The following is a 112,405-nucleotide window of genomic DNA, read 5'->3' as shown; positions in this document are numbered from 1 at the left end:
CTGTGCTGCGGCTCTCGCCCGTGGCGGCGTCGGCACCCTCGTCGTGCTCGACGGGGACACGGTGGACGAGAGCAACATTAACCGCCAGACGATTGCTTTCGTGTCGACGATCGGTCGCCCCAAGGCGGACCTCATGCGCGAGATGATCGCGGACATCAATCCGGATGCTCGCGTGGTGGCATCGCAGCAATTCCTCACGCGCGAGAACGTTGCGGAGGTGCTCGATGCGCTCCCCCGTCCCGACTATGTCATCGACTGCATCGATACCGTCTCGCAAAAGCTCGCCGTCTATGAGTGGTGCGCGGAGCGGGGCTTGCCCCTTCTCGCGTCGATGGGTGCGGCGAACAAGCTCGACCCGACGAAGTTGAAGTTCGCGGACATCCGCGACACGTCGTTCTGCCCGCTCTCGCAGGTCATCCGTCGCGAATGCCGCGTGCGTGGGCTCACGGGGCTCGAAGTGCTCTTCACTGACGAGAGACCGTTCAAGGTGGAGCACACGGGCGCCCGCACCAAGGGCGAGACGCTTGGTTCGATGAGCTATATGCCGCCGATCATGGGACAGATGCTTGCGGGGCTCGCGATTCGGCGTCTCACCGGCATGGAGGCGATGCCGAAGCCACCGGTGCTTCGTCCGAGGATGGCGTAGCGCCGATGCTTCTCGACTCGCACTACCACTTCGACTTCTTGCAGGGCACCGAGCTGCGGCGCGCGTTCCTGCGGGAGATCGCGGCGCGGGAGGTGCGGATCGTGGCGCAGACGCTCACCCCGTCGTCCTTCGTTGAGCTCGTGAGGAGCGCGGACGAGCTCGCGATGGATGACGTCCCCCTCCCCGACTGGTCGCTCGGATTCCATCCGTGGCGCATTGCGTCTCGCGAGCAGGCGGAGGCTGAGCTACAGGTGTTTGCGGCGGCGGTCGAGTCTACGCGCTTCATTGGCGAGATTGGCCTTGACTTCGTACCCAAGCGGCTCGAGCAGGCGCCCCGCGAGCTGCAGCTGTGGGTGCTTCGCCGCGTGCTCGAGCTTGTCGTGGATGCTGCCGCGTCGACCTCACGTGACGAGCCGTACGTGCTCTCTCTTCACGCGGTCCGCTCAGCCGGTGCGGTCGTTGAACTGTTGGAGGAGCTTCGTGTGTGCGAGGCGAATGTCGTCCCGGTATTCCACCGTTTTACCGGCACGAGCGACGAGTTGACGGCACTCATCCGGCTTGGCGGCTCGATTTCGGTGCACCCGCAAATGTTCGAGACGAAGCGTGGCCGGCACTACGTGCAGCAGGTGCCCGCGGAGCGGCTGCTCCTCGAAAGCGACCTCCCGGTCGGGCCAGTGTATGTGGATGCCGACGCGGAACTTTCGGAAACTGCAGCAGCAGCCGCACAAGAGCTCGCTGATGCCCTGTCTTCCACGCTCGACACGCTCACCGCGCTTTGCGGCGACACCGTTGCCGCTGATGTGGCGACCACGAGCCAACGGCTGTATGCCGTCTCACCCTGCTGACGCCTGCACGGGATTCACCCGAACCAGCCGTAGCACTGGTTGCTACACTGCGCGTATGACCGAGACGATCAGCCAACGCGAATTGCGCAATGACAGTGCGCGGATTCTGCGTGCCGTCGACGCTGGCGAATCCTTTGTCATTACGAGGCACGACCACCCTGTCGGCGAGCTCATCCCTCTTCACCGCGCACGCCTCGTCGACCTCACCACGATCAAGCAAACGTTCCTGGGCTCGCCCCTCATCGATCGCGTGGAGTTCTTCCGCGACGTCGATGACATCATCGATCAGGACACCGAACCCCGTGGCTGACGTCACCACCTCAGCCGCGCTGCTTGACACCTCGGCAGTTATCGACCTGCCAGTTCTCCTCGAGCGCGAGGAACTGCCCAGCTCACTGGGGATTTCGACCATCACGCTGGCCGAGCTCGCAGCAGGCCCAGCCGCCGCAAAGGATCCGATCGAGCGGTCGCGCCGCCAAGACCGGCTTCAACGCGTCGAGGCAACCTTCGAGCCAATCCCCTTTACTGCCGCTGCTGCGCGCGCATACGGCCGTGTGTACGCGGCGACACTTGCTCAAGGCCGACACCCGCGACGCAGATTTGCTGATCTCCTCATCGCATCGGTTGCGTGTGCAGAAGGCCTTCCGCTCATCACGAGAAATCCGGACGACTTTGTCGGTCTGGGTGAGCTGATCCACGTCTTAGGAATGTGAGCGCAGCGTCGAGACCAATGAACGACTCATGCCATCAGGCGTACACTTTCCTGTACAGGAGGTGCGTGATGAAGACTATGAGCTACACGGAGTCACGGGCGAACTATGCCCAGGTACTCGATGACGTCGTGAACAACCGCGAGGAAACGATCATCACGCGTGCGGGTCACGAGCCTGTCGTCATCGTGTCACTCGAAGAGTACGAATCGCTTCGCGAGACGGCCTACCTGCTGCGCTCCCCTATGAATGCGCGCCGCCTCCTCGATTCAATCGAGCGACTCGAGCGAGGCGAAGGGGCACCGCACGAGCTGCTTGAGGGCTAGCGCATGCAACTTGCATGGGACGAGTCTGCGTGGGAGGACTATCTCTGGTGGCAGACTCAGGACCGAAAAGTGCTCAAGCGCATCAACGCTCTGATTCGCGATATTGATCGGAACGGTAACGAGGGACTCGGGAAACCAGAGCCCCTGAAACACGGACTATCCGGTTATTGGTCCCGCAGGATCACGGATGAGCACCGTCTCGTCCACAAGATTGTCAATGGCGAGATCCGCATCGCGAGCTGCAGATACCACTACGGGCAGTGAGGCGGGCACCCCGTCGTCTCAGGGATCTGTTATACCGAGAGAGTTAAGCAAGGAAGGCGATCGAGTCGGGGGTCGTGTGGTCACTTGACTCACGCCATGCCTCGGCTCGCGTGTAGACGATACTGAACGGCAAGCCAGGCTCTGTGGCACTGAACCATACAAGGACTGGCCCACGGCTACCAAACGTGCACGACTCGGGCAGTCGCGAGAAATCAGGGACTCCCGTGCAACAAATTTCCGTTTGAGCGAACACCCGAGCACCCCGTTCATCAAGGCTCAGGTTGAACCGCTGCGAAATATCGTCAATCTGCCCGTTCATGCACACGAGCGAACTCGGAATTGAAGACTCATGCGCAAGGTCTTGCACCGGCACAGTGACATTCATCACGTGTTGCGCTCCTCGGCGCCCCCAGTCGCCTTGGTGTCGCATGGCGAGTTTGAGTAACTCAAATCCATCCTCGACGTTGGTGTCCTGTTGCAACTCAGCAAACCACGCCAAGACGTGTTCGCCTCCACAATCGCTGACTTCCAGAGATGCACGCGTGACCCGCACATCCCCCGCTTCGAGAACAGGTAACAATCCAAGATCAACGCCTTTCTTGAATTGACCGTCATATCCGGTGAATGAGGTCTCGGCGGGATGAAGATGCCGCGACCAGTTCAGTTTCCCCGTGTCGATAGTGACTCTCACGTTGATCGGGACCTCGCCAGCTGGTGTGCACGTGATGACGGCGAGGCGTTGAAACAGGCCTCCTACTGGCTGGTCGAGGTCCTCGTTGGCGACGATTTCAAATCCGAGCCGGTCAAGTTCACAAGCTGCTGCGAGCAACGTCGTCGGGTCAAAAGCCGCCACTCCCCGCACTGTAGTTAGCGGGACGGGCGCCTGCTGCGCCGTGAATTGAACCGTCACCTCGCACCTAGTCTTCTTCTGAATGATCTGAAACCAAGCCGCTGCTTGTGCCGCCCTTCTCTTCGCGCGACAGCTTCGTCCAACGTCAGGGAAAATGCTATCCGCCGCCCTGCACCACATCTAGACAAACCTTCGTCGAGACAACCGAATTGATGGCGCTCGCCAAGGCGATTTCGAAGGATTATTCCGGGTGCCTCAGGGGCGCGCACCTCTGCGCGAGAGTGAATGTCTTCGTGCAGATTCACCGCTCAGCAACAAAGCGCATCCCGTCTAATGCCAGAGCCTCACCAGCTGATGCTCATCTCCAACTCGGACTCATCGCCCAGCTCGAGTTCAACTTCGAGCTCCACGCGGTCAGGGACCTGCGCGACCACTGGACGGCCTTCGACGTCGACGCGCACCTCGTTGTGACGCGACAGCTGGTCGGCGATCTCCCGAAGCCGCTGAGCGGCCTGCTCACGCGTCATCGTCTGCTCGGTCTCGTGTTCAAACAGTTCATCAGCCATGGCGTCATTCCAGCACACGCAGGTGTCACGCCACCGGCCTGGCAGTGAACGAGATCACGGGCTCGACCCGCTACCCAGCGTTCCCACAGTCATGATTCTGCGGTAACCGAACCACCCTGGAGGTCAAAACAACGATGATCCGATACCTCAACACCACCGAAGTCGCAGCCCGCATCGGTGTCACTCGTGCAACGGTTTCCAAGTACACACTGCCCGAACCGGATGCCATGATCGGGCCGATGCGGGGCTGGCTGCCCGAGACGATCGATGCCTGGCACGCAGGGCGCCCCGGTTCAGGCCGCTGGAGCGGTAGCGATCGTGGCCGTCCGAACCGCAGCAACACTGTTTCAGAAACAGATCCGGCGTAGGGGCTGGCGTGCCACACTGAGGTCGCCCTCCGGGACATGGAGGCCTGCGGGCCTCCACCGATCAGCCAAAGATGTCGTCGTGTGAGCCCGTACGCAGAAAGATGGCGAGATCCTCGACAACCTGCCACACGTACAGCCAGTCCCCCGCGGTTGCGACATGGCATTCCCGCGCGTTGCGCCATGCACCCTTGAGCTCGTGCATGCGATGACGCTGCCGGAGTACCTGCATGGACCGTCCGTCGTTGGCGACGACCAAGCCAATGACCTCTTTCAGAGGTGCGGCGTCGACATGTTTCTTCTTGAGCCGTTTGATGTCACGCTCGAATTTGGAGGTGAACTCGGGTTGCAGCATGTCGGAATTCAGATGTCGAGCACCTCGAACATCTCATCGGCGTTGGCGAAGCGGGAAGTGCCCCGCTCAGCAATGTGCTCCGCTTCGTGGAGTGCCTCGATCGACTCGCGGTTTGGCTCCCGATACCTGAGGTTCAGGGGAATCCGGTTCTCACGCACGATTTGACGGTAGAAAGCTCGCGTTACCGACGACAGGTCAAAGCCGAGATCTTCCGCGATCTGCGCGGCACGTTCCTTCGTTGACTCATCAACTCGAACCGTCACGGATGCCATGACTACCACCTCCGTAAGACACGGTACGCCCAGCGTCTTACACATGCACCTTCCCAGCAGCGACTACTCATGCCCAGGACACTCAAGACCACCTCTCGTCGCGTGGCGCTTCACGAAAAAGTGTGGCCAAAATGTGGTCAAAACCGCGTTGAGGCCAAAGCGTAAGGCCCCGACTTCCCAGTGTTTTACTGGGGATTCGGGGCCTTGTGGCTGGTGGAGATGGGGGGAATTGAACCCCCGTCCACTGCTGTGAGCCTGCGGCTTCTCCGGGTGCAGTCTGCCGAAGCGTTCTCCTCGGCCCCAACCATTCGGGCAGACACGTTGGTTGACAGGCCCAGCCTCAGAAAGAGTCCCCCGTCACCCTGAGACGCAGTGACGGAGCAAGCTCCCTAGATGACGCCAGGGTCCGGGTCGGAAGCACTCCCGGTCTGACGGACTATCGGGCTCGCTTAAGCAGCGAGGGCGAAGTCGGTGCGCTTAGCATTGGCACCTATAGTTTGCGAGGGGCGTTTACGAGATAACCCCGCGTCCTCGACCCGCTTCACGCAGAGTCGCAAGCAATGTCGAAACCGATCATCCCCTTGGACTCGGATGTTGCCATCCGACGTGTGCGGCATCACAGCCACTGTTGAGTTGTCGCTGCCCAGCACGACCGGGCATCAGGTAATACTACGTCATCCGAACCATGCGTGCCGATGTTCACCTGAATGTTGTTTGCGAATGCGACGGTGGGACCCTTGCCAACCGTCCCTAGGAAAGCGTCACTGTGTCACCTCGCGCCGACCGATTCGATCCCAACCGGCAGTTGCCGGAGATTGACCCGTTCGCCCAGGCTGGAAACGCCTCGGGAACGTCCCAGGCCACGGGCACGGCATCTGCATCCGAGGGCACGGGTTTTGGTGCACCGCAGCAGGTGCAGGCCCCGTGGGGCCGGAAGAGCCGCGCTTCCTCGTACGTGAAGTCGATCGGCAGCACGGGCACCCAACAGCAGTCCGCCCAGCCGATGGCACCCAGCGGATTTGAACGCATCGCCTTCGACCGCGAGCAGCAGAAGAAGGGCCCGTACGAAGAGGGCAAGAAGCTCAAGGGCAAGAAGGCCATCAAAGCGTACGAGGCCGAGCAGGAGGCGAAGCGCCGTCGTGCCGAAGAAGAGGCTCGTCGCGCCGCCGACCGCGAATCCAAGGGCGTCGCTGGCTTTGCCGACCGCACCTCGAAGGTGCGCGGTGTTTCCATCTCGAACCCGGACTACGTGCCAACCGCGATCGAGGGCGCCATCGACGCTGCCCCGCCGAAGCCGCCGAAGCCCTGGTACAAGAAGTTCGCGATCATGGTGCCAGCATCCATCGTGCTCGTCGTGGCCCTCGCGGTCGGTATTGGCTGGCCCGCCTACCTCCAGGTGCAGGCCACGAACGAAGCGAACGCTGCCGCCGAACAGTACCAGCGCGCCATGCAGGCCTACGAAGTGGCTTGGTCGGAAGACAACCTCCGCTCACTCATTGCCGCAAAGCCGAGCACCGCGATCTCGAGCGTTGACAATCCGCTCCAGCAGCCTGCGGACGCGCAAAAGAATCTCGACTCGCAGTGCAGCCTCCTCGAGGAAGCCTCGCGCGCGGCCACGGCGATGACCCAGGCTCCTCCCCCGAGCGTCGCGCAAATCGCAGGCGGCGAGTTCTCCTCCGCGTATCAGGATGTCCTCGCCCAGGACGCGAGCTTCGAGCGTGAACGCGCGAGTGCCACGGCGCTCCTCGACGGCATCGCGGTCACGATGCCGCAGCTGCAGCAGTTCTGCACAAACTTCCGGCTCGGCGTCGCGATCGAAAACGCGAGCGGCATTCGCGACGAAACCGAACTCGCACCGCTGCGCACCTTCAAGCAGGGTGCGGCGATGAAGTTCGACAAGGCTACGGTTGCCTGCCCGGACGCACAGGGCTGCCCTGACCTCCCCAACAAGGACAAAGCCAAGCAGTATTCCGAGCTGTGGGCTGACATCGCCGAAGAGCACGACACTGCTCTCTCGACCCACTACGCGGAGCAGTGCTGGCTCGACGCACTCACGCCGTACTGCGTGCTCATGTCCTCTGCATGGACAACCCACAAGGAAGACAACGGGGATGTTGCCTCCGCTCTCGGTTCACCGAAACCGAACGAGGCTGGCCCCACGCCCCCGCTCCCCGATCTCGATGCGGCTCGAGCCACCCAGACGAAGAACTACGCCGACGCTGAACACCTCGCCTACCTCGAGGCAGGCAAGGTCGATGCGGCAGTGCTCGCGGATGACAAGCCCGAGTGGGAAACCTCGATGGTGACGCGGCTCCTCAAGAGCTTCGAGCACCACCTCAGCGAAGGCCGGGCCGGCTACCTCGACGTGGCTGGATCAAAGTAAGGCGATTCCAGGTCTGGCCGCGTACCCTGTTGGGCATGATTGGCTCCAACGGCAATGGCTCGACCCCGAACAACGGCGAGCCGTTCGACCCGACACCCACCGACTCGTCGCCAAGCGACGACACCATCCGCTGGCAGAAGCCCCAGGATGGCGCGTCTGCGCACGACCGTGAGCCGACGGTGTTCGGTCAGCAGGCAACGCGAGCCGAGGATGCAGCATCCACGACTGAGCTCACGAACGCTCCGGAGGCACCGACTTTCGTCGAGGCAACACAGCTCAGCCCCACCGCCGAATTCGCTCACCCTCTCGACGCCGACGCGGCGGCGGATTCCCTTCACGACGAACTCACGGAACTTTTCCCCCAAGCACCGGTCGCAGAGAACGAAGCAAACAGCACGCCGCTCAGCGCAGCCAGCGCGACACCAGCCGTTCCCGACGAGGCAGCGTACAAGCGCCCGCGCCAGCCACACCCCTGGTATCGGAAGCCGCTTTACATCGGCATCGCGGCAGCACTCGCTCTCGCGCTCATCCTCGCGATCGCGATCCCGCTCGTCATGAACCTCAACAAGGCGAAGCACGGCGACCGCCTCGCGGACGAGTACACGACTGCCCTCGCCACGCACGACCAGACGTGGACGGAAGAGCGTCTCGCGAGCATCGAGGCGATTTCGCTCGCCGACACGCTCGAAGAGAAGCGCGACTTTTTCACCCAGTCGATGGCTTCGATGAAGTCCTTCGACGAGCAGTGCAAGGCTGTCGAATCCGCGGCGCAGGCGATGGCTGAGCTCCAGGCGGCCCCCATGCCGACGCTCGTGAGCGAACCGGGTGCGGATGCCTCCGAGAAGTACCGTCAGGCTCAAGCCACGGCATCCGCCAATGAGGCGAAGGCGGCCGCCGAGCAGGAGCTTGTCACCAAGGGCAATGAGGAGCTCACCGTCCTCAGTGAGTTCTGCCTCACGCTCCCCCAGTACAACACCGTCTACAACCAGTACCTCTCGAGCCTCGAGACGAGCCTGAAGCCCACCCTCACACTCCAAGAAGGCGACAAGGTCACCCTCGAGGGCGGCAAGAAGTGGACGTGCAACTCGGCTGAGGGATGCCCGGATCTCACGGACCAGGACAACCGGACGAAGTTCGCGGATGCCTTCGATGCCTCCACGACGACCTTCTACTCAACTTTCTCCGACCTCGCGAAGAAGCAGTGCTTCTTGAGTTCCATGCAGACGGTCTGCGACGCGTACGCGAGCGAATGGTCCGCAGCCGCCACGAGCTACAAGGCCGCCACCGACTCGCTCCGGAACAACGAGCCGACCGTCGAAGCAGGCTCGCCGCTCTACCCCGACTTCGAGTCGAACGTGCAAGCCGCGAGCGAGCACGTGAAGGCCGGTGACGCGAAGGTCGCGGAGGCCTGGAAGGGCATCGACCCTGACGCAACCGACCAGGACAAGACCGGATGGCAGTCCCGCAGCCTCAAGCGCATCCTGAGCGGTCACCAGGACGCCCTCACGGGATACGTCAACGCCGTCCGCCAGGCAGCCGCGACGTAACCCGAGATACGAGTGGCCCGGAGGAGCAATCCTCCGGGCCACTCGTCGTTCTGCAGGAGCTCAGCTCGTGGTTGAGCTGAGCGGTAATCACTATTCGCCGAGCCGACGACGCAGCGACATCGCCCGCTCCGCCTCGCGCTTGTCCTGACGCTCACGCAGCGCGTGACGCTTGTCGTATTCCTTCTTACCCTTCGCGGTCGCGAGTTCGACCTTCGCGCGGCCATCCGAGAAGTACAGGCTCAACGGGATGAGCGTGTAGCCACCCTGCTTCGTCTTGAGGTGCAGCTTCTCGATCTGACGCTTGTGCAGGAGGAGCTTTCGGGTGCGGCGCGGTGCGTGGTTGTTCCAGGTGCCCTGGAAGTATTCGGGAATGTGGACGCCTTCAAGCCAGGCTTCGCCACGGTCGATGTGCGCGTAGCCATCCACGAGCGATGCGCGACCCATGCGAAGGGCCTTCACCTCGGTGCCTGAGAGCACAAGTCCCGCTTCGACGGTGTCCTCGATGAGATAGTCGTGCCGTGCCTTGCGGTTCGTGGCGACGACCTTCTTGCCCTGTTCCTTTGGCATGATCGCCCTCCTCGTTTCGTGCAGCGGCTCCGCCAACGCTGGGCAGCAAGCCAGACGACGAAGGCGGACCCGCTAGTTTAGCGGATCCGCCTTCAGCGCATGTTTGAGCTAGACGCGCAGGTAGCGGCTGATCGCGACGCTTCCTGCCACCGCAGCGAGCACGACGCCGACGACGACAAGGATCGGCGCGACGATCGCCGCATCCCCGTAGCTGACGAGCGCGGTGAACGGCATCTTCGGGGCCAGGTAGCCGCGCACGAAGAAATGCACGACGCCGAAGATCGCACCTGCGGCGAGGATCGAGCCAATGAGCGCCGACACCACGCCCTCCAGAATGAAGGGGGCCTGGATGAGGCGGTTCGAGGCACCGACAAGGCGCATGATGCCGAGCTCACGGCGGCGCGAGAATGCCGAGAGGCGAATCGTCGTCGCGATGAGCAGCGCTGCCGCGATGAGCATGACCGCTGCCACACCGATCGAGGTGAGGCTCGCCACGTTGAGCGCCTCGAAGATGCCGTCGAGGAACTGCCGCTGGTCGGTGACCGACTCCACGCCGGGCATGGTCGAAAGCTGTTCGATGAGGATGTCCGACTGGGCCGGGTCCTTCATGTTCACCCAGAACGCCTCGTTGAGGTATTCCGGCTTCACGAACTTCGTGATCGGGTCGCCCGCGAATTGCTTCTGGAAGTTCTCGTACGCCTGGTCCTGGTTCTCGAAGTAGTACTGGTTGATGTACGGGGAGAGGACGCTACCCTTGAGCTCGGCTTCAATGGCCTGAATCTGCTCGGGCGTGGCCTTGCCACCGGCGCAGTTTGCGGAGGCGGACGTGTCGGTGCACATGTCGACCGCAACCTGCGCACGGTCGTACCAGTACGTCTTCATCGACTGGATCTGCAGCTGCAGCAGGATCGCACCGCCCACGAACGTGAGCGAGAGGAAGGTGACGAGGATGACCGAAATCACCATGCTGGCGTTGCGGCGAAGCCCCTGCCACATCTCAGAAAAGACGAAACCCATCATGCCTATCGGCCTCCGTCTCGCGAGGTGAAGTGGTCGTCGGTGGGTGCCTCCGCGCCGAACTCGCCGTCATCCAGGAAGGCGTCGTCAGCGAAGACATCGTCGGCGGCAACACGTTCGGCCATCGACTCGGCGATCGACTTGCGCGTGCGCTCGTCGACCTCTTCCTCGACGTTGAGCGACTCATCCACCTGGTCGTCGTGCTCGCCAAGGCTAATGACCTCGGGCTGGTACACGCCGCCGGTTTCGTCGCGGATGATGTCACCCTGCTCGAGTGCGATGACGCGACGCTTTGCCTCATTCACGATGCCCACGTCGTGCGTCGCCATGATGACGGTCGTGCCGTTCGCGTTGATGCGTGTGAGGAGCTTCATGATGTCGGCCGAGGTTTCCGGGTCGAGATTGCCGGTCGGCTCGTCGGCGAGCAGGATCGGCGGCTTGTTCACGACCGCGCGGGCGATTGCGACGCGCTGCTGTTCACCACCTGAGAGTTCGTGCGGGAAGCGGCGCTCGAAGCCGTCGAGACCAACTGTCTCGAGCACGTCCGGAACGGCTTCGTTGATGAAGCCCTTTGACTTGCCGATCACCTGCAGCGCGTAGGCGACGTTCTCGAAGACCGTCTTGTTCGGCAGCAGGCGGAAGTCCTGGAACACCATGCCGACGTTGCGGCGATAATAGGGAATCTTGCGGGAAGAAATCGCGGCGAGGTCCTGTCCGAGGACGTGGATCTGGCCGGACGTCGGCGCATCTTCTCGAAGAATCAGTCGCAGCACGCTCGACTTGCCGGACCCCGAAGGGCCGACAAGGAATACGAACTCTCCGCGAAGGATCTCGAACGTGATGTCGCCGAGAGCGGGTTCGGGCTTGCCCGGGAACACCTTGGAGACGTGGTCAAATCGAATCATGGCGCGTTCAGGCTACGGGGCCAAGGCCCGGCATTCCGTCGCGGCGCGCCGTGAGTGGGATTCGCTCACCGTACGTTCACGAAGGCTCGATCGGGACGGCGCAGCAGCGGATCCGTGCGACTATTCGGCGTCTTCTGCCTGCTGCTGCTTGCGCCAGCGGATGCCCGCGGCAATGAATCCGTCAAGATCACCATCGAAGACGCGATCTGGGTTACCGGTCTCGAAGTTCGAGCGCAGGTCCTTCACCATCTTGTAGGGCGCAAGCACGTATGAACGCATCTGGTCGCCCCAGCTGGCGGTGATGTTGCCGGCGAGCTCCTTCTTCTTCGCGTTCTCTTCTTCGCGACGGATGAGAAGAAGGCGCGACTGCAGCACGCGGAGGGCCGCGGCACGGTTCTGGATCTGTGACTTCTCATTCTGGCAGCTCACGACGATGCCGGTCGGAAGGTGCGTAATGCGCACGGCCGAGTCGGTCGTGTTCACCGACTGGCCGCCGGGGCCCGAGGAACGGAACACATCCACACGGATGTCGGATTCCGGCACTTCGATCGACTCGGTCTGCTCGATGAGCGGCACGACTTCGACCGCGGCGAAACTCGTTTCGCGGGATCCCGCCGAGTTGAAGGGACTCATGCGCACGAGACGGTGCGTGCCAGCTTCGACCGAGAGCGTGCCGAAGGCGTACGGTGCATCCACTTCGAAGGAGGCGGACTTCACACCGTGGTCGGCGTAGCTCGTGTCGAGCACGGACACCTTATAGTCGTGCTGCTCAGCCCAGCGCACGTACATGCGGAAGAGCATCTCGGCGAAGTCGGTGGCGTCGTCGCCGCCAGCGCCAGCGCGGATCGTAACGACCGCCGGGCGTGGGTCGAATTCGCCGTCGAGGAGCGTCTGCACTTCGAGGTCGCCAATGACCTTCGTGATGGCGTCGAGCTCGGCGCGAGCTTCGTTCGCGGTCTGCTCGTCCTCCATTTCGTTCGCCATGTCGATGAGCACTTCGAGATCGTCGAGACGCTGGTCGACGGAGTTCAGGCGCTTGAGATCGGCTTGCGCATGGCTGAGCTTTGAAGTGACGGCCTGGGCGTTCTCGGGGTCATCCCAGAGGTTCGGTTCGCTCGCTTCACGCTCGAGTTCGGCGATGGATGCCGTGAGCTTGTCCGGGTCGAGCACCGTGCGAATGTCGGCAAAGGTGGCTCGAAGCGCCTGGATTTCGGCGGAGAGGTCAAGAGGCATCATGATTCCTCCAGCGTACCTGGCGCCCTCCACGCCCAAGACGCCGTCCGGCACGGTGAGCTGGAGGCATCCTGGGGTCTCGTGACGCGAGGTTGGCAAAGCGCACAGCCATTCAGATACAAAACCCCTGATCCGACGATATTCCGAACTCATGACCACCAGTCAACGCCAACGTGAATGCCAGGAATTGCCGCGCTCCTGCATCCACGCCGGTCACGCTGAGATCATGACGCACTCGCAGGACATGGCCCAATCCCCCGCCCACGTGGTCATCGGTGACTGGTCCGGACCGGTTGTCGCGACCGCCATCCACGCGGGCCATGAACTGCGCACTGCAGTCGCTGACGCGATGAAGCTCGACGAAGAGGTTCGCTTCCGTGAAGAGGACCCCTTCACTGACCGCATTGCGCACCACGTCCCCCGACCGCATTGAGGTTCGACGCTCCCGCGTTGAGGTGGACCTCAATCGTGACCGCGACGGTCACGTCTACCGCTCGGCGGATGAGTGCTGGGGCCTCGAGGTGTGGCACCGCTCGCCGCTCGACGAGGGCGTCGCAGAGCGCAGCCGCGCGGTGCACGACGAGTTCTACGAACAGCTCGGCGTGCTGCTCGACCCGATCGCGAAGCACGGCCCCTTCGTCCAATTTGACTGCCACTCCTATAACCACCGCCGCGACGGTGACGGCGCCGACGCCGTGCCCGAGGCTCGGGCAGAGAATCCTGACGTCAATGTCGGGACAGGCTCGCTCGACCGCGAGTACTTCGGTCATGTCGTCGAAGCCTTCATCGATTCGATGTCGAAAGCCACGATTGACGGCCGCCCGCTCGATGTCCGCGAAAACGTGAAGTTCAAGGGTGCGAATCTCGCCCGCTGGGCGCACGAGCGTTACCCCGGCGTCTCGTGCGTGCTCACGCTCGAGTTCAAGAAGACCTTCATGGACGGGTGGACGGACACACCCGACGACGCACACATTGAGGCACTCACCGAGGCGCTCCGTGACACCGTCAACCCCGTCATGACGGCGCTCGCGGGCTTCACGACCCCACGGATGCTCTCGTGAGTTCGAACACCTTCGCGGCGCGCGATCTCGAGATCGATCACGAGCTCGCGCGACCCTCATGAGCTGGCTCGAGACCCAGCAGGCGTACACGATCGAGTAGGCCGATGGCCGCGACATCGTGAGCTACTCCACCATCCACCTCTCGATGAGCGAGATTGATGTGGTCTACGCGATCAATGAACAGAGCTGGAGCAACATCGTCAACTTCTCGCTGCGTGTGCATGGCGACTCGGCACGCGTGACTGCCTAGGCGAGCGCGGCGCGTGCAGATGAGGTTGCGCGAAGTTCGACAAGTTCGGGCAGCAGCTCGCTCACAATCGGCGGCGACCACATGGCTCGAAGCTCCACCTCGACGCTCTTGCCATCGGGGCTCTCTGCCCGCACGACCTCGAGCGAAAGGAAGTGCGTGCTGTCGATCTGCCCGATGTAGTGTCTGACGCTCTCACCCACGTTCGCGTCGTCGAGTTGGACCTCGACGCGGCCGTCTCGAAGCTGGGCTGAGCTCAGGTCGTAGTGCTCTGCAGCGGTGAGCGCGGCCGCATCAGCGAGTGCGACGAGGCGTCGCTCGGCGAGGTAGAGGCTCGAGGCGGCCGCAAGCACGGCGATGAGCATGAGTCCGATGACCGTGTAGCCGAGGAGCAGCACGAGGATCGAGCCCTCATCATCTCGCCGGGCTCGACGCCGAGTTCCTCCGCCTCCTTTGAGTTCACGTGCGTCGCTCACGACATCACCCCACTCATCGGGAAGGTCGCGCTCGCCGTCACAGGGATACTCGCGCGTGCCTCTGGGTCAAAGGACGCGGGGATGAGCGGGAGTGGCGCCCGCACGGTGACGCTCACCGTGATGGAATCCTCCCCCGCACAACCATTCGTCGTCACGTCACACGAGATAACCGTGTCGGCGTGCTCAGCCGTGTACCCGTGGTCGGCGAGCGCGAAGAGGATGGCCGACTCTGCCGCGTGCAGCGAAGGGTCGTCGGCGCGCGCAGGCTCGGCGAGGATGCGCGCGGCGTGACGGGCTCCACCTTCTGCGCAAAGTGCCGCCTGGTGAATGCTCGCAAGACTCAGCGCGAGGTACGCGAGTGGCACCATGAGGAGTACCCCGAGTGTCAAGAACTCGAGGCTCGCGGAGCCGCGGTCATCCCTGAGCCCGCGCCAGCAGTTCTTCACGCGGTGCATGTCCCTTCACCTCCATCGCATCGGGCAGGCCAAGCAAGCCAACGAGCGGCAGCGGCGCCACGACGACCACCTCAACCGCGGGTACACCGAGATAGTCGGTGTAGTGGGCCGAGACCTGCTCGGCGTATTCGGGTGCGAGGCTTTGTTCGAGGACATCCCGTGCCCGCGCTTCACCTGCGGCAAGATCGGCCCCGACAAGACCGGCGTACCGCGCTCCTTCGGCTGCGGCGTCTGTTGCGACCGTGCGCACGTACATCGCGAAGCCGAGTTGCAGCACGGTGAGAAACACGAGCGTGAGCAGGGATGCGACGAGCGCCCACTCGGCCGGGGCGGAGCCGCGCTCGGAGCGCCAGCGCGCGAGCATCCTAGTTGCCGCTGACTCGGTTGATCGCATCCTGGAACACCTGCACGAGGAGTTCGCCGGCGACGGTCCAAAGCAGGATGACGAGTCCTGCGCTCATGATTGTGATGAGCACCCAGCCAGGTACGTCACCGCGCTCGGAACGTGCGCGATCGCTGAGGGCTGAGACGAGGTTCATGAGGTAGTTCATGACGAAGGTCATTGTGTTCTCCTGTGTCGTAGTTCGGGCAAATGTGGGCGGGATTAGGAATGGATTAGAAGGCTGTGTTGAGGACGAAAATGCCTGGCCAGATGGCGAAACACACCGTCGTCGGCAAGATCAAGAAGACGAGGGGCACCATCATGAGCAGTTCCTTGCGGCCAGCGGATTCAAGCAGTTCACGTTTCGACACATCGCGCGCGTCGCGGGCCTGCGCCCGCAGAATTTCGCTGAGCGGAGCACCCCGCTCAAGCGCCGCGATGAGGTGATCGAGGCAGCGTTCGAGCGGCACATGGCCGAGTTCACGGCCAAGTTCGCCAAGAGCGGTCGAGAGCGGCACACCAGCGGAGGTGCGGGACACGACCGTCCCGAATTCGCTGGCGAGTTCTCCGCTCGTCACCCGGGCGACGCGGCGAATGCTGTCGTGGATGCTTTCTCCCGCGGAAAGGGACAAACTCAGAAACTCGAGCACGGTCGGAAATTCGCTCGAAATGCGGCGCATGCGCGACATCGCCTGCTGTTTCAACACGGTCTCACGCATAAGGACACCCGTCACCGCGGCCAGAACGGGCAGCGCGAACTGCCCCGCATTCACCTCGCTGCGCACAGCACCGATCGTGAGGCTCACGAGCACGCCAGCGGCACCAGCCGCGAGGCCCCACATGACCTGTTGCGCGCGCAATTGCTCAACGGTGAGGGCAAGCCCGGCCTGGCGAATGCGAAGACGCAGCTGCTGTTCACCGCCGAGAACGGCTGTGAGGAGAGCTCGTCCTGCATGCAGGAGCGGGCCAACCACCGCTCCGATAACGGGAAGCGGATCCTGCAGTGTTCGCTCGTGGTGGAGCCGTGCCGGAGTGGACACATCACTCACGAAGGGCGCGACGCGGTCGAGGAGGCGCGGGCGACCGAGTGCCGGTACCGCGAGCGCGAGCGACCAGAGCCCGAGTCCGAGCGTGAGGCCGAGGGCAAGCCCCCAGCCGATCTGTGACGGGTTCACGCGAACCACCTCCGATCGTCGCGGAGGCGTCCAATGCGACGCATGATGAGGTACGCAAGCACGGTGACGGCCAACCCGGCGATGATGAGGAAGACACCACCGGGCGCGTTGTACGCTTCGGCAGCTTCCGGTCGTGTTGCGAGGAGTGCGAGGACAATCCACGGTGCTGCCACGCCGAGTCGGGCCGCGTTCATGACCCACGATTGGCGTGCTTCGACCTCGTGTCGGATGGCCTGTTCTTCGCGGAGGTAGACGGCGAGCGAGCGGAGGATGCTCGGGAGTTCGGTGCCGCCGACTTCGCGTGCGAGGCGCAGCGTTTCGATCATTCGGTCGGCTGTCGGGTCTGCGAGGCGGTCTTTGAGGGTGTCGAGGCTTGCGCTGAGGTTGCCGGTGCGCTGGTATTCGCGGGCGAAGTGTTCGAAATCGCTTCGCAAGAGTTCTGGGCCGCTCGTGCCGAGCGCGGAGATCGCTTCGGGGAGGGCAAGGCCTGCCCGAACACCGGAGACGAGGTGGTCGACGGCATCCGGCCACACGAGGCGTGCGGCCCGGCGACGTTGCCCCGCTTTCCAGGCGATGAGAAGGATCGGAGCTGCCGTCCCGGCCACGGTGGCGAGCAGGGCCAGGATGACGACGCCCGTGAGCCCGAGGGTGAGCCCGCCGATCATGAGCCCGAAGACGAGTGCGCTCACCGCGACAATGCCGATCGGCATCCGTTCAAGGCCTGCACGGGTGAGTGTTCCGCGGATGCTGTGCTGCAGGCGAGCGAGGCTCGAGGTGGTTTCCGCAGTTGCACGTGCGGGCGCTGGCGTGACGATGAGCCAGACGCCGAGGCCGAAGAGTGCAGCGAGGATGGCGCTCATGCGATGCGCCCATCGAGTGCGGTCCGAAGTTCTGCGCGAAGCGGCTCGAAGCGCGGCTTCGGCGGGTAGGAGCCGGTCGCGACGAGCGCAGCTCCGCGTCGTTCGAAGATCGTGGCGGCTTCGATCGTGCGCGCATGCACCGCGCCGGAGGGCGAAAGGATCGAGTGCACTTGGCGGTGACCGTCCTTCGCGCGTTCCAGGTGGACGACGAGGTCGAGGCTTTGCGCGATGGTCGGCACGATGAAGTCAGCGTCGATGTTGCGGCCGGCAAGAAGCGGCAGCGTCGCGAGCTTTTGGAGCGCATCCCTGGCAGAGTTCGCGTGGATCGTGCACATGGACGGCAGTCCCGAGTTCATGGCGATGAGCAGGTCGAGAGCTTCTGCTTCACGCACTTCACCGATGACGAGTCGGTCGGGCCGCATCCGGAGCGCTTCTTTCACAAGGCGGCGCAGCGTGATCTCGCCGCTTCCTTCAAGGCTTGCTTGCCGGCACTGCATGGCGACCACGTCGCGCGCGGCAAGGTCAAGTTCGAAGGTTTCTTCCACTGTAATGATGCGCTCGTGTGGCGAGACCGACGCGAGGAGCGCGTTGACCATGGTCGTCTTGCCGGTGTGGGTGGCGCCGGAGACAAGGACGCTCGCGCCCGAACGGACCATTGCACGCAAGAACTGCGCAGCGTCGTGGGTGAGCGAGTCACGCTCGACGAGGTGTGAGAGATCGCGCAGGCGCCGCGTGAACTTTCGGATGTTGATCGCTGGGTATTTCCGTACAACGTCCGGGATCGCCACGTGCAGGCGCGAGCCGTCCGGCAGCGAGGCATCCACGAACGGTGAGGAGAGATCGATGCGTCGGCCGCTCGACTGCAGCATCCGCTCAATGAGGTCGCGCAGTTCGTGTTCCGGAATGACGGTCGGGGTGAGCTCGGCAACTCCTCCGCGCCCGACGAACACGCGGCTCGGCGCGTTCACCCAGATCTCCTCGATCTCGGGATCGTCGAGGTACGGCTGGAGTGCCCCGAAGCCGGTGACGCGGGCGAGGACCTCGCGTACCATGGCCTGTTCGTCGAAGCCGTGTCCGTGCCGGCTCGCAAGCCCCTGTTCTGCGGCCCGACGTACTTCCTCGTGGACGATGGCGCGAGCGCGCTCGCGTTCGTCACGCACGTCAATTCCTTCGGCGGCAATGCGCTCGCGCACCCGCTCTGTGATTCCCCCTGCTTGTTGCACGGCCTGGATCATGCCCTATTGATGGAACATCTGCGGAACGTTATCCACAGGGCAATTGGTAACCTTTGGTTTACCTTCGAGAGGGCAGCCTCACCTTCCTATCGCTCACCACATTGGTGACGAATGATGGAGGCATGAGCACCTCCCCGGCATCCCCCCACAAGGGCCCTGATCTTCACGCTGGCAACCTCTCTGGCCGCCTGAACTGGCTGCGTGCTGGCGTTCTCGGCGCGAACGACGGCATCGTCTCGGTCGCTGCCCTCGTCGTTGGTGTTGCTGCAGCGACGAGCGACATCAACGCCATCCTCATTGCCACGGTCGCCTCGATCATTGCTGGTGCGGTGTCGATGGGTCTTGGCGAGTACGTGTCAGTCTCGAGCCAGCGCGACACTGAGCGCGCCCTCGTCCGCAAGGAGCGCTGGGAGCTTGAGAACCTGCCTGAGGAGGAGCTCGAGGAGCTCACACAGCTTTACGAAGCGAAGGGCCTCACGCGCGGCACTGCCGAGCAGGTCGCCAAGGAACTCACGGCGCACGATGCCCTCGCTGCGCACCTTGAGACCGAACTGCGCATGTCGGAAGAGGATGAGTCGAACCCGTGGGTTGCTGCTGGCGCTTCCGCTCTGGCCTTCACCATTGGTGCGGCGCTGCCGCTGCTCGCAGTACTTCTTGCCCCTGCGGCTTGGCGTATCCCGGCGGTTGTGGTCGGTGTCCTCATCGCACTGACGATCACCGGTTGGATTTCGGCGCACCTTGGTGGCGCCTCGCGAATCAAGGCCATCCTCCGCGTCGTGTTTGGTGGTGGCGCGGGCCTGCTCGTGACCTACCTCATCGGTGCGCTCATGGGCACGAACATCGCGTAGCCTTCGAGCACAGAGAACGATCGGGCAGGGCCGCTGATGCGGACCTGCCCGATTTCGTACTTTGACGGTGTAGGCCGCCTTAGCGCGTGAGGTCGGCTTCCTCGAGCTTCACGCCCGGGGCGCGCGTCACAAGCTTGTGGCCGCCCCAGAGGAGGAAGAAGAGTGGGAGCGTGAGATACGTCATCATGATCTCGCCGAAGTTCGCGGCGGGGTCAGTGAAGAAGTCGAGGCCCTGACCGATCACCACGACCGTGCACATGATGAGCGCGACGACCGGCCCGATCGGGAAGAGCTTCGCGCGGTACGGGAGATCCTTCGGGTCATTGCCCTGCTTCACGTAGGCGCGGCGGAAGTTGTAGTGGCACCAGGCGATCCCCATCCAGGTGATGAAGCCGGCAAGACCGGACGCGCTCACAAGCCACTGGTAGGCCTCACCTTCACCGACAAGGCTCGTGAGGAAGCAGAGCGCGCCAACCGCGGTCGTCGCGATGAGCGCGGGCAGCGGGATGCCCTTCTTCGTCACCTTCGTGAAGATCTTCGGTGCCTTCCCCGACATGGCGAGACCGTGCAGCATCCGAGTCGAGGCGAACATGCCCGAGTTACCAGCCGAGAGGATGGCGGTGAGGATGACCGCGTTCATGAGCGTTGCGGCGCCGAGCACGCCCGCCTGCTCGAAGATGAGCGTGAACGGGGCGATCGAAATGTCTTCGCTTTCGCTGGCACCAAGCAGGCGCGGGTCGCTGTACGGAAGGAGGAAGCCGATGACGGCGATTGCGCCGACGTAGAAGAGCATGATGCGCACGAACACCGAGCGGATGGCCTTCGGAATCGTCTTTTCCGGGTGCTCCGCTTCGCCGGCCGCAACACCAATCATTTCGGTGCCTTGGAACGAGAATCCGGCGATCATGAACACGGACATGATGCCGTGCCATCCCTGTACGAACGGCGCCTCGCCAATCATCCAGTTCGCGAATCCGGGCGACTTACCACCGAGGATGCCGAAGATCATGAGCACACCCATGATGAGGAACACGATCACCGTGAATACCTTGACCGAGGCAAACCAGAATTCGCCCTCGCCATATCCCTTGACGCTAATCGCGTTCAAGGCAATGAGGATGACAAGGAATGTTGCTGACCAAATCCATCCGGGCACATCCGGCAGCCAATACGACATGACCAATGCCGCAGCAACCAGCTCGACCGCGACGGTAATGGCCCAGTTGAACCAGTAATTCCATCCCGCAGCAAAACCAAACGAGGGGCTCACAAAGCGCGTGCCGTACGCCTCGAAAGAGCTCGAGAGCGGAAGGAAGGTGGCCATTTCGCCGAGGCTCTGCATGAGCAAGAAGACCATGATGCCGATCGCGGTGTACGCGAGGAGCGCACCACCCGGACCAGCCTGGGAGATGGTGGCGCCGGAGGCCACGAACAGGCCGGTTCCGATCGCACCACCGATCGCGATCATGTTGATGTGGCGCGATTTCAGCGCTCGCTTCAGTCCCTCGTCAGTTGTCGTCGGATCGGACGCAAGGGACTCCGGGGTCGTCATGTCGCTCATCTCCAGTGATGTCGGTGCAGCAGGTTGCAACTTTACTCCCAAACGAAACGAGCCGCCCGGAACGCTCGCATATAATTCATGGGCATTTGCGGGCGTGGTGGAATTGGCAGACACGCAGGATTTAGGTTCCTGTGCCCTAGGCGTGAGGGTTCAAGTCCCTCCGCCCGCACCATTTTGGGTTCCTCGACTCCCTTGTGTTTTCGGGCTTCTTCCGCATGCTGGTGCGGATCGTGGGGGTTTTGCCGCCTCCCTCATTGTTGCTCGTTGTTGCCTGTTTTTGACCGTTTTTGACCCAAGTTGTGGGCAAAATGTGGGCACGAATCACACCCCGAGATCCGCACCACCACGCGCCACACGAGCCTGCACTGCCCACCTGACCCGCGCAATCCGCAGCAAATGGACACCAAAAATGCCGCCCCCACCCTCCCCGGCATGGGGAAAGGTGGGGCGGCAGCATCGTCAGTTGCTAGGGTGCTGGGTTCCGATACAACATGTCGTGATTGCAGTTGTTGAGTAGCTGGATCACCTGCGGATCGTCCTTGTCGTACTCGAATGTGACCCTGTTGCCCTTATCGACGTACGCTTCCCAAACACCATCGCGGCCCCGCATCTTGTGAGCTTGGAGACCTGGATATCGAGGGTCACTCGCGAGCAGGGCCAGGCATCGGTCTATGGCGTCTCTCATCTTCTGCGGCTTCTTCGAGTAGACCCGCTTGAAGTGTTTCGTCGCCTTGAGCCTGTACTTCACTCTTCCGGGGCGTGCAGCCAAGCGATGAGCTCTTCTGCACTATCGAACTCTTCGAACTCGCCAGCCGCGAGTTCGGCACGCGCAATCTGCTCGTTCTTCTGCCACTCAGGCGTCCAGTAGTAGTCCTGAGACGGGAGAGTGACGGCCCCTGCAGGAGCTGTCGAGAATACTGGCGAGGACACGACTGACACCCCCACAGTGCTCGCAACGGGCATGACAAGCATCGAGGAGGAAGCAGCAGCGACCATCGCGACACTGATCGTGCGCGGGCTAGGCGACATCTGAACCACCGCTCTCTTCAAGGACTTGCGAGATGAGGTTCTTGAGCTCGACGAGTCGGCCCCGTGTCAACGCAAATTGCCCAACCGGGATGATCGGGATCGTCTGCCCCTCGAGCTGCTGCATGAGCTGCTCCGGCGTCGTCCCAGGGGCAATAACTGGCGGGTTGAGGAAACCAAGCGTCATCACAAACTCATCCGACTGGCCGCCGTTCACACTCACGCCGGCCTGCACCATGACCTGGTTTACGGGCCTAGGAACATCAAACGGGTTCGCCGACCAGTGAGCCTGGACTTGGACCTGCTGCGCGTCACTCATGCCGTCATTATCGCAGTGGTGTCCCTGTCGGCGAGTCGTTCGAAGAATGTTGGGAGGTGTGCGCTAGCTGCCGAGACCGAGCGCGGCACGAAGCTTCGGCATGAGCTGGTCGAAGGCGCGGCGACGGTGGCTCACCGCATCCTTTTCCGCGTCGCTGAGTTCTGCGGAGGAGCGCTCCTCCCCCTCCGGCTGGAAGATCGGGTCGTAGCCGAAGCCGTTCTCGCCACGCACTTCGGGAAGGATCGTGCCGCGCCACTCACCGAGCACCGCTTCTTCAGCACCGTCCGGCATCGAGTACGCGGCGGCTGCGGTGAAGTGGGCACCGCGGTGCTTCGGGTCATGGATGTCGGAGAGCTGCCAGAGCAAGAGGTCCACGTTCTCGCGGGCATCCTTCGACGGGCCAGACCAGCGGGCCGAGAAGATGCCGGGCGCTCCCCCCAGCAGGTCAACGCAGATCCCGGAGTCATCTGCGATGGCGGGGATCCCTGTGTGCTGCGCGGCAGCACGCGCCTTGAGGAGCGCGTTCTCGGCGAAGCTCGTGCCGGTTTCGGCGGGTTCGGGCCCGTCGTAACTCACGAGCTCAATCCCGTCAAGCGCGTCTCCGAGGACACGGCGCAGCTCAATGAGCTTGTGCGGATTGTGAGAAGCGAGGACAACCTTCACGAGCTCGCTCATGCCTCCACCCCCGCGAGGCTCTCGCGCTGAAGTTCAGCAAGGCGTCGAGTACCGACGAGCGCGAGGTTGAGGAGCTGGTCAAGCTCGGCGCGGTCGAAGGGCTTCCCTTCAGCCGTGCCCTGCACTTCGACGAAGGCGCCGCTGCCGGTGGCGACGACGTTCATGTCGGTGCCAGCACGGGAGTCCTCTTCGTAAGGCAGATCAAGCATGGGCGTGCCGTCGATAATTCCGACCGAGATCGCGGCGAGCGAGTCGGTGAGCACCTTCGCGGAGGCCGGAATGTGGCCCTGCTGCTTCGCCCACGCGATCGACTCGACGAGTGCCACGTAGGCGCCGGTGATCGAGGCGGTGCGGGTACCGCCGTCCGCCTGCAGGACATCGCAGTCGAGCTGGATCGTGTTCTCACCGAGGGCGCGCATGTCGACAACTGAACGAAGTGAACGACCGATGAGACGCGAGATTTCGTGCGTGCGGCCACCGACTTTCCCCTTCACTGACTCGCGGTTTGAGCGCTCATTCGTGGCGCGCGGCAGCATCGCGTATTCGGCGGTCACCCAACCCTTGCCCTGACCTGTGAGCCAGCGCGGGACGCCCGGGGTGAAGGATGCGGTGCAAAGCACGCGGGTCTTCCCGAAGGAGATGAGGGCCGAGCCCTCCGCGTGCTCCGACCATCCGCGTTCAATCGTCACGGGACGGAGTTCGTCAAGTGCGCGGCCATCCGCGCGGGTCACATCGCTCATCGCTTCTTCCTCAGGGGTTCGTACGCTCGGGGTCACTCAGTGGGCTGGGTTGGGAGTTCGATGATGCCCGTGTGGTGACGCTCGACGCGCTCCACATCCGGGCCGAGAAACTTGTTCGCGAGACGGTGGAACTCGTCGGTGTTCGCACCGGTCGCACGATAGGTGTAGCGGGCGACGTTGTCGAAGGGTGCAAGCAGTTGACGGTCAGCGAGCACCCGATAGACGTCCTTCGCCGTCTCCACGTCGCTTGAGACGAGCGTGACCTCGGGCCCGGCGACGTAGCCGATGACGCCCTTCAAGAACGGGTAGTGCGTGCAGCCCAGCACCATCGTGTCGACCTTGTCGGCGAGCAGGGGCGCGAGGTATTCCTCGGTGACGTGCAGGAGTTCGGCACTCGTCGTGTCGCCGCGCTCTACGAACTCCACGAAGCGCGGACAGGCCTGCGCGATGACGTGGACGGACGGATTCGCAATGAACGCGTCCTGGTAGGCCCCGGAAGAGATCGTCGCCTGCGTGCCGAGCACTCCGATCCGCCCGCTCGAAGTGGCACTCACAGCTGCCCGGACGGCGGGATGGATGACCTCCACGACCGGCACCTCGTACCGTTCCCGCGCATCGCGCAGAACGCTCGCGCTCGCCGAATTGCAGGCGATGACGAGCATCTTGACCCCCTCCGCCACGAGCTCATCCATGACCTCGAGTGAGAAGCGGCGCACATCTGCGATGGGCTTCGGACCGTACGGCTGGTGTGCCGTGTCGGCGACGTACACGAGCGACTCACCAGGAAGTTGCGCTCGAATCTCCCGGGCGACGGTCAAGCCGCCTACTCCGGAGTCAAAGATTCCAATCGGCGCGGTACTCATTGAGGCGATCCTACTCGTCAGTGCCTTTCAAGCCACGCAAACGGCCGAGAGCCTAGGCTGGCCGGGTGACTGCGCTCCCAGAATCCACCGCATTCCTCACCGACCAGTACGAGCTCACGATGCTCGACGCTTCGCTCCAGGACGTCACTGCCGATCGCGAGTGCATCTTTGAGCTCTTCGGCCGCAAGCTCCCCTATGGCCGCCGCTACGGCATCGTCGCCGGTACCGGCCGCGCAATGGAGCTGCTCACGCACTTCCGCTTCCACGATGAGGAACTCGAATTCCTCCGGAAGCGCAGGGTCGTCTCGAGCACGGCGCTCGACTGGCTCGCGAACTACCGCTTCTCGGGTTCGATTCGCGGCTACCGGGAGGGCGAGCTGTATTTCCCGAATTCGCCGCTGCTTGAGGTGCGGTCGAGCTTCGCCGAAGGTGTCATTCTCGAGACGCTGTTCCTCTCGGTCCTCAACTACGACTCGGCGGTCGCTTCAGCAGCCGCTCGCATGGTGTCGGCTGCTGGCGGCCGTCCGCTCGCTGAGATGGGTTCGCGCCGCACGAGTGAGCGCTCAGCGGTCGCTGCCGCCCGTGCCGCCTACATTGCCGGATTCAGTGCGACGAGCAACCTGGAGGCTGGCCGTAGCTGGGGCGTGCCGACGATGGGCACGGCTGCGCACTCGTGGACGCTCCTGCACGAGACCGAAGAAGGCGCGTTCCGTGCCCAGATTCAGGCGCAGGGCACCGGCACGACGCTCCTCGTCGACACCTACGACGTGCGCGAAGCAATCGAGACCGCGGTGCGCGTGGCAGGTCCCGAGCTCGGCGGTATCCGCCTGGACTCGGGCGATCTGCCGGTGCTCGTGCGCGAGGTTCGTGAGCAGCTTGATTCGCTCGGCGCGACAAACACCACGATCACGGTCACGAACGACCTCGACGAGTACGCGATCGCCGGTCTGCAGGCGGTTCCGGTCGACTCGTATGGTGTGGGCACGAGTGTCGTCACGGGTTCTGGCCATGTTGCCTGCGGATTCGTGTACAAGCTCGTTGCCCGGAAGGACGAGGCTGGAGAGTGGGTGTCAGTCGCGAAAAAGGCGCCCGGCAAGGCCTCGATCGGTGGTGTGAAGGTGCCTATCCGTCGCCGTTCTGAACGTGGCACTGCCACCGCCGAGCTCATCGGACTGAACGGTGCACCCGTTGGCGACGCGGATGACCGCGAGCTGTGGGTGGACTACGTCACCGACGGTGAGGTCAACGAGAAGTGGCTCGGCAAGAAGGGCGTGGAGGCGGCACGCGAGCACTGCACGCGCGCAATGAAGGAGCTTCCCCGCACCGCGCTTCGTCTTCGCGACGGCGACGCTGCGCTCGAGACGGTGCTCGTCTACGCCGACGGTTCCCGCGTCGAGCTGTAACGACGTCACACGACTGGGGCGGGCTCGAATCGGTCGAGTCCGCCCCAGCCGTTCTCATGATCTAGTCGCGAAGGATGTTCTCGTAGATGTCCTTGCACGTCGGGCACACCGGGAAGCGGTCCGGGTTGGAGTTCGGGAGCCACTTCTTGCCGCAGAGGGCGCGAACCGGCTTACCCGTCACCGCGGATTCGAGGATCTTTTCCTTGCGGACGTAGTGCGAGAACTTGTCGTGGTCGCCCTCGTCGAGCTGTTCGTCGTTGAGGAGCTGCTCAAGTTCTCGGTCAAGGAGCGCCGTGCCGCCACCGGGTGCGTCGGGGCCGCCGGGCGCTTCAGGGGATCCGTCAAAGCTCATGAGTGGATTCTACGGTCAGCTAGAGCGTGGAAGCGAACGACATGATTTCGCTCGTGCGTCGTTCAAAGACGCGGCCGCCGACGCGAAGCCCCACGATGAGGACGATGGCACCGAGAACAAGCCCGATGCCGAATCCGCAGACGTGGAACACCCACGAGTTGTTCATCACCCCGAGCACCGAGCACGCGATCGAGGGGGTTGCGATGATGAGGCAGAGCACGGCGCCGGCAAGCGCGATGGGCGCTGCGGCACCCCAAGAGCGCACCGGCTGGCTGAACGGTGAGTCACCGGGGCGAGCCACCGCATACGGCGCGAGTGCGCTCGTGATGCTCGAGATGCCAGCAGCGCCGCCAACGAGTGCTGCCGCAATACCGGCGTTCGAGAGTGCCGCTATCCAGCTCTGCGTGAGGAGGGCCGTCGTGAGCGTGCCGGCCACGATAACGAAGCCGCCGACGATGAGTGCGGGGGTGGCGCGGCCGAGGCGGTCGCTCAGGCCCTTCATGCCGGAGGTGACGTGCAGCCAGATGGCAGAGCCGTCGTAGGCGAGGTCGTTGTGAAGCATCCACGCCAGGAGGAAGCTCAGCACCGGCACCGGGATGGTGGCGAGCACGCGCGGGTCGACGCCCACGAAGGCAAGCGGGATGAGGATGATCATGGGCAGCGCGATGATGCCGGCGAGCAGCACCTGGTAGCGCGGATCACGCATCCAGTACACGAGGGAACGTGCCGCGACGGCTCCGGCGGGAGTTGCCCGGAAGCGGTCGAAGATGCCGAGGGCAAGGCCAGGCTTTCGCCACTCCGAGTGGAGCGCGAAGGCGTGCTGGCGGCGGGCCCACCAGGCGTAGAGCACGAGCATGATGACGAGCGTGGCCGCACCGACACCGAGGCGAACAGCGGCAGGCAGCGTCCCGCCGTAGGCGTAGGCCGAGGCGGCAGCCCACGGTGCACCGAACGGTGACCAGGCGAGCACGAGGCTCACGAGGTCGGGCATGCCGCCCTGTTGTTCGGGTGCGAGGAGCGAGAGGAAGAGCGCGGGCGCAAGGCCAAGGCCGAGAAGAATCGCGAGGACACGCCACCAGTCCCCTGCCCCGTGGAGGCGATCGAGGGCGGTGCCGAGGATGCCGCCGAGTCGAGCCGCGGTGACGACCATCCCAGCACCAATGATGGCACCGCCGGCGAGCCACGCCCACGCGAGCGGATCCTCCGCCGTGAGCCCCTCCTTGACGACGAACACGATCGACGCGAGCAGGAGCATGAGGAACGGCAGGCCGAGCACGCTGTGCGAGAAGGAGACCCGAGCACTCTTGCCTGCGCCGACCCCGAGCATGGCGAGCTTTCGCGGCGGTGTCGGGTCAAGATCGTGATAGTTCATGCCGCCAAAGCCGGCGCCAAGCGTCGCGATGACGCCCGCGAGCGCGGGCGCAGCAGCATCGCCAAGACGGTGATCAAGCAGTGCGATCATGAGGCACACGAGCGCGAGGAGCGCCGTGCCAATGAGGAAACGGATGCGGCGGGCGCGCTGCGGTGAGGTGCGGTCGTGTGCGCCGCGGAGGGCCGCTCGCCTTAGTGGAAGGAAATGTCCAGCCAATCCAGACCCTCCTCCTGACGAGTTCCCTGCGCGAGGTCGCGGAAGCGTTCTTCGAGTGTGACGTCGCCGCGCACCTCGTCGACGGTGCCCGAGGCGAGCAGTTCACCGGCGACGATGACCGCAACGCGGTCACAGATGCGCTGCACGAGGTCCATGCTGTGGCTCGACAGGATGACGCTGCCGCCGCGTTCGACAACGTCGAGCAGGATGTGCGAGAGCTCGCTCGCCGAGACCGGGTCGATCGCTTCGAAGGGTTCGTCGAGCACGAGCACACGCGGGGCGTGCACGAGCGCGGATGCGAGGGAGATCTTCTTCGCCATACCGGCCGAGAAGTCGGCGACGATGCGGTCGGCGGAGGTTTCGAGACCGAACACCGTGAGGAGCGAGGCGGCCCGCTGCTCAGCTTCCTCGCGCTCGAGACCGCGAATGACGCCCGTGTAGTAGAGGAGCTGCGATGCGGTGAGCTGTTCAAAGGTGCGCAGGCGGTCGGGCAGGACGCCGATGTGGCGGTGTGCCTCGGCAGGCTGCTGCCAGACATCCACGCCGTGCACTTCGACGTTGCCGCTCGTGGGGCGAAGGAGCCCCGTCGCCATGGACAACGTCGTCGTCTTCCCGGCCCCGTTCGGGCCGACCACACCGAGGATGGAGCCCTGGCGAAGTTCGAGGTTCACCTCAGTGACCGCCTCAACCTGACCGAAACGCTTCGTGAGGTTGTTGAGCGACATGACGACCTCGCCGACCTTGCGGTCGGAGGCGCCCGTGAGCGGGGTGAGCGGCGTCATCGTCGACATACCCGCGGCGGTTGCCGCACCCAGACGCGTGTTGCGCGGTTTGTTCGATTCCGCGGCTCGTTGAGGCTCGCCCGCGGGCTCCATCATGCGTGCAAGTGCCTCATGTGCACCGTCGGTCTTCGGGGGCGAGACACGGTTGGACGCATCGTTTCGGGGCAGCTCGTTCATCCCTGCAACGCTATCAAGCACTGCAGACATCGATCTTCGCCCATGAAGCGGATTCCTGTCCTCCAGGAGCATGAACACCCGGAATCCGCCCGACGCGAACGTCCAGCCGGGCACCAGATGTGGCCCGTACGCTTCCTGCGCGGCGAGTCACCGCTACTCGCTCCCCCACTGTTCAGGAGGCTACTCATGACCGACCAGCACCGTCACGCCTCGGACGATGCGCAGGAGCCGCAGAAGGCTGGGCAGGCACCGCTGCCCCCGCGCATCGAAGACATCGAGAGCGTTGACACGCCTGAAGGCTTTGAGCGCGTCCTCGACCGGCTGCTCGCGATTCAGCGTCCCGTGGTGGTTGCTCGCATCCGCCAGCTTCGTCGTCAGCACCCGGATGAGTCTCCTGTCGAGCTCGTGAAGCGACTCGAGCGTGACTACCGAAATGCTGTGACGCTCTCCGGCGGCGCTGTCGGTGCTGCTGCGGCGGTGCCGGGCGTCGGCACGGTCACCTCGGCAACGATCACCGGTGTCGAAACGGCCGCATTCCTTGAAGTGACCGCCCTCTACGGCCAGGCCATCGCCGAGCTACACGGCATCGCGACGAACAACCCGACGCGTGCTCGCACGCTCGTGATGTCGCTCATGCTGGGCGACTCGGCGAAGAAGCTCGTGCGGCAGTTTGCTGGCCAGCTCTCCGGTAAACAGGTCCTCGACTCGTCTGGCCGCCAGGCGTTCTGGGGCGAGCTCATCGCGAAGAGCATGCCGGCCTCACTCATGGGCGAGCTTGCGAAGCAGATCCGCAAATCGTTCACGAAGAAGGTCATGACACGTGTGGGCGCGGGATCGCTCGGGCGCATTATCCCCTTCGGTATCGGCGCCGTCGTTGGCGGTACCGGTAACCGCCTGCTCGCGAACCGCGTCATCGAGGCCTCGCACAGTGCCTTCGGGCCGCTGCCCTCGGGCTTCCACCGTGATCTCACGGTGGAGCCGGGCACGAAGCAGAGCAGCTTCATGTTCTTCAGGCCGGTGCTCCCCACGCGCAAGCACAAGGAAATCGAGCGCTAGGCCGCACCGTTATCAACACGCCAAGGGGCCCTTCGGATCGTCCGGAGGGCCCCTTCACGTGGAGTGCGACTAGAGCTCGTCGAGTGTGACCGGCACGTCGACGGTTGTGCCACCTCGGACGATGCGAATCGTCACGTTCGTGCCCGCGGGGAGCGCTCGCAGCTGCGCGGCGAGGTCGCCCGCTTCGCGAATCTGGACGGCATCGAGTTGTGTCACGACATCGTCAACCTGGATCCCTGCCTTCGCCGCGGCACGGCCGGGCTCGACGGCGGTGACGCGTGCGCCAATGTGCGTCGAGTCGGCGTTTCCGGGCTTCTCGTCACGAAGGGATGCACCGATCACCCCGTGGCTCGGGTAATGCGTCGTCTGCAGTTCGTTCGCGATGCGATTGGCGACGTTCGACGGCACGGCGAACGAGATGCCAATGGAGCCGGTGTCACCGCGGTGAGGTGCCGCTCCCTGTCCCTTGGACCCAGTCGCGATGGCGACGTTGATGCCGACCACTCGACCTTGGCCGTCGATGAGGGGCCCGCCAGAGTTGCCGGGGTTCACGGAAGCGTCGCTTTGGATGACGGCAACGCGAACGCCCTCGCCTTCCGGGCGGTGCTGTTCCATCGCGTAGGGCGCCGTGGCAGGATCACCCTCGGGAGCCGCAGGCGAACGCACGTCAATACTCCGCTGGGTGTTGCTCAGGATGCCTTGCGAGGCACTGTCGCTCAAGCCGAGCGGCGAACCGATCGCGGCGACGGGAGTACCTGCGGCCAGCTGCGAGCTGTCGGCAAACTCGGCAGGCGTGAGCCCCTGAGCACCTTCGAGTTTGATGAGGGCCAGGTCCACGAGTGGGTCAAGACCAACCGGTACCGCGTCGTACACGCGGCCGTCCGGCGTGGTGGCACGCACCTTTGCATCATTCGAGGTGCCGTCCGCGGTCACGACGTGCGCGTTCGTGAGCACGAGACCGTCGCTCGAGACGATGACGCCGGAGCCAAGTTCACTGCCGGTGCCCGATTGCACATCGAGCTGCACCGTCGAGGCGCTTGCCCGTTCAATCGCTGCGGCGAAGGAGCCTTCGGCGGCGACGGGGGCGGACTCATCCATCTGACTGTGCGTTGCTTCGGCGGGGCTGAACGCGCCGCCGAGTCCGCCGACGACAAGGCCCGAGACGAGACCACCGACGGCGGCCGCAGCAAGGGCCGTCGTGAGGAGGGTCCCCATCCCGAAGCGTCGTCCGCGCCGGAACTCGGCCTGTCCCCTCGCGTCGATCGTTGGAGCAGGCGGCGTCGCACCAAAGCGCGGGCCGGGTGTCGCGGCGTTGGGTTCGCCAAAGGCGGAGCTGGGCGCGGATGTTGCAGGGGTCGGTGCTGGTGACGGCTGCGCGATGGGCGGCACGCCCCAATCGCTCGTCGAGAACACCGTGGCGTTCTGCTGCGACGGCTCCGCGAGCTGGGCTACCGGAGCATCCGGCAGTGACTCGGTGGACGTCTCCGGCTGCGTCGGGGACGCCACCGGGACCGGGGGCTCTGATGCAGCAGGAGGCGTCATCGACTCGTCCTGCTGCAGCTGAGGTGCCGTGGGAGCTTCCGGTGGGGGCGGTGGCGTCGTCATCGACGATGCGGTGACGTGCGCCGAACCGTCCTGTGCCTCGGCCTGCGCTGAGAAGGTGCTCGCTTCCGGTGCCGCCTCAGGCACCGTGAATGGCGTCGGAGGCTTGAGCGGGGCGTCCTGGTTCTGACGCTCCAGCTCGCTCACGCCTGAGCCTCCACGCCAGTGCGAGCAACTGCGTCGAATCGACGAACCGACAGCGAGGGGTTCGTTGCGCGGACATGCGCGATGTCCGCAGCCTCGACGCTCACGAGACCAATCCCTTCACCGCTGCCAAGCTTCTCGCGCACGACACCGCTCGCATCCACGAGCTGTGCAAGCCCGACGCCGTGCGGCATCGGGTGGTCCGTCGCGGCAACGACGACGGTCGACTCAATGGCCCGCGCCGCAATGAGCGTGTTCCAGTGGTGTTCCTTGAGCGGGCCAGGCACCCACTGTGCGGGCATGAGGATAACCTCGGCTCCGGCAGCAGCGAGGCGACGCGTTACCTCCGGAAAGCGAAGGTCGTAGCAGGTTTGGATGCCGAAGCTCACGCCGTTCACGGCAAAGATCGGCAGCTCGGCGTCGCTCGAGCCGGCCTCAACGAACTGGCTTTCGCTCGCGCCAAACGCGTCATAAAGGTGCAGCTTTCGGTAGACGGCTCGCGTCTCGCCGTCCGCCCCGATCGCGACGGTCGTGTTCTGGAACTTGCTCGGGTTCTCCCCCGTTTCAACGAGAGATGCCACCACGACGATGCCGTGCTGCGCAGCAGCCTCACGCATGGCCGTCACGAACGGCCCGTCCAGCGGCTCGGCCGCGCGCACCGCTTCCTCGCTCGGAGCACCGTCAAAGAAGGATGCGTACTCGGGTGCAAGCACGAGATCGGCGCCGCGACGTGCCCCCTCCTCGACGGCTTCGACCAGCCGCTGCCGGTTCGCATCCGCATCGACCCCCGGCGCATATTGGGCGAGGGCAATCGTCACCTGTGTTGATTCATGTTGCGTCGCGGTCGTCATAGAGGCGAGCGTAGCCCCATACCCCAGAATGTCGACCGAGAATTCACGGCCTCGCCACGCGCCTGGGCTTGTTCCAGTCAGCTTCGCGCGCTAGCTTCACAAGTGCGTCACTTGACGCGTCACGTCCTGAACAAGGAGCTCCCATGCCGACCTTCGCAGTTTTGTTCCGTTACGAAGTCACCTCGGGACTCGTCATCGAGGCCAAGGACGAGCAGGAGGCCGTCGAGCTCGCAACCGAGTTCGAGTTCTCCGCAAACGACGCGATCGAGGATGCCGACAACGTGCAGATCGTTCGCCGCTACCTCGACGAGGTCACGGCAGAGCCGGCCGAGGCCGAGTCGCAGGATGACGCTGAAGACCTCCTCGACGAGTGGATCGACGAGGACGCAGCGGCAGATGACGATGAAGATCTCCCGGGCGAAGACGACGACTTCGAAGAGTTCGACGACGAAGAAGACGACGAGGACGACGACTTCGATTCGGACGACTTCGACGACGAGGATGAAGACGAGAACGACGAACTCGACGAGTCCAAGCGCTAACCATTCGCCCAGCACGGGGTCCGGTCACTGCACCGGGCCCCGTGCTTCGTGCCCGGGGTCGTGCGTGAGGAACCCGCTTCCCCCTGCCCCTGCTACAGCGTCGTGAGCAGGAAGAAGAGGTAGCCGGTCAGCCCGAACATGGGCCATGCGACGAGGAACATTGGGAAGAGTTTCAGCCCGCGAAGGCGCGCGATGATGAGGCAGGCGCCAGAGCAGATGCCGATAATGAGCGCGCCAACGAGCAGGGCGACCGGCAACATCGAATAGATGTGGCCAAAGGGGACGGTGATCTCATGGCCCGTATGTGACTGGACGAGTGTCACCGCCCATCCTGTCACCATCAACACGGGGAAGACGCCTGGAAGGCTGCCGAGCGCAAAAATTGCTGTCCCCCAGAGCAGCGACTCGATCCAGTTCGGGCCGACCGCTTGAAACAGGCCCGCGCGCAAACGAAGAGTCCGCCCACGCGATGCGGGGACGGACTCTTCACTCATGCCGCTAGCGTACGCGATCGATACGCCTGACTAGGCCGAGATGAGCTCGTGTGCGGCGCGCAGCGCGTGGACGACGCGGTCGTTCGCGGCCGGGTCGCCGATCGTGATGCGCAGACCTTCACCGTGGAAGGGACGCGACAGGACTCCGTACTCGAAGAGGACGCCGAGCACACGCTCAGTGTCTTCATTGAGGCGCAGCCAGAAGAAGTTGCCGTGCGAGTCGACGACGTTCCAGCCAGTCTCACGAACCTGCTCGATAACGCGCTCGCGCTCAGACACGAGCTGCTCGATGCGCTCGGAGAGCTCGTCCTCAGCGTCGAGCGAAGCGCAAGCAGCGCGCTGTGCGAGTGCGGTCACGGCGAAGGGCACGCACACCTTGCGGAGGTTGTCGCACACCTCGATCGGAGCGATGGCGTAGCCGACGCGAAGACCCGCAAGGCCGTATGCCTTCGAGAAGGTGTGGAGCACGGCGACGTTGTCATAGCGCTTGAAGAAGTCAAGGCCGAGCGCCGTCTCAGGGTCGCGGTTGAAGTGCTCGTATGCTTCGTCGATGACGACGAGAACGTCCTTCGGCACCTTCTGCATGAAGGCCTCAACCTCGGCGTGCGAGCACGTGGCACCGGTCGGGTTGTTCGGGTTGCAGATGATGATGAGGCGCGTCTTGTCGGTGATGGCTGCGGCCATCGCGTCGAAGTCGTGGCGCTCGTCCTCGGTGAGCGGCACCATGACCGGCTCGGCGCCGTGGGTGAGCGCCATGACCGGGTAGGCCTCAAAGGAACGCCATGCGAAGAGCACCTCGTCGCCCTCGTCGCAGGTCGCGGCAATAAGCTGGCTTGCAACCTCGACCGAGCCCGCGCCGACGGCGATCTGCATCGGGTCGATGTCGTGCTTCTGCGCGAGGCGCTCGCGCAGGGCGGTCGCCATCATGTCCGGGTAGATGTTGGCGGTGTCGATTTCGGCGGCGATGGCCTGCTTCACCGCGGCGAGCGGCTCAAAAGGAACCTCGTTGGACGAGAGCTTGACGACGTCGTCAGTCTCGGGCGAGGCGCCCTGGCGGTAGTTGGGAAGCTTGGACAGGGCGTCGCGCTGACGGATCACGTGTGACTCCTCAAGTGGTCGTTCGGCAAGTTGTTGATGTTGCAGGGCGTGCCGAAACCGCACGGATTCGTGCGGCTCAAGCGGATGGATCAGGGACAGTCCTGGATGGTTACAGCGGGCCTCGTTACCCGTGCACCCCCGTAGGAACGAGATGAGACTAACGATCGAAGATTGGCTGAGCAAGTCGCAGTCGGAGACTGTACATTTCGCGCAATGATGCGCATCTGGAGCGCAATACGGTATACAGTTCGACAAGCTGTGTCTCGCGAGGGTGCAGCTCGTCTTCATTCAGCGGCCTTGGACCAGCAGGAGGAACACACCATGGTGGTTGACGCACTCGACTACGGCATCGTCGAACTGTTCTCACGCGAACCCGGAACGAGCATGGTGCAGGCGGCGAAGCAGCTCGGCGTTGCGCGCCCGACGGTGCAGGCTCGACTGGCGAAGCTGCAGGCCTCCGGTGCCCTCACCGGCATCATTCCGGTGCTGGATCCGGCCGAGTTCGGCTACCCGATCACCGCCATGTGCCGCGTGCTCATTGAACAGCGCCTCGGCCACGACGCCTTCCTCCGCGACATCGCAACGATCCCCGAGGTGCTCGACCTCTACACGATCACCGGTGACTTTGACGTGTCGATGCGCGTGGTCGCAAAGTCGAACGCCGATCTGCAGCGCGTCTTCGATGAGATCTCTGCCATCCCCTCCGTCACGCGTACGACGAGCGCGATCGTCCTCCACTCGCACCTGCAGGACCGCACGCTGCAGCTGTTCGAGCGCGCCTGCAAGGAGCAGAACTAGCTGTACTGACCGGACAGGTTGGTTGACGATTGCCGAAACGGCAAGAGCAGTTGCTGCATCTCCGAGGTGTGCGCAGTAATGGGTACCTACCTAGGAGAGGAACTGGTCATGCGTGTTGGTGTGGGTGAAGTTGTCCAAGCGGCTGTGGTGGGCGTCGGGGCCACGGTGACGATGGACGGGGTTGCGGAGGTACTTCGCCGGACCCGGGGTGCGAGGTCGTTGGACTACGCCATGGTGGGTCGGTGGATCGGACACATGCGCGAGGGTGTGTTCAAGCACGAGTCGATCATGGCCGCCGAGCCGGTCCCTCATGAGAAGGAGCTGGGCTGGGTGGCCCATTACGCCATCGGAACTGGCTTTGCGGTGGCATTGGCAGTCGTTGACCCGGGATGGCTTGAGAGGCCTCGTTTCGTCCCGGCCGTGGCCTGGGGACTGGGCACGGTGGCCGCGCCTTGGCTGCTCATGCAGCCCTGCTTCGGGATGGGCGTGGCAGCATCGAAGGCCCCCAATCCCCGGCAGGCTCGTCTCGGCAGTCTGCGAGCTCACGGCAGCTATGGGGCGGGGATCTGGCTGTCAGGACGGATCGTCCGGGCTATCGTGCGTCGCGGCGCGTGACCCGGCCTGTGCGGGGCCGGCCAGGTGGATCCGCTGTCCTTGCAGGCCCAGCAGGCTGAGGACCTCCACCGGCGCCGTCCCGGTGCTGCCGAACCAGTGCGGGGTGGTGGTGTCGAACTCGGCAGCCTGTCCGGCGGTGAGCACCACGTCGTGGTTTCCGACGATGAGCCGGAGTTCTCCGGACAGGACGTAGAGCCATTCGTGGCCTTCATGTCGGCACGGGGCGGGTGTCGACCTGGTGGACGGGATGACCATCTTGAGTGCCTGTTGTGGCCCCGGGAAGTGTGTCAGCGGAACCACCACCATGCCGTTGCGACGCACTGGCCGTGGGTGGACGCGGGGGTCTCCCACAGCAGGAGCACCGACAAGGTCATCCAAGGGCAGGTCGTAGAGGGTCGACAACGCGAGCAAGAACTCCAGAGTGGGTTTCCGGCCACCGGACTCCAGCCGCGACAACGTCGAGGTCGAGATACCGGTCGCCTCGGCGACATCGCCCAGCGTGAGTTCTCGCGCCTGACGAATGCTACGCAGCCGGGGCCCGACGCCCCCGAGAACGTCATCCATCAATCCACCTCCGTCTCCACAGAGGACACTGTGTCACACCCCAACGCTGCCCTGACGCCCCGCCATCGCCTGATGGTGGGGCGCCTTGTCGTCGACGAAGACTGGCCCATCAGTGAGGTTGCCGCGCGTTTCCAGGTCTCCTGGCCGACCGTGAAGCGCTGGGCTGACCGGTACCGCGCCGGCCAGTCCATGCAGGACCGCTCCTCACGCCCGCACCGGTCGCCGAACAAGACCAGCCCCGCCACGACCAAGCGCTGCATCCAACTCCGGATGCGCCTCCGCGAGGGACCGGTCCAACTCGCGTGCCGACTCGGCATCGCCCCGTCGACGGTCCACCGGATCCTGGCCGACGCGCACCTGAACCGCCTCTCCCACGTCGACCGCGCCACCGGCGAACCCGTCCGCCGCTACGAACACGACCACCCCGGCGCGATGCTCCACGTCGACGTGAAGAAGCTCGGCAACATCCCCAACGGCGGAGGCTGGCGCTATGTCGGCCGACAACAAGGCGACCGCAACCGCGCTGCCACACCTGACAAGCCCAAGAACAAGTGGCGGGATCCGTTGATGGGCAAGGCCTACGTCCACACCGTGATCGACGACCACTCCCGCGTCGCCTACGCCGAGATCCACGACGACGAAACCGCACTCACCGCCACCGCAGTCCTCGTTCGGGCTGTCGAGTGGTTCAACGCCCGCGGCATCACTGTCGAGCGGGTCCTGTCGGACAACGGTGGCGCGTACCGGTCACACCAGTGGCGCGACACCTGCCACGAGCTCGGCATCCAGCACAAGCGCACCAGGCCCTATCGGCCGCAGACCAACGGCAAGATCGAGAGATTCCACCGCACCCTGGCCGACGGCTGGGCCTACGCCCGCTGCTACACCTCCGAGGCCGAACGACCCGGCGAGTTCGACGGTTGGCTTCACTTTTACAACCAGCACCGCCCGCACACGGCCTGCGGCAGCCAGCCGCCCTTCTCACGATTGATTAACGTCCCCGGTCAGTACAACTAGCAATGCGAACGTCATCGGGCAGCGTCACTTGGATTGTGACGCTGCCCGATGACGTGTTCAGTGTCTAGCGCTGCTGCGGCTGCTGCTGTGGGTGCTGACGCTGCGGCTGCTGCGGCGCGAGCGGCGCACCCTCTTGCGCGTGAATCGCGAGGAGCGTGTTGCGGATCTCGTCCTGAGAGCTCGCAAGACCGCCCGCGTTTGACGGCACGAAAATCGTGTTCGAGCGGGACTGCGTGCCAATGTCTCGGAGCGTGTCGAAGTACTGCGTCATCATGAGCAGCTGCTCGGGCGACTCGTCAATACCGATCGCGCGGAGCACCTGGTACTGCTCGGCGAGACCCTCAACGATGGCCTTGCGCTGGCTGGCCACACCGACACCCTGCAGGCGCTTCGTTTCAGCCTCCGCCTCTGCTGCCTTGATGGCACGAATCTTGACGGCCTCACCCTCAGCGCTGGCCGCCTCACGTTCGCGCTGGGCGGCGTTGATGCGGTTCATTGACTCGCGCACGCGCGGATCCGTCGGGGAAATGTCCGTAACCAGAGTGTTCTGGATCTGATATCCGTACTGGGCCATCTGACGCTGCAGACGAGCCTCGATGTCGTTCGCGATGGCGTCCTTGTTGGAGTAGGCCTCGTCGAGGCTGAGGTCGGCGAGCGTCGTACGGATGGTGTCGAATACGTAGGCGCGAATCTGTTCCTCGGGCGCCGAGAGCGAGTAGTACGCCTCGCGGACACGGTCCGGCAGCGGGCGGAACTGCACCGCGACGGGGATGTTCACGAAAACGTTGTCCTTCGTCTTTGATTCGACGAGCACATTGAGCTGCTGGAGTCGGAGGTCGATTGTGGCTGCCACCGAGTCGATGAAGGGAATCTTCATAGACAGACCCGGGTGCGCCACCCGAACGAACTTGCCGAAGCGCTCAATGATTTTGTTCGTCGCCTGCTTCGTCACGACAAAGCTCAGCGGCAGGATGACGAAGAGCAGGATGACGATCGCTACGAAGACGAACGATCCAAAGATGATGAGCAGTTCTGGCACGGTGGTCCTTCCGGAGTGGGGTTGCTCTGCCAGTCTGCCGGAGACCACCGACATTCGCGTCGGTCGCGTGACCGATTCAGCTGCGGTGCTGCGATGTACTACGCGGCGTGCGCGTGGATGCGGTCCGCGAAGGCGTCGATCGCATCCCAGTCACGGAAGTCGCCGAACGTGCCACCCACGATCTTGATGAGCTGACGTTCCACAAAGCCAACCTCGGAGTGGTCGACGACGCCGCGGAAGTACTCGTGCTCAACCGGCTCAATCTCGGCGACCGCTTTGCGTGCGTCATCCGAGAGGGCTTCGTTGCCTCCCACAGAGAAGGCCCACACCCGAGCCTGACGGAGGTCGTCCCCGCGCTTGCGCAGGAGCACCGCGCCGTCCTTGAACCACGTGCCGACGTAGATCGAGCATCCAACAATGACTCGCTCATAGCCGGCGAAGGATTCGGGAGCCTCAGCACACGGCTTGAGCTCGACCTGTTCGCCGAGCTCCGTGAGCCGAGCGGCAATGCGCTCCGCGATCGACTTGGTCGCACCGTACTTGCTTGCGTAGAGGATGAGGCTGGCCATGGGGCGAGCGTAGCCGCCACCGTGCGTGCGCCCAGAAGTCTTGTCAGAACCGTCAACCGATCCGTGCGAAGACGCAGCACGCGCGGGCCCTGAGGTGGTTCAGGACCCGCGCGTGCTGTCGATGATCGCTAGTCGTCGCGGCCAGCGCGGCGGAGGTTGGCAATGGCGCCAGCCAGGCCGCCCCAGAGCACGCCAGTGGACACCAGCAGCATGATGATGGCTTCGGGGGTCATGCGCGCACCTCCTCACGCTCGTCGTCGGCCTGTTCGACGGGGATCTCCCCCGTCATGGCGTTGGTGAAGTGTTCGTCCTCGGTGTCTTCATCCACATCCGTGACGACTCCCTGCTTCCACGGGATGAGGGAGATGAGGGCACCGACCACGATGAGCGCGAGCGCCATCCCCCAGCCGTAGATGTTCACGAACTCGACCGGGTAATCACCGTCGCCGTAGACACTCGTCACCTTCGTGATGATCTCGGTCACGAGGATGTAGGTGAGCGCGAGCGGCGAGATGACACCCGCGAGGAGCATCCAGAACTTGCCGACCGAGATCGACGAGACGCGCGAGATGTGGCGTGCAAGCAGCGGCAGCTTCCGCGCGATGAGAACCACGGCAATGAGCGTGGCGAGGGCACCGGCGAGGATGCCGAACTTGTTCACGAACTCGTCCACAACATCAAGCAGGTACAGGCCCGTCGTCGTCGGGAAGAGCAGGAGTGAGAGGGCCGCGAGCGGAATACCCACGACGAAGGTCGCCTGCAGGCGGCCGAGGCTCATCTTGTCGCGGACGGCAGCGATGACCACCTCGACGAGCGAGATGAGCGAGGTGAGGCCAGCGAACACGAGCGAACCGAAGAAGAGGACGCCGATGAGCGGACCGAAGGGTGCCTGCGAGATGAGGGTCGGGAAGGCGACGAAGGCGAGGCCGATGCCGCCGGTGGCTACCTCATCGACGCTCGTGCCACTCGCGTGGGCCATGAAGCCGAGGGCGGCGAACACACCAATACCGGCGAGCAACTCGAAGCTCGAGTTGGCGAAGGCAACCACGAAGCCGGAGCCGGTGAGGTCGGTCTTGCGCTCGAGGTACGAGGAGTAGGTGACCATGATGCCGAAGCCGACCGAGAGCGAGAAAAAGATCTGGCCGTAGGCGGCAGCCCACACGCCTGGGTCAGCGAGTGCTTCCCAGTTCGGGGTGAACAGTGAGTTGAGGCCGTCGAGTGCACCCGGGAGGAAGAGTGACTGCACGACGAGGATGACGAACATGACCACGAGCAGCGGCATGAAGATGAGGTTCGCGCGGGCGATGCCCTTGCTCACGCCGAAGGCGAGGATGCCGATCGTCACAGCCCACACGACAAGCTGCGGGATGAGGACCTCGGGCACGAAGGTGAAGCCCGTGGTCACATCCGCCTGCAAGTGCAGGAAGCAGTCGTAGAGGAAGCCCTTCGCGTCATCACCCCAGGCTTGGTTGAACGAGAAGAACATGTACATGACGGCCCAGGCGATGATGACCGCGTAGTACGCCGCGATGACAAAGCAGACCGCGACCTGCCACCAGCCGAAGCCTTCGAGCCACTTGGCGATGCGGCGGAAGGTGAGCGGCGTTGAGCCGCGATAGCGGTGGCCGAGGGCATAGTCGAAGAAGAGCAGGGGGATGCCCGCGGTGAGGATTGCGACGAGGTACGGGATCATGAACGCGCCGCCGCCGTTGTCGTAGGTGACGTACGGGAAGCGCCAGATGTTGCCGAGGCCGACGGCGGAGCCGATCGCGGACAGGATGAAGATGTTGCGCGAGGAGAAGGTCTCGCTCTGTTTTGTGGTTTCGGCGCGTGGGGTGGCCGAAGTGCCAGCGGTGCTGGTCGACATGGGTCCTCCGGTGCAGGGATGCGGGGACGCGCGGGCAGCGCGTGGTGGATTCCTCAGCGCAACGACGGTGTTGCTTGGCCTGGAGGTCGCGGGGGTGGTGCGGCTTCAAGCGGTGGTGAGGTGGTGCATCCGAGGGTCTCCCGGAGATGTGAGGGTCAAGTATAGCCGAGGCCAGGGCCTCTCCTCCCCCCGCTCCCACCGGCCGTCTGACCACAGCATGTTGCCGTGGACTCTGACAGGAGTAGCGAAAAGGTCCGTCCGGCGAACAAGACGCTGGCCGAACGGACCGTGTACTTCGCGTTGAATTCCCCTAGCGATATCGCTGAATGGGCGAGCGCAGGAGCATGATCACCGCGATCGGAATCATGAGTAGCCCGCAGGGGGCGATGAGGTGTCCGTTGCTGAAGAACCATTCGAGGAAGCTGCTGACACCCGTGATGGTTCCTCCGAAGCCGAACGCGTCATGGTCACGCACCATCGCGTTGAAGATGGCGTCGATCGCGATCGGCCAGACGATGAGGATGCCGATGAACGTGGCGACCGCCCAATGGAGGCTTCGGTACAGGCATCCGGTCAAGACACCTGCCGCGGCGGCCACGATGAGGAGCAGTGCGATGGCCCAGAGCTGCCCCGCATCCCAGGGCATCACGCCGAGTCGCTCGGATCCCGCATCGCTACCCAGCTGGGCAATGAGGTTCCAGGCCAGCGCCGTGAGGAGGCCGATGACGATCGAGACACTCTCGACGATGATCGTGATCGTCAGCTGACCACGTCGGCCGATGCCCGCGAGCGCTCCCATCCGGTCAAGGTCCGTGCCGAACCAGATCGAGATCGCGAACAGACCGATCGCCATGCCGACCGAGAATCGCCCGGCCTGCATGTCGGGCTGCGCTGCCCCACCGTCGCTCGTGAACAGGAAGTCCAAGACGAAGAGCTGCACGAGCACGAGAGCATTGGCGATGAGCCACACGATGGACATGAAGCGCACGAGGAGGCACTTCACCATCGCAGCGATCGGCGGTGTCACCGGCGCAAGGTTGTGGATGTTGTTCTGCTGTGCCGAAGTGGTTGTGCTCATCGTCCTGCCTCCTGAATGAGTGCCGCGAAGGCGTCTTGCATCGTGAGTGGGGCGCTCACGAGTCGTCCTCGTTCAAGGATGTCTGCCGGGAGCGGACCATCGAGTGTGACCTCGAGGGTCGGGCCGAGTGCACGCTCGGCGAGGACGCGGCGGTTCTGGACTGCTTCACGAACGGCCGATGTCGAGCCTGTGACGGTGACGAAGCGGGCCGTGAAGTCGTCGGCTGCCTCATCCGCCAGCACCATGCCGCGGTTCAGGACGACGAGGTGCCCGATGACACGGTCCAGTTCTGCGACGAGGTGCGTCGAGATAAGGAAGGTCTGGCCGCGCTCCGCGTTCGCGGTGATGATCTCTTCGTAGAGGGCGTAGCGGGTCGGGACGTCCATACCGGCGTGGACCTCGTCGAGGATGACGATGGGTGCCATGCTCGCCAGGGCGAGCGCTGCCGCGAAACCGGACTGCTTGCCGAGCGAGAGCTTCTCGACCTTGCCCCGTTCTGGGAGGTCGAAGCGGCGCGCGCAGTGCTGGTAGAGCTCTTCATCCCAGCCCGGGCGAAGGCGAGCGAAGCCGAGCACCTCCTTCATGCTGATCTCGCCGAAGTTGTTGCCTTCATGTGCGATGACGCAGCGTGCGACGCGTTCGTCGGTCGTGGTCGCGGCACCGTTCACGCGAATGGTGCCTGCGCTCGGTTCGAGCTGGCCGGCGATCATGCGCAGAAGCGTTGTCTTGCCACAGCCGTTCGGGCCGAGGATGCCGGTGATCGAGCCGGGCTCGATCGTGAGGTTGAGCGGCTGCAGCGCGGCATCCGATTCGCTCTGGCCGCGGTAGCGCTTGGTGACTCCATCGAGCTGAATCATCGTGATTCCTCCTGAAGTTCGTGGATGGCGTCGGTGACGTGTTCAGTGAGTTCCTCCGCCGTGAGCCCGAGGGCGAGGCCCTTGCTGAGCGCCGGCTTGAGGACGGTGTTGCGGTAGTCGGTTCGGCCCCCGTCGCGCAGTTGCTGGCGGGCACCAGAGGTGACGAACATGCCGACGCCGCGTCGCTTTTCGAGGAGCCCCTCGTCGACGAGCTGGGCGAAGGCCTTTGCGGCGGTGGCCGGGTTGATGCGGTACGTCGTGGCGTACGCAGTGGTGGACATGACTTGCGCTCCCTCAGGCAGTGATCCGGTGAGGATCTGCTCTCGGAGATCGCGGGCGATCTGTACGTAGATCGGTTCCGAGCCGGTGAATTCGACCATGTCACTCCTCCACCCCCTCTCCTTTAGTTCCTTACATGACTAATGAACCATAGAACTAGAGAACCGTCAAGTCGTGTGCCGACGGATACGCTGAGGCCATGACCGCGCCGCTTGTGCATGTGAGGCTCGTCCCGCGTGAGACTGTTCACGAAGCACTTGTTGCGCTGGCCGTGCAGCACGGCGCCCCGAGTAGCGCACGCCTCACGCACGCGTGCCCGAGCTGCGGGAGCAGCGAGCACGGACGACCGGTCCTTCACGGAGATGGCGCACTCCCCCACGTGTCGCTCTCACATGCCAGAGGCACGGGCATGAGCCTCATCACGGTGTGTTGTGAGGCGCCGGTCGGGGTTGACGTGGAGCCCTCCTCCCGCCGGGATGAGGTCGCGAGTGCTGCCGAGGTGGCGCTCCATCGCAATGAGCATCCTTCGTCGCCGGATGAGATGCTCCGACTGTGGGTGCGGAAGGAGGCGCTCCTCAAGGCGCACGGCACGGGCCTTGCGACAGATCCACGATGCGTCCACCTCGACACCTCCGGCCACATCCTCGAAGGCCCCACTGGCGCCATCGTGGACCTCACGCTCGGCCCCGACTGGTGCGCCGCCATCGCCGTACTCGGCCCGACACCAGAGATGGTCGTCTCCTACTGAGGTGGTCGAGATCTCGAAAGGGGCTGCACCCTACTCGATTCGGCGGCGCCGGGCGTAGCCCGGTGTATCGAGACCACCGACGTGAGCGCGACGGCCCTAGCGAGCAAGGACGGGCATGGGCGGAAGCTCCGGCGAGAAGAGCCACGCCTCCATGACGGCCCGCAGCTGCTCGGCGCGCGGCCCCGCAAAGCGCTCACAGTGCGCCATGAAGTCGGCCGTCGTCACCGTCTGGTACGCGTAGTCATGGGTCCAGGCCTGCAGCATCCGGAAGAACACGCTGTCACCGAGCACGCAGCGGATGGCGTGCAGCGTAATCGCACCGCGCTTGTACACCCAGTCGTCGAACATGTTCTTCATACCCGGGTCGACGAGCGTGAGCCCGTGCGGCTTGAAGCGCAGCGTCGGGTAGTGGCGCGCCACCTGCTGCTGCACGCTCTGCACACCGGCAACGCTCGCCGAACGGTAGTCCGACCAGAGCCACTCCGAGTAGCAGGCGAAGCCTTCGTGGAGCCAGATGTCGCTGAGCGTCGTCGAGGTGACGCTGTTCCCGAACCACTGGTGTGCGAGTTCGTGCGCGACGAGACGTTCGTGGTCCCAGGTCGGTGAGACGAAGTTGCAGCCAAAGGAGCTGAGCCCCTGCGCCTCGAGCGGGATCTCGAGCGGGTCACCCACGATGACGGCGCGGTACTCGTCGAAGGGGTACGGCCCGAACACTTCGCTGAAGAAGTCGAGCATCTCTGCCTGGCGTGCGAACGCCGTCCCGGCCCCCACATTGAGGCCGACGGGCGCGACGATCTCCACCGGCTTTCGCGCAGGACGTCGTTTGATCGCGTAGTTCCCGATCTGGAGCGTCGCGAGGTACGGCGACATCGGGTACTTCATGTCGTAGATCCACCGCTTCGCCCCACCGACGCGCACCATCGAACCGAGGGAACCGTTCGCGATGACCGTGTAGTTGGCATCGCAAATCACCTCGATGCGGTACGTGGCCTTGTTCGCGGCGTCGTTGTTGCACGGGAACCAGCCGGGAGCGCCCTGCGGCTGCGAACCGACCATGGACCCTGCCGTGAGTTCCTCCCAGCCCGCCTCGCCATGGGCACCAGGCACAGGCCGAGGCTTACCGGAGACGCGCAGATCGACGACAAACCGCTCACCCGCGTCGTGGTGTCCGATGTCCAGGTTGAGGCGGCGCTGGTTGTGGCGGAACTTGATACGCTGCCCGTCAAGCTGCACCTTGTCGGCGGTGAGCCCGTAGAGGTCGAGCGCGATCTTGCTCGTCGGCTCGAGGATCTCAACGTCGAGGGTGGCGCGCTCGTCGAGGCGGTTGCTGGCGACCTTGTAGTTGAGCTCAAGGTCGTAGTGGAGCACGCGGTAGCGGCTATCGCCGTGACCGGGAAGGTAAGGGTCCGGCGAATGCATCTGTGCTCCGTTCACGCTCGTCGAGTAAGCCAAGTCTCCAGCCTAGTCCTCGTCCTCAATCCACGGCCCGATGGGGTTGCCGACCCAGCGGGTTTTGTCGGGCGCCTGTTCGCCGCGCATGACGAGGGAGCCGGGGCCGACCGTTGCGTGGCGGCCGAGGGAAGCTGCGGGGAGGATTACGGAGTTCGGGCCGAGCGTTGCGCCCGGGCCGAGTTTCACCGTGTCCATTGCGAGGACGCGGTCATGAAACAGGTGCGTCTGCACGACACAGCCGTGGCCGACCGTCGCACCGTCACCGAGTTCGATGAGGTCATGTTCGGGCAGCCAGTAGCTTTCGCACCAGACGCCCTTGCCGACCTTCGCGCCCATGAGGCGGAAGTAGAGGCTGAGGAGGGGCGTGCCGCTGATGTGGCCGACGAGCCACGGCACGGCGAGCGCTTCGACGAAGGTGTCGGCGAGTTCATCACGCCACACAAACGACGACCAGAGCGGGTGCTCGGATGCGGTGAAGCGGCCCACGAGGATCCACTTCATGATGACGGCGACGAGCATGGCGATGACGCCGAAGGTGAGGAGCACGATGCCCGAGAGCGCCGCAGCAGCCCACCATCCCCAGTACTGGATGATGCATATGAGGGCGCTCGCGCCGAGCACGTGGAGGATGAGGTGCACGAGCCACACGATGGGCCGACAGCTTTCCACGAAGGCACGTGCAAGGCGCAGCTTCATGGGCGGCGCGTAGGTGCGGCTCGTGTCGACGGCGTTGGCGGTGCGGCGCAGCTTCTCGGGAGGCGAACCCACCCATGAGGAGCCGGGCTTCGCCTTCTTGCGGCGCGGCGCGGCCGAGAGCACGGCGACGAGCGACTTCTTCGGAACTTTGCGGCCGGGGGCGGTCATGCCGGAGTTACCGACGAAGGCGCCGCGGCCAATTTTCACGCGTTCGATGCGGAGCCAGCCGCCGCCGAGCTCGTAGCCACCGATAAGGGTGTCGTCGGCGAGGAAGGCGCCGGCACCCACGCGTGTGAGCTTCGGGATCATAAGGACGGTGGAGGCTTCCGCATCCTTGCCAATGTCAGCACCGAGTGCGCGCAGCCACCACGTGGTTGCGACGCCCGAGTAGAGCGGGAACAGCCACGTGCGGGCTTCATCCATGATGCGCAGCGTCGCCCAGGCCTGGAGTGCACGGATGCCCTGCGTCGGGTGGTGGCCGCCGTCGAGGCCGAGGCCAAGCAGGCGCACGAGCACGAGGATCATGAGCATGAGCGATCCATAACCCGCGACGGCACAGGCGAAGAGCGGCCACGAGAGCGTCACGCCGAGGGATTCGGCGAGCGTGGTCGTCGTGTGGAGCGGGATCCAGAGGATCGCGAGCGCGACCCCAATCGCGATGACCGGGAGCAGCGAGATGAGCACGCCGGTGAGGGCGTAGAGGCCCGTGAAGATGGAGCGCGGCTTCGGGCGTGCCTCCCAGGGGCCGCGGGCCTCGCCGATCTGCACGGCAGGCGATCCGGACCACCGCTCCCCTGCCGGCACCTTGCCGCACACGGTCGAGCCCTGCGCGATTTCGGCGTCGCGGCCGATCTTCACACCGCCGATGAGCGTCGAGCGTGCGCCGACGCGGGCACCCTTGCCTACCTCGATCGTGCCGAGGTGGAGGGTAGCGCCGTCAATCCAGTGGCCCTTGAGGTCAACTTCGGGTTCGATCGCACAGCCGTCGCCAAGCTTGAGATGGCCGGTGATCGGCGGCATGGAGTGGAGGTCGAGGTACTTACCAACCTGGCATCCGAGCAGTCGCGCGTACCAGCGCACGAGGCCGGCACCCGCGATGAGGCCAGCACCGAGTTCGTCGGCGATGTGTTCGGCGAGCCAGACTCGCAGGTGCACGGATCCGCCGCGCGGGTAGGCGCCGGGCTTCACCCCGGCGAGAAGGATGCGGGATGCGAGGGCCGAGAGCGCGAGGCGTCCCGGTGCGAACACGAGGAGGAGCCAGGCAACGCCGAGCAGCCACCAGGGCGCAAGCGGCACGAGCTGACCTGGAAGTGCCCAGCCGAGGAAGTCGGCGACCTTGAGTCCGAGGGCGAGCCAGAAGAGCCAGCGCAGGCCCGTGATCGTGCGGAGCGGGATGAGCGCGAGCATCTGCAGGAACTGCGTCCCCTTCGACACCGGCGACACCTGCTCGTTGAGCCGGCCTGCGGGAGTGTCGACCTCGTCGAGCCAGGCGGCGAAGCGGCCGACGGTGTGGTGTTCGTACACGTCCGCAACCGTTGCCGTGACGTACCGTTCACGCACACGAGCAATGACCTGTGCGGCGGTGAGCGAGCCACCACCGAGGGCGAAGAAGTCTTCGTCCGGCGAGGTGGGCTTCGTGCCGAGCACGTCGCTCCAGATCCCCGCGACCCACTGCGCGGTCTCACTGAGCGCGCCGGTGTCGGCACTCGGGTCTTCAGGGAGCGGCCAGGGCAGCGCGTTGCGGTCGATCTTGCCGCTCGTGCGGGTGGGAAGGTCATCCACGACGGCGAGGCGAGGGACGAGCGCGGCTGGCATGTCGGCGCGGAGCTTGTCGAGGCTTGCAGCCTTGTCGAAGGCGTCGTCGACGGTGAGGTAGCCGACGATGAGTGAGTTACCGCTTGTGGTCTTGCGGACTGCGGCAGCGGCGCCGATGACGCCGGGGAGCTGCAGAAGCGCCGAGTCGATCTCGCCAAGCTCGATGCGGCGGCCGCCGACCTTCACCTGATCGTCGGCGCGCCCTTTGAAGATGAGGCCAGCGGGGTCGTTCACGACAACATCGCCGGAGCGGTAGGCGCGCTCCCAGCCGAGCGTCGGCATCGGCGCGTACTTCTCGGCGTCCTTTTCCGGGTCGAGGTAGCGGGCAAGGCCCACGCCACCGATGATGAGTTCGCCGCTCTCCCCCTCGGGGACGCGGTTGCCTTCTGCATCGACGACGGCGAGGTCCCAACCGTCGAGCGGCAGGCCGATGCGCACCGGCGTCTCACCAGTGAGCTTCGCGCCACACGCGACGACGGTCGCTTCGGTCGGGCCGTAGGTGTTCCACACTTCGCGGTGTTCATTCGCGAGGCGGGCACCGATCTCCGGCGGGCAGGCTTCACCACCGAGGATGAGCAGGCGCACGTTCTTGAGTGCGTCGCTCGGCCAGAGCGAGACGAGTGTCGGCACGGTCGAGACGATCGTGATGTCGTTCGCGACGAGCCAAGGGCCGAGGTCCATGCCGGAGCGGACGAGCGACCGCGGTGCGGGAACAAGGCAGGCACCGTACGCCCACGCGAGCCACATCTCTTCACAGCTCGCGTCGAAGGCTACCGAGAGGCCCGCCATGACGCGGTCGCCCGGGCCGATGGGCGCGTTCTGGAGGAACATCGTCGATTCGGCATCCACGAAGGCGGCGCCGTTGCGGTGCGTGACGGCAACGCCCTTCGGTTTGCCGGTGGAGCCGGAGGTGAAGATCACCCAGCAGTCGTCGAGAGTACGCGGCGCCTGCACCTCGATCGGCTCGCGCGGCGTCTCAAGGCGGGAGGTGATGACGAGGTCGGCTGTGATGATGGCGGCGACGTGGGCTTCGCTGAAGACGGTGCGGGCACGCTCGTCCGGGTCGTCCTTGTCGACCGGCACGTAGGCGGCACCCGCGAGGAGGATGCCCATGATGGCGACGTAGAGGTCTGCTGTGCCGGAGGGAACGCGCACACCAACCTTGTCTCCGCGCCCGATACCAAGCTCTGCGAGCGATGCCGCGACGTTCGCTGCGGCTTCGTGGAACTCTTCGTAGGTCAGGACGACGCCGCCCGCGTCGAGTGCTCGGGCGTCGGGCGAGGTGGCGAGGGTGTCGAGGAAAATGTCGACGAGGGTGCGCGGCTCGTGTGCGCGGCCACCCGCGAGCAGCGGATCGCGGAGTGCAGTTTCAGCGGGGAGAGTCACAGACAAGCTTCCAGTTCTTCGACATCAACAACAGTGTCGCCCCGAAGGGCGGCGCATTATAGACATATCAGGTAACGGGCGACCAAATGGCCAGAATCCACGAGTTTAGCCAGTTCTTTGGCAGAACGCGGCGCTGCGGGCCATAGAAAACGGCGGCCCGGGAAATGCCGAGCCGCCGTCTCGATGACCTTAGTCGTTGTAGGTGTAGAAGCCTGCGCCGGTTGCGCGACCAAGCTTGCCCTGGTCGATGTACTGCTCCTTGAGCATCTTCGCGAAGGCCTGCGACTCCTCCGACGGGTTGGCCGCCGAGATGTTGTAGGCGGTGTTGAGGCCGACGATGTCGTAGATCTGGAACGGGCCGAGCGGTGCGCCGGTGGCGATGCGCCAGGTCTTGTCGATCGTCTCCGGGTCGGCGACACCCTTCACGAGGAGGCCAGCACCGGCGTTGAGGAACGGGACGAGGAGCGAGTTGAGAACGTAGCCCGGCTGCTCCTTGAGGACCTTGATCGGGACCATCTTGATCTCTTCGGCGAACTCAACGATCGTGTCGAAGATTTCGGGCGAGGTCTTCGAGGTGCCCATGACCTCGGCGGTGTTGAGGCGCCAGATGTGGTTGGCGAAGTGGAGCGCGAGGAACTTCTCCGGGCGCCCCGTGTACTCCATGAAGGTGCTCGGGAGCATCGTCGACGAGTTCGTCGCGAAGATGGTCTTCTCCGGGGCAACCTTGGCGAGGTTCTCGTAGGTCGACTTCTTGATCTCGACGGTCTCCGGCACAGCCTCGATGACGAGGTCAGCGTCGGCAACAGCCTCAGCGAGGTCCATCGAGAGACGGATCGACTCGGCAGCCTTCTCGGCCTGGCCGTTCTCGGTGCCCGGGTACTTGTCGGCCTTGTAGGCCTGGATGAGGCCAGCGAAACGCTGCTTGGCCGTCTCGAGCGCCTGCTCGTTGATGTCGAAGGCAGTCACCTCGAAGCCGCAGTAGGCGGTCTGGAAGGCGATCTGCGAGCCAAGCACGCCAGTGCCCAGAACGGTGACCTTACGAATATCAGTCATAGGAAATGCTCCTCAGCCCTGGGGCAACGCGGGGTGCGTCACCCACACCTCCAACCTAGAACCTCCAGGTGAGCATCAGCCGAGTCGTACGAGCCGCAACAGCACGACACAACCGCCCCGTGAACGGCCAGCGCACTGGCTCATCCGACGGGGCGGTCGGGATGTGTTGAAGGCCTAGACCTCGAGGCTCGGCGGAGTGAGTCCCCCACCGATCTGCGGCGCCTGGCCTGCCTCACCGCGGGCAAGCTCGTTCTCGCGCGAACGCTCAAGGTACGGCTTCGCACGCTCGAGCTGTGCATTGAGGTTGTCGATCGTGCTCGCGAAGTTCTTGTTCGCGTTCACGCGGAACGCCTCGATCTGGTCGATCGTCGCGAACACGTTGTCGTAGGCGCGCTGGAGGGTCTCCAGCGAGACGCCCGAATTGACGGCCTGCTCCTGGACGCGAGCGGTGTTGTCGCGCAGCATCTGGCTCGTCTGGTCGATCATCGCGTTCGTGGTGGAGTTCACGGCGTCGATCTGGTCGAGCACGATGCGTTGGTTCTCGAGCGCCTGCGCCACGATGACGGCAGTGCGCAGGGCGGTCATCGTCGTCGTCTTCGCTCGCTCCACGCCATCCACGAGCTTGATGTTGTTGTCCTGGATGAGGTCCATCGAGAGGTAGGACTGCACACAGACAGCCATCTGGGTCTGCACATCCGTGTGGCGCTGGCGGATCGCGAAGAGCACATCCGACTCCATCGCCTGCGCGGCCTGCACGTCACCCGAAGCCTTGAGAGCGTCGATCTTGCGGACGACGGCGGCGTCAAGTTCGGTGAGGAGGGCGCCGAGCTTCTTGAGCTCACCCATCGACTCCCAGAGGCTCTTGCGCTCGATCGCGAGTGCCGCGTTGTCCTTGCGGAGGGTGTCCTGGCCGCGCTCGAGCGAGACGAGCACCTGGTTGAGCTGATCCTGGTTCGACTCGTACTGGCGGAAGTAGCGCTGCACCTGCTTGCCACCGGGGAGCATGCGGGCGAGCTTTGTCATGAACGACTGGTTGTTCGGTGCGAGCTCCTCCACCTTGTTGCGGAGGTCGACGAGCGAGCGGGCGACGTCTGCGGCGTGCCCCTGACCGCCCGCTGCCTTTGCCTGCTGGAGGCTTGTCTGCAGGAAGCGGTTCGAAGCCTGCGAGGTCTGCTGGATCTCGGCGCGGGCGACGTTCTGGATGGCGCGGATCTGCTCGAGGTACTCGGGCGTCTTCGCCTTGAGCGTGGCAAGGTGTCCCACCCAGGTGTCGGCGCGGTGGCGCAGGTCGAGGGCGACCTCGGGCGAGATGTCCGGAAGCATGTCCACAGCCTTCGACTGCGGCACTTCCTCGACGGCAGGCGCAGCCTCAATGGGCGCGAGTTCTTCCGGGCTTGGCGGCTGCAGCTTGTCAGTCATCGGTGGCTCCTTGAGCGTGAGAGGGATGTCGAGGGTGGAGGCCCGGGGCTAGGGGCCCGTGGGTGAAGGCTTGGAGAGGTCGAGGACAGAGTCCCCGCCGAACTGTTCAAAGCGTGAGCGAAGAAAGGCGTCGTGCTCGGCGATCGAGCGGGTCGTGCCCTTCACAACGTCCGTTTCGATGCGGTCAAGGGCTTCGCCGAGGATGCCGGCCTGGTGTTCGAGGCCGCGAATGTTCTGTTCGACCTGCGCCTTCGATGAGCGGCCGGAGAACGTCGAGTGCATCTTGTCGTTCTCGATCGCGAGGTTCACGATCGTCGGCATGTAGTCGGTTGCGAGGGACCAGAGCATCTGGATGTCGCCGTCGATCCCCTGCCGGCCACGAAGCGTCGGGTTCGCTGCGAGGGTCGAGATGCCCTGCAGCATTTGGCCGATGCGCTCGTCGAGCGGGCTGCCGTCCCAGAGCGGTCGGCTCGTGAGGCGACGCATGGTCTGCCCCATCTGTTCGGCCGATTGGGCAGCTTCATCGAGCATGCCAGTGACGGTGACCGGCGGCGGCCCACCGAGGACGAGGGGCTTCGGCGCGAGCGGCGTGCACATGAGTCCGGCACCGACACCGAGTGCAGCACCAATCGCCATGCCGACGACCGGAGCAAAGCCAAGCCCGAGCACGAGCCCGGCGGCGCTGAGCACTGCGGCACCGGCGCCTACGCCGAGCGAGAGGATGGTGTTGCCCGGTTTCACAGGTACCCCCGAATCTCGCGGAACACCGAGGTGAGGCTTGATTCGTCGACACTGAAGGTGCGACCACCAGTGGCTGCTGCGAGGCGGTCGAGCTCTTCGCGGTTGCTATCGCCGAAGACGATCGCGTGGGTCGGGATGTCCTTCGCCTCCGGGTGGGCGGCGACGAATTCGGCGTGCCACTCTTCGAAGTCGGCGATGCTGTGGCCGTCGGTGTTCGCACCGTCCGTAAAGACGACGATGCTCGAGATGTGGTCCTCGTCGGCGCTGGTGAGGGCGCGCTCGTAGGCGGTCTCGACGGTGTCGAAGATCGCCGTCCAGCCGCCCGGCTGGTAGCCCGAGGTGACCTGGTTGATCTGGGCGAGCGCCTGCTGGTAGCCCGCGTCATCGCTCGGGATATCGACCGTCGCGTCGCTCTTGATGGCACCCGAGAACTCGAGGTACGTGATGCGCTCGCGCGGCTGCAGGCGCAGGAAGCTTGCGGTGCCTTCGCCGTGGTCGCCGGAGAGCACGTTGAGCGCATCGCGCAGCTGCGTCATCCGGTCGCCATCGCCCATCGACCCCGAGGTGTCGATCGCGAAGACCATGTTCGAGGGCTTCTTCACGCTCGAGATCCACGTGTTGAGGAGCGTCTGCACGGTGTCGAGCTGGTTCGGGAAGGGCAGCTGGAAGACGGGCGATCCGTCTGCCTGCTGTGCCCCACCGGCTGCCGGTGCGCGGCGCGTGAGCTGGGTGATGCGCTCCTGTGTGTCGGCACGGAGGAGGTACTCGGTGACCTTGTCGAAGCGCGCGGTCATGCCCTGGTCGGCGCCAGCGATGAGCGAGAGCGGGTAGTCGCTGGCGATCGTGCCATCTGAGGGGCGGATGATCGTGAGCGGCTTCGAGTCCGTGACAAGGCCCTGCAGCACCGAGTCGTAGTTGAAGATGCCGTCGACCTTGTCCGGGTGCGCCAGCCAGTTGTCGGCGAGCCAGCCGGACGAGCCGGAGGTGAGCTGCTGGCCGCGAGCGAACTCAGTCAGCTGCGGCGTCACCTTCGGGATGTCACCCGTCGTGAGGACGGTTCCGGTGCCCGAGAGTGCCGTCGAGAGCTGTACGAGCGTCGTGAAACCGGAGTTGGAGGCGATGGGGCTCGCCATGCCGTAGCGGAGCTTGCCCGACCCGGCAGCAGCAACGATCTCTTCCCAGCTCGCCTGGCCGTCCGACCAGCCAAGCTGCTCCGCGACGTCCTGCTTGAGGCCAAGGACCACGTCGCTGCGCATGATCGATTCACTCTTCGTGATCGCATTCTGTCCCTCGGTGAAGAGCGACAGGTAGCGGTTCGAGGGGAACCAGATGGCATCCCACTTGTGCTCGCCGCCAGCCTGCTGTGCGAGGAGCGCCTCAGTGCCGTCAAGCGTGCCCATGTATTCGAACTCGAGCTGGACGCCCGTCTCGTTCACCATGTCCTTGAGGATCGGCTCGAGGTCCTTCACCTCGGAGCCAGCGAGGACGCGGATGGTGTCCTTCGGCATGAGTGAGCAGCCGGTGAGCGCGAGCGGCACGATCAACACGGCAACGAGCACTGCCGCGAGGCGCCGCATGATGCGCACGGTGTGGACGGTCAGCTTCATGGCGTGCCTCCCGAGGTGTTGGTCGGTTCTTCGCTCACGGGCGGCGGCGCTCCCCCTTGCGTGTAGGCATCGCCGATCTTGGTAAGCATGTAGTCGAGCGTCTCGTAGCTGGGTTCTTGCGCGACGTTCACGAAGCTTGAGGTGGCCGGGTACTGGCTCTCGAGGGCGTGCTCGGCGAGGAAGCTCTGGAACACGCCCGCGTTTTGCCCCTGCGGGCGGAAGCCGTGTGCGGCAAGCAGCGAGGCGAGCTCGGGGTCCGTTTCGAGCAGCTGCATGATCGCCGTGCCGTGCTCGGAGAACGAGACACCCGTGTGCACCGAGAACGCGGTCGGGCTCGGGTACGCGAGCGTCATACCAGGCTGGATGCGGGAATTCGGCTTGAGCTGCTCTTCGAGGAACTGGCCCTCATAGATCATGACCATCGGCACGGCGCCCGAACCTTGCGAGAGGTAGTCGTCGAAGGGAGCGGTTGATGAGGTGCCGGAGTAGCCCTGGCCGAGGAAGAGGCGCTCAAGTTCCGGCAGGTACGTGTCGGCCTGCGAAGTTGAGGAGACGACGCTGTTGCCGTTCAGGACGTAGCTCGCGAGCGAGAGGTACATGCCTGCCGAGTTCGAGGTGCGGACATCCGTCGAAGTGAGCATGACCGTCCGCGGTGACGGGTAGCTCGGGTCAGCGCCCGGGAGCTGGTTCCACCGGGTGTCAGCCTTGACGAGTTCGAGATACTTCGCCATGTCGAACTGCCAGCGACCATCGGGGCTCTTGGAGGCGACGTCCGCCTGCTCAAGGATCGTCAAGATCGGCTCGAACGTCGCGATCGCCATGGGCGAGAAGAACGGCTTGTGCGTGGAGGCGACGGCCGACTTGTGCGTCTGCTCGATGCGCTGCGCAGCCATCTCGGAGGCGGGGAACGCAAAGTCGTTCGATTCGATGTCGTCGAGCTCGGCCATCCGCCACGAGCCAGACTTCGTGACGTTCACCTCGTAACCGTGCTTCGCGAAGACATCCTGAACCGCCGGGTCTTGGAAAAACTCGAGCTTCTCGGAACCAACGACGCCGGTCACGGTGGTGAGGCCGAAGCGCATGGGGCCCTTCCCGACCCCCGTGAGCTGGACGACGACGGCTGCAACGAGAGCAAGAGCCAGAAGGCCGATGCCAATGAAATGTGGCGGACGAAGCTTCACGTCTCTCCCTGCACTCGGCCGCGTTGCCGCGGCGCTTCCCATCAGCATAGGAAACAGAGGTGAACACTTGTCATCAGCCCGAGGGAGCATCATCCGGATGCGATGACAACGGCGAAGCGCCCGGAGGTGCGCCCCTGCCGGGCTAGCAGAGATGACGCACCTCGCAGGCTCTTCGCAAGGATGCTACGGAGCGACGATCTCCGGTTCTTCACTCACGGTGTCTGTGCCGCGCACACGCGCGATGACGTTCATGAGGTGGTACACGACGATCGCGGCGACGGTACCCATGATGATGCCGCCGAAGGTGAGGTTGCCGAAGGTGAGCGTGAAGTCCGCGATACCCATAATGAGGGCGACCGCAGCCGTGAGCTGGTTCTTCGGGCGACCAAAGTCGACCTTGTTCTCAACCCACATGCGCACACCGATGATGCCGATGAGACCGTAGAGCGCGGTCGTGACACCGCCGAGCACCCCCGGCGGAATCGTGAAGATGATCGCGCCGATTTTCGGGCACATGCCGAGGAGAATCGCGGTGAATGCTGCGACCCAGTACGCGGCCGTCGAGAAGACGCGCGTGGCCGCCATGACACCGATGTTCTCACCGTAGGTCGTCGTCGGCGAACCACCGAAGAAACCCGAGATGACGGTCGAGATACCGTCCGCCGCGAGCGCACGACCCGTGAGCGGGGTGAGATCGCGGTTCAGCAGCTGCCCGACGCCCTTCACGTGTCCCACGTTCTCGGCGATGAGCGCCAGGACGACGGGAAGGAACATGATGTAGAGCGGGAGGTGCTCAACGCTGAATTCAGGATGCGTGAACTCGGGCAGGCCAATCCAGGCTGCTTCGTGCACCTTCGTGAAGTCGACTTCACCCTGGATGACTGCGGCGATGTAGCCGACGAGCACACCGATCGCGATCGAGAGTCGCCCAAGCAGCCCCTTAAACAACACCGCCGAGAGAATCACGGCGGCGAGTGTAACGAGGGCTGTCAGCGGGGACTTTGCGAAATTGTCCTTCGCTGCACTGGCGAGGTTGAAACCGATGAGCGCGACGATGGCACCTGCGACCACCGGCGGCATGAGCTTGTCGATCCATGCCGAGCCTGCGGCGTGAACGATGAGACCGATGATGGCGAGCAGTGCACCGGTGATGATGATGCCAGCGAGTGCTGCGCCGGGGCCTCCCTGCGTGGATGCCGCCGCCATGGGGGCAATGAACGCGAACGACGAACCGAGGTAGCTCGGCAGGCGGTTGCGCGTGAAGAGCAGGAAGATGATGGTTCCAAGACCCGAGAAGAACAGGGTCGTTGAGGGCGGGAACCCCGTGAGGATGGGAACCAGGAAGGTGGCGCCGAACATGGCGACCACGTGCTGCATTCCGAAGCCGATGGTGCGGCCCCAGCTGAGGCGTTCCTCGGGGAGGACGATCTCCCCTGCGTTGACGTTCCGGCCGTCTCCGTGACGATTCCAGACCATGTGTGAGCTGTGCTCCCCTCGTTGAAGGCCGCGGGGATGCGACCTGAGCAACCTTACAGGAAACGTTCAGTTTCGCGCGAGGGAACGGCACAGCTGGCACGCTGCGTGCTCTCGATACACCCTTCGGGCACTCGGTCAGCTCCCCTGTGAGGTGGTCGAGTGCGCGCGAGGCGCGTGTATCGGGTCCACCATCCGAAGCAGTGACCAAATTTGGGAGTATAGCTCGCATCCCGCGCGCCAGAACGGATGAGCGTTGTATTCCCAAAACTGGTCACACCGCTGAATCTTGACGCGGCGCTCCAGCCACTCAATCGAATGAAGCCTCCATAACCTTCGGTCTAGTGAGCTGGTCGCGACGCTGCCACCCCTGCCGCCTTACGGGCAAGCGTGGCGGTGAGGCGCTCGAGCGGTCCCTGGCCACGCCACATCGCCCACAGCAGGCACGCAATCATGAGAGAGAATGCGGTAACCGCGTAGATGAGGTTGTCCTGCACGAATCCCATGGGACCCGCGATGACCCAGATCACGAGGACGTGGATGCTGTAGCTGGTGAGCGGCATGGAGCCGAGGGCCGACAGCGGCACCATCGACCACCTCAGCCGCGAGCCGACGAGCAGGCACAGTCCTGTCACGATCGCGGCAAATCCACCCAGGTGCAGCATTTCGAGCGTGCCGCCGGAGTGGGGCGCAATGTCAAGGAACCGGAGCATCGCCTCACCTGACACGACGTCTGGAGGGAACTGCTCGATCATGCCCGCCCAGCCGTCCGTGACGCCGGGCCCATTCGCACGCGAGTCGTTTGGGACAGTTCCACCGCTCGAGGCGAACGCGGCCGCACGCTCGTCCGGACTCATCGCGCAGTACTTCGTGAACCAGGAGTTTGGGTCGGAGCCGCTCCCCGAGGAAAGGATGCTGTCGGAGGCATCTAGCGAACTGCCGCCAAGCGGTGAGCTGCCTGAACCGAGCGGCCCCAGAACTGCCATAGCTACCGCAGCGATCCCGAGAGACACCGCCATCGATGCGGCCCCGGCCCCGATCATGACCCCTTGAACGCGGGCACGCGAAACACCCAGGCGTCCAACGGCGAGCCCGAGCATCATCATGGGCAGCCAGGTCGTGAGCGAGTAGAGACCAAAGATGGCCAGCGAGAGTCCTGCGCCACCGGTCTGGAGCGAAAAGTTCCCCAGGATTGACGAGAGCGCAGGGCCCACGAGGGCGATACCGACTGCCCATCCCGCGAGCTTCCTCGGTTTCCAGTTGAGTGCAGGAAGCAGTGCAGCGTAAAACACGGCAAAGCTCGGCAGGATGACTGCGACCCACGTACCGAGCATCTCGAGCAGCACACCGATTGCGAAGATCACAGCGGCACGGACAAGAAGTTTCAAGCGAATGGTCGGGAGTTCTTCTGCAGCAGGCATCCGTTGACCGCCCGACATGAGCGCGAAGGAGATGCCGGCGAGGAACGCAAAGAGGATTGCCGGTGCGCCGTGGCAGATGCCGCCCCAGGTGCTCGGGTCTGCCCATACGAGCTCGGGCGCGATGCCCATGTGGGCTGCCATCATGCCGAGGATTGCGAGCGCCCGCGCGACGTCGAGCCCGACGATGCGGGGCGGGTTCACGAGCTTTTTCAGCTTCGCAAAAGGATCGCGCCGGGGCGTCGGGACGGCAAGGGCTTCGGTGCTCTCGACCGGCGCGGCTGCGGTCGAATCTGGCAGAGCGGCTGGCATAGCGCCAGCGTAGAAACGTGCTTCCCCGGGCCGCGTCTCACCAGCGACAGACTTGAGAGCGATTCTCCTCTACCTGCAGCGTGATTCGCAGTGCGGGAGCCAACAAAGCAAGAGGCCCGATCCAATTGGACCGGGCCTCTTGTGCCGCTTCATGCGGAATTGGTTGCGGGGGCAGGATTTGAACCTACGACCTCCGGGTTATGAGCCCGGCGAGCTACCGAACTGCTCCACCCCGCGGCACAAGAATCGACTGTAGCACAGCTTTCGTGAACATGTCCAGTCGGTAAACAGGATTCGATCTACGGGCTCTGGCAGCGAGGAAGCCGAGCCACTCGGGCTCGGCTTCCTGCCACCGCGTTAGGGCGTCGGCGTGGGTGCTGGTGTCTCAGCCGGCGGCGTCGCCGTGGAGCCCGCGTCACCGGCGCTCCCCTGCTCTGCAATGAGCTGCGAGTTGAGCGAGGACACCTTGCCGAGCGCTTCCGTAAGCTTCTTGTCAGCCTCAGCCGCGGCAACGAGGTCGTTCGCCTGGTAGGCCTCCGTGCGCTCATCAAGCGCCGTCGTCGCATCCGCGATCGCCTGCGACAGCTTCTCGGCCGTCGACTGCTCAGGCTTCGCCGGGTCGCCCGGCTTCCCCTGACCTGCATCCGGCGAGGTTTCCGCGTCACCGGCATCCGCACCCGAGTCACCACCGAAGACCTCATTGAGTGCTTCTTCGAGCGTTGGCTTGAAGGCGATCTTATCGCCGAAGGAGACGAGCACGCGGCGGAGGATCGGGTAGCTCGTCTCACCGGTCGACTTCACGTACACCGGCTGCACGTACAGGAGGCCGTCGCCCACCGGGAGCGTGAGCAGGTTGCCGTGGATGACCTGCGTGTTGCCCTGCTTGAGGAGGTTCAGCTCACTCGACACTGCGGGGTCCGAGGTGAAGGCATTCTGCACCTGACCGGGGCCTGGCACATCCGCATTGTCGATGCGCAGGAGCGTCAGCTTGCCGTAGCCATCGGACACCCTGCCCGCCTCAGAACCGGCGTTCGAGTTCGCCGAGAGATATCCGGTGAGGACGTTGCGCGATTCACCGTTCGGGTTCTGCAGCGGAATGAACGTCGAGTAGATCGAGTAGTCCGGCTTGCCGCCCGGCATCTGCATGGTGAGGTAGTACGGCGGCTGCGCCTTCGCCTTATCAGCAGGCGCGGTCGGGTCCGCCGGAGTCTGCCAGGCGTTGAGCTGCGAGTAGAACACGTTCGGGTCGGTCACGTGGTAGGTGGCGAGCATCTGGCGCTGCACCTTGAACAGGTCGGACGGGTAGCGCACGTGACTCATGAGCTCGGCTGACATGTTCGACATCGGCTCGATCGTGCCGGGGAAGATCTGCTGCCAGGTCTTAAGCACCGGGTCGTTCTCGTCCCAGGCATACAGGTGCACCGAACCGTCGTAGGCGTTCACCGTCGCCTTCACCGAGTTCCGGATGTAATTGAGGGAGTCGAGCTGGGCACCCGCCTGAGTCTTCGTATCCGCGATCATGTCGTTGAAGGAACGCTGCTGCGAGTACGGGTAGGCGTTGCTCGTCGTGTAGCCGTCCACAACCCACACGATCTGTCCGTCCACCACCGTCGGGTACGGGTCGGAGTCGATCGTGAGGTACGGCGCAACTTCCTGCACACGCTTGGCCGGGTCGCGGTCGTAGAGGATCTGCGAGTAGTCGTTGACGTTTTCGGAGAGGACAATCTGCTCGGACTGGAACTTCAACGCATACACGAGGCGGTTGAGGAGATTGTCGAGCTTCGGACCGCCATCACCCTTGAAGGTGTTGTAGGTCTGCGAAGCGCCATCCTGGCCTGCTGCGTAGTCGAGTTCGACCGGGGTCGTGTCTTCCGGCGCGCCGACGATCGAGTAGAGCGGCGAGGACTCACCGAAGTACACGCGCGGCTCATCCACCTTGATGTCGCCCTGCTGCGGCATCCCGTTCGCGAAGTAGACCGGGGTGCCTTCGTTCGAGGGCTGGTTGCCGTAGGCGGCGACGAGGCCGTATCCGTGCGTGTAGACGAGCGCCTGGTTCACCCAGCTCTGTGCGTCGCCGCCGAGGCCTGCCTGGTTCACTTCGCGGACCGCGACGACGGCGTCCTTCGTCTTGCCGTCCTTCTCGTAGCGGTCGACGTCGAGCGTGTTCGGGAAGCCGTAGTAGGCACGCTCCTGCTCGTTCTGCGCGAAGGTCTGCTCGATCACCGAGGGGTCGAGCAGGCGAATGTTCGTCGTCGTTTCGGCGTCTTCACGAAGCTGACCAGCGGATGCCTTCGTCGTGGCCGAGTAGGACACCTCTTCGACGTTGTCGATGCCGTAGGCGGTGCGGGTCGCGGCGATGTTGCGCTCAATGTAGGGAGCTTCGAGCTGCTGCTCGCTCGGGCCAACCTGGAATGCCTGGACGAGGCCCGGGTAGCCAGCACCCACAACGAGGGCGACGACCACGAGGAGCGCCGAACCCACGAGCGGGAGGCGCCAGCGTCCGGCGATCGCGGCGATGATGAAGAGCACGGCCACGATCGCTGCAGCGCCCGAGACGATGGTGAGGCCCGGGATGGCGGCGTGTGTGTCGGTGTAAAGGGCGCCGGTCCACTTGCCGCTGTGCTGCGAGACGAGCGCGTAGCGGTCGAGCCACACGCTCACCGCCTGAACCACGAGGTAAAGCGCCGCGAGCGCACCGATCGAGATGCGTGCCGGGCGGGCAATGACGAGTTCACGACCGGTGATGCGGATGCCGCCGTAGAGGTACTGCGTGAGCACGGTCGCGATGAGGCACATGAGCGAGACGGCGCTCACGAAGCCGACGAGCGCCTGCCAGAACGGCAGCTGGAACATGTAGAAGCCCGCGTCCATGCCGAACTCGGGGTCTGCCTGACCCACCGGCTGCGCGTGGAAGAACTGCATCGCGATCGGCCAGCGCGGCGCAGCGCTCAGTCCCGCGAAGACACCGGCAATAGCCGGGACGCCGAACATCATGAGGCGACGCAGCGGCTCAATGACCTGCTGGTAGCGGTCGAGCTGCGCGTTGAGCTTCGCGTAGACGGGACGCGAGCGGTAGGCGATCTGGAGAGCAACCGCGAGCGGGAGCGCCATGCCGACGAAGGCTGCAGCGAACATCGACGCGAAGCCCACCCACTGGGTCACGAGGACGCTCAAGAAACCGAGCTGGTCGAACCAGAGGATGTCGGCGTAGAAGTTCGCAAACCAGAAGAACACCATCGCGAGCACAATGACCGCGATGATGGTCATGGTGAGCGGGCCAGGCTTACCGCCGCGCGCATTCTGCGGTCGGGCCGGGCGCGGCTTGGGCGTATCAGATGAGGAAGCGGCAGACGTGGACACGTGTCCCTTTCACGGTTCGCGGAGCACCCGCCGGGCACTGCGCCGTGACGCCGCCCTGGCGATCGTTCCGACGAGTCTACCTGGCAGCGACCGCCTGACAGCTCGCGAATCCGGCTGCTGCCGGGGCATCCACTCCGCCCTGAGCGATCAGGGTGACGATCTCCTTCGCCTGCACAAGGTCGTCGACGGCGTAGACGGGAAGCTTCGGCTCAGCCTCATCGACGACCTCGGCGCAATTGTCACGCGGCGCGAGGAACGCCTCAGCACCAACCTCGCGTGCCGCCATGTACTTCTGACGAATGCCGCCGATCGGGCCAACCTTGCCGGTTTCGTCGATCGTGCCCGTACCGGCGATGTGGTGGCCGCCAGTGAAGTCGCCCGGCGTGAGCTTGTCCTCGATCGCAAGCGTGAGCATGAGCCCAGCCGACGGACCGCCGACATTGCCGACGCCAATCTGAATGTCGACCGGCAGCTCCAGGAATCGAAGCCCGCCCGCCACACCGATCGCGGGGCGCGCGCCGTCCTTCGTGTCGAGCATCTGGGGTGTAACGCTCACATGCTGCTCCACGTCGTCGCGGCGAATCGTGAGTTCAATCGGGGTGCCAGCGCCGTGCGCAGCAATGAGTTCGCGAAGTTCTGCGGTTGAGGTGACGGGCTGCTCGGCGGCCTTGAGGATGACATCTCCCGGCTGCAGGATGCCGGCGGCGGGCATGCCCTCCCCCACAGCACTCACGACGAGCTCCTGTTTGACCTCGTAGCCGAGGTCACGGAGGGCAGCGACGCGGGCAAGATCTTGCGAGGACGCCATTTCGGCGCTCGTGGCCTCGTTGCGCTGATCGGCGCTCTCACCGTCGGCGTAATACGCCTCGACCGGAAGGACATCGTGCTGGTGCGAGCCCCAGGCAACGAGCGTCTCAAACCAGGTTGGCTCGGACTGGGGGTTGCCGGCCACGTTCACGGTGAGAATGTCGAGCTGGCCGCTCGTGGGTTCGTGCCCCTTGTCACCGCCGATCGTGATGACTTCGCTCGGGTCTTGACCGGCTTCGAGGGTCACGGTGCCGAGAGCGTCCACGACGGGCCCTGGTTGCCGGATGACGTACGGCGCCGGGCAGAAGCTCATGACCATGAGCATCCCGACGCCCGCACCGAGGAAGATCTTCCCGAGGCGCTCGCGCCGACCATCCGTCTCGCGGATGCGGCTCGAGGCACGCTTCGCGGCGAAGGCCTCGGACATCTGCTCGATGCGGGCGCGCTCATCGTCGTCGGGAGCACTGAAGAAGTTCACGGGCAGCCTTCGCCTTAGTGGATGGGACTCGATAACCCTACGACGCGCAGCACGAGATCCGCCGGTGTAATCCCACCGTCGGGCCACGAGCTCTGCACTGTGGATGAGTGTTCGCCCTTGGCGCAGCACGAGCGGCAGATCTTCAGCTGGTCATCGGCCGCGGGCGTCGTGTGCACGACTAGCGTGGAGGAAACCCAGGGAGGTTGACATGAGCGACAACAACGGACGCGGTCCCGAAGACGACGACGCCCAGAAGGACCCGGCGGAAGAACTCCGCGAGGCGCTGCGCAACATGCTGCACGGCGGCCAGGGCTTCGACGCCTCCAAGCTGGCTGGCGTTGCGGGACTGCCGGGCGATCCTGCTCTCGTGCAGCAGCTCGTCGCCCAAATGCAGCGTGCCCTCATGCAGGACGGCAAGGGCTTCAGCGCCGACACGGCCGCCGAGCACGCAAAGCAGATCGTGAGCCAGGGCCACCGTGAGGTGAGCGACGAAGAGAAGACCCGCTACGAGCACACCTTCCGCCTCGCCGAGCTCTGGCTGGCCGAAGCCACCACCATCGGCGAACTCGTCGAAACCCCGCGGACGATGACGCGCCGCGAGTGGGTGGGCGAATCGGCACCGACGTGGGCCTCGCTCGCTGAGCCAGTGGCTGACTCGATCGCGGATGCGCTCATGCGTGCCCTCACCGAGCAGCTGCCCGACGAGATGCTCGGCATGGTCGGCCAGTCGAACACGATGCTCCGCAATATCGGCGGCGCCATGTTCTCGATGCAGCTCGGACAGGTCATCGGTGATCTCGCGAAGGAGGTCATTTCCGGTGGCGACATCGGGATGCCGGTGCTCACGCGCCGCCGCGCGACGCTCATCCCGCAAAACGTGGACGCGTTCGGTGAAGGTCTCGACATCCCGGCGAGCGAGGTGGAGCTCTACCTGGCCGTCCGCGAAGTGGCGCACGCACGTCTCTTCCAGCACGCGAAGTGGCTGCCCTTGCACCTCACCTCGCAGGTGATCGAGTTCGCGCACGGCATCCAGATTGATGTTCGCGCGATCGATGATCTCGCCTCGCAGATTGACCCGAGCAGCCCCGAGCAGATCCGCGAAGCCCTGTCGAACGGCTCCTTCATTCCGCCGCGCACACCCCAGCAGGAGGCGGCACTCGCCCGCATCGAGACGATGCTCGCGCTCGTCGAGGGCTGGGTGGATGTCGTCACCCAGGAAGCGGTGGAGCGCCTCCCGAAGGGTGAAGCGCTCGGCGAGATGATGCGCCGCCGTCGCGCAAGCGGTGGCCCGGCAGAACGCGCGTTCTCTTCGCTCGTTGGGCTTGAGCTTCGTCCGCGCCGCCTGCGCGAGGCGTCCGCGATGTGGCGTCTCGTCGGTGAAGCGCACGGTGTAGAGGAGCGCGACAAGCTCTGGCAGCACTTCGACGGCCTGCCTACCTCGGATGACATCGACAACCCGATGGAACTCGTACGTCGCATTGGCGTGAGCGACTTCAACGTGGGCGATGAAATGGATGCGGCCCTCGAGTCCCTCCTCAACGACCCCTCGAGCTTCGGTGAAGCCCCCGAGGGCGGCTCGATCAAGGAGTAGCGCTCCCCCTGCTCCGACCCCTTGCCACGTGTTTCAGCGCGAGGCAAGGGGCCTTTGCAATCTGTGCACAAGATGTGGACAACTCGCGGAGTGGACTGATCAAGCTGCAACACTCGCGGCATGCACTACCGATTTCGTCCCGATCTGCCTGTGCTGCGACGCGGGCAGCACAGCATCCAGCTCGGCGTGGGCCCTGACGCGCTCATCATCGATGACGTGCCGGAAGCGCTTGAGCGTATCTTCATGAAGCTGCAGGGCGTAGGCGTACCTGCAAAGGCCCTGCGAACCGCCCTCACCGAGGCGGGCCTCCCCGAAGCCGCGGCAGAGCATGTCATGGCGCGGCTGGATGTCGTTCTCCGCCCCACACGACGCCGACGGCCACCGGTCGTGGCGGTTCGTGGCCCGCATGCCGAACTCCTCAAGGCGCGACTCGAGCCCGAAGGCATCGAAGCGCTCGTGTGGCACGAGGCGTTTCCGGAACCGGCCATTGCCTCACGGCGTCCCGTCCTCGCCGTGGAGCTCGGTGGCACGTGGCTCACACGCCGTCGCACGCATGCGTCGCTCTCTCGAGGCGTGCCATGTCTGCTCGTGGCTCGCTGCGACGGCGAGCTTCAGCTCGGCCCGATCATCGTGCCGGGTGAGTCAGCCTGCCTCGGCTGCCGGGATGCCCTTGCTTCGGAAGCGGATCCGTTGTGGCCCGTCTTGGCGGGACAGCTCGTGTCTCTCGGACAACGGGAGGCCGCGGTGGATGACCCGCTCGCGCTTGAACTCGCGGCGAGGGTTGTGCTCTCGTGGCTTCGGGACGGCTCGCATCCGCTCGTGGGCGCTCAGCTTGTCGTCGACCGGCAGTCGGTCGCGCGGCTCGTGCCGCAGGCGGTGCATCCCGCGTGCAGCTGTCAGGCGGATGCGGCGCTCGGGCCCGCGTCCTGAGGCTCCTCGGGCAGGTGCCGCTGCTGATCCGGCACGTAGAGGCTTGTGCGCACACGCGGGCCGAGCTCGCCGATGAAGCGGCTGGTCTCTTGTCGGCGCTCGGGGCCACTGCTGTGGCGTGGGACGAAGAGTTCGAGGCGGCGCTTTGCTCGGGTGACGGCGACGTAGAAGAGTCGTCGTTCTTCTTCGATCTCGGCCGGTGTTTGGGCGTAGCTGATGGGCATGAGCCCTTCGACACATCCCGCGAGGTAGACGATCTCCCATTCGAGGCCCTTCGCCGTGTGGACGGTCAGGACGCTCACGGTGGGCATGGTTGGTTCGACTTGGAGGCGCGCGCGTTCGCCGAGCTGGCTGGCGAAGGCGGCGAGGGTGGTGCCTGCGGGCTGTTCTTCGGCGAGCTGCAGGAGCCGGTTCCAGAGCATCCAGCGGTCACGGAGTGCGCCTTCGCGCGCTGGGGGTTCTTGCGTCCACCCGGCGTCGCGCAGGATGTCGGAGACGATCTGGAAGAGCGGTTTCGTGTTCGTGTCGACGAGGGCTTGTGAGCGGATCGCGGTCATTGCCTGGCGGACGGCAGGTTCGTCAAAGAAGGGACGCTGACCGGGTAGGCGCATCGGGATGTCGCGACGTGCGAGCGCTTGCGTGATCGCTTCTGCTTGCGCGTTCACGCGGGTGAGGACGGCGATCTCTTCGGCCGGGGTGCCGAGGGCGAGCTCGCGCGCGATCGCGTCGGCGATGTGTTCGGCTTCGCTCGTGTCGTCGTGCTCTTCGTGGACGATGGGCAAGACGTGGCGGTGGCGATTCGCGTCGGGGTCGGCAGCGAAGAGTTCGATGGAGTGCGGGATTTGCCGGGAGATGGCGTTCGCGACTTCGAGGATGGGTGGCGTGGAGCGGTAGTTCGCTTGCAGTTCAATGATGCGGGCGCCCGGGAAGCGGTCGCTGAAGCCGGTGAGGTAGTGGCTGTTCGCTCCCGTGAAGGAGTAGATCATCTGGGCGGGGTCGCCGACGACGCAGAGGTTGTTGCGATCGCCGAGCCACAGGTCGATGAGCCGCTGTTGGAGGGGCGAGACGTCCTGGTATTCGTCGACGACGAAGTAGCGGTACTGCTGGCGAAGCGTGTGGGCGACCCAGGGTTCGAGTTCGAGCATCCCGGCGGTGGCGAGGAGGACGTCTTCGAAGTCGATCTGGCGTCGTTCGTCCTTCGTGTCTTCGTAGGCCTGCATGAGGTCGACGAGCTGGTCGGCGCTGAGTCCGTCGAGGAGGGGGCGTTCGTGGCCGAGGGCTGCCCGGTATTCGTTGAGAGAGCGCTCGGAGACCTTTCGCCATTCGATTTCGCCGGCGACGTCACGGACGGTGGCAGGGTCGAGTTTGAGGCGGATGCGCTCGCCGGCTTGGGCGATGAGGGCACCCTTGTTGTTGAGGATGGCGGGGGCTGGCCCGCCGACGGTGTGGGGCCAGAAGTGGCCGAGTTGGCGGAGGGCCGCGCTGTGGAAGGTGCGGGCTTGCACGGTGGGGGCGCCGAGTTCGCGGAGGCGTCCGCGAAGTTCACCGGCGGCTTTCGCGGTGAAGGTGAGGGCGAGCACGTTGCCGGGTTCGTAGACGCCGGTGTGGAGCCCGTAGGCGATGCGGTGTGTGATGGTGCGGGTCTTGCCGGTACCTGCGCCCGCGAGGATGGCGACTGGGCCGACGAGTTGCAGGGCGGCTTGGCGCTGCTGCTCGTTGAGCCCGGCGAGGAGTGAAGCCTCGGTGGCGGGTGCGGGAGGGGTGGTGTTCACGGCGTCGTCATCCTAGTTGGCCTTCGTGTGCGCATTCCGGCGAGGCATGGCCGCTTCGTCGCGGCTGGCTCGTAGCCTGGCCCCATGGCGATGCTCGAGCACGAACTTTCAGCCCTGGCGACCACGACGGTGCCTGGACTTTTGGTCCGGGGTGCGAGCCCTGTCCGTCCTCCCTTTGGTCGCGCGAGCGATGAGTCGTTCGATCGGGCGATCATCCAGGCGGCGATTGATGTGGGGAACGGCCCCGGGAAAACCGCGTTTCTTGAGGTGCGTCGTGCCCGTTCGAAGGATGCGCAGCGGGAGCTTGCTGCGGAGGTGCGTGCGATTCGTGCGCTGACGCAGGGTGTTCGTTCGCGTCTGCCGTTCAAGGTGCCGCAGCTTGTTGGTGCGTCGCAGGATGTGGCGGTGCTGGAGTTTGTTGGCGGTGAGCCGGTGTCGCAGGCGGAGCTTGCCCCGGGTTCGCAGCTGTTGACGGAGTTTGCAGAGGCGATTGCCGCGATTCACGCCTTGCCGCGTGAATTTGCGGTGGCGGCGAGTCTGCCGGAGCGTTCCCCCGCGCAGGCGCGTGAGAGCGCGGATGAGCTCATTGAGCGTGCGAAGGGGACGGGCCGTTTGCCGGTTGTCTTGGAGCGGCGTTGGTCGGCGGCGATTGAGGATGCGAAGCTCTGGCAGTTCCAGTCGTCGGTGACGCACGGCGGCGTGGATTTGGATTCGTTCCAGTGCTTTGAGGGCCGCCTGCTGGCGATGCTCGACTGGAGCGATTTGCGGATCGGTGACCCGGCTCGTGATCTTCGCTGGGTGTCGACGCTGCCGGAGCCGTCGCGTCAGGCGTTCTTGGATGCGTATGTGGCCGAGCGTGGCGCGAGTGTGGACCGCCAGATCGGCCAGCGCGCGAATCTGTACTACGAGCTGGAGCTTGCCCGGTATCTCACGCACGCGGTGGAATCGGATGATGCGGCCGCGATTGCGGATGCGGAGCAGCTGCTCGACGAGCATGTTCGAAGCGTCCACCGCACGGAGTCACGTCCGGTCGTGCACGAGACGCTGCCGGTGTATGACATCCAGGAAGTGCGTGATCTCTTGCGGGATGCGAAGGATGTCCGTGAGCAGAGCGGTTCACGCCCGGCTGGCCACACGGACCAGGTGCGTACTGGTCTTGACCACGCCTCGAATGAGGAGCATCCGGATGACGCGATCGATGATCTCGATCACGCCGATCCGGATGAGCTCGACGACGACACTCCCCCGCCGAGCTTCCTCCGCGAGGACTAGTCGCGATCCTGCCCGGCTAGGTTGCTTGCTGCGACCTCGGCGAGCTGTTGTTCGGCCTTCGTGATGAGGGCTTCGAGCTCGTTTTCGCTGCTCACGTGTTCGAAGGCGTATTCCTCACCCGTACTGAGGTAGACGAGTTTGGCGTGGATGCTGCTGCTCGGTGTGCCGTGGTGCTTTGACCAGGCGAGCGTGTACAGCGCGAGCTGGAGTTGGCGTTCCCATTCGGCGCTCTGACCGACGGGCGGCTTGCCGGTCTTCCAGTCGACGAGTTCGATGGTGCCGTCGCCGTTCTGGAAGACGGCGTCGATCTTGCAGACGACGGTTTTCATGCCGAGCTTGACGTCGATGGACTGTTCGATGGCGAGTGGTGTCTTCGCCGCCCAATCGCTCGCGAGGAATCGGTGCTTGAGCGGTTCGAGCGCGGCTCGGTCTTCGGGGCGTTCGCTCGCGACGCCGAGGAGTTCGCGGCTGTCGTCGTCGAGTTCGAGCAGTTCGAGGTCGAGGCTCTCGCCGCCGCCTCCCCCGTGGCCGTAGTGTTCTTCGATCCAGCTGTGGAGCATCGTGCCAAGGCGCGTCTGTCGGTACGGGCGCTCGGGCATAGGCCGACGCAGCTGTTCCATGACGGCGACCGGGTCGTTGATGGCGTCCTTGAAGCGGCTGGCTGCGAGCCGTTCGGGCAGGGTCACCACCTCGGGGTTGCGGCGTTCGTCGCGTTCGGCGAGGAGCAGCCCGAGGATCGTGGAGTACTGGCCGGCATCGACTGTCTCCGGTGTTGCACCTGCATCCTGGACGGCATTGGCGAGCGTGAGGAGGTCTGTTCGTGCCGCGTCGCTCATGGCGGGCCGCGGCCATTCGCTCGGTCCGTTCGCCGCGATGAGCGGCCGGCCCGCTTCGACGTTCACTTCGGGTGCGTCGGCGATGATGCCAGCGTCCGCGAGCTCGTGGAGGTAGCTCGACCAGCTTCCGGGCCCGCCGCTCTGTTTCCACGTGGAGGTCGTGAGCAGGAGGCTCGTGCGGGCACGTGTGAGCGCGACGTAGGCGAGTCGTCGCTCTTCGAGCTGGTGGCGTTCGAGGAGCGTCTCGCTGAAGGCTGCCGTGGCTTCGGCCCAGTCTTTACGCATGGTGAGCCCGTCGAGGTCGACGTCGGGCAGTGCTTTGGCGTCGAGGCGGAAGCGGTATGGGAGTCGCCCGGGCAGCAGCCATCCGGAACGGTCACGTGGTTCGCCGGGGAACTCGCCCTCAACAGCGCGGGGGATGATGATGTGGTCCCATTCGAGCCCCTTCGATGCGTGCATCGTGAGCAGCTGCACGGTGCCGGGTTCAGGTTCGTCTTGTTCGCTCGCGATTTCGTCGCGTTCGGCGGCTTTTTCGAGCCAGTCGAGGAGCGCTGTCACACTCGTGTGCTCGCGTCGACCGGCAACATCGTGGATGGCGTTGACGAAGGCGTCGAGGTTGCGTCGCCTCGAGGCACTCCGCGGGTTGGATTCGATTTCGAGGTCGATCTGGGTGCGCGTGATGAGTTCGTCGATGAGCTCGGTGATGGGCAGACGCCCGAGTCCGCGGAGCTCGGCAAAGAGTGCGGCGGCTTCGCGCAGGCGCGTGACGCCTTCCTCGGTGAAGTGCTTGAGGCGGGGATGGCCGTCCGGAGTGGCCGCGATCACCTCGAGCGCTTCGAGCAGGCTTGCCTGGTCTTCTTCGCTGTCGAGCACTCGTTGGGCGCTCGAGCGGGATTCGACGGGCTGAAGTCGCCAATCGAGTTGGCCGATTCGACGGGCGAGTTGGCCGAGCGCCGCAAGGTCTTGGATGCCGAGCATGTAGCGGGCGCCAGCGAGGATGCGGATGAGGGAATTGCCGGCTGCGGGGTCGTTGAGAACCCTGAGGAAGCACATGAGGTCGACGACTTCGGGCGAGGTGAGCACGCCGCCGAGGGCGAGGACACGGTGGGGCACGCCGAGTCGCTGCAGCTCGCTCGCAAAGAGATCCATGGAGGCACGACGACGGAAGAGCATGGCTATGGACGGCAGCTTCTCTGAGTCTGCCGCGTCGAGGAGCTGCTTGCAGTGCTCGGCTGCTGCTTGTGCTTCGGACACGATGTCGTCGCGGTAAAGCACCTCGAGCGTGCCGTCTCCCGCGCCCGGCCGTGCGCCGAGTTCGGGAAGGGTTCCTCCACCGGGGAGCGTGCCGGACTCTGGGAGGGTGCGTGCGATGGCGTTGGCCGCGTCGAGGATGATGCGGTCGTTTCGCCAGCTCGTGGAGAGCGTGAAGGTGTTGGCGGAGGATGCGACCGGCATCGAGGAGAAGTCGTCGTGGAATCGTTCCATCGTGCCCGGGCTTGCCCCGCGCCACCCATAGATTGCCTGCTTGGGATCGCCCACGGCCATCACACTCTGGTCTTTGAAGAGTGACGACAGCAGCTGCAGCTGGCCGGCCGAGGTGTCCTGATATTCGTCGAGGATGACGTGCTGGTAGCGACTACGGAGTTCGTCGGCCACGTGCTGCGAGGCTTCGACGATCTCGGTGGCGCCGACGACCTGATCGGAGAACTCGATGAGCCCGAGGCGACGCTTTTCCGCGTTGTAGCTGCGCACGAGCCGAAGCAGCGGGATGAGTATCTGCACCTGGTTGACGGGCGTGGTGATGTACCCGGGCACGCCTTCGCGTTCGCGAGGTCCTCGTTGAAGTGGGAGGAGGCGATTGGCAAAGGCTTCGGGGAAGGCTTCGAGTTTGTCGAGGTCGACGCGATTGTCACGGCATGCGTTCGCGAGTTCGTGAGCAAGGCGCGTGATGGCCGAGACGCTCTTGCCGAGGGCGCTGAGTTCGGTGTCGTCGCTCGCGGTGACGATGCTGTGCATGAGCATCCACGCGGAGGATTCGTCGAGGAGCGTCACATCGGGTTCGCTCCCGATGATGAGCCCCCAGTCGCGGTAGATGGCGTTCGCGAAGGAGTTGTAGGTGGACACTTCGGGTTCGTCGGTGACGTGCTTGGGGATCATGCCGGCCCGGCGAAGCTGCGCGAGGCCGTGCGAGACACGCGTCTGGAGCTCACCGGCGGCTTTCCGTGTGAAGGTGAGGCCGAGAATGGTGGACGGGTCGATTCCGTCTCGCGCGACCAGTGTGAGCATGCGGACGACCATGGTGTGGGTCTTGCCGGAGCCAGCACCGGCCACGACGAGGCTCGGCGCGAAGGGTGCATCAAGGACGGCGCGCTGCTCATTGGTCGGCGGGTAGCACTTGTTCGGGTCTCCCCCGGCCAGCGCGAGTGCAATGTCTTCGTGGCTGACGTGACGGTTCGTCGCGTGGTTCTCGGTCATTCGCTGATCTCCGGGATGCGGTGGACGTTGCAGGCGTGAGACATGCCGTGGCTGTCGCAGTGCGTGTCGGGGTGGAATCGGAAGGCGCCGTGGCTGAGCAGGTAGACGAGGATGTCCTCCTCGCTCACGCCGTCGTCGCGCATGCGCTGTGCTTCTTCGAGGTCGAGCGCCGCCATGCCGTGGGCGGCGAGGACAAGGCGGTCACGCGCCTCTTCGAGGCCATCGTCGCCTCCTGGCTGGATGCGGGAGGCAGGGGTCTTGTTCGTGGTGCCGAGGTAGACGAGTCGTGCTTCGGACACTTCCGGGTATTCCGGGATTGCCTCGCCGCTGTCGACGCTCACGGAAGCCCCGGTTTCCTCGTCATCGGGGCGCCGCCCGACCGCATTGTGCGCGAGGGCGAGACGGTAGGTGGCGAGCTGCGGATCGTGTTCGGCATCGGCCTTGGTCATGGCTTTCGAACCGGTCTTGAAGTCAACCACTCGCAGTGCACCCGAGTCGCGCTTCTGCTCGATGCGGTCGATCTTGCCGGTCACTGTCACGACAGCGTCACCGACGATGGGATCGAGGCCGGTTGCTTCGGCCGCTTCGGCGTTGAGTTCAAGGTCAAAGCGGAAGGGTCGCTCGACGCCGAATACCGAGTAGCCGTCGCTTCGAGCTTCTTGCTCGTAGCTTGCGAGGTGGATGAGCATCTCGTGCACGCGCTCAACGAGTGCTTCCTGTTCCCATTCGGAGCCTTCCAGCACGTCGCGGAGCTGCTCGTCGACGAAGAGGCGCCGTGCTTCGAGGGAGTCGAAGGAGCCTTCGGCGGCGGCGTGGATGATCGTGCCGATGCTTTTCGCCTGCGAGGGACTGTAGCCAGCGTTGCGTTCGACGAACCAGTTGACGGGGCAGCTTTCGAACCCGCTCACCGATGACGGCGAGACGCGAACGTGCAGGACGCCGTCTTCGTCGCACTGCTGCTCGAGGAGTGGTGCCGCCGACGACCTGTCGCGGGTGCCGTACCACGCGGCCGGGTCAGCGCCCGGAACCCCCTCGGCGTGGAGGTGTGCAAGCGCTGCCGAGGCATCACGCAACGCTTCGATGGGCTGCCCCTTGGCGAGGGCAGCGAGGCTCGAGCGTCGCAGCGTCGCCGTGAGTTCACGCAGATGGGTGGCCCCGGCGGTGAGCTGGGGCTTCCACTCGTCGCTCTCGATCCACGAGATGACGCGGCTGGGCGCGGATTCGGCGGAGCTGCGGGCGCTGAGCAGCACGTGGTGGCTCGCTCGCGACAGCGCCTGGTACAGCATCCGGACCTCATCGTGGAGGACGTCCTTGCGACGGTCGAGGATGCTGCGTTCGCTCTGTTCGCCCCGGCATCGTTCTTCGAGCAGGCTCGCGCCGAGCAGCGTGTTGCGGATTTTGAGGTTCGGCCAGACTGCTTCCTCGAGGCCCGCAAGGACGACCACGGGGAACTCGCATCCGACGACACCGGATGGCGTGGCAATCGTGACGCCCTCCTGCGTGAGTCGGCGCACGAGCGAGTCAGCCATGATGTTCCGGTCGTTCCACGCAGCGAGGAATTCGCCCGGATCGGCATCGGGTTCGTGCTCGACGTGCCGTTTGGCTGCGTCGAAGAGGGCAACGACAGCGTCGAGGCGGCGGTTCATGCGCAGGGCCTCGGCGCCGGAGCCGAGCGCCTTCTTTCGCCAGGGTTCGGCGAGCTTTGCCGCCGACCAGATTGCGAAGAGGACCTCGTCAACGGCACCGCCCTGGTTCCGCACAGCACGGCCGGCCCGGAGGCACGCGCCGATTCGCTGCAGCGCGACAACACCGTGGTGCCGCGCCATCGAAGGCGCCTCGTCGAAGACCGTCATGGGGTTGGCGAGGGTGGCGAGCCCGCCGAGTGCGCACACTGCGTCGACGATGAGGTCATCGCTTGAGCGTGTGCCACCGTTTGCCCGGTCTTCGTGTCGAAGTGCCTTGCGGATGACGCGGAGGTGGCTCATGTCGGCCCCACCAATGGGCGAGCTCGCGAGAGCGTTGACCGCGTCGATCGTGAGCTCGTCGTCGCCGTTCACGATGCGCGCCAAGTGGACGAGTGCCTGCACAGTGTGGTCGTCGACCGCTGCCGCGGGTCGCGTGGAGGCTGCCGGAATCTCATATCGCGCAAGGAGGCGCTCGAGCGCAGGAATATCGCGCGAGGAGCGCACGATGACCGCCATGTCGCTCCAGGGCACGTCTGCACCGAGGTGCAGTTCGCGCAGATACGCCGCAATGTTCTGCGCCTCGTTCACAGCATTCTGCGACTCGATCGTCGCCACTGCTGGCGGCAGCTCCCAGCTCTCAACGCGTGAGCACAGTGCTGGACGCGTTGCCGCGCTCACCTGCCGATGTGCGACACTCCCCCGGACGCCGACATGCGCAGTCAAGGCGACGAGCGCTTGACGAAGCGCTGCATCGTGGCGGTGGCTCTCCTCGAGCACGATTTGCGCAGGCTGCGCCGCCCCGGGCGCGCGCCACGACATAGCGTGCTCCGGCCGGGCACCGTGGAAGCCGCCCACGCTGAGGTCGGGATCGCCAAAACTCACGACGGTGACGCCACTATGCTCGAACGCCTCGACGAGGCGGCGGGCCGACTCCGTGAGCTCGTGCGCGTCGTCCACGAAGAGCCAACGGGCTGCAGCAAACGCACCCGTGCATGGCATCTCACCGAACGCCCGCGCGCCAAGCACACTGACCGCCTCGAGCAACAGTGCGGGCGTGGTGAACCAGCGCTCGTGTTCGTCGTCACTCTGCCATGCAAGGGCCTCGTCAAGGGCTCGTTTGATCCGCGCAGCGGCCCGCCACACGACGTGCTCTCGCCCGAACTCCTCGAGTTCGTCTGCCGTGACGTCGTATTCCGCCATGACCGCGAAGAGGTTGCGAAGCTCAGCCCGGAAGCCGTCGAGTGCGAGGGTTTCTGGCCGGATCGGATCGGCCCAGTCAGTGCCGGGCGCCTGATGCTCAGCCTCGAGCAAATCTGCCAGCGCAGCATCTTCGTCGGCACCCGTGAGCAAGCGGGGGGCTGCACCGCCGTGGCTCGCCCGATCGTCGCGCACAAGCTCAAAAGCAAGCGACTGTGCCGACCGCCCGAGCGTGCCGAGCGAGGTGCCCGTGAGGCGCGAGGTGATGTCGTCACGCAACCGTGCCGAGGAGCGACGATCGGCACCCATGACGATGATCTCTTCCGGACGCGCCGCGCCCGTATTGAGGAGCTCTGCCACCACCGCTGCGAGCGTAAACGTCTTGCCCGTGCCGGGCGCCCCCAACACAGCGCAGGATGTCTCCGCTCGCACGGCCTCCCACACCTGCTGCTGTGAGGGGTCGAGGAGACCGAGAGACGACTGGGCTGAAGCCGTGCCGGATGGTGCTGTGCTCGTCATGACCTCCACGCTAGAGGGGACCACCGACATTCGGTCTCCAGAGCCTGAATTCCCCGCGCAATGGGCGCGTTTCCCGCAGGCGAACATCGGCAGTACGTCCACACATCCCGGGTCAAGTACCCTGTTCACATCATGGAACTTCGCATTGGTATCAAGCACTCGCCCCGTGAACTCTCCTTCGAGACGGCCCAGTCCTCGACCGAAGTTGAAGAACTCGTGACGCGCGCGATCAGCAACGATGACAAGCTCGTGCGCTTCGTCGACGACAAGGAGCGTGCCTACCTCGTGAAGACCGACGACATCCTCTACGTCGAACTCGGCGCCGACCAGACGCGTCGCGTCGGCTTCATCGCATAGTCATGGAGCTACTGTTCGCCGCCCTCGCTGGCATCGCGCTCGGTGGTCTCGCCTACCTGCTCGTGCGCCCGCGCACGCTCGTTGGTGTTTCCCTCTTCCCCGCTCTCGGCGGCATCATCGCGCTCGTCCTCTGGGAAGGCCTGACGTGGCTGGCCGTCGTGCCCGGTTTCGACTGGCTCCGCTACGACCGCGCGTGGATCTGGTGGATCGTGCTCGGCATCACCGCGATCGCCCTCGTCGCCTTGGCCCTGCCGATCGGCCCTCGCCGTGAGCAGGAGGATGCCGACCTCCTCGACCGTCTTCGCCGTATGGGCCGCACCTCGACCGCGCAGCGCGGTGACAAAGCTCCCACAAGTAAGCTGGCTGCGGCCGAAGCTGAAGCAGACGCAGCAGCCGAGACCTCGGCCGCCACGAAGTAGCTACGGGCCCGCCACGCTCAGACTCAGGTTCGAGCACGGTTCATCCCCGTTCGGCCGCGGCACCGCATGTGCCTCGCTAGGCTCAGGCCGTGACCCAATCCTCAGAGCTTGTTGTTCGCCTCAAGCAACCGAGCTGGGGCGGTCCGTCGCTCGCGCCGCGGTCTCGCCGGGCGCTGCGTGTTGCCTTCGCCGCGCTCCTCGGGGTCCTGGTCCTCATCGTTGCACTCGCGGTGACGCTCGTCGTCGTCATCGTTATGTCGGCAGACCCCGGAGCACACCTTTCGAAGGTGTTCGGTCTTCTGCCGTTCGCCATCCTCGGGTTCCTCATCGCGCGCGCCGCGCAGTTCCAGTACCGGCGGCTGCGCTTTCTGCCGGGCGATCCCGTGCCGATCCTGCCGGACCGCGCGTTCACCATCACCGGTGATTGGATTGAGTTTCCCGGCTCCTTCTGGTCTGCCCCGGAACATTGGCCGCTCGATCAGACCACCGTGCACGTGCACCAGAACGCGCGTGCAGGCCGAGTGACATTCGGGTCGTCAGCGCTCGCACAGCTTGCAACCTCGGCCACGCGCCTCGAGCTCACGTGCCCCGGTCAGAAGACCAAGACGTTCGCTGCCGGCGCGCTCCTCGAGTCTCCGCAGGATGTGGTCGAACGTGTCGAGGCCTACCGTCGCGGGGACGAGGTCTTTCCCGACCCGGCACAGCCACGCGACGCCCGCTTCGACGACCAGGGCCGGTATCGCGTTTGGTACTCGCACGCACTCATCTACGACGATACGACGGCGCTCAGCAGCCTCGTGCGGCTCTTCCTCTGGTGCGCCTTTGCGGGTGCACTCACGCTCGCCCTGGGCATGATGCTCGTCGCGTTCCTCGCCCTGGCCCAATTCGAGGCCGACGGCGGAGCCTCCTTGGCGATCGCACTCGGATTCGCCGCCTTTGGTTTCGTCATGGCTGCGGCATTTCGGACCCAGCTCAACCGCTATCACCCGAGTTCACGAGTGCGTCAGCAACCGCGGTCTGCACGGTGGGCCTTCATGGTGGATGACGACGCGGTCACGATCGCGCAACTCGAACGCCGCGACAGCCAACGAGTTCCGTTGCAGGACGTCAGCGTGCAGACGCAGCCCGGCCGCTGGCAGCTCTTGCATGGGCGCACATCCCGCGAACGGCTCATCCTCGAGCGCGACGGAGCCGCGTTCGCCACCTGGCCTGCCTGGCAACTCAACGAACCGCTCCCGCAGATCCTGAAGGAACTGCAGCGTCGAGGAGTCCGCGTCGAAAGGCGCCGCTAGGCCGACATCCCGAGCGAATTCATGCGCCGCGAGTGGTTCGCGAGCAGCTGGGCAAGGAACGTCTCCACGAGCTTTGCCGCCACCGGGCGAGCCTCACGGCCTCGCTGCAGGCCGAAGCGCTCGCGCACGAAGAGCATGCAATCGCCCATCGTGCGGCGACCCCACATTGCCAGGCGCGGCGCGAGCAAGGCATCCGCCTCGGTCATCGACGCCAGCAGGTGACGGAGAGCTTCGCGCTCTTCGGCATCGTCAAAGAGCGGCTCGAGCTTCACTTGGAGGGCGCCGGGCACAAATGCGGCGAGCTCGTGGTTGAAGTCGCGCAGGAATCCCCCAACGAGGAAGCAGCTGAGGAGTCGCTCCTCCACATCGCGTCCGCGAACCACCTCGATGAGGTCGTCGACAGCCGGACCGATGCGGCGAAGTTCTGTCTCACGTTCGCCGCCCTCTTCAGCAAGGCGAGCGAGATAGGCCTCGTGACGTTCAAGCGCTTCACCGGCGACCTGCCCGATCGCGTGCTTGCCGTCGATGCGGGGCGCGTCGGTCACGAGGTCAGACAGCTCCTGGAAGAGCACAAGCTCAATGTAAGCGGCCTGTGCGAGGATCTCGACCGTGGACGGAGCAAGCTCCGCAAGCGACTCAGGATCAGCTGATGCCGCAGATGTCTCGGCCTCCGACGAGGCCGGCGTACTCTCTCGACGTCCAAACGGTGATTTCACACGCGCCATCCTACTGACCTGAGCCTTGCAGCCCTAGACTGTTGATGTTCATTCGCGCCCCCGCGCCGACTTCTTCGGCGCCAATCACGATGACCCGCGAGATTCCGCGAGATCGAGTTCCAGGGCGCACGAGAGCGATTCAAGCCCTTCCAACCGATTGGAATCCCCAGTGGAACCCACTTCTGCTCCCCAGGAGCCTGTCGTCGCCGACGAAGTCACCGTCTCGGCCGACCCCACACCCCAGCCCATCACTTTCGCTGACCTCGGCATCGACCAGGACATGGTCGAAGCCCTCGGCGAGAAGGGCATCACGAACCCCTTCCCGATTCAGGAACAGACCATCCCGCTCGCCCTCGGCGGCCAGGACATCATCGGTCAGGCGAAGACCGGTACCGGCAAGACCCTCGGCTTTGGTCTCCCCCTCATCCAGCGCCTTGGCGCAAGCCCCGAGCCCGGTGTGAAGGCACTCGTGGTCGTACCGACCCGCGAACTCTGCGTGCAGGTGTTTGAAGACCTCGAACTTGCTGCATCCAAACGCGATGTGAAGCTCGTCGCGATCTACGGTGGCAAGGCCTTCGACGGCCAGATCGAGGCGATCAAGGACGGCGCGCAGATCGTCGTCGGCACGCCCGGCCGTCTCCTCGACCTCGCCCAGCAGCGCATCCTGTCGCTGAGCAAGGTGCAGGAAATGGTGCTCGACGAGGCCGACAAGATGCTCGACCTGGGCTTCCTCGCCGACATCGAGAAGCTCTTCTCTCAGACCCCGGCGACCCGCCACACGATGCTCTTCTCGGCCACGATGCCGGACTCGATCATCGCGCTTGCACGCCGCTTCATGTCGCGCCCGATCCACATCCGCGCGACGAGCCCGGACGAGGGCGTGACGCAGGCGAACATTCGGCACGTCATCTACCGCGCACACCCGCTCGACAAGGACGAGATGATTGCCCGCATCCTGCAGGCGAACGGCGTCGAAAAGACCGTCATCTTTACCCGCACGAAGCGCGCCGCCTCGAAGCTCATGGATGAGCTCAAGGAACGTGGCTTCAACGTCGGCGCCGTCCACGGCGACCTCAACCAGGGGCAGCGCGAACGCCATATGGCCGCGTTTAAGGCAGGCAAGCGCGACGTCCTCATTGCCACGGATGTCGCGGCGCGCGGTATCGACGCAGACGATGTGACCCACGTCATCAACCACACGATCCCGGACGACCACGAAACGTATCTGCACCGCGTTGGCCGCACCGGCCGCGCGGGCAAGAAGGGCACCGCCATCACGTTCGTCGACTGGGATGACCTGCACAAGTGGGGTCTCATCCAGCGCGCGCTCGAGCTTCCCGCAGGCGAACCGGTGGAGACGTATTCCTCATCCCCGCACCTGTTCACGGACCTCGACATTCCGGAGGGCACGAAGGGCCGTCTCCCAGGGGCTGGCGCGAAGCAGGCTAAGCCTCAGCGTGAGCGCACCCGCAGCGCCAAGGTCGGCCAGCGTTCCCGCCGTCGCCGTCGCAGCGGCAGCTCGAGCGGGAGCGCCCAGGCACCCAGTGGCGAGCAGCCGACGTCGTCGACAGCCGAGGGCACGGACGCCGCACCGAAGCCTCGTCGCCGTCGTCGCCGTCGCAGCAGCTCGAGCCGCGGCGAGGGCAACGCCCCCAAGGAGGGCTAAGCCCGTCCCGCCAGATCCTGGATCTTCATCAGCTCGGTGAGCGCCGTCGTGTGCTCACCGAGCTGGTTTGGTTTTCCGGCGCCGTGATAGTCGCTCGATCCTGTGACGATGAGGCTGTGGCGTTCGGCAATCGCACGGAGCGTCACGCGGGCCTCGTGTGAGTTCTCCCGGTGATCCACCTCAATCCCGGCAAGCCCGGCGTGGATGAGTACATCGAGGCGTCCGGGCTCCATGACGCGAGATCCGCGGGATGCCGGGTGCGCAACGATCGGCACGCCGCCAGCTCGGCGAATGATCCGCACGGCGTCCTCGGGACTCGGCGCCTCCTGCGGCCGGTAGTAACCGCCCCGCCAATGCAGGATCGACGCGAACGCTTCCGAACGATCGGCCACAATGCCGCGAGCCACAAGCGCATCGGCAATGTGCGGCCGCCCGAGCGTTGCACCCGGTTCGGCGACGGCGAGCACGTCATCCCACGTCAGCGGATAGTCTGCAGCGATCCGCGCCACCATGCGCTCGGCACGGCTCTCGCGGTCGCGACGGGTCTGCTGCATCGTGGCGAGGAGCTCATCGCTCGTCGCATCCACGTAGTAGCCGAGCATGTGCACGCTCGCCGGCCCAATGGATGCAGAAAACTCGACTCCGGGCACGAACTCAAGACCAAGTTCGTCCGCGACACGAGCCGCCTCATCGAGACCGCTCACCGTGTCGTGGTCGGTCAACGCCACCACGTCGAGCCCCGCACGCTGGGCCTGCCGCATCACCTCGGCCGGAGGTTCGGTCCCGTCACTCGCGATGGAGTGGGTGTGCAGGTCGATGCGGGTCATGGGCTCCAGCTAATCACGTGCGGCGGCGCGGTTCGCGTGCGGCGGACACTCGAGCCGGCGACGGCGTTTTGCAAGAAGAACTCAATACGATGACTCGCGATGCCCTCCCCCTCGAAGTCCCGTCGCCCCAAGCGCCACGCGTCATTCCTTGGCGTGCTCGGCGGCTTCACGGTCGTGGTCCTCGCGGCGGCGTGCTTCATCCTCACGTGGCCGCAGGCACTTGGACTTGAGCAGACGATCGGTATTGCGCAGCTCATTTCCTTCCGCGCGGCCCTCGGCATTGGAGCGATCTGTTTCCTCGTGCCCGCGCTGCTCATTCTCGGCGCGGCCCCGCGAGGGCAGCGGTTCTTGCCAGGTCTGTCGTGCCTCATCGTCGCGGCGTTCATCGTGGCGCAGGGCGGCATCCTCGTCATGCGCGGTTTTTCGTCCGGGCTGGTGGAAGGCGAGCCCGCGGCGGATGCCATCCGTGTCCTCTCGTGGAACACCCGTGGTGACGAGCCGGGCTCACCAACGATCGCGAAGCTCGCGGTCGAGCAGCAGGCAGACATTGTCGCCCTGCCCGAGACCACTGAGGAGATGGCAACCGAGGTTGCGAACCTCATGGCCGAATCGGGACGCCCCATGTGGGTCCACACGCGAGTGTTCGACGAGGACTATCGCGCAACCGCAACCTCCCTCCTCATCTCGCCTGACCTCGGCGACTACGCGATCGACGAGTCGCGCGGCGACACCTCGACGCTGCCGACCGTCATCGCCCGACCGACCTCGGGAGAGGGCCCGACGATCGTTGCAGCGCACCCGATCGCACCGCTCCCCGAGCACATGCAGCAGTGGCGTTCAGATCTCTCGTGGCTCGCGCTCCAGTGCACGAACAACACGATCATGGCCGGAGACTTCAATGCGACGCTCGACCACCTCGACCGGCTCGGTATCGACGGCGCAGATTTTGGCGAATGCTCGGATGCGGCGCTCAGCACCCGTGACGCCGCCAACGGCACCTGGTCGGCGGGCGTCGCAGCTCCCTTGGCTGCGCCTATCGACCACATCATGGCGACCTCTCAGTGGCAGGCGGGCCAGTTTGAGGTCATTGAGGACTACGACCTCGCGGGCAGTGACCATCGCCCCGTCGCCGCGACCCTCGTTGCCGTCTCGGAATAACGTTCGCCAAGGATGCCATCTCGCATCCTCCACGGTTCGATGAGACAATGCGCACATGACTGATGGGCACATGAACGAGGACACGAACAAGGCACCTCGAGCAACCTCGAACCGCAGCACGCTTCCCACGGATTCGGCGTTCACGCGAACGATTGGCGAAGGCTGGGCAGCGTGCGAGGAGGCGCTGCCTGAGGTGAGTGCGGGCGCTGCCTCAGCCCGCATGCGCCGCCACCAGATCAGCGAGCATTTCGTTGGCCGCCGCATTGTCGTGCCGGCTGGCGGTCTCAAGCAGCGGTCGAACGACTGCGACTACCGTTTCCGCGCACACTCCGCCTTCACCCAGCTCACTTCCTGGGGATCGGCCACGGTTCCGGACTCGGTGCTCGTCATGGAGCCGAGTGACACGGGCCACGAAGCAGTTCTCTACGCGCTCGACCGCGCCGGTCGAAACGACCCCGAGTTCTACGCGAACCCGGAGGTGGGCGAGTTCTGGATCGGCCCGCGCCCGACCCTCGCGCAGGTCGCTGCCGCGCTCGACATTACGACGAAAAACCTTCGCGAGCTCGACCTCGAGGACGACGTCCCGACGGTCGTGCTCCGCGAGGCAGACCCCGAAATCACTGCCCGCATCGACCGTGTCCGCTCGCGTCTCACGGCTGAGGGCAACGCTCGCGGCGATGAGCGCCAGGACGACGCTGAGCTCGATCAGTACCTCAGCGAGTATCGCCTCGTGAAGGACGAGTACGAGATCAACGAGATCCGGTCGGCAGTCGCCGCCACGGCGAACGGCTTCGATGACATCATCCGCGAACTCCAGCGCGCCACCGAGCACGCACGCGGTGAGCGCGTCGTCGAGGGTGCCTTCTTCGCCCGCGCTCGCCTCGAAGGCTACGAGCTCGGCTACGAGACGATCGCTGCCGCGGGTAACAACGCCTGCTACCTGCACTGGACGAACAACGACGGCGCCGTCCGCGAGGGCGACCTCGTGCTCGTGGATGCCGGTGTCGAGGTCGACTCGCTGCACACCGCCGACATCACCCGTACCCTCCCCGTGAACGGTACCTTCAGCGAGGTGCAGCGCCAGCTCTACAACGCCGTGCTTGCCGCAGCGGATGCTGCCTTCGCGGTCGTGAAGCCGGGCATCACGTTCCGCACGGTGCACGACACGGCCATGGAGTCGATCGCACGTTCGCTCGACGCGCTCGGCATCCTCCCCTGCTCGCTCGAAGAGGCCCTCGCTCCGGAGGGCCAGCACCACCGCCGCTGGATGGTGCACGGCACGAGCCACCACCTCGGCCTCGACGTGCACGACTGCGCGAAGGCTCGCCGCGAGCTCTACCTCGACGGTGTCCTCGAGCCGGGCATGGTGTTCACGATTGAGCCGGGCCTGTACTTCCAGCAGGACGACATCACGGTGCCCGAGCAGTTCCGCGGCATCGGCATCCGCATCGAAGACGACATCCTGGTGACCGAGAACGGCGGCGAGAACCTTTCGATCGCGATCCCACGTCCTGCGGATGATGTCGAGGCCTGGATGGCACGAGTCCGCACGAGCACCAAGGCGTAACGAGCCTGCCGAGAGAAGCGCTGGGGTGCAGTTTCTCGCTGCGCCCCAGCGCTTTCGGCTGCGGGACGCCGCGAGCACAGGCGAGAATAGCGGCATGAATCTTGCGCCTCTACGCTTATCCCTTCGCCGACATCTATTCGCTGTACGTGCCGAAGGTTGAGCGCAAGCGCCGGACCCTCGAGGCGTTCTTCGCGAAGGTGCCCGCAATAACCAAGCGGGCTGAACTCATCACGGGTGTCGTGTGTGGCATCCGAGTCGAAGAGGTTGAGGATCCGCTCACCCAGCAGATCCGCTGGATGGACAAGCTCGTGGACGAACTCGCGCGCGGCAACAAGCTTGCGTCGATTCTGCGATAGGCACGTCGCCCGTCGCGAAGCGCTCTAGTTCGCGGCGTCGCGGTCGCGGGGTGCTGCGCGGAGCGCTTCCTGACGCTTGAGTTCGTCTTGTGCTTCGCCGTAGGTGCGAGGCCGCGCGGGCGTAGCATCGGTGGCTGTGGCCCCGTGCGGGATCGGCGCCACGGGAGCAGCATCCGGGACGTTCTGCGCAGGCTGGGCGGACTCGGTACCTGCCACCGGCATGGTCATCGTCGGCGTGACGGGCACCTCCGGTCGAAGCGCGAGCGCACCCAGGTGGCGGCGGGCTTCCGCGACATCCCCGGCCGGGACGACAAGCTCGAATCGCTTCGGGATCGTCTGCATGACGCTCGTATAGTTGCGCTTCGAGGGGCTCGCGAGGTAGCTCACAACGCTCCAGAGCACACCCACGCCAACCGCGATGAGACCCATCGCGAGCAGACTCATGAGTTCAATACCGGGGTTGACGATGAGCGACACAAGCCCCGCAAACATGCCGAGCATGAGGCCAGTCATGAGGCCAGAGCCGGCGGCCCGGCCAGCTGTCACCATGCCGGTGATCCGCTCGACGCTCGTGAGATCGCTGCCGATGATGCTCACCCGTTTGATCGGGAAATCCGCCTCGGCAAGCGTCATGACCGCCTTGCGTGCGGCCTCGTAGTCGGTGAAGGCAGCGACACGCTCGCCCTCGGGGATGCGAGGCGCACGGCGACCGGCGCGACGATTGGCGGCAGAACTCATGTCTCCATCCTGCCAAGGAGCACCGCAAGATGCCCGCGAGCGCGGGCGGTGTTCGCTGCTGGCACGAAGCGCCGTCGATCCCGGCACACACCGCGCTCGCGAAGGCACGCGTTAGCCTTGACCAGTGAGCGTCTCGAAGGTCTTTGTTGCCCGCCTGGCAAATTGCGGCGTCTTTGATCCCGACGGCCTGCGGATTGGCAAGGTCAGGGATGTCATTGTCGTGTTCCGCGCCGCTCATGCGCCGCGCGTGAACGGCCTCGCGGTTGAGGTGCCGGGCAAGCGTCAGATCTTCATCCCGATCAAGCAGATCACCTCGATCGGTTCCGCGCAGATCATCGCCGACGGCGTCGTGGATCTTCGCCGCTTTGAGCAGCGCGGTGAAGAGGTCCGTCTCATCGGCGAGATCATTGGTCGCCGCGTCACCTTTGCCGACGGCAGCGGTGCGGGCACGATCGATGACGTCTCGATCGAGCAGGATGATGCCGACGACTGGAACGTCGGGCAGCTCTTCCTGCGTCTCCCCCGCAAGGGCGCCTCGTTCTTCGGCAAGGCACCCTCGCGCTACGCCACCTGGGACGAGCTCGAGATCGACCTCAGCATCGAGGGCGACCACTCGGCGACTGCCTTCCTCACCGCGCACTCCGAAATGCGCCCCTCCGACCTTGCGACGACGCTCCTCGAACTCCCCCGTAACCGCATGTACGAGGTTGCGGCCGAGCTCCCCGACGAGCGCCTCGCGGACGTCCTCGAGGAAATGTACGAAGAGGACCAGGTCGCGATCATCGAGCACCTCGACGATCAGCACGCCGCCGACGTCCTCGACCGGATGCAGCCTGACGACGCAGCCGACCTTGTCGCCCGTCTTGACGCCGAACGCACCGAGCAGCTCCTCGAACTCATGGAGCCAGAAGAGGCCGAAGACGTGCGCATGCTCCTCGAGTTCGCGCCGAACACGGCCGGTGGTCTCATGACAACCGACCCGGTCATCGTCTCGCAAGACACGACCATTGCCGAAGTGCTCGCGATCATCCGTGAAAAGGAGCTTCCGGCGGCCCTCGCGACGACCGTCTTCGTCACGATGTCGCCGTATGAACCGCCAACGGGACGCTTCCTCGGCATCGTCCACTTCCAGCGGCTGCTGCGTCACCCTCCACACGAGACGATCGGCACAATCCTCGACCGAAGCTCGGAGCCGGTCCGCACCGAGACGCCGGATGCCGAGGTGAGCCGCGTGCTCGCAAGCTACGACCTCATGGCCCTCGCGGTCGTGGACGAGGAGCACCGTCTCGTCGGCGCGATCACGGTCGACGACGTCCTTGACCACATCCTGCCGGCCGACTGGCGGTCACCGAACCGCCAGCAGAAGAACCCAGCGCAGGCTCCGCGCCTCATCGGTCGTGCCCCGCGCGGCGGCAGCCACGCGGCTGGTGGACCCCACCAGCGTGAGGGGGGTGCACATGGCGGCCACTGAATCGCGTGATTTCGACGAGGAACTCGCGGCAACGCCCAAGTCTGAATCGCGTCGACGCTGGCGTGCCCGTTCCCGCGATCGCGACCGTGACAAGGAGCGCGAGCCGAGTGACCGCCTCGGTCGCGCCATGGAGGCGGTCGCCCGCGGCATGGGCACGTCCATGTTCCTCATCATCCTCACGATCTTCGTGACCATCTGGATGACGTGGAACTCGGTCGCGCCCGAAGCCTGGCGCTTTGACTCCGCCGACATTGGCTTCACCGCGCTCACGCTCATGCTCTCACTGCAGGCCTCCTACGCCGCGCCTATGCTGCTTCTCGCGCAGAACCGGCAGGATGACCGAGACCGCGTCCAGATTGAGCAGGACCGTCAGCGTGCCGAACGCAATACCGCTGACCTCGAATACCTCGCGCGCGAGATCGTGGCCCTCCGCATCCTTGTGAAGGACATGGCGACGAAGGACTTCATCCGCGCCGAGCTGCGTGCCCTTCTCGAGGACATCGAGGAGCTCGATGAAGACGATGACGACGAGGAGCCCGCCGCCGCATCCGGCACGGACGCAGCACGAGCCATTCTCGAACGCCGCGAGGCATCACGACGAAGGATGCGCGACCGTGACTAACCCCGATTCGACCCTCTGGCGAGCGCTCGCGACCGTCAGCGATCCGGAGCTTCGCCGCCCCATCACCGAACTCGGCATGGTGGAGCGAGTCGATGAGTTCGCCCCGCCGCGAGCCGATGGCATGCGCGCGAGTGTCGAGATTCGGCTCACGATTGTGGGCTGCCCGGCTGCCGCACGCATCGAAGCAGCAGTGCGTCAGGCCATCGAAACGGTTGTGCCCGCCGGCGAGTATGAGCTTGAGATTGGCGTGATGACGCCCGAGCAGCGCGCCGCGCTCGTGTCAAAGCTGCGCGGGGCACGCCCGAAGCAGCATCCCTTCGGAAAAGACTCCCTCACCCGCGTCATTGCCGTCACGAGCGGCAAGGGCGGCGTCGGCAAGTCAACGGTGACGGCAAACCTCGCGGCGCAGTTTGCCGCTGACGGCCTGCTCGTCGGACTCGTGGATGCAGACGTACACGGATTTTCCATCCCGGGCCTCATGGGGCTCGCTGGTGACGACGCTGACGCGAAGAGCGAGACAGGGTCGGCCCGACCGACTCGCGTGGGCGAGCTCATCCTTCCGCCGATCATCCACGGTGTGAAGGTCATCTCGATCGGCATGTTCCTGGGCGACAATGAGCAGCACGGCGGCGTCGTTGCCTGGCGCGGCCCGATGCTGCACCGCACGCTCGAGCAGTTCCTGCGTGACGTCCACTTTGGCGACCTCGATGTCCTGCTCGTCGATCTCCCACCGGGAACCGGTGATGTCGCGATCTCGCTGGGACAGCTTCTGCCGAATGCCGAGGTGGTCGTCGTGACGACTCCGCAGGATGCCGCTGCCGAGGTTGCCTGGCGATCTGGTGCGCTGGCCCGCAAGACCGGTCAGCGCGTGGTCGGTGTCATCGAGACGATGTCACCCATGCAGATGCCCGACGGTTCCCGCTTTGCCGTATTTGGTGAGGGCGGCGGCGCCCGCGTCGCGGAACGCCTGTCGCTTGAGACGCAGGAGGGGCATCCCTCCCCTGTTCCGCTCCTCGCCGAGGTGCCCCTCGACGAGCTGTTGCGCACGGATGGCGATGCGGGCATTCCGCACGTGCTCGCCCACCCGGAGGCTGCCTCCGCCCAGGCGCTCACCGCCGCTGCACGGACGCTTGCGCGCGCGAAGCGGGGCCTTGCCGGTCGTGCGCTTCCGCTGAGCCTCAACTAGCCCGTTCTGCCTCTGTTTTGGCTACCTCGTGTTCATTCGCGTGGGCCAGTCTGGGCGCTATTCCGGGCACATTCGCAGGTGCGTTCCCCTCCCAAGTTTGAGCACTGCTGCTGTTCGGATGCATTGTCACCCCCAGACAGCAGGAGCCTTCATGCGATTCCAGCGTTTCGCCCCGGCAGCCGCCCTTGCCATCGCAAGCCTCTCGTTCGCGGCCGTCGCGTCCCCCACGTTTCCGGCTGTTGCGGCCGGCACCCCGCAGCTCTTTGAACGCACCGCCACGTACCCCGTGTACCTCAATGTGCCCGCCGGTGTTGACCCGGCAGCCGAAACGGTCGCGGAGATTTCCACGGTCACGCCCGATGGCAACACGGTTATCTACACGGATGCTGCTGGCAAGCGCATCGGTTTCCTCGACATCTCGACCCCGGCCGCACCGCAGGGTCTCGGCACGGTCTCGCTCGCCGAGCTCGGCCACGCCGACGACCAGCCGACCTCGGTCGCCGCGTACGGCGACTACGTGCTCGTCGTCATCGACGAGACTGGCGGCGACTTCCCCAACCCGAAGGGCCGTGTTGACGTTCTCCGCGTGAGTGACCGCACCCGCGTCGCCTCGATTGACCTCGGCGGCCAGCCTGACTCGATCGCGATCTCGCACGACGGCAAGGTTGCGATCGCCATGGAGAACCAGCGCGACGAAAACCGCGCAGACGTCAACGGTGGCCTTCCCCAACTCCCGGGCGGCTTCGTCCAGACCCTCGACCTCACCGTCGGCGCCCCGAGCACGTGGACGCCGACCCCGATCAACTTCCTCGATGCCTCGGGCGCGCCCCTCCCGATCGTCGCCGCAGCTGGCCTCGTCTCGCCGGAAGACCCGGAGCCCGAGTACGTCTCGATCAACTCGAAGAACCAGCTCGCCGTCACGCTCCAGGAGAACAACGGCGTCGCGATCATCGACCTCAACACGAAGCAGATCACGAATGTGTGGAGCGCTGGACAAGCCACCGCAACGAACGTTGACGCCACCAAGGACGGCAAGATCTCGCTCACCGAAACGGTCACCGCTTCCCGCGAGCCCGACGCCATCGGCTGGGTCGACGACACGCACCTCGCAACCGCCAACGAAGGCGACTGGAAGGGCGGCAGCCGCGGCTGGACCGTCTTCTCGCCGAGCGGCGAGGTCCTCTGGGACGCTGACGGCAGCTTCGAGCAGCTCGCCGTCGAATACGGCCTCTACAACGACTCGCGCGCTGGCAAGAAGGGCACCGAGCCTGAAGGCATCGCCATGGCAACCATGAACGGTGTCCGCTACGCCTTTGTCGCCTCGGAGCGCTCGAACTTCGTCGCCGTCTACGACATGACGAACCCCGCCTCGCCGAAGTTCGTGCAGACGCTCTTCACCACGAACGGCCCCGAGGGCATCCTCCCCATCGAGTCGCGCAACATGCTCGTGGTCTCGAGCGAGACGGATGACGCCTCGGTTGGTGTGCGCGCTTCGGTGAACATCTTCCAGATCGGCGCCACGAACGACGGCCAGGCGAGCATCGTCTCGGGCCCGGACGCGAACGGCATGCCGATCGGCTGGAGCGCACTTGGTGCGCTCTCGGCTGACCCGGCTGATGCCAGCCGCCTCTACGCCGCCTCGGACATCGCACTCAAGACGAGCCGCATCTACTCGATCGCATCGACCGCATCGCCGGCTGTCATCGACCGCGTCATCGAGGTCACGAACGCGGATGGCACCCCTGCCAAGTACGACATCGAAGGCCTCTACGCTCGCCCGGACGGCGGCTTCTGGCTCGCCTCGGAGGGTGCAACGGGTGCCGAGAACCTCATCGTCCGCACCGACGCCGCAGGCAAGACGCTCGACACGATTGCCCTCCCGGCAGAGGTGAGCGCACACATCGGCAAGTGGGGCTTCGAAGGCATCACCGCTACGACGAACGCCCAGGGCGAAGAGCTCCTCTACGTCGCCATCCAGCGTCCGCTCTGGCAGGACCCGACGGCCAAGCCGCTCGCTGCCCTCGAGGGTGAGAACACGACCCGCATCGGTCAGTACAACACGGTGACTGGTACCTGGAACTGGATTCAGTACGAGCTCGAGCCCACCTCGGTGGCTGGCGACTGGATGGGTCTCTCCGAGATCACGATGCTCTCGGACGGCCGCCTCGCGGTCATTGAGCGCGACAAACTCAACGGCCCGAACGCGACCGCCAAGCGCCTCTACACGGTCGAGGTTCCCGACTTCGGCACCGGCGCGAACCAGGTCATCGCAGCCAAGAAGACCCTCGCCTTCGACGCGCTTCCGGTGCTCCAGTCGACGAACGGCTGGACCCAGGAAAAGCTTGAGGGCATGACGGTCCGCGGCGACGGCCAGGTGTGCATCGTCACCGACAACGACGGCCTCAAGGACGCCACCGGCGAGACGGTGTTCCGTTGCATCGGCACCGAAGCTGAGGTCTTCGGCATCGAGCAGCCGGCCACCGCAACGCCGGCACCGACTGCATCGACAACACCGAGCGACACCCCCGCCGCCGAGACGCCCGCAGCCGAAGAAGCCGCTGGCAACGACCTCGCAGGCACCGGTGCTGACCTCGGTGTGGCAGCCGGTATCGCCGCGTTCGCCCTTGGCCTCCTCGGCCTCGGCTCAATCGCCGCTCGCCGTCGCAACGCCTAGCAGCTCACCGCACCACACGCCTCGGGCGGTCACGGTTTCCGTGGCCGCCCGAGGCATGTGCGTGTCGGGTTCCGAGCATCCACGGATGTGTGCGCGCAACGCCCCGTGAAGTTGTGCCTGCTGCACAAGCGAGGCCCTACTCATGAAGGAGCAGGACTACGCTGCCAAGAGGCGTCGGTCCCCAATGCCGCGCCGAACGGAGGCACCCCATGTTTGGTCACCGCCGCGAGGATGACTCGGCCGCGAGCGAGGAATTTGCGCAGGACACCAGCGCGAAGCTCGAGCTCCCCGACCTCGCCGAAGTTGGGGACCTCCACCCTGCTGCTGTCCGCATGGATCCTGCCCTCGCACGCTTTCCCGAACGCTTCGCGGTTGGCACCTCAGACCGCAAGCGCGTCGTCGCGCTGGGGTTCGTCCTGTTTGGCATCGGGGCCTTCATCATGATCCTGCTCAACTTCAACACCTTCTTCGGCAGCCTCAGCCAGATGCAGAGCGGTGAGGAACGGCAGCCCCTCGGCCCGATGATCCCGATCATGCTCGCGGTCGTCGCTGTGGTAGGCATTGTCGCAGGTGTCCGTATGCTGCAGCGATACAGCACCGAGTTCCGTCTGGCGGAAACGAATGAGGCGCTCGACTCACGCACCTTCTGGTTCCACTACCCGAAAGAGGCAAGCGGGGAGCTCGTTGACCTGTTCCTGTCGGGCAACCCCGCGAAGTACCACGAGCCGCGCCTCGCAAATGGCAAGCTGAGCCTCTCGCTCCACTTTGAGCGCAGCGCCCCGCGCGTGTGGATTACCTCATCGTTCGGCACCGGCACCCAGCGAGAGCCGCTCGTGTGCGCCATGCTCGAGGGCCCCTCGGTCGAGACGATGCGAGTGGAAACGCGGATGGAAAAGATGCGTCGCGCGAATGCCATCATCCCGAACCTCGACAAGTAGCCACTTCTCACGACACGCTGCCGGCGCAGGGCAGGGATGTCGTCAGGCCGCCGTGTGCGGTGGGTGACGGTCTAGGTGGCCTCACTGTCGAACGGGGCGCCGAGCTCGACCTGTGAGACGGCGACCTCATCGCTTCCCTCGCTCGCCCACGCGGGACGTGAGCTGCTGGCCACAGCGGCGGTCACACCGGCAGCGGCACCGGCTTCGGCGGGAGCTTCAGCTGCTCGCGCGGCCGCGGACTGCGCCAGCCGTTCCGACTTCGTAGGCTTTTTCTTCGCAGGCGTTGCGGGCGGCAGGTCTTCGAGGAGCGCATCCCGGATGATGCGGCGTGGGTCGTACTGACGCGGATCGAGCTGCTTCCAGTCGATGTCGTCGAATTCCTCGCCCATCTCTTCACGCAGGCGGCCCTTTGCGGAATCCGCCTGCCCCCGCACCCAGTGAACGGCGCGTGCGAGCTGCTCGGCTGCCTGCGGCAATTTGTCTGGGCCAATGATGAACGCTGCAATCACCCCGATGAGGAGCAGCTTTTCAAAGGTGAGCCCAAACATGCCCAACAGAATACGCTGCCCGCGTGGCCCACTCGGGACGTGTCGCCTCTCAGACCGCTCTCTGGCCCGCAGGATCTCTTGCAGCTGCACTGAGTACGCTGAAGGAATGTCTGATCTTGAGCTCAATGCGCGGTACCTCGACGAGCAGGTGCAAGAAAGCTCGGTTCAGTTCGCCGCACGTCGGCGCGCGCTCGAGCTCGGCTTCCGCCCGGTCTCACCGCTCGCTGGCCGTCACCTGGCCGGCGTTGCCGCGATGTGCCGCTCCCGGCACATCCTGGAGATCGGCGGTGGCATCGGTACGAGCGCGCTCTGGCTTCGACGGGGCGCTCCCGACGCGAACCTCACGATCCTTGAGGCGGGCGCAGACCACGCGGCCGAAGCCCGCCGGGCGCTACTCGCCTCCGGCGCACGTCCGAGCCAGTTACGCATTATTTCCGGGGCCGACACTGACGTGCTCGCACGGATGAGTGACGCGGGCTACGACCTCGTCGTCCTCGCTGACGATGCACCCCGCTTCCCCGCACGACTGCAGCACGCGCTTCGTCTCATCCGAAACGGTGGGACGATCGTAGCGCTCGGTGCGATGCGCGGCTCCGCCGTGGCCTCCCCCGCTCGACGCGACCGTCTCACGATGGACTTCCGCGACATCATTTCCGAGCTTGAACGCCATCCCGACTTTGTCGTCTCGATCCTGCCGATCGAGGGCGGCATCCTGCACCTCACTAAGCGCAGCTAGGCGCTGCACACCCACACACGTCAGCGGGCCCATCCACCAAGTGGATGGGCCCGCTGACGTGTGTGGGTGTACTTAGGCGACTGCTGCGTCGAGCGCGTCGCGGAGCTCCTTGGCTTCGTCATCGTTGACGGAAACCACCAGGCGACCGCCACCCTCGAGGGGCACGCGAACGATGATGAGTCGTCCCTCACGGACTGCTTCCATGGGACCGTCACCGGTGCGCGGCTTCATCGCGGCCATGTTGTTCCTCCTACGTTTGAAACTCGGTACTCGGACAGTTTAGTCGGACTGACCCTGGAGTTTTCTCAACGGAGGGTCTAGGCTGTGCCGTTCGCCACGGGCGTGACGATCCGTATCAATGTTTGGAGTCTTCGTACGGGTCGTGGGTGTAGGTTCACTCGTGTTCGCGCGGCGCAGAGCGAGCGCCGCAACCCCCTCGAAAGGACGCTTCCGTGGCTGAATTCACGCTGCCCGACCTCCCCTACGACTACGCCGCGCTGGAGCCGCACATCTCCGCCAAGATCATGGAGCTCCACCACTCGAAGCACCACGCGACCTACGTCAAGGGCGCGAACACGGCCCTCGAGCAGCTCGCCGAGGCCCGCGACAAGGGTGACTTCGCCAACATCAACAAGCTCGAGAAGGACCTCGCCTTCAACGTCGGCGGCGTCAACAACCACTCGATCTTCTGGACCAACCTCACCCCCGACTACGAAGAGCCGGCCGGTTCGGCCAAGGAGCTCCTCGAGAACGAGTTCGGTGGCCTCGAGAAGTTCAAGGCACAGTTCGAGGCCGTCGCCCTCGGCATCCAGGGCTCGGGCTGGGCAGTCCTCGGTCGCGACAACGCCACCGGCAACGTCTCGACCTTCCAGCTCTTCGACCAGCAGGGCAACGTCCCCTTCGGCGTGACGCCACTGCTCATGCTCGACATGTGGGAGCACGCCTTCTACCTCGACTACCAGAATGTCAAGGCTGACTACGTGAAGGCCTTCTGGAACATCGTGAACTGGAAGAACGTCGCCGAGCGCATCGACGCCGCCAAGTAAGCCACACACAAAGGGCCCCGAACGGAACGCCGTTCGGGGCCCTTTGCTCTGTGCGGTTTACGGGGGCGACCAGTCGTAGTCAATGACGTACCAGCACATCCAGATCCAGGCCACCTGACCGAGAATCGACAGCACCATCATCACGACCCGATAGAGCGGCGACTTCGGCACCCCCACCACGGCGAGTGACGGGAACAGCGGCATGAGGAGGCGGAAGGTGGAGGACTGCGGGAAGAACACGGCGAGGATGTAGCTGAGGTAGCTCACCAGCCACAGCCGGATCTCGATACCGAGGCGTGCGCCAAGCCGCGAGGCGATGAGCCCAAAACAACATCCGAAGAAGAGCACAACCACAACCGCGCCCCCACCCCAGGTGAGCACATCGCGCCACGGCTCGGGCAGTGAACGACCTGTCGCGAAGTCGATCCAGTACTGGGCGCCCTGGAACCAGCCTGTGAAGGGGCCGTGGAAGGTGTCCCAGCCGGTGTAGTGCGAGCGCCAGGCGAACTCCGTGTCGAGGTAGGCGGAGGGAATGCCGGTCGCGATCCACGCGACGAACACCCAGCCAAAGCCCGAGATGACCGACACCACGATGGCGATGACGACATCCCAGCGCTCGGTCGTCGAAAACTGTTCGAGCCCGCGGCGGGCCGTCCAGATTCGGTACGCGAGGTAGAGCACGAGCGTCATGGCCCAGGCGAGGCCCGTGGGCCTGGTGAAGGATGCGAGCACGATGACCGGCACCATGACCATCCACCGCCGCTCGACGAGGCAGATGAGGAGCACCGTGAGCAAGAACGCGTGGAGTGCTTCCGCATAGCCGACCTGGAAAATGACGCTCGTCGGCATGAAGCACACGAGCGCGGTACCGAACATCGCGCCGCTCGGGTCGACCACGTGCGAGAAGAGTCGGTGCACGGCAAAGGCGACGCCGAGGCCTGCGAGCACCGAGATGGTGATCGAGAGCGCCTCAAACGGCATCCCCGTGATCGCCATCATGAGGCGAATGAGGCACGGGTAGACGGGCATGAACGCCCAGGCGTTCTCGGTGATGTGCCCCTGGTCATCCATCGGCAGCGTTGTGGGATACCCGCCGTAGGCGATGCGTGAATACCACTCCGCATCCCAGATGTTCGCGAACTCGAGGTAGTTCGGCTGCGGATTCGTTTGCCACGTTGCATCCTCGCGGGCGGCAAAAGTGAGCAGGATGATCGTCGTCACGATGCGCGAGGCAAGGTAGACCGCGAGGATGCGGGCCCAGACGGGAATCGAGAGCCAACCGAGCTCAAGCGAGCCGGGCTCGTTGCTCGTCAAACGGAACGCCTCGCGCCGGATGGCCGGGTCGATGTGGCGCTGCGGGATCTCGTCACCCGGCTCACGCCAGGAATCGCCTTCCTGCCAGCGCTCCTTCACCGAGCCAAGGAAGCTCTGGATACTCATGCGCGCTCCCCCATCAGCCAGCTGTGAAGGCCCTGCTCGACCGCGGTGATGTCCTCGAGCAGCACACGTTCATCATCCGCGTGCGCCTTCTGCGGGTCGCCCGGGCCATAGTTCACGGCGGGGATGCCAAGCTCCGAGAAACGAGCAACATCCGTCCAGCCGTACTTCGGGTAGGCCTCGCCGCCCACTGCGGCGACGAAGTCACGTGCAATGTCTGCGTCAAAGCCCGGTCGAGCGGCGGCCGATCGGTCGCGAACCTCGAGATCGAAGCCATCGAAGACGTCGCGCATGAGGGCTTCCGCCTCCTCGAGCGTCTTGTCTGGCGCGAAACGGTAGTTCACGTGCACGGTGCACTCGTCGGGGATGACGTTCGGGGCGACACCCCCAGAGATGAGGGTCGCGTTGAGACCCTCGCGGTAGTCGAGCCCTTCCACGCGCACCGTCTGCGGCTCGTAGGCGTTGAGCCGGTCGAGAACCTCGGCGACCTTGTGGATGGCGTTGACGCCAGTCCACGAGCGGCCGGAGTGAGCGCGGACGCCGCGGGTGCGCACGTCACAACGGATGGAGCCGTTGCATCCACCTTCGATCTTTGCTCGTGTCGGCTCCCCGAGAATCGCGAAGTCTGCCTCGACGAGGTCGGGGCGTACTGCGGCGAGCTTGCCAAGGCCGTTCTTCTCCGCCTCGACCTCTTCGTTGTCGTAGAAGATCCACGTCACGTCGTGGATGGGAGCCTCGAGTTCGGCGGCAAGCTTCAGCGCGACCGCAACGCCCGCCTTCATGTCGACCGTGCCACGGCCCACGAGGTACTCCCCGACCCGTGTCCCCGGAACATCCGCTGCGGCAGCTTCCTCATCGAGCGTCGCGAAGTGCGTGGGCAGATTGTTGTTGATCGGCACCGTGTCGAGGTGACCAGCGATGACGATGCGGCGTGCTCGCCCAAGCATTGTGCGCGCGACGACAGTATTACCGTGACGCAGGACCTGGAGGTGGTCGTATCCGTCGAGGGCCGCCTCAATCGCATCCACCAAGCGCGATTCGTTGCCAGACTCAGAGGGGATGTCGCACACAACCTTCGTGAGCGTGATCGCATCGGCCCGAAGGTCGAGTCCCGTCGTCAACATCGTCTGGGCAAGCGCTGCACGCTGCTCGTTCGCGAGTTCATCCGGCATACGCGACAGTGTACGGATGCTCATCGACGCACGCTGACCGGTAGCCTCCTTGGACGGCGCCGCGACTAGCCTTGAGCCATGTCAGCATCCACTGTGGCTTCTTCTGTTCAGACTCCGACGCGCGCATGGGCGGCAGGCCTCGCGACCTTGACGAACGAAGACGAGGTGCTCGACAGCTGGTTCCCGGCCCCACAGCTTGGTGCGCTGCCGGATGTGGCGACGCAGCAGCAGGCGCTCGCCCAGCTCGCACACCACGAATACACGGATACGCGCCGTGGCGTGCGCCAGGAGAGCATCATCGTTGAATCGAAGCTCGACGCCCCGGTTGAATCGGTCTCGGATGCCTACCTGCGCCTACACTTGCTGAGCCACCTGCTCGTGCGCCCGAACCAGATCTCGCTCGAGGGCATCTTCGGCAATCTGCCGACGAACGCTTGGACGAGCGTCGGCCCAACGACGCCGGAGTTCGCGGCAGCACACCGCCCGGAACTCCTGCGCGCCGGCATCCAGGTGTACGCGCTCGACAAGTTCCCGCGTCTACTCGACTACGTCGTGCCGGACCGCGTGCGCATCGGTGATGGTGGCCGCGTGCGTCTTGGCGCGCACCTCGCGCCGGGAACCGTCGTCATGCACGAGGGCTTCGTGAACTTCAACGCCGGCACGCTCGGTGCCTCGATGATTGAGGGCCGTATCTCGCAGGGCGTGGTCGTGGGCGACGGCTCCGACATTGGTGGCGGCGCGTCGATCATGGGCACACTGTCGGGCGGCGGCAAGGAGCGCATCACGATCGGTGAACGGGCGCTGCTTGGCGCGAACGCCGGTGTCGGGATCTCGCTCGGCGACGACTCGATCGTGGAGGCGGGTCTGTACGTCACGGCCGGCAGCAAGGTGTACATCGTCGGTGCCGCCAACGGCGATGGCGAGCTCGGTGAGCGCCGCACGGTGAAGGCCTCGGAGCTCTCGGACGTTCCGAACCTTCTCTTCCGCCGGAACTCGGTCACCGGTGGCATCGAAGCAGTGCACCGCGAGGGCAAGAGCATCACGCTCAACTCGGAGCTGCACGCGTAGCCGCACACGAGCTGGTCGAGATCTCGATACGGCCTACTCGATCCGGCGGTGGGCGCCGCAGGCGCGTGCATCGGGACCACCGACCGAAGCTCACAACGCAAGGGGCCTCCCACCATCAGGTGGGAGGCCCCTTGCGTTGCACGAGACCTTACGGGCGGTACGTCCGGTCCTCCGGGTAGTGACGCTCCGTCTCGCCGATGTAGAGCTGCTGCGGGCGCCCGATCTTGTTCTTCGGGTCCAGGTTCGCCTCGTTCCAGTGAGCTAGCCAGCCCGGGAGGCGTCCAATCGCAAAGAGCACCGTGAACATACGCGTCGGGAATCCCATCGCCTTGTAGATGATGCCCGTGTAGAAGTCGACGTTCGGGTAGAGACGACGCTCCTTGAAGTAGTCGTCGTTGAGGGCGACCTGCTCGAGCTCCATCGCGATCTCGAGCATCGGGTCGTGCACGCCAAGGTCCGAGAGGACCTCGTCAGCCGATTCCTTCACGAGCTTGGCGCGCGGGTCGTACGACTTGTAGACGCGGTGTCCGAAGCCCATGAGGCGGACGCCGTCTTCCTTGTTCTTCACGCGCTGGACGAAGCGCTCAACGCCCTCGCCAGATTCCTGGATCTGCTTGAGCATCGTGAGCACCGCCTCATTGGCGCCACCGTGGAGCGGGCCGTACAGCGCGGAAATACCCGCCGAGACCGACGCGTAGATGTTCGCCTCGGTCGAGCCAACAAGGCGGACCGTCGAGGTGGAGGCGTTCTGCTCGTGGTCAGCGTGCAGGATGAGGAGGCGGTCGAGCGCCTTCGCAAGCACCGGGCTCACTTCGTACGGCTCAGCGAGCACACCGAAGTTGAGCTTCAAGAAGTTCTCGACGAACTCGAGCGAGTTGTCCGGGTACAGGAACGCCTGCCCGATCGACTTCTTGTGGGCATACGCCGCGAGAACGGGGATCTTCGCGAGGAGACGGATCATGTTGAGCTCGACTGCTTCGGGGTCGTGCACATCGAGCGAGTCCTCGTAGTAGGTCGAGAGCGCGCTCACCGAGCTCGAGAGCACCGACATCGGGTGCGCGTGCGTCGGAAGGGCGTTGAAGAAACGCTTGAGGTCCTCGTGGATGAGCGTGTGACGGCGGATGCGCTCGGCGAAGTTCTCGTACTCGAGCTTCGTGGGCAGCTCGCCGTAGATAAGGAGGTAGGCCACCTCGAGGAAGGTCGAGCGAGCGGCGAGCTCTTCGATTGGATAACCGCGGTAGCGCAGGATGCCATTCGCGCCGTCGATGAAGGTGATCTTGGACTTCGTCGAGGCGGTGTTCACGAAGCCCTGGTCAAGGGCAGTCATCCCGCTCTGCTTCATGAGGCTCGAGACGTCGAGCGAGTTCACACCGGCACTTGCCTGGAGGATGGGCAGTTCCACCGATCCACCGGGGTAGCTCAGCGTCGCGACTTCCTGCTGCGTCGTCTCTGGCTGCTGCTCAGTCACGGTGCCTCCACTTCGATGTCGTCCATACGGTCAACCATCGACCGCGGTGCCAGCCTAGCCCGATGAGAGAGTGGTTTTCCCCTGAGTAGCTGAGTGAGAACGGCGCTGTTCACGCTCTGCACAATGGACGACGGCAGCTCCGTGAGGCGATTGACAAATCGACCAAGAGAAGTACATCCGGTTCATTTCTCTCGACATCGAGAGAACTCCCGATCAGCGGGTCAAATCCTGCCCAGAGCCCTGAAGTCGCTCCGCCACACGGCTGATTTCCGCGTCGCTCGCCGTGAGCGAAATCCGAACGTGGCGTCCCCCCGCCGTACCGTAGAAGTGCCCGGGCCCCGCGACGATGCCCAACTCGGCCAGCCAGCGCATCGTGTCCATGTCGGATGTCCCGCGAGTCGCCCACAGATAAAGGCCGCCCTCGCTCCCGTCAATCACGCATCCTGCCGCAGTGAGCGCGTTCACGAGAACCTCGCGTCGGGCTTCATAACGCGCACGCTGTTCTGCCACGTGAGCATCGTCGCGCAGCGCCACGGCAATGACTTCCTGTACCGGGCCGGGCACGATGAGGCCCGCGTGCTTTCGGGCGCGGACAAGCTGCTCCACAAGCGCCCCGTCACCGGCCACGAACGCCGCCCGGTAGCCCGCCACGTTCGATTGTTTGGAAAGTGAGGAGCAGGCGAGGATGCCCTCGTACGAGCCACCGTTGACGCGCGGATCGAGGACCGAGGGCACGGCCTCCGCCCAACGCCCCCAGCCAAGCTCCGCGTAGCACTCATCGCCGATCACGATGGCGCCGAGTTCACGAGCTCGGGCAATCGCCGCACGGAGCTCGTCAACCCCGAGCACGCGCCCGTCCGGGTTGCCGGGGCTATTGAGCCACACGAGCTTCGTGTTCTCAGGCCAAGCGGCCGGATCGTCCTCGCTCACACATGTGGCACCAGCAAAGCGCGCCCCCATCTCGTACGTCGGGTATGCCAGCGAGGGCTGCACGATGACATCCCCTTCGCCAAGGCCGAGGAAGAACGCCGCAAAGGCGATGAACTCCTTGGAGCCGACCGTGAGTAGGACCTCATCCTTGTTGAGCCCGCTCACTCCGCGGCGCCGCGCAAACCACTCCACGACAGCGTCCCGCGCGTCGCTCGTGCCGACCGTCGTCGGGTAGGCGTGCCATTCCGCGGCGGCAGCGAGCGCATCCCGCAACACCTTGGGTGTTTCGTCAACAGGCGACCCGATCGACAGATCAATGACGCCGTCGGGATGCTGGGCGGCTCGCTCGCGAATCGGCGCAATCTCATCCCACGGGTAGCTCGGCAATGGCCCCAGTGCCATGGTTTCCTCCGGATGTACAGCAAAGGGTGCTGGCGGATCCAGCACCCTTCACAATTGAGCGGTCATCACCGCAGAACGCGTTAGGCCTGCGGGGGAAGCTTCTTGATGAGTTCGTGGTCGTGCTCGATGACACCGATCTTCGCGGCACCCCCGGGCGAGCCGATTTCATCGAAGAACTCGGCGTTCGCAGCTGTGTAGTCGGCCCACTCCTCCGGGAGGTCGTCCTCGTAGTAGATCGCTTCGACCGGGCAGACCGGTTCGCAGGCGCCGCAGTCAACGCACTCGTCCGGGTGAATGTAGAGCGAACGCTCACCCTCGTAAATGCAGTCGACCGGGCACTCGTCGACGCAGGCGCGGTCCTTCACGTCGACGCAGGGCAGGGCGATCACGTAGGTCACGACTGTGCCTCCTTGGAAATGGTGGACTGGTGTTCAGAATACCGCTCGCGACGCTCTGGCAGACGTGGCCAGGCCGCAATGAGCGAGACAAGCAGCGGCGCACCAGCGGCCCAGATGGTGCTCACGAGGTCGGCGAGGATGATCGCCGAGTGCCCGAAGGTGAGCATGGCGAGCGCGACGACCGCAACAATGACACCCGCGGCGAAGCTCGTGACGTAGATGCGTTCGCGAAGATACAGGCGAATACCAACGGCGAGGAGCGTGATCACAAGGAGCGACGCGACGATCCCAAGCCAGACGGGACCAAAGCCCGCGTCGAAGCGGGCGCGGTGCAAGAAGGTGGCGATGGCGCCGGTGAGGAACCCGCCCGCGAGGAGCGCGGCGGCGGTGAAAATGCGGTCGGCGCGCCCGTCGCGCGAGGCGGCAGGTTCCTTCGCATCCGCGGGCGTCACGTCCTGGAGTCCGAGCACGCCGAGGCTGTCCGCATCCGTGGTGGTGCGGACCGGCTCGGCGTTACTCGACGTGGTCACTCGGGCTTAGCCCTCGCGCTTAGCTCGCGATGCGGCGCGGGCGCGGGCGGTCGCGTCGAGCTCGACCTTGCGGATGCGGATCTTCTCCGGGGTGACCTCAACGCACTCGTCTTCGCGAGCGAACTCGAGGCACTCTTCGAGCGTGAGCTGGCGCGGCGGCGTGAGCTTCTCGAGCTCGTCAGCCGTCGAGGAGCGCATGTTCGTGAGCTTCTTTTCTTTCGTGATGTTCACGTCCATGTCGTCCGCGCGCGAGTTCTCGCCCACGACCATGCCCTCGTAGACCTCATCCGTCGGATTCACGAAGAAGGTCATGCGCTCCTGAAGCGCCATCATCGCGAACGGGGTGGCAACACCGGCGCGGTCGGCCACGATCGAACCGTTGATACGGGTCTGGATGGCGCCCGCCCAGGGGCCATAGCCCTGCGCAATCGCGTTCGCGATACCGGTGCCGCGGGTGATCGTCATGAACTCCGAGCGGAAACCGATGAGACCGCGCGAGGGGACGACGAATTCCATGCGCACCCAGCCAGTGCCGTGGTTCGTCATCGTCTCGAGGCGACCCTTGCGGGCGGCGAGCAGCTGCGTAATCGCGCCGAGGTGTTCTTCCGGTGCGTCGACCGTGAGGTGCTCGAAGGGCTCGTGCTTCTGACCGTCAACGATCTTCGTGACCACCTGCGGCTTGCCAGCGGTGAGCTCGAAGCCTTCGCGGCGCATGTTCTCGATGAGCACCGAGAGGGCGAGCTCGCCACGGCCCTGAACTTCCCAGGCGTCCGGGCGGCCGATGTCGACGACGCGGAGGGAGACGTTGCCGACGAGTTCGCGGTCGAGGCGGTCCTTGACCATGCGGGCGGTGAGCTTGTGGCCCTTCACCTTGCCCATGAGCGGCGAGGTGTTCGTACCGATCGTCATCGAGATGGCGGGCTCGTCGACCGTGATGGCCGGGAGCGGGCGGACGTCCTCGGGGTCGGCGATCGTGTCACCGATCATGATCTCGGGGATACCGGCGACGGCGACGATGTCACCGGGGCCTGCCGAGTCGGTCGGGACACGGTCGAGCGCCTTTGTTTCGAGGAGCTCGGTGATGCGCACATTGTGCACTTCGCCGTCGTTGCGGACCCAGGCGACGTTCTGGCCCTTCTTGAGCGTGCCGTTGAAGATACGCAGGAGGGCGAGACGGCCAAGGAACGGCGAGGCGTCGAGGTTGGTGACGTGTGCCTGCAGCGGGTGCGACTCGTCGTAGGCCGGGGCCGGGATGTGCTTGAGGATCGCTTCGAAGAGCGGTTCAAGGTTGTCGTTGTCCGGGAGCTCGCCGTTCGCGGGCTGGTTCTGGCTAGCGGCGCCGGCGCGGCCCGAAGCGTAGAGGACCGGGAGGTCGAGGATGGCGTCGACGTCGACATCCACCTCTTCGCTGAGGTCCGAGGCGAGACCGAGAAGCAGATCGTGGGCTTCCGCAACGACCTCGTCGATGCGGGCGTCCGGGCGGTCGGTCTTGTTCACCGCGAGGATGACGGGAAGCTTTGCCGCGAGCGCCTTGCGGAGCACGAAGCGGGTCTGCGGGAGCGGGCCCTCCGAGGCATCCACGAGGAGGACAACGCCGTCGACCATCGAGAGGCCGCGTTCGACCTCGCCACCGAAGTCGGCGTGGCCGGGGGTGTCGATGACGTTGATCGTGATGGGGCCGTCGGTGGCGTGGATACCCTCGTAGCGGATCGCGGTGTTCTTCGCGAGGATCGTGATGCCCTTTTCGCGCTCGAGGTCGTTCGAGTCCATCACGCGAACTTCGTCATCGTGCGAGGAGTGGTCGCCGAACGAGTTCGTCTGGCGAAGCATGGCATCGACGAGCGTCGTCTTGCCGTGGTCAACGTGCGCCACGATGGCGACGTTTCGAAGATCTGAGCGGTGGACGATGTTGCTGTCGGTCACGTGCGACTTTCCCTTGTGATTCATGTCCGCGGCAGCGAACGTTCCACTTTATCTCGCGCCCCCGCATGCACAACCTTTTCTTCCCAGCCACGCCGCGCCCCGCGCACATCCGCCCCCCGCCGCCGCGTCTCGCCCGCCCGCGTTCGCCCCTTCGCCTCCCGCTCCGCGCCTCCCGCACCCGCACCTCCGCTCTCGCACCGAAAATCGGTCAAAAAGTGCTTGTCCGGTCACTGCCTGAGCGGCCCAACAAGCACGTTTCGACCTATTTCTGTGCCGACAGGTCCCCGAAGCCGAGTCGAGCGAAGTCGGACGGATGACGCGGGGCCGGACACGGTGCAGACGTTGTGCTGCAGCGAATGCCGCCCTGACACTGGCCGTCCGTTCCGCGGCGTGGCTGTGGAACGTGATCCGTTCACAGGAAGCATGGCCGATGACGACATCAGACGGTCGAGGGGACCTAACGTTCGCTGCATGAGCCGAATCACCGTTCCCGGGCCACTTGAAGGCGTCGCGTGGCCTGTTGCATCCACTCAGCAATTTGGCCTGAGCTACGGATGGACACGAAATCCGCGATTCGCTCGCCCCTTCCATGGAATCCGCCAGGCTTCGGAACCAATCGGCTGGATCGAGCGTGCGCGAGCGTACTGGTCCAAGCCTCGCCCGGGCCAGGTGCTGGTGGGTGTACATGCCTTCGCTCATTGGGGCATCCCCGTCCCTCGACGGCTGCGACGAGCTCTCGATGAGGATCTCGTTGTCGCTGTCGCCCACGACCGGCCCCGTCCACGGTCCGCAGGTGTGCTTGCACGACGAATTCGTCGCGACTTGCTGCAATCGGCTGCGATTGAAGACTTCGTCGTAGCCACACCGGAACTCGCACTCTTGTCGATGGCTCCCCAACTGACACTGCGAGAACGGGTTGTCTGCGTTGATGCCGCCGTCACGACGAGCACAAACTACCCAGATCTTCGCGCTCGCGTCCCATTCCCTCAGCTCGCGGCCTTCGCTGCTGCAGCCGGGAGCGCAACCGGTGGTCGCGCCCTCCGTGAAGCCGTTGAGCTTTCGCGCGTGGGAGTGGAATCGCCGCAGGAATCACTCGTGCGTTTCGCGCTGGTGGAAGCTGGTCTTCCTGAGCCCGAGGTGCAAGTCGAAGTTTGCACAGAATCGGGATCCCTCGTCGCTGTCCTCGACCTCGCCTACCGGACGGCCCGAATCGACATCGAGTACGAAGGCGATCATCATCGCGTTGACCAGGAACAGTGGCACCGCGACATCCAGCGAGAACGCTGGCTCACGGGTCATGGCTGGCATGTCATCCGTCTGACGAAGGACGACTTGCATCACCGCATGCCGGAAGTCATTGCCCTGATTCGTCGGCTGCTTCGCGAGCGCACGCCGGATTGTCCGGAACTCGATGCGTGAATCCTACCGATCAGAATGGGTCGAAAAGTGCTTGTTGGATCACTTCCGCAGTGACCAGACAAGCACTTTTCGACCTATTTCGTGCCTGGGGCCGACCGGGGGCGGACCTGAGCCGGGGGCTACTCGCTGGCGGGCTCGTCGGCGGCGGGCTCGGCCGACTCGGCAACAGCCTGGGCCTTGGCAACTTCCTCGAGGTTGATGGATGCAGTGCGGGCCTGGCGACGGGCTACCTGCTCGTCGGGGTCCGGCACCGGGACAGCCATCACGAGACGCTTCGTGTACGGATCCTGCGGGTTGCGGAGGATCTGGTCGGTCGTGCCCTGCTCGACGATCTTGCCGTGGTTCAGGACGACGACGCGGTTCGCGATCTCGTCCACGAGCGCGAGGTCGTGCGTCACGAACAGGACCGCGAAGCCGAGGCGCTGCTGGATCTCAAGCAACAGCTCGAGCACGCGCTTCTGCACCGACACATCCAGTGCCGAGGTCGGCTCATCCGCCACGAGGATCTTCGGCTCCAGCGCGAGCGCACGCGCAATACCGATGCGCTGACGCTGACCACCCGACAGCTCGTTCGGGTAGCGGTTGCGGAAGGAACGCGGCAACTCAACCTGGTCGAGGAGCTCCTCAACACGCTTCGAGATTTCTTCCTTCGTGAAACCGCCCGCAAGGTTCAGCGGCTCGGCAATCGATTCACCGATCGGCCAACGCGGGTTGAGCGAGGAACCCGGATCCTGGAAGACGATGCCGATGTCCTTGCGCAGCTTCGCCATGTCGGAGCGGCTGATGCCATTGAGCTCGATGCCGTTGAGCTTCATCGAGCCGCCCGCCACCGGCAGCAGTCCCACCGCGGCGCGCGCGATCGTCGTCTTACCCGACCCGGACTCACCGACGAGACCCACGATCTCGCCCGGGTGGATCGTGAAGCTCGCGTTGTCGATCGCCTTGAAGGCAGGCACACGGCCGTGCTTCGGGTACTCCAGCGTCACGTTCTCGAGCGCGAGCATCGGCTCCGCGTCGTACTCGACGGCCGGCTTGCCGGTTGCTTCGCCGCGACCAAGGTGTGGGACCGACGAGAGGAGCTTCTTCGTGTACTCGTGCTGCGGGTTGTGGAAGATCTCGCGCACCTCACCGCGCTCGACGATCTCACCCTGCTTCATGACGATGACGTTCGTCGCAATGTCGGCGACAACACCCATGTCGTGGGTGATGATGACGATGGCCGAGTTGAGGCGTGCGTGAAGGTTGCGCAGCAACTCAAGGATTTCGGCCTGGATCGTCACGTCGAGGGCCGTCGTCGGCTCGTCCGCGATGAGCATGTCCGGGTCACACGAGAGCGACTGCGCGATCATGGCGCGCTGACGCTGACCACCCGAGAGCTGGTGCGGGTACGAGTTGAACGCCTTCTCAGGGTCTGGCATCTCCACGAGCATGAGCAGCTCGAGGGCGCGCTCGCGAGCATCCTGCGGCAGCATCGTGGGGTTGTGGACGCGCAGCGCCTCACAGATCTGGAAACCGATCGTGTAGACCGGGTTGAGCGCCGTCATCGGCTCCTGGAAGATGACCGCGATGTCGTTGCCTCGCGCCTTGCGGAGCGTCGACTGGCTCGCGCCGATCATCTCGACGCCGTTGAGCTTCGCCGAACCGCTCGTGCGGCCGTTCTTCGGCAGGAGGCCGAGCAGCGTCATCGAAGAGACCGACTTACCCGATCCCGATTCACCAACGATCGCGAGCACTTCTCCGGGCATGACGCGGTAGTTGATGTCACGTGCTGCCGTGACCCATTCACCGCCCACCCAGAACTCAACATTGAGTCCCTTGACGTCCAGAATGGGCGTCTCGGTGTTGCGCGTGGTCGACTTCATTCGTCCTCCTGCGTGGGCTGCAGTTGATTCTGCAGCCATCCGGCGCCTGCCTGCGTCTGGGCGCGGCAGACCTTTGGAAAGATGTTCCCATGTCCAAGCCCACAACCCTCCGACCGCGCTTCAGCCTGGTGCTCTACGTGGTCGTTGCAGTCATGAGCGTGATTGCTCTTGCGTACTGCCTCGTGATTCCCGAGGCTCGCGATTCCTTCGCGAAGGTCGCCCCCATCCCGTTGCTGATTCTGGGATGCGGATGGGTTCTGCTCGCCGCCCCGAAGCTCGTCATCTCGAGCGAACAGGTCGCGGTCCACAACCCCTTCGTCACGACGCGAGTTCCGCTCGGTCGCATTGACGAGGTCGAGACTCGTCACGGCTTCGTCATGTACACGAGCGAGGGCAAGGTACAAGCGTGGGCTGCTCCCCCGCCCGACCGGCTTCGTTCGATGCGCTACTTCGAGCAGAAGCTCACCCGTGGCGATGGGTTCCAGGACCCGCGCATTGCCCGCGACAAGTTCGGTCAGCTGCGTTCGAGCGCAGCTCCCGGCACCCTGTCGGGCGATGCGGCGATCACCGTTCGGCACCACGGCGCCGAAGCGAGCACGGAACCGATCACCCGTCGGCTCAACGTCGTGAACCTTGTTGTCGTCGTGGCGACCGCTGTGGGCATCGCTCTGACGCTCGTGCTTGGCTAGCGCCGCACGAGCGTCAGAGACAATGACCTGGTTCATCACTCGGTGGCGTTCTCGTCGTCAGCGTCGATGGCCTCGTTCGAGGCAGCGTCGACGTCCTGGGGAGCAAGTGCCTCGTCGGCATCGCCGCCGTCGGGCTGCGCCATCTCAGCTTCGGCGCTCGCTGCTGCACCCGTTGCCGGGGCACCAGCTGCCGACACGGCACCGGCAACCGCCGGCTCCTGCTGCTTGCCGAACATCTTCGACAAGATCGAGGTGCCGGGCATGCGGCGCTGACGCGGGTCGAAGGCGTCGCGGAGGCCGTCACCGATGAAGTTGATGCACAGCGCGATGAGCACGACGAACGCGGCGGGGAACCAGAACAGCCACGGGCGCGTGGCGAAGGATCCGCGGTACTCGTTCACGATCTGACCGAGCGACACGTCCGGCGGCAGGATGCCGAAGCCGATGAACGAGAGCACCGACTCGAGGATGATCGCGGCGGCCATGAGGAGCGTGGCCGCAACGATCACGACACCGAGCGCATTCGGGAGGATGTGACGGAAGATGATGCGGCGGCTCGAGGCACCCGCAACACGCGCCGCATCCACGAACTCGCGCTCGCGCAGCGAAAGGAACTCACCGCGCACGAGACGGGCCATACCTGTCCACCCGACAAGACCGAGCAGGATCGCGAGTGACACCGCACCGAAGGCGCGGAAGAAGGCGTTCTGCCCAGCGATCTGACCGAGCACTGCCGCGAACACGAGGATCGGGATTACGAGGAAGAGGTCGGTAATGCGCATGAGCACGTTGTCGACCCAGCCGCGGAAGTAACCGGCGATACCACCGATCGTGACGCCGATAGCAGTGGCGAGGAGGCCGTAGATCACCATGACGGTGAGCGACTGCTGGGTACCGCGCATGACGCGGGCGAAGATGTCGCGGCCGACTTCATCCTGGCCGAAGGGGTGCTCACCCCACTGGAAGATGCCCTGGAACGTCGGCTGACCGTTGTTCACGATCGGCGAGATCGACGTCCAGTCATAGGCCCACCACCCGGGGATGCGCAGCGATTCCCACGTGAGTCCGGCGTCGCCGAACTTCGGGTACGGGATGAGCAGGCCCACCGAGGTGAACACGAGCAGCACGATGAGGGTGAGGCAAGCCAGCGCGACCATCGCGCCCTTGTGGCGGAAGAACCGCTGCCGGACAATCTGCCCCTGGCTCATGCCCTCCACTTCACGCTGTTCGAGCGTGAGTTCGCTGTTCTGGACGAGGACCGCCTGTGTGTCATCAAGTTTCTGAGCCATGGTCACTCTCCCAAGCGAATGCGCGGGTCAAGGAACGAGTAGAGGATGTCCGCGATGAGGTTGAACAGCACCGTGATGGATGCCGTCACGAGGATGTACCCCATGAGCGGGTTGAGGTCGACCGTGCTCAGCGAGTGGGAGAAGAGGTTACCCATCGCCTTCCACGCGAAGATTTCTTCGGTCACGATGGCGCCACCGATGATCGCGCCCACGTCGGCGGCGACGATCGTCGTCACCGGGATGAGGGCGTTACGGAGCGCGTGACGCATGACGACGGTGCGCTCAGCAAGACCCTTCGCGCGAGCGGTGCGGATGTAGTCCTGGTTCATCACCTCAAGGAGGCTCGCACGCGAGTAGCGCGAGTACGAGGCGAGCGAGATGAGCATGATCGAGACGGTCGGCAGCGCAAGGTGAGTGAAGCCGTCCAGCATCTGTAGCCAGATGGAGGCGCTGTCGCCGAGCTGCGGGCTCTGGGCGCCAACGGTTGCGATGGGGCGTCCGCCGGTCTGTTCGTAGTAACCATTGAATACCTGCATGACGCGGTCAACGATGATGAGCACACCAACCGTGAAGCCGACGATCGCCATGTTCTTCGCGATGGCCTTCTTCTCGATACCGCCACCGAAGTAGCCGATGACGTAGCCCAAGAGAGTGAAGGCAAGCACGATGAGGACCGGCAGCCACCACTCGGCGTCGTTTCCGAGCAGGTAGTTCACGGGGAGCCACAATGCGCCACCGAGGACTGCGTAGCCGAGCGTCATGATGAGGTTGCGCTTGTGGTGCAGGCCCACCGTGAGCGCCGAGGTGATGGCGCCGACGATGAGACTGATGAGGATGATGAGCACCGCGCCGAGGCCTGGGTTCCGGAACCAGTCCATGTACTCCATGGCGAGGAGGATGCTGATCGTGCCGACGGCGAAGGCTCCGAAGGTGATGAGTCGGGTCTTCAGTTCGCCGCCAACGATAGCGGCGAAGATGAAACCGGTCACCACACCGATCACGATGAGCTTACCGATGGGGATTTCCGGGTGCTCGAGGAAGTCATTGAAGCCGATCGCCACATACTGCTTGAGGAGCACCGCGATGAAGAAGATCGGGAGCGAGTACGTGAGGAACGCAAGGAAGGTCACCGAGTAGTCATAGCCCGAGTACTGGCGAAGGGCCGTTGTCACACCGATCGTGATGCCGAGCACGATCGCGATGAGGGTCGCTGCCCCCACGAGCTGAAGGGTCTGGCCAACTGCGTGTTCCAGGATCGGCTGCACTGCCTGGTTCTGGATGTTGACGCCCATGTCGAGGTGGTTCCCGAGGAAGCCGAAGAGGCCGTTCGGATCATCAAACTTCGGGACGAAGAATCCGAGGATGCCGCCGAGCCACATGAAGAAGCGGGCTGGCGGGGGCACATCGAGATCCAGAAGGTCGATGCGGGCTTGAATCAATTCTGCCTTGTTCGGCGCGGTCGACTCCATCAGGTCGGCGAGCGGGTCCTTCGAGATAGCCGTGAGGTTATACACGATGAACAGCGCGCCAAGCAGGATGAAGATCGAGACGATGAGTCGTCGGGCGATAAATCTCAGCACAACGGTGTCCTGTTTCGTCGACTAGTCGGAGGGTCCAGCGTAGCCGCATGGGTACGTGGTTCCGGCCAGATTTGGTGATTGCCACGGTGCAATCTGGCGTGTTGTTCACGCAGATGCCGACAGCATTTTGGTCTCTTGCGAGTGGGGCCGTCGCCCGGTGAGCGACGACCCCACTCGTGTGCGGTGTTACTTGGTGCCGCCTGCCGGCGCCCACTCAGTGGCGTTCCAGAAGTACTGCGGGGCGAGGAAGCCGGGCTTCACGTTCTCGACCTTTTCGCTCCAGGCGACAACGCCCGGGTGCTGGAAGATCGGAATCGACCACGCTTCGTCGTAGATGATCGCTTCAGCCTCGATCGTGAGCTTCTGCTGCTGGGCAGCGTCCGTGGTCACGTCGATTTCCTTGACGATCTCGTCCATGCGGGTGTTCGACCAGCCGTAGTAGTTGTTCGTACCGCCGGTGACGTAGTTCGCACCGAACTCACCAACACCGGTCGAGGTCGAAGCCCAACCGAAGAGGGCTGCGTCGTAGGCGTTCGGCTGGCCGGAGACAACCTCCGACCATTCCTTCGTGCTGGCGTCAACGATCTTGAAGCCAGCCTGCTCAGCAGACGCGGTGATGAGCTGGAGCTCCGACTGACGACGCGGGTTGTCCTGTGCCGTGAGGAAGCGGACCTCAGGGTTCGGGACGCCGGCCTCGGCGAGGAGCTTCTTGGCCTCTTCGATGTTCGTCTTGAGCTCGGCGATACCCGAGGTCTTCACGCTCTCGTCATAGCCAGCAGCACCCGGGAGGAACAGGTTCGAGTCACGCGTGGTGGCACCCGGCTCGAGAGGCTTGACGAGCTTCTCGACGATCTCGTCACGGGGGATCGTCAGGAGGAATGCCTTGCGAATCTTCTTCGCCTTTTCAGCATCGCCGCCGTAGGTGGCCGGGTCAAAAACACCGCCGTTCGTGGCCTGGAGGTCGACGTGCTCGTAGGTGCCTTCCTTCGAGGACTCCCACTTGATGCCGCTCGTACCTTCAAGCTGCTGGAGGAGGTCGGCCGTGGGCTGCGACTGAACGATCTGGACTTCACCGTTCTGGAGCGCCTGAACCTGCGCCTGCGGGTCAGCAATGAAGCGGACGGTGATCGTCTCGTACTTGGGCTTGGTTCCCCAGGTGTAGTCTTCGCGAGCCTTCAGCGTCACGTACTGGTCCTGAACAAGCTCGGTGATGACGTACGGGCCGTTCGAGAGTGTCTGCTGCGGCTTGGACGGCGTGCTCTTGTAGACGTAGTCCGTACGGAAGGCCGTTGCAATCTTGCCGAGGACATCGGTGTCGTTGTTCTTCACGGCCTCGATGAGCTTGTCCTTGGCCTGCTTCGCGTCGGTGATCTCCGGGAACGCAAGCTGAACCGTGCCGTGAGCCGAGATGTTGAGGTCATCGGCATCACCGTAGGTCTCCCAGTCAGCCCAGGGCTTCGAGTACGTCATCGTGACGGAGCGGCCATCGTCGCCAATCTCGGGCATCTCCTGCACGAGGTCGAGCTGGCGGTCCTTGACGGCAGAAGTACCCCAGAACACGCCCTTCTCGGCAGCAGCGTCGATGGCGTCCTGGTTCGTGACATTACCCTCGTCGTCGTACTCGGGCTCGGGCACCTCGCCCTCTGTACGGTGCGTGGTCTGCGAAGCCCACGAAAGGATGATGTCGGCAGCGTCAACCGGGGTACCGTCACTCCAGGTCACGCCCTCGCCGATGGTGTACTTCACCTTGAGCGGGCTGTCCGAGATCTTCTCGACCGTACCGAACTTGTCGTTGTGCACGAGCGAGGGAGTCGGGTCGTACGACACGAAACCATTGTTGGCGAGGTGGATGATGTTGGCGTTGGCCGCTGCGTTTGTCTCCGAGAGGTTGGAGTTGTACGCAAAGAACGGGTCGTTCCACGCCACGGTGATGGACGAGCCACCGACAATTTCAGGGTCTCGGTTCGGCGCTGAACAGCCAGAGAGCACCATTGCTCCAACGGCTACGAGCGCACCAGCCGCGACGATGCGGTGTGACTTCAAGGGGATCCTCCTTGATCAGTGGGGCCTTCGGCCAACGTGAGGGCGCGAAGGTATGGGTAACCAGAAATCTAGTCTTCCTGGGTACTCCCTGAGTCTACGTGACGTGATC

At 64.7% G+C, this 112,405-nt stretch carries 106 protein-coding genes, 2 tRNA genes and 1 other RNA gene (1 of these 109 only partly in view); 41 read left to right on the top strand and 68 right to left on the bottom strand.

The features are described 5' to 3' along the window. The 6 genes from ZAL01S_RS01085 to ZAL01S_RS01060 all read left to right on the top strand — a co-directional run. Positions 1-646, top strand: the 3' portion of a protein-coding gene (locus tag ZAL01S_RS01085) for a tRNA threonylcarbamoyladenosine dehydratase (protein WP_066078454.1). Its footprint begins 110 nt before the window's first position; 646 of the gene's 756 nt are visible here — the last part of the coding sequence; its start codon lies off the left edge, out of view; its stop codon occupies positions 644-646. Positions 647-651: 5 nt separating this feature from the next. Next, complete coding sequence (locus ZAL01S_RS01080; protein WP_066078450.1) at positions 652-1,491, top strand: TatD family hydrolase; 840 nt, start codon at positions 652-654, stop codon at positions 1,489-1,491. A 55-nt stretch (positions 1,492-1,546) separates the two neighbouring features. Then, complete coding sequence (locus ZAL01S_RS01075) at positions 1,547-1,801, top strand: type II toxin-antitoxin system Phd/YefM family antitoxin (RefSeq protein ID WP_066078449.1); 255 nt, start codon at positions 1,547-1,549, stop codon at positions 1,799-1,801. Next, positions 1,794-2,204 carry a type II toxin-antitoxin system VapC family toxin gene (locus ZAL01S_RS01070; RefSeq protein ID WP_244875289.1) on the top strand — a complete coding sequence of 137 codons (411 nt, stop codon included), beginning with the start codon at positions 1,794-1,796 and terminating at the stop codon, positions 2,202-2,204. The genes ZAL01S_RS01075 and ZAL01S_RS01070 overlap by 8 nt, the downstream gene beginning before the upstream one ends. A gap of 68 nt (positions 2,205-2,272) precedes the next feature. Further along, on the top strand, positions 2,273-2,527 hold the full coding sequence (locus ZAL01S_RS01065) for a type II toxin-antitoxin system Phd/YefM family antitoxin (RefSeq protein WP_066078442.1): 255 nt from the start codon (positions 2,273-2,275) through the stop codon (positions 2,525-2,527). Positions 2,528-2,530: 3 nt separating this feature from the next. Next, positions 2,531-2,791: a Txe/YoeB family addiction module toxin gene (locus ZAL01S_RS01060; protein WP_066078438.1), complete on the top strand. Its 261-nt coding sequence runs from the start codon at positions 2,531-2,533 to the stop codon at positions 2,789-2,791. A gap of 43 nt (positions 2,792-2,834) precedes the next feature. Here ZAL01S_RS01060 and ZAL01S_RS01055 read toward each other — a convergent pair whose 3' ends face one another. Both ZAL01S_RS01055 and ZAL01S_RS01050 read right to left on the bottom strand, forming a co-directional pair. Then, positions 2,835-3,644, bottom strand: a complete 810-nt coding sequence (locus ZAL01S_RS01055; protein ID WP_159421530.1) for a hypothetical protein — start codon at positions 3,642-3,644, stop codon at positions 2,835-2,837. Between the two features lie 341 nt (positions 3,645-3,985). Next, a complete protein-coding gene (locus ZAL01S_RS01050) occupies positions 3,986-4,207 on the bottom strand; it encodes an amphi-Trp domain-containing protein (protein ID WP_066078433.1) in 222 nt (73 codons plus the stop codon). Between the two features lie 134 nt (positions 4,208-4,341). On the opposite strand from ZAL01S_RS01050, the gene ZAL01S_RS01045 reads away from it, so the two are divergent. Then, positions 4,342-4,575 carry a helix-turn-helix transcriptional regulator gene (locus tag ZAL01S_RS01045; protein WP_066078430.1) on the top strand — a complete coding sequence of 78 codons (234 nt, stop codon included), beginning with the start codon at positions 4,342-4,344 and terminating at the stop codon, positions 4,573-4,575. A gap of 61 nt (positions 4,576-4,636) precedes the next feature. Here ZAL01S_RS01045 and ZAL01S_RS01040 read toward each other — a convergent pair whose 3' ends face one another. The 3 genes from ZAL01S_RS01040 to ssrA all read right to left on the bottom strand — a co-directional run bounded on the left by ZAL01S_RS01040 (position 4,637) and on the right by ssrA (position 5,780). Next, positions 4,637-4,927 (bottom strand): type II toxin-antitoxin system RelE/ParE family toxin, encoded by a 291-nt coding sequence (locus ZAL01S_RS01040; RefSeq protein WP_066078426.1) that lies wholly within the window; start codon positions 4,925-4,927, stop codon positions 4,637-4,639. Positions 4,928-4,935: 8 nt separating this feature from the next. Further along, positions 4,936-5,199: a type II toxin-antitoxin system RelB/DinJ family antitoxin gene (locus ZAL01S_RS01035; RefSeq protein WP_066078421.1), complete on the bottom strand. Its 264-nt coding sequence runs from the start codon at positions 5,197-5,199 to the stop codon at positions 4,936-4,938. A gap of 211 nt (positions 5,200-5,410) precedes the next feature. Then, positions 5,411-5,780: a transfer-messenger RNA gene (gene ssrA / locus ZAL01S_RS01030) on the bottom strand. A 185-nt stretch (positions 5,781-5,965) separates the two neighbouring features. Between ssrA and ZAL01S_RS01025 the strand changes: the two genes are divergently transcribed. Further along, on the top strand, positions 5,966-7,582 hold the full coding sequence (locus tag ZAL01S_RS01025) for a hypothetical protein (RefSeq protein ID WP_066078418.1): 1,617 nt from the start codon (positions 5,966-5,968) through the stop codon (positions 7,580-7,582). A gap of 35 nt (positions 7,583-7,617) precedes the next feature. Then, a complete protein-coding gene (locus ZAL01S_RS01020) occupies positions 7,618-9,129 on the top strand; it encodes a hypothetical protein (RefSeq protein WP_066078414.1) in 1,512 nt (503 codons plus the stop codon). A 90-nt stretch (positions 9,130-9,219) separates the two neighbouring features. Here the strand turns inward: ZAL01S_RS01020 and smpB are convergent, their stop codons facing one another. From smpB to prfB, 4 genes are all read right to left on the bottom strand, one after another. Next, positions 9,220-9,696, bottom strand: a complete 477-nt coding sequence (smpB, locus tag ZAL01S_RS01015; protein WP_066078411.1) for an SsrA-binding protein SmpB — start codon at positions 9,694-9,696, stop codon at positions 9,220-9,222. A 108-nt stretch (positions 9,697-9,804) separates the two neighbouring features. Further along, a complete protein-coding gene (ftsX, locus tag ZAL01S_RS01010; RefSeq protein ID WP_066078408.1) occupies positions 9,805-10,716 on the bottom strand; it encodes a permease-like cell division protein FtsX in 912 nt (303 codons plus the stop codon). A gap of 2 nt (positions 10,717-10,718) precedes the next feature. After that, positions 10,719-11,618 (bottom strand): cell division ATP-binding protein FtsE, encoded by a 900-nt coding sequence (gene ftsE / locus ZAL01S_RS01005; RefSeq protein WP_083522950.1) that lies wholly within the window; start codon positions 11,616-11,618, stop codon positions 10,719-10,721. Between the two features lie 120 nt (positions 11,619-11,738). Further along, the gene (gene prfB / locus ZAL01S_RS01000; RefSeq protein WP_066078405.1) at positions 11,739-12,854 is read right to left on the bottom strand and encodes a peptide chain release factor 2; all 1,116 of its coding nucleotides are present in this window, start codon (positions 12,852-12,854) and stop codon (positions 11,739-11,741) included. A gap of 148 nt (positions 12,855-13,002) precedes the next feature. On the opposite strand from prfB, the gene ZAL01S_RS10550 reads away from it, so the two are divergent. The 3 genes from ZAL01S_RS10550 to ZAL01S_RS10665 all read left to right on the top strand — a co-directional run bounded on the left by ZAL01S_RS10550 (position 13,003) and on the right by ZAL01S_RS10665 (position 14,162). Beyond that, entirely contained in the window at positions 13,003-13,284 is a 282-nt protein-coding gene (locus ZAL01S_RS10550) for an N-formylglutamate amidohydrolase (RefSeq protein WP_244875288.1), read from the top strand. Then, on the top strand, positions 13,256-13,912 hold the full coding sequence (locus ZAL01S_RS00995) for an N-formylglutamate amidohydrolase (protein ID WP_244875287.1): 657 nt from the start codon (positions 13,256-13,258) through the stop codon (positions 13,910-13,912). The genes ZAL01S_RS10550 and ZAL01S_RS00995 overlap by 29 nt, the downstream gene beginning before the upstream one ends. Positions 13,913-14,030: 118 nt before the next feature. Beyond that, positions 14,031-14,162, top strand: a complete 132-nt coding sequence (locus tag ZAL01S_RS10665) for a hypothetical protein (protein WP_280464599.1) — start codon at positions 14,031-14,033, stop codon at positions 14,160-14,162. On the opposite strand, the gene ZAL01S_RS00990 is transcribed toward ZAL01S_RS10665, so the two are convergent. From ZAL01S_RS00990 to ZAL01S_RS00960, 7 genes are read right to left on the bottom strand one after another with little or no spacing between them, the layout of a single operon-like run. After that, positions 14,159-14,635 (bottom strand): pilus assembly protein TadG-related protein, encoded by a 477-nt coding sequence (locus ZAL01S_RS00990; RefSeq protein ID WP_159421529.1) that lies wholly within the window; start codon positions 14,633-14,635, stop codon positions 14,159-14,161. The genes ZAL01S_RS10665 and ZAL01S_RS00990 overlap by 4 nt on opposite strands. After that, complete coding sequence (locus tag ZAL01S_RS00985) at positions 14,632-15,090, bottom strand: hypothetical protein (RefSeq protein ID WP_066078399.1); 459 nt, start codon at positions 15,088-15,090, stop codon at positions 14,632-14,634. Before ZAL01S_RS00985 ends, ZAL01S_RS00990 begins: the two co-directional genes overlap by 4 nt. After that, the gene (locus ZAL01S_RS00980) at positions 15,050-15,484 is read right to left on the bottom strand and encodes a TadE/TadG family type IV pilus assembly protein (protein ID WP_244875286.1); all 435 of its coding nucleotides are present in this window, start codon (positions 15,482-15,484) and stop codon (positions 15,050-15,052) included. Before ZAL01S_RS00980 ends, ZAL01S_RS00985 begins: the two co-directional genes overlap by 41 nt. Continuing rightward, on the bottom strand, positions 15,456-15,653 hold the full coding sequence (locus ZAL01S_RS00975) for a hypothetical protein (RefSeq protein ID WP_066078394.1): 198 nt from the start codon (positions 15,651-15,653) through the stop codon (positions 15,456-15,458). The genes ZAL01S_RS00980 and ZAL01S_RS00975 overlap by 29 nt, the downstream gene beginning before the upstream one ends. Before the next feature lie 52 nt (positions 15,654-15,705). Then, on the bottom strand, positions 15,706-16,647 hold the full coding sequence (locus ZAL01S_RS00970) for a type II secretion system F family protein (protein WP_244875285.1): 942 nt from the start codon (positions 16,645-16,647) through the stop codon (positions 15,706-15,708). Continuing rightward, the gene (locus ZAL01S_RS00965) at positions 16,644-17,507 is read right to left on the bottom strand and encodes a type II secretion system F family protein (protein ID WP_066078390.1); all 864 of its coding nucleotides are present in this window, start codon (positions 17,505-17,507) and stop codon (positions 16,644-16,646) included. The genes ZAL01S_RS00970 and ZAL01S_RS00965 overlap by 4 nt, the downstream gene beginning before the upstream one ends. Next, the gene (locus tag ZAL01S_RS00960) at positions 17,504-18,742 is read right to left on the bottom strand and encodes a CpaF family protein (RefSeq protein ID WP_066078387.1); all 1,239 of its coding nucleotides are present in this window, start codon (positions 18,740-18,742) and stop codon (positions 17,504-17,506) included. Before ZAL01S_RS00960 ends, ZAL01S_RS00965 begins: the two co-directional genes overlap by 4 nt. A gap of 122 nt (positions 18,743-18,864) precedes the next feature. Here ZAL01S_RS00960 and ZAL01S_RS00955 point away from each other — a divergent pair, with 122 nt between their 5' ends. Next, positions 18,865-19,590, top strand: coding sequence for a VIT1/CCC1 transporter family protein (locus ZAL01S_RS00955; RefSeq protein WP_066078384.1), 726 nt, complete (start codon positions 18,865-18,867; stop codon positions 19,588-19,590). A 79-nt stretch (positions 19,591-19,669) separates the two neighbouring features. Here ZAL01S_RS00955 and ZAL01S_RS00950 read toward each other — a convergent pair whose 3' ends face one another. Further along, the gene (locus tag ZAL01S_RS00950) at positions 19,670-21,151 is read right to left on the bottom strand and encodes an amino acid permease (protein WP_110467098.1); all 1,482 of its coding nucleotides are present in this window, start codon (positions 21,149-21,151) and stop codon (positions 19,670-19,672) included. An 88-nt stretch (positions 21,152-21,239) separates the two neighbouring features. Between ZAL01S_RS00950 and ZAL01S_RS00945 the strand changes: the two genes are divergently transcribed. Further along, positions 21,240-21,323: transfer RNA gene (locus ZAL01S_RS00945), tRNA-Leu, on the top strand. A gap of 572 nt (positions 21,324-21,895) precedes the next feature. Here the strand turns inward: ZAL01S_RS00945 and ZAL01S_RS00935 are convergent. From ZAL01S_RS00935 to murI, 5 genes are all read right to left on the bottom strand, one after another. Continuing rightward, the gene (locus ZAL01S_RS00935; RefSeq protein ID WP_159421528.1) at positions 21,896-22,180 is read right to left on the bottom strand and encodes a hypothetical protein; all 285 of its coding nucleotides are present in this window, start codon (positions 22,178-22,180) and stop codon (positions 21,896-21,898) included. Continuing rightward, positions 22,170-22,496: a hypothetical protein gene (locus tag ZAL01S_RS00930; protein ID WP_159421527.1), complete on the bottom strand. Its 327-nt coding sequence runs from the start codon at positions 22,494-22,496 to the stop codon at positions 22,170-22,172. Before ZAL01S_RS00930 ends, ZAL01S_RS00935 begins: the two co-directional genes overlap by 11 nt. Positions 22,497-22,559: 63 nt before the next feature. Next, complete coding sequence (rdgB, locus tag ZAL01S_RS00925; protein ID WP_066078367.1) at positions 22,560-23,171, bottom strand: RdgB/HAM1 family non-canonical purine NTP pyrophosphatase; 612 nt, start codon at positions 23,169-23,171, stop codon at positions 22,560-22,562. Further along, positions 23,168-23,911: a ribonuclease PH gene (rph, locus tag ZAL01S_RS00920; protein ID WP_066078365.1), complete on the bottom strand. Its 744-nt coding sequence runs from the start codon at positions 23,909-23,911 to the stop codon at positions 23,168-23,170. Before rph ends, rdgB begins: the two co-directional genes overlap by 4 nt. A gap of 32 nt (positions 23,912-23,943) precedes the next feature. Beyond that, positions 23,944-24,774 carry a glutamate racemase gene (gene murI / locus ZAL01S_RS00915; RefSeq protein ID WP_066078363.1) on the bottom strand — a complete coding sequence of 277 codons (831 nt, stop codon included), beginning with the start codon at positions 24,772-24,774 and terminating at the stop codon, positions 23,944-23,946. 65 nt (positions 24,775-24,839) lie between these two features. Between murI and ZAL01S_RS00910 the strand changes: the two genes are divergently transcribed. Continuing rightward, positions 24,840-26,177, top strand: coding sequence for a nicotinate phosphoribosyltransferase (locus ZAL01S_RS00910; RefSeq protein WP_280464598.1), 1,338 nt, complete (start codon positions 24,840-24,842; stop codon positions 26,175-26,177). Positions 26,178-26,238: 61 nt separating this feature from the next. On the opposite strand, the gene ZAL01S_RS00905 is transcribed toward ZAL01S_RS00910, so the two are convergent. From ZAL01S_RS00905 to ZAL01S_RS00895, 3 genes are read right to left on the bottom strand one after another with little or no spacing between them, the layout of a single operon-like run. After that, a complete protein-coding gene (locus ZAL01S_RS00905) occupies positions 26,239-26,529 on the bottom strand; it encodes a DUF3039 domain-containing protein (RefSeq protein ID WP_066078360.1) in 291 nt (96 codons plus the stop codon). 19 nt (positions 26,530-26,548) lie between these two features. Further along, positions 26,549-28,117 carry a hypothetical protein gene (locus ZAL01S_RS00900; protein ID WP_066078357.1) on the bottom strand — a complete coding sequence of 523 codons (1,569 nt, stop codon included), beginning with the start codon at positions 28,115-28,117 and terminating at the stop codon, positions 26,549-26,551. Beyond that, positions 28,093-29,076 carry an ABC transporter ATP-binding protein gene (locus tag ZAL01S_RS00895; RefSeq protein ID WP_241179606.1) on the bottom strand — a complete coding sequence of 328 codons (984 nt, stop codon included), beginning with the start codon at positions 29,074-29,076 and terminating at the stop codon, positions 28,093-28,095. The genes ZAL01S_RS00900 and ZAL01S_RS00895 overlap by 25 nt, the downstream gene beginning before the upstream one ends. A gap of 186 nt (positions 29,077-29,262) precedes the next feature. On the opposite strand from ZAL01S_RS00895, the gene ZAL01S_RS00890 reads away from it, so the two are divergent. Beyond that, positions 29,263-30,132, top strand: a complete 870-nt coding sequence (locus ZAL01S_RS00890) for a hypothetical protein (RefSeq protein WP_066078355.1) — start codon at positions 29,263-29,265, stop codon at positions 30,130-30,132. Positions 30,133-30,201: 69 nt separating this feature from the next. Here the strand turns inward: ZAL01S_RS00890 and ZAL01S_RS00885 are convergent, their stop codons facing one another. Both ZAL01S_RS00885 and ZAL01S_RS00880 read right to left on the bottom strand, forming a co-directional pair. Next, complete coding sequence (locus ZAL01S_RS00885; RefSeq protein ID WP_066078352.1) at positions 30,202-31,881, bottom strand: S1C family serine protease; 1,680 nt, start codon at positions 31,879-31,881, stop codon at positions 30,202-30,204. Beyond that, positions 31,878-32,729 (bottom strand): carbon-nitrogen hydrolase family protein, encoded by an 852-nt coding sequence (locus ZAL01S_RS00880; protein ID WP_066078350.1) that lies wholly within the window; start codon positions 32,727-32,729, stop codon positions 31,878-31,880. Before ZAL01S_RS00880 ends, ZAL01S_RS00885 begins: the two co-directional genes overlap by 4 nt. A gap of 143 nt (positions 32,730-32,872) precedes the next feature. Between ZAL01S_RS00880 and ZAL01S_RS00875 the strand changes: the two genes are divergently transcribed. After that, positions 32,873-33,271, top strand: coding sequence for a hypothetical protein (locus tag ZAL01S_RS00875; RefSeq protein ID WP_066078347.1), 399 nt, complete (start codon positions 32,873-32,875; stop codon positions 33,269-33,271). Between the two features lie 92 nt (positions 33,272-33,363). Here ZAL01S_RS00875 and ZAL01S_RS00870 read toward each other — a convergent pair whose 3' ends face one another. Continuing rightward, positions 33,364-33,765, bottom strand: a complete 402-nt coding sequence (locus ZAL01S_RS00870) for a hypothetical protein (protein ID WP_066078344.1) — start codon at positions 33,763-33,765, stop codon at positions 33,364-33,366. 30 nt (positions 33,766-33,795) lie between these two features. Then, positions 33,796-34,863: a histidinol-phosphate transaminase gene (gene hisC / locus ZAL01S_RS00865; RefSeq protein ID WP_244875283.1), complete on the bottom strand. Its 1,068-nt coding sequence runs from the start codon at positions 34,861-34,863 to the stop codon at positions 33,796-33,798. Between the two features lie 321 nt (positions 34,864-35,184). Here hisC and ZAL01S_RS00860 point away from each other — a divergent pair, with 321 nt between their 5' ends. Together ZAL01S_RS00860 and ZAL01S_RS00855 are read left to right on the top strand one after the other, a co-directional pair. Next, positions 35,185-35,661, top strand: coding sequence for an Lrp/AsnC family transcriptional regulator (locus ZAL01S_RS00860; protein ID WP_066078341.1), 477 nt, complete (start codon positions 35,185-35,187; stop codon positions 35,659-35,661). 78 nt (positions 35,662-35,739) lie between these two features. Further along, positions 35,740-36,276, top strand: coding sequence for a DUF2938 domain-containing protein (locus ZAL01S_RS00855; RefSeq protein ID WP_083522949.1), 537 nt, complete (start codon positions 35,740-35,742; stop codon positions 36,274-36,276). Here ZAL01S_RS00855 and ZAL01S_RS00850 read toward each other — a convergent pair. After that, positions 36,235-36,840 (bottom strand): helix-turn-helix domain-containing protein, encoded by a 606-nt coding sequence (locus ZAL01S_RS00850; protein ID WP_066078335.1) that lies wholly within the window; start codon positions 36,838-36,840, stop codon positions 36,235-36,237. The two genes, ZAL01S_RS00855 and ZAL01S_RS00850, sit on opposite strands and share 42 nt — an antisense overlap. A 30-nt stretch (positions 36,841-36,870) precedes the next feature. Here ZAL01S_RS00850 and ZAL01S_RS00845 point away from each other — a divergent pair, with 30 nt between their 5' ends. Continuing rightward, the gene (locus ZAL01S_RS00845) at positions 36,871-37,857 is read left to right on the top strand and encodes an IS481 family transposase (protein ID WP_066078332.1); all 987 of its coding nucleotides are present in this window, start codon (positions 36,871-36,873) and stop codon (positions 37,855-37,857) included. A 64-nt stretch (positions 37,858-37,921) separates the two neighbouring features. Here ZAL01S_RS00845 and ZAL01S_RS00840 read toward each other — a convergent pair whose 3' ends face one another. From ZAL01S_RS00840 to ZAL01S_RS00815, 7 genes are all read right to left on the bottom strand, one after another. Continuing rightward, positions 37,922-38,896, bottom strand: coding sequence for an SPFH domain-containing protein (locus ZAL01S_RS00840; RefSeq protein ID WP_066078329.1), 975 nt, complete (start codon positions 38,894-38,896; stop codon positions 37,922-37,924). A gap of 98 nt (positions 38,897-38,994) precedes the next feature. Next, entirely contained in the window at positions 38,995-39,465 is a 471-nt protein-coding gene (locus ZAL01S_RS00835; RefSeq protein WP_066078328.1) for a flavodoxin domain-containing protein, read from the bottom strand. Positions 39,466-39,593: 128 nt separating this feature from the next. Next, positions 39,594-39,698 carry a MetS family NSS transporter small subunit gene (locus ZAL01S_RS10055; protein WP_110467096.1) on the bottom strand — a complete coding sequence of 35 codons (105 nt, stop codon included), beginning with the start codon at positions 39,696-39,698 and terminating at the stop codon, positions 39,594-39,596. Continuing rightward, complete coding sequence (locus ZAL01S_RS00830) at positions 39,695-41,332, bottom strand: sodium-dependent transporter (RefSeq protein WP_066078325.1); 1,638 nt, start codon at positions 41,330-41,332, stop codon at positions 39,695-39,697. Before ZAL01S_RS00830 ends, ZAL01S_RS10055 begins: the two co-directional genes overlap by 4 nt. Positions 41,333-41,642: 310 nt before the next feature. Beyond that, complete coding sequence (locus ZAL01S_RS00825; RefSeq protein WP_066078323.1) at positions 41,643-42,410, bottom strand: hypothetical protein; 768 nt, start codon at positions 42,408-42,410, stop codon at positions 41,643-41,645. Continuing rightward, a complete protein-coding gene (locus ZAL01S_RS00820) occupies positions 42,407-43,267 on the bottom strand; it encodes an ATP-binding cassette domain-containing protein (protein ID WP_066078320.1) in 861 nt (286 codons plus the stop codon). Before ZAL01S_RS00820 ends, ZAL01S_RS00825 begins: the two co-directional genes overlap by 4 nt. Continuing rightward, positions 43,264-43,647: a GntR family transcriptional regulator gene (locus ZAL01S_RS00815; RefSeq protein WP_066078317.1), complete on the bottom strand. Its 384-nt coding sequence runs from the start codon at positions 43,645-43,647 to the stop codon at positions 43,264-43,266. The genes ZAL01S_RS00820 and ZAL01S_RS00815 overlap by 4 nt, the downstream gene beginning before the upstream one ends. Positions 43,648-43,955: 308 nt before the next feature. On the opposite strand from ZAL01S_RS00815, the gene ZAL01S_RS10190 reads away from it, so the two are divergent. Further along, a complete protein-coding gene (locus tag ZAL01S_RS10190) occupies positions 43,956-44,294 on the top strand; it encodes a 4'-phosphopantetheinyl transferase family protein (RefSeq protein ID WP_159421526.1) in 339 nt (112 codons plus the stop codon). Positions 44,295-44,390: 96 nt separating this feature from the next. On the opposite strand, the gene ZAL01S_RS00805 is transcribed toward ZAL01S_RS10190, so the two are convergent. The 12 genes from ZAL01S_RS00805 to ZAL01S_RS00750 all read right to left on the bottom strand — a co-directional run bounded on the left by ZAL01S_RS00805 (position 44,391) and on the right by ZAL01S_RS00750 (position 63,492). Beyond that, the gene (locus tag ZAL01S_RS00805) at positions 44,391-45,746 is read right to left on the bottom strand and encodes a M1 family metallopeptidase (RefSeq protein ID WP_159421525.1); all 1,356 of its coding nucleotides are present in this window, start codon (positions 45,744-45,746) and stop codon (positions 44,391-44,393) included. A 9-nt stretch (positions 45,747-45,755) separates the two neighbouring features. Next, positions 45,756-49,643 carry a Pls/PosA family non-ribosomal peptide synthetase gene (locus ZAL01S_RS00800; RefSeq protein ID WP_244875282.1) on the bottom strand — a complete coding sequence of 1,296 codons (3,888 nt, stop codon included), beginning with the start codon at positions 49,641-49,643 and terminating at the stop codon, positions 45,756-45,758. A gap of 189 nt (positions 49,644-49,832) precedes the next feature. Further along, on the bottom strand, positions 49,833-50,696 hold the full coding sequence (locus tag ZAL01S_RS00795; RefSeq protein WP_066078306.1) for a 3-hydroxyacyl-CoA dehydrogenase: 864 nt from the start codon (positions 50,694-50,696) through the stop codon (positions 49,833-49,835). Between the two features lie 174 nt (positions 50,697-50,870). Then, the gene (locus ZAL01S_RS00790) at positions 50,871-52,115 is read right to left on the bottom strand and encodes a toxic anion resistance protein (protein ID WP_066078303.1); all 1,245 of its coding nucleotides are present in this window, start codon (positions 52,113-52,115) and stop codon (positions 50,871-50,873) included. A 48-nt stretch (positions 52,116-52,163) separates the two neighbouring features. Further along, entirely contained in the window at positions 52,164-52,856 is a 693-nt protein-coding gene (locus ZAL01S_RS00785) for a hypothetical protein (RefSeq protein ID WP_066078300.1), read from the bottom strand. Beyond that, on the bottom strand, positions 52,853-54,463 hold the full coding sequence (locus ZAL01S_RS00780; RefSeq protein ID WP_066078296.1) for a VWA domain-containing protein: 1,611 nt from the start codon (positions 54,461-54,463) through the stop codon (positions 52,853-52,855). Before ZAL01S_RS00780 ends, ZAL01S_RS00785 begins: the two co-directional genes overlap by 4 nt. After that, entirely contained in the window at positions 54,460-55,644 is a 1,185-nt protein-coding gene (locus tag ZAL01S_RS00775) for a hypothetical protein (protein ID WP_066078292.1), read from the bottom strand. Before ZAL01S_RS00775 ends, ZAL01S_RS00780 begins: the two co-directional genes overlap by 4 nt. A 183-nt stretch (positions 55,645-55,827) precedes the next feature. Next, positions 55,828-57,120 (bottom strand): uracil-xanthine permease family protein, encoded by a 1,293-nt coding sequence (locus ZAL01S_RS00770; RefSeq protein ID WP_066078288.1) that lies wholly within the window; start codon positions 57,118-57,120, stop codon positions 55,828-55,830. A gap of 338 nt (positions 57,121-57,458) precedes the next feature. Then, positions 57,459-58,847: a heparan-alpha-glucosaminide N-acetyltransferase domain-containing protein gene (locus tag ZAL01S_RS00765; RefSeq protein ID WP_066078284.1), complete on the bottom strand. Its 1,389-nt coding sequence runs from the start codon at positions 58,845-58,847 to the stop codon at positions 57,459-57,461. A 160-nt stretch (positions 58,848-59,007) separates the two neighbouring features. Next, positions 59,008-59,084 (bottom strand) — tRNA-Met (locus tag ZAL01S_RS00760). A 120-nt stretch (positions 59,085-59,204) separates the two neighbouring features. After that, on the bottom strand, positions 59,205-62,114 hold the full coding sequence (locus ZAL01S_RS00755; RefSeq protein WP_083522947.1) for a UPF0182 family membrane protein: 2,910 nt from the start codon (positions 62,112-62,114) through the stop codon (positions 59,205-59,207). Between the two features lie 169 nt (positions 62,115-62,283). Continuing rightward, positions 62,284-63,492 carry a YlbL family protein gene (locus ZAL01S_RS00750; RefSeq protein WP_066078281.1) on the bottom strand — a complete coding sequence of 403 codons (1,209 nt, stop codon included), beginning with the start codon at positions 63,490-63,492 and terminating at the stop codon, positions 62,284-62,286. Between the two features lie 208 nt (positions 63,493-63,700). Between ZAL01S_RS00750 and ZAL01S_RS00745 the strand changes: the two genes are divergently transcribed. Both ZAL01S_RS00745 and ZAL01S_RS10545 read left to right on the top strand, forming a co-directional pair. Beyond that, positions 63,701-65,083, top strand: coding sequence for a zinc-dependent metalloprotease (locus ZAL01S_RS00745; RefSeq protein ID WP_066078278.1), 1,383 nt, complete (start codon positions 63,701-63,703; stop codon positions 65,081-65,083). 120 nt (positions 65,084-65,203) lie between these two features. After that, on the top strand, positions 65,204-66,013 hold the full coding sequence (locus ZAL01S_RS10545; RefSeq protein WP_066078275.1) for a hypothetical protein: 810 nt from the start codon (positions 65,204-65,206) through the stop codon (positions 66,011-66,013). On the opposite strand, the gene ZAL01S_RS00735 is transcribed toward ZAL01S_RS10545, so the two are convergent. Next, the gene (locus ZAL01S_RS00735; protein ID WP_083522946.1) at positions 65,980-67,785 is read right to left on the bottom strand and encodes an ATP-dependent helicase; all 1,806 of its coding nucleotides are present in this window, start codon (positions 67,783-67,785) and stop codon (positions 65,980-65,982) included. The genes ZAL01S_RS10545 and ZAL01S_RS00735 overlap by 34 nt on opposite strands. An 84-nt stretch (positions 67,786-67,869) precedes the next feature. Between ZAL01S_RS00735 and ZAL01S_RS00730 the strand changes: the two genes are divergently transcribed. Continuing rightward, positions 67,870-69,057 (top strand): phosphotransferase, encoded by a 1,188-nt coding sequence (locus ZAL01S_RS00730; protein ID WP_066078272.1) that lies wholly within the window; start codon positions 67,870-67,872, stop codon positions 69,055-69,057. On the opposite strand, the gene ZAL01S_RS00725 is transcribed toward ZAL01S_RS00730, so the two are convergent. Together ZAL01S_RS00725 and ZAL01S_RS00720 are read right to left on the bottom strand one after the other, a co-directional pair. Continuing rightward, on the bottom strand, positions 69,054-72,368 hold the full coding sequence (locus ZAL01S_RS00725; protein WP_066078270.1) for an ATP-dependent DNA helicase: 3,315 nt from the start codon (positions 72,366-72,368) through the stop codon (positions 69,054-69,056). The genes ZAL01S_RS00730 and ZAL01S_RS00725 overlap by 4 nt on opposite strands. Beyond that, the gene (locus ZAL01S_RS00720; RefSeq protein ID WP_066078267.1) at positions 72,365-75,769 is read right to left on the bottom strand and encodes a UrvD/REP family ATP-dependent DNA helicase; all 3,405 of its coding nucleotides are present in this window, start codon (positions 75,767-75,769) and stop codon (positions 72,365-72,367) included. Before ZAL01S_RS00720 ends, ZAL01S_RS00725 begins: the two co-directional genes overlap by 4 nt. Positions 75,770-75,901: 132 nt before the next feature. Here ZAL01S_RS00720 and ZAL01S_RS00715 point away from each other — a divergent pair, with 132 nt between their 5' ends. The 3 genes from ZAL01S_RS00715 to ZAL01S_RS00705 all read left to right on the top strand — a co-directional run bounded on the left by ZAL01S_RS00715 (position 75,902) and on the right by ZAL01S_RS00705 (position 77,837). Then, positions 75,902-76,126, top strand: a complete 225-nt coding sequence (locus ZAL01S_RS00715) for a DUF3107 domain-containing protein (protein WP_066079279.1) — start codon at positions 75,902-75,904, stop codon at positions 76,124-76,126. Positions 76,127-76,128: 2 nt separating this feature from the next. Further along, on the top strand, positions 76,129-76,545 hold the full coding sequence (locus tag ZAL01S_RS00710; protein WP_066078264.1) for a hypothetical protein: 417 nt from the start codon (positions 76,129-76,131) through the stop codon (positions 76,543-76,545). An 89-nt stretch (positions 76,546-76,634) separates the two neighbouring features. Continuing rightward, positions 76,635-77,837, top strand: coding sequence for a hypothetical protein (locus ZAL01S_RS00705; protein ID WP_066078262.1), 1,203 nt, complete (start codon positions 76,635-76,637; stop codon positions 77,835-77,837). Here ZAL01S_RS00705 and ZAL01S_RS00700 read toward each other — a convergent pair. Further along, on the bottom strand, positions 77,834-78,553 hold the full coding sequence (locus ZAL01S_RS00700; protein WP_066078260.1) for a ferritin-like fold-containing protein: 720 nt from the start codon (positions 78,551-78,553) through the stop codon (positions 77,834-77,836). The two genes, ZAL01S_RS00705 and ZAL01S_RS00700, sit on opposite strands and share 4 nt — an antisense overlap. A gap of 280 nt (positions 78,554-78,833) precedes the next feature. Here ZAL01S_RS00700 and ZAL01S_RS00695 point away from each other — a divergent pair, with 280 nt between their 5' ends. Beyond that, a complete protein-coding gene (locus ZAL01S_RS00695; protein ID WP_174519450.1) occupies positions 78,834-80,219 on the top strand; it encodes a DEAD/DEAH box helicase in 1,386 nt (461 codons plus the stop codon). On the opposite strand, the gene ZAL01S_RS00690 is transcribed toward ZAL01S_RS00695, so the two are convergent. Then, a complete protein-coding gene (locus ZAL01S_RS00690; protein WP_066078258.1) occupies positions 80,216-81,046 on the bottom strand; it encodes a PHP domain-containing protein in 831 nt (276 codons plus the stop codon). The genes ZAL01S_RS00695 and ZAL01S_RS00690 overlap by 4 nt on opposite strands. 99 nt (positions 81,047-81,145) lie before the next feature. On the opposite strand from ZAL01S_RS00690, the gene ZAL01S_RS00685 reads away from it, so the two are divergent. The 3 genes from ZAL01S_RS00685 to ZAL01S_RS00675 all read left to right on the top strand — a co-directional run bounded on the left by ZAL01S_RS00685 (position 81,146) and on the right by ZAL01S_RS00675 (position 84,127). After that, positions 81,146-82,204: an endonuclease/exonuclease/phosphatase family protein gene (locus ZAL01S_RS00685; protein WP_083522943.1), complete on the top strand. Its 1,059-nt coding sequence runs from the start codon at positions 81,146-81,148 to the stop codon at positions 82,202-82,204. A 55-nt stretch (positions 82,205-82,259) separates the two neighbouring features. Continuing rightward, positions 82,260-83,771 (top strand): aminopeptidase P family protein, encoded by a 1,512-nt coding sequence (locus ZAL01S_RS00680; RefSeq protein WP_110467094.1) that lies wholly within the window; start codon positions 82,260-82,262, stop codon positions 83,769-83,771. A 101-nt stretch (positions 83,772-83,872) separates the two neighbouring features. After that, positions 83,873-84,127, top strand: a complete 255-nt coding sequence (locus ZAL01S_RS00675; RefSeq protein ID WP_370664264.1) for a DUF2200 family protein — start codon at positions 83,873-83,875, stop codon at positions 84,125-84,127. Between the two features lie 24 nt (positions 84,128-84,151). Here ZAL01S_RS00675 and ZAL01S_RS00670 read toward each other — a convergent pair whose 3' ends face one another. Next, positions 84,152-84,865 (bottom strand): general stress protein, encoded by a 714-nt coding sequence (locus tag ZAL01S_RS00670; protein WP_066078253.1) that lies wholly within the window; start codon positions 84,863-84,865, stop codon positions 84,152-84,154. Between the two features lie 124 nt (positions 84,866-84,989). On the opposite strand from ZAL01S_RS00670, the gene ZAL01S_RS00665 reads away from it, so the two are divergent. From ZAL01S_RS00665 to ZAL01S_RS00645, 5 genes are all read left to right on the top strand, one after another. Next, positions 84,990-86,336, top strand: coding sequence for a magnesium transporter MgtE N-terminal domain-containing protein (locus ZAL01S_RS00665; protein WP_066078250.1), 1,347 nt, complete (start codon positions 84,990-84,992; stop codon positions 86,334-86,336). Beyond that, the gene (locus tag ZAL01S_RS00660) at positions 86,323-86,958 is read left to right on the top strand and encodes a DUF1003 domain-containing protein (RefSeq protein ID WP_083522942.1); all 636 of its coding nucleotides are present in this window, start codon (positions 86,323-86,325) and stop codon (positions 86,956-86,958) included. The genes ZAL01S_RS00665 and ZAL01S_RS00660 overlap by 14 nt, the downstream gene beginning before the upstream one ends. After that, on the top strand, positions 86,951-88,144 hold the full coding sequence (locus ZAL01S_RS00655; RefSeq protein WP_066078247.1) for an Mrp/NBP35 family ATP-binding protein: 1,194 nt from the start codon (positions 86,951-86,953) through the stop codon (positions 88,142-88,144). Before ZAL01S_RS00660 ends, ZAL01S_RS00655 begins: the two co-directional genes overlap by 8 nt. Positions 88,145-88,295: 151 nt before the next feature. Next, the gene (locus ZAL01S_RS00650; protein WP_066078244.1) at positions 88,296-90,818 is read left to right on the top strand and encodes an esterase-like activity of phytase family protein; all 2,523 of its coding nucleotides are present in this window, start codon (positions 88,296-88,298) and stop codon (positions 90,816-90,818) included. Between the two features lie 209 nt (positions 90,819-91,027). Next, positions 91,028-91,756, top strand: a complete 729-nt coding sequence (locus ZAL01S_RS00645; RefSeq protein ID WP_066078241.1) for a hypothetical protein — start codon at positions 91,028-91,030, stop codon at positions 91,754-91,756. Between the two features lie 71 nt (positions 91,757-91,827). Here ZAL01S_RS00645 and ZAL01S_RS00640 read toward each other — a convergent pair whose 3' ends face one another. Then, the gene (locus tag ZAL01S_RS00640; protein WP_083522940.1) at positions 91,828-92,304 is read right to left on the bottom strand and encodes a Sec-independent protein translocase family protein; all 477 of its coding nucleotides are present in this window, start codon (positions 92,302-92,304) and stop codon (positions 91,828-91,830) included. A 106-nt stretch (positions 92,305-92,410) separates the two neighbouring features. Here ZAL01S_RS00640 and ZAL01S_RS00635 point away from each other — a divergent pair, with 106 nt between their 5' ends. Continuing rightward, positions 92,411-93,040 (top strand): O-methyltransferase, encoded by a 630-nt coding sequence (locus ZAL01S_RS00635; RefSeq protein ID WP_066078238.1) that lies wholly within the window; start codon positions 92,411-92,413, stop codon positions 93,038-93,040. 72 nt (positions 93,041-93,112) lie between these two features. Here the strand turns inward: ZAL01S_RS00635 and ZAL01S_RS09665 are convergent, their stop codons facing one another. Then, positions 93,113-93,280: a DUF3117 domain-containing protein gene (locus ZAL01S_RS09665; RefSeq protein WP_083522939.1), complete on the bottom strand. Its 168-nt coding sequence runs from the start codon at positions 93,278-93,280 to the stop codon at positions 93,113-93,115. A 212-nt stretch (positions 93,281-93,492) separates the two neighbouring features. Here ZAL01S_RS09665 and ZAL01S_RS00630 point away from each other — a divergent pair, with 212 nt between their 5' ends. Next, a complete protein-coding gene (locus ZAL01S_RS00630) occupies positions 93,493-94,086 on the top strand; it encodes a superoxide dismutase (RefSeq protein ID WP_066078235.1) in 594 nt (197 codons plus the stop codon). A 57-nt stretch (positions 94,087-94,143) separates the two neighbouring features. On the opposite strand, the gene ZAL01S_RS00625 is transcribed toward ZAL01S_RS00630, so the two are convergent. Next, on the bottom strand, positions 94,144-95,526 hold the full coding sequence (locus tag ZAL01S_RS00625) for a hypothetical protein (RefSeq protein ID WP_066078232.1): 1,383 nt from the start codon (positions 95,524-95,526) through the stop codon (positions 94,144-94,146). Further along, the gene (gene dapE / locus ZAL01S_RS00620) at positions 95,523-96,647 is read right to left on the bottom strand and encodes a succinyl-diaminopimelate desuccinylase (RefSeq protein ID WP_066079267.1); all 1,125 of its coding nucleotides are present in this window, start codon (positions 96,645-96,647) and stop codon (positions 95,523-95,525) included. Before dapE ends, ZAL01S_RS00625 begins: the two co-directional genes overlap by 4 nt. 126 nt (positions 96,648-96,773) lie before the next feature. On the opposite strand from dapE, the gene dapD reads away from it, so the two are divergent. After that, positions 96,774-97,763 (top strand): 2,3,4,5-tetrahydropyridine-2,6-dicarboxylate N-succinyltransferase, encoded by a 990-nt coding sequence (gene dapD / locus ZAL01S_RS00615; protein ID WP_066078230.1) that lies wholly within the window; start codon positions 96,774-96,776, stop codon positions 97,761-97,763. A 148-nt stretch (positions 97,764-97,911) separates the two neighbouring features. Here the strand turns inward: dapD and ZAL01S_RS00610 are convergent, their stop codons facing one another. From ZAL01S_RS00610 to typA, 5 genes are all read right to left on the bottom strand, one after another. Beyond that, complete coding sequence (locus ZAL01S_RS00610; protein ID WP_083522938.1) at positions 97,912-99,231, bottom strand: citrate synthase; 1,320 nt, start codon at positions 99,229-99,231, stop codon at positions 97,912-97,914. Positions 99,232-99,444: 213 nt separating this feature from the next. Then, the gene (gene dapC, locus ZAL01S_RS00605; RefSeq protein ID WP_066078227.1) at positions 99,445-100,563 is read right to left on the bottom strand and encodes a succinyldiaminopimelate transaminase; all 1,119 of its coding nucleotides are present in this window, start codon (positions 100,561-100,563) and stop codon (positions 99,445-99,447) included. An 80-nt stretch (positions 100,564-100,643) separates the two neighbouring features. Then, positions 100,644-100,961, bottom strand: a complete 318-nt coding sequence (gene fdxA / locus ZAL01S_RS00600; RefSeq protein ID WP_066078224.1) for a ferredoxin — start codon at positions 100,959-100,961, stop codon at positions 100,644-100,646. Beyond that, positions 100,958-101,491, bottom strand: a complete 534-nt coding sequence (locus ZAL01S_RS00595; RefSeq protein ID WP_066078221.1) for a hypothetical protein — start codon at positions 101,489-101,491, stop codon at positions 100,958-100,960. The genes fdxA and ZAL01S_RS00595 overlap by 4 nt, the downstream gene beginning before the upstream one ends. 6 nt (positions 101,492-101,497) lie before the next feature. Continuing rightward, complete coding sequence (gene typA, locus ZAL01S_RS00590; protein ID WP_244875281.1) at positions 101,498-103,414, bottom strand: translational GTPase TypA; 1,917 nt, start codon at positions 103,412-103,414, stop codon at positions 101,498-101,500. 795 nt (positions 103,415-104,209) lie between these two features. Between typA and ZAL01S_RS10185 the strand changes: the two genes are divergently transcribed. Next, positions 104,210-104,833, top strand: coding sequence for an endonuclease domain-containing protein (locus ZAL01S_RS10185; protein WP_159421524.1), 624 nt, complete (start codon positions 104,210-104,212; stop codon positions 104,831-104,833). 119 nt (positions 104,834-104,952) lie between these two features. Here the strand turns inward: ZAL01S_RS10185 and ZAL01S_RS00580 are convergent, their stop codons facing one another. After that, positions 104,953-106,695, bottom strand: a complete 1,743-nt coding sequence (locus tag ZAL01S_RS00580; protein ID WP_066078212.1) for an ABC transporter ATP-binding protein — start codon at positions 106,693-106,695, stop codon at positions 104,953-104,955. Between the two features lie 89 nt (positions 106,696-106,784). On the opposite strand from ZAL01S_RS00580, the gene ZAL01S_RS00575 reads away from it, so the two are divergent. Then, entirely contained in the window at positions 106,785-107,384 is a 600-nt protein-coding gene (locus tag ZAL01S_RS00575; protein WP_066078209.1) for a hypothetical protein, read from the top strand. 35 nt (positions 107,385-107,419) lie between these two features. On the opposite strand, the gene ZAL01S_RS00570 is transcribed toward ZAL01S_RS00575, so the two are convergent. The 3 genes from ZAL01S_RS00570 to ZAL01S_RS00560 all read right to left on the bottom strand — a co-directional run bounded on the left by ZAL01S_RS00570 (position 107,420) and on the right by ZAL01S_RS00560 (position 112,296). After that, positions 107,420-108,673, bottom strand: coding sequence for an ABC transporter permease (locus ZAL01S_RS00570; RefSeq protein ID WP_083522935.1), 1,254 nt, complete (start codon positions 108,671-108,673; stop codon positions 107,420-107,422). 2 nt (positions 108,674-108,675) lie between these two features. Beyond that, positions 108,676-110,253 (bottom strand): ABC transporter permease, encoded by a 1,578-nt coding sequence (locus ZAL01S_RS00565; protein ID WP_066078205.1) that lies wholly within the window; start codon positions 110,251-110,253, stop codon positions 108,676-108,678. 186 nt (positions 110,254-110,439) lie between these two features. Then, on the bottom strand, positions 110,440-112,296 hold the full coding sequence (locus tag ZAL01S_RS00560) for an ABC transporter family substrate-binding protein (RefSeq protein WP_066078200.1): 1,857 nt from the start codon (positions 112,294-112,296) through the stop codon (positions 110,440-110,442). Positions 112,297-112,405: the final 109 nt, after the last annotated feature.

Source organism: [Zimmermannella] alba NBRC 15616 (assembly GCF_001570905.1).
Classification (GTDB): Bacteria; Actinomycetota; Actinomycetes; order Actinomycetales; family Microbacteriaceae; genus Pseudoclavibacter; species Pseudoclavibacter albus.
Note: the sequence above shows the minus strand (reverse complement) of the source record. Positions and strands in the feature narration are given on the sequence as shown.

Bases quoted from the DNA above. Each gene is read 5' to 3' on its own strand.
- ZAL01S_RS01080 (WP_066078450.1), top strand. From the start codon at position 652: ATGCTTCTCGACTCGCACTACCACTTCGACTTCTTGCAGGGCACCGAG.
- ZAL01S_RS01075 (WP_066078449.1), top strand. From the start codon at position 1,547: ATGACCGAGACGATCAGCCAACGCGAATTGCGCAATGACAGTGCGCGG.
- ZAL01S_RS01065 (WP_066078442.1), top strand. From the start codon at position 2,273: ATGAAGACTATGAGCTACACGGAGTCACGGGCGAACTATGCCCAGGTA.
- ZAL01S_RS01060 (WP_066078438.1), top strand. From the start codon at position 2,531: ATGCAACTTGCATGGGACGAGTCTGCGTGGGAGGACTATCTCTGGTGG.
- ZAL01S_RS01050 (WP_066078433.1), bottom strand. From the start codon at position 4,207: ATGGCTGATGAACTGTTTGAACACGAGACCGAGCAGACGATGACGCGT.
- ZAL01S_RS01045 (WP_066078430.1), top strand. From the start codon at position 4,342: ATGATCCGATACCTCAACACCACCGAAGTCGCAGCCCGCATCGGTGTC.
- ZAL01S_RS01040 (WP_066078426.1), bottom strand. From the start codon at position 4,927: ATGCTGCAACCCGAGTTCACCTCCAAATTCGAGCGTGACATCAAACGG.
- ZAL01S_RS01035 (WP_066078421.1), bottom strand. From the start codon at position 5,199: ATGGCATCCGTGACGGTTCGAGTTGATGAGTCAACGAAGGAACGTGCC.
- ZAL01S_RS01020 (WP_066078414.1), top strand. From the start codon at position 7,618: ATGATTGGCTCCAACGGCAATGGCTCGACCCCGAACAACGGCGAGCCG.
- smpB (WP_066078411.1), bottom strand. From the start codon at position 9,696: ATGCCAAAGGAACAGGGCAAGAAGGTCGTCGCCACGAACCGCAAGGCA.
- ftsX (WP_066078408.1), bottom strand. From the start codon at position 10,716: ATGATGGGTTTCGTCTTTTCTGAGATGTGGCAGGGGCTTCGCCGCAAC.
- ftsE (WP_083522950.1), bottom strand. From the start codon at position 11,618: ATGATTCGATTTGACCACGTCTCCAAGGTGTTCCCGGGCAAGCCCGAA.
- prfB (WP_066078405.1), bottom strand. From the start codon at position 12,854: ATGATGCCTCTTGACCTCTCCGCCGAAATCCAGGCGCTTCGAGCCACC.
- ZAL01S_RS10550 (WP_244875288.1), top strand. From the start codon at position 13,003: ATGACCACCAGTCAACGCCAACGTGAATGCCAGGAATTGCCGCGCTCC.
- ZAL01S_RS00985 (WP_066078399.1), bottom strand. From the start codon at position 15,090: ATGCACCGCGTGAAGAACTGCTGGCGCGGGCTCAGGGATGACCGCGGC.
- ZAL01S_RS00980 (WP_244875286.1), bottom strand. From the start codon at position 15,484: ATGCGATCAACCGAGTCAGCGGCAACTAGGATGCTCGCGCGCTGGCGC.
- ZAL01S_RS00975 (WP_066078394.1), bottom strand. From the start codon at position 15,653: ATGACCTTCGTCATGAACTACCTCATGAACCTCGTCTCAGCCCTCAGC.
- ZAL01S_RS00965 (WP_066078390.1), bottom strand. From the start codon at position 17,507: ATGAGCGCCATCCTCGCTGCACTCTTCGGCCTCGGCGTCTGGCTCATC.
- ZAL01S_RS00960 (WP_066078387.1), bottom strand. From the start codon at position 18,742: ATGATCCAGGCCGTGCAACAAGCAGGGGGAATCACAGAGCGGGTGCGC.
- ZAL01S_RS00955 (WP_066078384.1), top strand. From the start codon at position 18,865: ATGAGCACCTCCCCGGCATCCCCCCACAAGGGCCCTGATCTTCACGCT.
- ZAL01S_RS00950 (WP_110467098.1), bottom strand. From the start codon at position 21,151: ATGAGCGACATGACGACCCCGGAGTCCCTTGCGTCCGATCCGACGACA.
- ZAL01S_RS00935 (WP_159421528.1), bottom strand. From the start codon at position 22,180: ATGTCGCCTAGCCCGCGCACGATCAGTGTCGCGATGGTCGCTGCTGCT.
- ZAL01S_RS00930 (WP_159421527.1), bottom strand. From the start codon at position 22,496: ATGAGTGACGCGCAGCAGGTCCAAGTCCAGGCTCACTGGTCGGCGAAC.
- rdgB (WP_066078367.1), bottom strand. From the start codon at position 23,171: ATGAGCGAGCTCGTGAAGGTTGTCCTCGCTTCTCACAATCCGCACAAG.
- rph (WP_066078365.1), bottom strand. From the start codon at position 23,911: ATGAGCGATGTGACCCGCGCGGATGGCCGCGCACTTGACGAACTCCGT.
- murI (WP_066078363.1), bottom strand. From the start codon at position 24,774: ATGAGTACCGCGCCGATTGGAATCTTTGACTCCGGAGTAGGCGGCTTG.
- ZAL01S_RS00905 (WP_066078360.1), bottom strand. From the start codon at position 26,529: ATGAGCTTTGACGGATCCCCTGAAGCGCCCGGCGGCCCCGACGCACCC.
- ZAL01S_RS00895 (WP_241179606.1), bottom strand. From the start codon at position 29,076: ATGAACGAGCTGCCCCGAAACGATGCGTCCAACCGTGTCTCGCCCCCG.
- ZAL01S_RS00890 (WP_066078355.1), top strand. From the start codon at position 29,263: ATGACCGACCAGCACCGTCACGCCTCGGACGATGCGCAGGAGCCGCAG.
- ZAL01S_RS00880 (WP_066078350.1), bottom strand. From the start codon at position 32,729: ATGACGACCGCGACGCAACATGAATCAACACAGGTGACGATTGCCCTC.
- ZAL01S_RS00875 (WP_066078347.1), top strand. From the start codon at position 32,873: ATGCCGACCTTCGCAGTTTTGTTCCGTTACGAAGTCACCTCGGGACTC.
- ZAL01S_RS00870 (WP_066078344.1), bottom strand. From the start codon at position 33,765: ATGAGTGAAGAGTCCGTCCCCGCATCGCGTGGGCGGACTCTTCGTTTG.
- ZAL01S_RS00860 (WP_066078341.1), top strand. From the start codon at position 35,185: ATGGTGGTTGACGCACTCGACTACGGCATCGTCGAACTGTTCTCACGC.
- ZAL01S_RS00855 (WP_083522949.1), top strand. From the start codon at position 35,740: ATGGGTACCTACCTAGGAGAGGAACTGGTCATGCGTGTTGGTGTGGGT.
- ZAL01S_RS00850 (WP_066078335.1), bottom strand. From the start codon at position 36,840: ATGGATGACGTTCTCGGGGGCGTCGGGCCCCGGCTGCGTAGCATTCGT.
- ZAL01S_RS00835 (WP_066078328.1), bottom strand. From the start codon at position 39,465: ATGGCCAGCCTCATCCTCTACGCAAGCAAGTACGGTGCGACCAAGTCG.
- ZAL01S_RS10055 (WP_110467096.1), bottom strand. From the start codon at position 39,698: ATGACCCCCGAAGCCATCATCATGCTGCTGGTGTCCACTGGCGTGCTC.
- ZAL01S_RS00830 (WP_066078325.1), bottom strand. From the start codon at position 41,332: ATGTCGACCAGCACCGCTGGCACTTCGGCCACCCCACGCGCCGAAACC.
- ZAL01S_RS00825 (WP_066078323.1), bottom strand. From the start codon at position 42,410: ATGAGCACAACCACTTCGGCACAGCAGAACAACATCCACAACCTTGCG.
- ZAL01S_RS00820 (WP_066078320.1), bottom strand. From the start codon at position 43,267: ATGATTCAGCTCGATGGAGTCACCAAGCGCTACCGCGGCCAGAGCGAA.
- ZAL01S_RS00815 (WP_066078317.1), bottom strand. From the start codon at position 43,647: ATGGTCGAATTCACCGGCTCGGAACCGATCTACGTACAGATCGCCCGC.
- ZAL01S_RS10190 (WP_159421526.1), top strand. From the start codon at position 43,956: ATGAGCCTCATCACGGTGTGTTGTGAGGCGCCGGTCGGGGTTGACGTG.
- ZAL01S_RS00795 (WP_066078306.1), bottom strand. From the start codon at position 50,696: ATGACTGATATTCGTAAGGTCACCGTTCTGGGCACTGGCGTGCTTGGC.
- ZAL01S_RS00790 (WP_066078303.1), bottom strand. From the start codon at position 52,115: ATGACTGACAAGCTGCAGCCGCCAAGCCCGGAAGAACTCGCGCCCATT.
- ZAL01S_RS00780 (WP_066078296.1), bottom strand. From the start codon at position 54,463: ATGAAGCTGACCGTCCACACCGTGCGCATCATGCGGCGCCTCGCGGCA.
- ZAL01S_RS00770 (WP_066078288.1), bottom strand. From the start codon at position 57,120: ATGGTCTGGAATCGTCACGGAGACGGCCGGAACGTCAACGCAGGGGAG.
- ZAL01S_RS00765 (WP_066078284.1), bottom strand. From the start codon at position 58,847: ATGCCAGCCGCTCTGCCAGATTCGACCGCAGCCGCGCCGGTCGAGAGC.
- ZAL01S_RS00755 (WP_083522947.1), bottom strand. From the start codon at position 62,114: ATGACCATCATCGCGGTCATTGTGCTCGCGATGGTGTTCTTCTGGTTT.
- ZAL01S_RS00745 (WP_066078278.1), top strand. From the start codon at position 63,701: ATGAGCGACAACAACGGACGCGGTCCCGAAGACGACGACGCCCAGAAG.
- ZAL01S_RS10545 (WP_066078275.1), top strand. From the start codon at position 65,204: ATGCACTACCGATTTCGTCCCGATCTGCCTGTGCTGCGACGCGGGCAG.
- ZAL01S_RS00730 (WP_066078272.1), top strand. From the start codon at position 67,870: ATGGCGATGCTCGAGCACGAACTTTCAGCCCTGGCGACCACGACGGTG.
- ZAL01S_RS00725 (WP_066078270.1), bottom strand. From the start codon at position 72,368: ATGACCGAGAACCACGCGACGAACCGTCACGTCAGCCACGAAGACATT.
- ZAL01S_RS00720 (WP_066078267.1), bottom strand. From the start codon at position 75,769: ATGACGAGCACAGCACCATCCGGCACGGCTTCAGCCCAGTCGTCTCTC.
- ZAL01S_RS00715 (WP_066079279.1), top strand. From the start codon at position 75,902: ATGGAACTTCGCATTGGTATCAAGCACTCGCCCCGTGAACTCTCCTTC.
- ZAL01S_RS00710 (WP_066078264.1), top strand. From the start codon at position 76,129: ATGGAGCTACTGTTCGCCGCCCTCGCTGGCATCGCGCTCGGTGGTCTC.
- ZAL01S_RS00695 (WP_174519450.1), top strand. From the start codon at position 78,834: ATGGTCGAAGCCCTCGGCGAGAAGGGCATCACGAACCCCTTCCCGATT.
- ZAL01S_RS00690 (WP_066078258.1), bottom strand. From the start codon at position 81,046: ATGACCCGCATCGACCTGCACACCCACTCCATCGCGAGTGACGGGACC.
- ZAL01S_RS00685 (WP_083522943.1), top strand. From the start codon at position 81,146: ATGCCCTCCCCCTCGAAGTCCCGTCGCCCCAAGCGCCACGCGTCATTC.
- ZAL01S_RS00680 (WP_110467094.1), top strand. From the start codon at position 82,260: ATGACTGATGGGCACATGAACGAGGACACGAACAAGGCACCTCGAGCA.
- ZAL01S_RS00670 (WP_066078253.1), bottom strand. From the start codon at position 84,865: ATGAGTTCTGCCGCCAATCGTCGCGCCGGTCGCCGTGCGCCTCGCATC.
- ZAL01S_RS00660 (WP_083522942.1), top strand. From the start codon at position 86,323: ATGGCGGCCACTGAATCGCGTGATTTCGACGAGGAACTCGCGGCAACG.
- ZAL01S_RS00650 (WP_066078244.1), top strand. From the start codon at position 88,296: ATGCGATTCCAGCGTTTCGCCCCGGCAGCCGCCCTTGCCATCGCAAGC.
- ZAL01S_RS00645 (WP_066078241.1), top strand. From the start codon at position 91,028: ATGTTTGGTCACCGCCGCGAGGATGACTCGGCCGCGAGCGAGGAATTT.
- ZAL01S_RS00640 (WP_083522940.1), bottom strand. From the start codon at position 92,304: ATGTTTGGGCTCACCTTTGAAAAGCTGCTCCTCATCGGGGTGATTGCA.
- ZAL01S_RS00635 (WP_066078238.1), top strand. From the start codon at position 92,411: ATGTCTGATCTTGAGCTCAATGCGCGGTACCTCGACGAGCAGGTGCAA.
- ZAL01S_RS09665 (WP_083522939.1), bottom strand. From the start codon at position 93,280: ATGGCCGCGATGAAGCCGCGCACCGGTGACGGTCCCATGGAAGCAGTC.
- ZAL01S_RS00625 (WP_066078232.1), bottom strand. From the start codon at position 95,526: ATGAGTATCCAGAGCTTCCTTGGCTCGGTGAAGGAGCGCTGGCAGGAA.
- dapE (WP_066079267.1), bottom strand. From the start codon at position 96,647: ATGTTGACGACGGGACTCGACCTTCGGGCCGATGCGATCACGCTCACG.
- dapD (WP_066078230.1), top strand. From the start codon at position 96,774: ATGTCAGCATCCACTGTGGCTTCTTCTGTTCAGACTCCGACGCGCGCA.
- dapC (WP_066078227.1), bottom strand. From the start codon at position 100,563: ATGGCACTGGGGCCATTGCCGAGCTACCCGTGGGATGAGATTGCGCCG.
- ZAL01S_RS00580 (WP_066078212.1), bottom strand. From the start codon at position 106,695: ATGAAGTCGACCACGCGCAACACCGAGACGCCCATTCTGGACGTCAAG.
- ZAL01S_RS00575 (WP_066078209.1), top strand. From the start codon at position 106,785: ATGTCCAAGCCCACAACCCTCCGACCGCGCTTCAGCCTGGTGCTCTAC.
- ZAL01S_RS00570 (WP_083522935.1), bottom strand. From the start codon at position 108,673: ATGGCTCAGAAACTTGATGACACACAGGCGGTCCTCGTCCAGAACAGC.